Raw genomic sequence first — 113,416 nt, 5'->3', positions numbered from 1 at the left:
AGCGAGAGGTCGCAGCGCAGCATCTCTTCGACGGTCTCACCGATACGCAGCTTGCCCAGATCCTGCAAATTGGGCAGCCCTTCCAGAAACAGCACGCGCTTGACCAGTTCATCGGCGTGTTTCATCTCATCGATAGACTCGTGATACTCCTTGTGCCCGAGCGCCTTGAGGCCCCAGTCATCGTAGATGCGGGCGTGCAGGAAGTATTGGTTGATGGCAATCAGCTCATTGGCCAGCACCTTGTTGAGGTGGGCAATGATCTTGGGATCTCCTTTCATCGACAGTGCTCCTTGGTTCGTGCCTGAGGCTTCGATCGTTAGAGCTTAGTCCAGAAAAGTGACAACAAGAGGTCTGGCGAGCCAGCTCGCCTGAGAAAAGGGGTGACCCTGTTGGCGGGTCGCATCAGAAAGGAGGTGTCCGGATCAGGCCACTTCGTAGTAGAGCACGGGTTGCTCCTGCTCCATCTTGTCGAGCTCGGCGGCGATAATCTCCATGGTCATGCGCACGCATTTGCCACATTGGGCACCCACCTCGAGCGACTGCTTGAGCTGGCGGAATTCGCTTTTACCTGACTGCACCGCTTTGCGGATCTGGGTATCTGTGATGCCGCGGCACAAACAGACGTACATGATGGTCACCTCTTGTGGAATGAGATGAAATCTAAATGAGAATGGTTCGTAGTGCAAATAACCATTGGTAATAAGATCCCCTGCTTGCCACTGTGCAACCCCTTGGGGACAATGCTGGCAACCAGAGGAGATCACCATGCTCAAGAAACTGTTCAGTGCCCTGTTCGGGGGCGAGCCGACCAAGGCGCCGGAAGTCACTCCCACCGAATATGCCGGCTATCTCATCTATCCGGAACCCATGGCCGAAGGTGGCCAGTACCGACTGGCAGGGCGCATCACCAAGGAGCTGGACGGCGTGCTGCAGACTCACCGTTTCATCCGCTCCGATCTGTTTGCCAATCCGGCTGATGCCGAGCGTTTCATGGTGCAAAAGGCTCACACCTTTATCGATCAGATGGGAGATCGCATGTTCGAGCCCCGCAAACCGGCTGACAGCCAAGCTTCATGACACTGCAAGAGGTCACCCTGCTGCGCGAGGCGCTGGCCCGCGCCGGTGAGCGGCGCCTGATCTGGCTGGAGGGGGAGGAGGCCGACTGCATTGCCCGCGCCCAATCCCTGCTCGGTGAGACTGTCTTCTGGCTGGGAGCCGGGCCCGAGTGTTATGCCCCGCAACCCGCAGCCAAGTCGCTGCAACGCCTTGGTCAGGAGTGTGACACGCTGGTGTTCAACGCCTTCAGTGGCTTTCATCCCGATGCCTTCGGGGCGCTGGCGGGCACTCTGCGCGCCGGTGGCTTGCTGTTGCTGCTGACGCCGCCAAGAGTAGAGTGGCCTGCATGGCCGGATCCTGACCGGATCCGGCTGGTGGCCCAGCCGGAGGAGGCGGGCCGGGCCGTCCACGGCTTTATCGCCCGACTGGTTCGGTTGCTGGAAGGTGATCCAGCCCTCTCTCTGGAGCCGCCGGTTTGCTCGCAGCCGTGGCAACCGATTGGGCCGGAGTGCAGGCTGAGCTGCGATCAGACACGGGCACTGCCCGCCATACACAAGGTGTTGCAGGGCCATCGTCGTCGGCCGCTGGTGCTGAGTGCCGACCGCGGTCGTGGCAAGAGTGCGCTGCTGGGGCTGGCTGCCGCCGAGCTGCTGTGCCAGCAGCCTGGGCTGAACATAGTGGTGACGGCCCCCTCGCAGGCAACGGTAGCGACCCTGTTTGCCCACGCCGCTCGTGGGCTAGATACCACGCCGGAACAGCTGACCGGACTGAGCTACTGCTCGCCAGATCGGCTGGTGCACGAGGCGATGAATCCCGATCTGCTGCTGGTGGATGAAGCGGCCGCCATTCCGACCCCGCTGCTCGAGGCCATGCTGGCCCGCCACAGTCGCATCGTGTTTGCCACCACCGAGCACGGTTACGAGGGGACGGGGCGCGGTTTTCACCTGCGCTTCAAACGGGTGCTCGATAGCCAGACCCCAGAGTGGCAGGAGATCCACCTCTCTGAACCCATTCGCTGGAGTGAGCGCGATCCGCTGGAGCCGCTGATTTTCCGCCTGCTCGGCCTCAATGCCGAAGTCGCAATGCCCTTGCCGCCGACCAGCCCGAGCTGGCGTCTGGTCAGTCAGGAGGCGTTGGCGAGCGACGAGGAGTTGCTCAACCAGCTGTTCGGCTTGCTGGTGCTGGCCCACTACCAGACTACGCCGAGCGATCTCAGGTCCCTGCTGGAGAGTCCGGATCTCGACATCCATCTGCTGGAGCAGGATGTGTGCCTGCTGGGAGTGGCGCTGGTGGCGCGGGAAGGGGAGATAGATCCTGAACTTGCCGAGGCGATATGGGCCGGTCGCCGCCGTCCGCGCGGCCATCTGCTGCCCCAGTCGCTGCTGGCTCATGCCGGTTTCAAGACTGCGGGGGGGCGCAGCTACGCCCGTGTGATGCGTATCGCCATCCACCCCGAGCTGCACCGGCACGGTCTGGGTTCGCTGCTGCTTGGCAGGCTTGAAGAACATTATCGTCAGTCGGGGATCGATTACCTCGGTTCTGCCTTTTCGGCTAGCGCCGACCTGCTCCCCTTCTGGCGCAAGGCCGGGCTGGCGGTGCTGCGCATCGGCCTGCAGCGGGATGCCGCCAGCGGCTGCCATGCAGCCCTGCTGCTAAAGGCGCTGAAACCCGAACATGAGCCCGAGCTGGATCAGTGGCAGCAGCGTTTCATTCGCCAGTTGCCGACCCTGCTGGCTGGTGAGTTGAGCGAGCTGGATCCCGAGCTGGTATGGCAATGCCTGCAAGGCAGTACCGTCACCGCGTCGGAGCTTGGCGAGTTCGAGCGCGACGAGATTGAATGCTTTGCCCATCATCACAAGCCGTTCGAACTAAGCCAATCCAGCCTGCAGTTGTGGCTGGCGGGCAATCTGGTCCGGTTGGCCGAGCTCACCCCGGATGAGCGTTATCTGCTGATCGCCACCATCTGGCAATATGCTGACTGGGGAAGACTGGCTGCGAGGTTGCAACTGGCTGGCAAGCCCGCCGTGATCAAGAGTTTGCGGGCGCTGCTGGCGCGTCTCTTGAGTTCCTCTACCACTCGATAGGTTTGCCCTGCCAGTCGAGAAAGCTCAGCTCGCCATCCGGTTGCAGCCGGTTCATCAGCTTAATCAGATGGTCGGCTACCAGCTCGGGACTCTGCACATTTCCCGCCGGTACATTGGCGTGAAACGGGCGAGAGAGTTGGGTATCCACTGTGCCGGGATGGAAGGCCAGCAATTTGACGCCGGGAGCCCGCCGGGCCAGCTCGATGGCAGCACACTTGAGCAGCATGTTGAGGGCGGCCTTGGAGGCGCGATAGCCATACCAGCCGCCAGCCCGGTTGTCGCCAATGCTGCCGACCCGGGCACTGAGAACGGCCAGAGTGCAAGGCTCGCGGCCAAACAGCGGTAACAACTGGCTGATCCAGCGCAGTGGCAGCAAGGCATTGGTCTGGTAGAAGCGGGTCATGGCATCGAGATTGATTGCTTCGAGTCGCTTCTCTGGCTGGATCTCCCCCTGATGCAGGATGCCGTTGCAGATCACCACCCTGTGCGGTCTCGGTGCCAACTCCGCGATGCGCGCCACCACTTCTGTCATCTGCTCATCGCTGTAATCACAACATAGCCAGTGCAGACCCGGCGATGAGAGGCCAGCAGGTGCGGGCTGACGGCTGATGGCAATCACTGGCCCGACACCCGCCGCCAACCAGTGTGTCACCAGAGCCGCACCGATACCGCCAGAAGCGCCAATCACGACAATGCCTTCACTCATCTCAGGCTCCTTGTGAGTACATGATGGATTTCACCATCCGCCAATGTTGCCCTGATTGGCAGATACGATCGTGCCAGCCTGCGGGATCAAGCGGTTAAGGCTGCAATCTTGCCGAGATCCGAGCCGCTGGGTGAATTCCATTCCTATACTGAGGGAAAACCGCAGCGGTCTGCTGCCCGCGCAACCAGAATGAGAGTCACCATGATGTCCAAAGATGGGGAAGAGCGTAAATCTATCCTGACCGAAAGTGGCACCAACGAGCTTGAGATCATCGAGTTTCACCTCAAGAAGCAGCTACCGGACGGTCGTGAAAAAACCGCTTATTACGGGATCAACGTTGCCAAGGTGCGCGAGGTGATCCGGGTGCCGGAGACCACCGATTACCCCAATGCCCAGCGCCATATGGTGGGGGTCTTCTCCCTGCGGGATCGCCTCATCCCGCTGGTGGATCTGGCGGGCTGGCTCGGCATCAAGACCAACCCGGACCCCAGCCACAAGGTGGTGATCGTCACTGACTTCAACAAGATGGCTAACGGCTTCCTGATCGATAGCGTCAGCAGGATCCACCGGGTCTCCTGGGAGGATGTGGAGTCACCCAGCCAGTTTCTGGAGGCGGGGGAGAACGACTGCGTGGTGGCCGTGGTCAGGCGTGATGGCAACCTCATCATGATCCTCGATTTCGAGAAGATCATCGCCGACATCAACCCCGAGCTCAGCATGGAGAAGTACGACGTCACCCAGGATCGCAAGGTGCTTATCGACGATCGCATGATGGCGCTACGCCAGGGTAAGACCATTCTGGTGGTGGACGACTCGGCCTTTATCCGCAAGATGATCGAGACCACCCTGCGCACCGCTGGCTACAACGTGATCACGGCCAAGGACGGCGGCGAGGGACTGGAGATGATGACGGATTTCGATCGTCTGGCCCAGGAGGAGAGAATGCCGGTGACCGGCTTCGTCAATGCGGTGATCACCGATGTGGAGATGCCGCGCATGGATGGTATGCACCTGCTCAAGCGGCTGCGGGATACCCCCTCCTACAAGGAGATGCCCATCGTGATGTTCTCCTCCCTGATGAGCGATGATAACCGCCAGAAAGCGCTACAACTGGGGGCCAACGATACCATCACCAAGCCCGAGATAGGGCGCATGGTGGGGATGATGGATCACATGCTGCTGGGAATTGCCCCGCCCTCGCCCGCCAACAACATCTGACCTGCCATTAACTTCCAATTGGCCGGTCGAATCCACTGACCGGTTGCCTCAAGCAGCCACTCCTTGCCAAGGAGTGGCTGCGCTGTTTTGGCTGTTTGCTGCGATTCCCGACGCCCCTTGTCTCCCGGATATGATTTATGTAATGATAATTATTATCATTTGTTGGTGTGAAGCATATGACAGCAACCTGGGTGAAGGGATGGGTCGAGTCGACCGAAGGTGGCAGCAGCATGAGTCACTGGAAACAGCAGACCCGAGAGGGCAACCGGCTGTTTGATTGCGGCGAGTATCATCAGGCGCTGGCTCATTATCAGCAGGCGCTCTGGCTGGCTCGTCAGCAATTGGTGCAGTGGCATGACGCCGATGAAGCGGTGGCTGCGCTGGTTGTGGCTCACCACAATCTGGCGGATCTGCTGGTGGCCATGACTCTGCCCGATCGCGCCGCCGACCTGCTCTGCTATGTGCACGACTGCTTGCTGGCGACCTGTCACTCCCCCGCTTGCTCCTCTCGCCTGCGAGAGGCGGCTTTGCGCCATACCCGCACAACCCGTGCCGAGTTGCTGACGTTCGTACAGCGCCACGGCAGCCACGCCGGGATCATGCGCTCGCTCGGTCACTGCCTGTGTCAGAGCGAGCCCTCATCCCGGCTCCATTAATCCGAACAGAGGTCATCATGAGCCATACCCTGCCAGCCCTGAACTATGCCTACGACGCACTGGAGCCCCATATCGATGCACTGACCATGGAGATCCACCATAGCCGTCATCACCAGACTTATATCAACAACCTCAACGCCGCGCTGGAAGGGGCGCCAGAGCTGGCTGCACTGCCGGTAGAGGCTCTGCTGCGCCGCTTCGATACTCTGCCTGCCACCTTGCAGGGGGCGGTACGCAACCATGGCGGCGGCCATGCCAACCACTCCCTGTTCTGGCTGGTGATGAGCCCGCAGGGGGGCGGTGAGCCGGGCGGTGAGCTGGCGCTGGCCATCGAGCGGGAATTGGGGGGATTCGATGCCTTCAAGCAGGCTTTCACTCAGGCGGCTCTGAGCCGCTTTGGCAGCGGCTGGGCCTGGCTGGTGGTGGACAAGGCGGGCAGATTGCAGGTGGAGAGCAGTGCCAATCAGGATAGCCCCCTGATGCATGGCCATACCCCGATCCTGGGGCTGGATGTGTGGGAGCACGCCTACTACCTCAAGTACCAGAACAAGCGTCCGGATTACATCGCGGCTTTCTATCAGGTGGTAGATTGGGCCGAGGTGGCCCGCCGCTATCAGGCGGTGCGAGGCTGACTTGGTCGCTGGGAATTGGTTTGCAGTACAGCCGCCACAACCCGCGCTGCAATAACAAGACCCGCCAGTTGGCGGGTCGTCTGTTTATGGTGTGGCTGTGCTGACGCTGGCGGCTAAAGGGGCCATCGGCAATGTGGGCAAGGCCGCGCTGGGCATCTCGGCGGTGGTTTCTGCCGCGGGTTTGGTGGGAGTGACCGGCTCAGTGGCTGCCGCTGCGGATAAAGCAGGAGTGACTTGTTCAGTCACGGCCGAGGCAGATGGAGTAGCCGACTCGGTGGCAACCGCGGCAGATACTGCCGCTGGCTTTGCCTCATCCACCGCCGGTTTGGGCTGTTTGAGGCAGGGTTGCAGGCTGCCGATGGTGCTCAGTGACTGGCAAGGCACAGGCAAACCGATGGGCACAGGAGCGCCGAGGAACTTGGGCCCCTTGTCCAGTACATAGAGGTCGAGCAGCCCCATCAGGCGGGCAAAGACTTCCCGCACCCGGGTGCGGATCCCCTGATAGGCGCTGGGGTCCTCGGCATTGAAGCCGACCGCATCGATACCGAAATGGCGGGCGATGAAAATGGCCCGCTCGTTATGAAAGCCCTGGGAGACCACGGTAAAGCGCTCCTGGCCGAACACCTCCTTGGCGCGAACCACTGAGTCGAGGGTGCGAAATCCGGCGAAATCCATATAAATGGCGGAGGCGGGGATACCCGCCTTGATCAGGGCGCGGCGCATCTGGCGTGGCTCGTTGTACTGCACTGTGGCGTTGTCACCGGAGACGATGATGAAGTCCACCTTGGCATTGTTATAGAGCTCGGCCGCCGCCTTGATACGGTATTTGAAGTAGTGGTTGGGGCCGCCACCGGAGAGATATTTGGAGGTACCCAGCACCACTGCAACCCGGTTGTAGGGCACCTTGTCCACCTGATCGTAGGTGTAGTGACGGGCATCCGAGACGATCCACTCGCTGTAGCCCAGCAGCATGGCAATCAGGGCCAGCAGCAAAACGAGGCAGGCTAGGAGGATCTTGGCAAACTTCTTCATGCGCGGTGCGGTCAGGGTCTGAAGTTGGGAGTGGCTATCGGCATTCTATTACAACTTGGCCGCTGGCGTCAGGCTTGATAACGGGCGGGCACCTCATTCGGGCAGAGGTTGTCGCAGCAGAGGCCGGGAGAGCGGGAGGATAAAGCGAGGGGCTGCGGTGGCAGCCCCTCTGTTAGGTGAAGGTTTATCAGTGGGCAGAGTCGTTACCCTTGCAGGCGTCTGACTCCTTGTTGGCTTGCCACCAGGGCAGCAGATCCCGGGCTAGCCACGCCTGATAGGCGTCGCTGTCGTTGGCGATCAGCCGGTCCAGCTCTCCTTCGAAGTCGCTCATCGCCTGCTGCCGATCCGGATTGCGCAGCGCTTGTGCCAGCGTCAGCCAGCTGGCGCCGCGACCGGTATCGTTGAGGAAGCGGTGCACGGTATAGGACCAGGAGTAGACCATCTCGCCACCCTGCTCGTAGTCAAGGTGGAGGATCGCCGCCAGTGTCGGGCGCTGGTCGGCGGGGCGGTTTGCCACGTTATCCAGACCCCGGGCAAAGCACTGGCCGTGGGCGATGTACTCTGCAATCCCCTCGGCCCACCAGGTAGTGCGGTTGAGCGGATAGTGGCCGAAACTGCCGTACTGGTTGAAGCGGCCATCCAGATAGTGAACGTACTCGTGGCGCAGGTTCCACACCTGGAAGGCGGGGCGTTTCCACTCTGCCTCATAGGCGAAGAAGCGGGCCTGATTGCCGAGGCGAGCCGGATCCCCCTCGATATAGATGCCGCCATTGTCGGTGGAGACACCAAACAGCGCGCTGCCGTAGCGGCCCCAGTCGGCGGAGGAGTTGAAGATCACCAGCTCCAGCGCTTCGTTGTGATCATCGGCCACCGGTTGCCAGCCAGTCTCCATCTGCTGGTGGAAGCGCTGCTCTTCATCACCCAGCTCACGGCAGATCCCTTCGGCCTGAGCCTGAGTCAGATCCTGGGCGCGCAGACGCAGGGTGGGTGAGCAGGTGTGCTCGAACGGCAGAATATCTTCCATGCGGATCGGGGTACAAAGCCCGGCGAACTCGCCGCTGACACAGGCTTCGCTGGTGCGATCCGTGTAGGTGAGGTAGTAGCTGGAGAGGGTCAGGGAGACCTCTTCCAGCATGGCGGCCGGATGTTGGCCACCCGGGATCAGCCCCTGCTGGCGCATGATGGCGATGACATCGCGATCCAGCTGCTGGCGATAGGCAATCGCCTTATCCGGACTGGTGTGATGGAGGTAGCGCATCATCTGATAGAGGCGGCTGTGGGCATCGAGGATGTTGTTGAAGATAAACAGATCCCGTGAGCCATCGCGCTGTTTCCAGAGGGCCAGCTCGCTCAGGCCCAGTTGCAGCAGGCTCTGGCGCAATGCCGCCTCCTGTTGCAGCACAGCTGCGCTGAAGTCAGCCTGCTGACCGTAAGAGGCGCTCTGATCGACCAGATTGAGCAGCTCGAACAGGCCGTCGGCCCAGGGTTTGTGGCCATTGATCTGCGCCGCATGTTGCACCGCATAGCCGAGCGCCTGGTTGAGCTGGGCCAGCATGGGGGCGGCACTCTGGCGGAAGGCGGCTTGCCCAAGCTGTCCCTGCGCCGCCACGCTCCAGGCTTCCAGCACTGTGCCAGCCTGATCCTGCGGTTCGGCACCCAGCAGCAATGGGTGGTTGAGCAGATCAATCATCACCCCGGCCAGTGCCCGGGCGGCCTGATCACTCTCTTTGCCAACGCCGCCGTGGTAGTTGTGGGCGCGCACATAGTAGAGCAGCTTGTCCATTGCCGGATGGGTCGGTTGGTTGGCCGCCAGCAGGGCACGCATGCCGCGCACCACCGCCATCAGCTTGGCATCATCGTGGCCGTAATCCGCCTGCCAGGCAGGACTGTTCTGGCCGCTCACGTCGGCCACCAGTTTGGCGGCATCGCTGTCGAGCAGATCCACATCGGGCTGCTCTGGCTCGGAGCAGAGACGACCGTTGGCGCGGTGGCACTCCAGCTGCTCCTCCTTGCTGGCCAGCACGATGGGGCGATTGAGCACCCGACTCTCCTGCCACTCTTTGCTCTCTGGCAGGGGCTGCCACTCGCCGCCGGCGACCGGGTATTGGTAGCCGCTATCTTGCAGCGTTACCTGAACCTCGCTGCCTGCGGGGATAACCTGACGGCAGATGCGATAGCGGATGGTGTTGCTCCCCTCCTTGCGCTCCTGCGGCTCATCACACTCCTGCTGAGGCGTGAGCGGATCCAGCTGCCACTGATAGCGGCGCCAGACATGGATCTCGCTGACCTGAGCGGCAGCCTGACTGCCTGCCACCGGTTGCAGACGGAAAAAGATCTGCTCCAACCGGCCATCCCGCTCGCTCGGGGTCTCTTCAAGTACCTGCAACTGCTGCCAATCCTGCGGCTGATAGTGCCACTCCGACTCGGTGCAGCGGCCCTGTGCGTTGAGTTCGCAGCGATCCAGCTCCCTTTCGCTCTGACCCAGGATGATGGCTTGCGGCAGCGGCAGACGATCCTGCCGCTGGGCGGTCGGCGTGCCCGCCAGCTGCTCCCAGCGACCCTGCTTGAGGCCATAACCAAAGTCATAACTGCTGGCGGGGATGAGCTTGCCCGCCGGAATCCGATCCTCACAGCGCACGAAGCGGATCTGCCAGCCCGCATCTACCTTGAGCTGCGGCTCGCCACACTGTTGCTCGGCCAGTGCGGCGAGATCGCTGCTCTGCCAGTCGAAGCGACGGTAGACCCTAAGCTGCTGGTAAGGAGCATTGCTGCTGCGCGCCTTGAGCTCGTAGGTGATCTCGGTGATGCGCGCGGCCAGTTGCCGGCTCGATTCGCCAGTCAGCTGATACTGTCGCCAGTCATTGGGGGAGTAGTTGGCTTGCGCCGAGGATGTAGCCAAAAGCAGGGGGCCTGCCAGCAGCAGCCACCCGGTACCTGAACGGTTCATTTTTATCCCTTTGTTCTTGTTTGTGTATTGTCTTGCGAGTAATCGCAAGGCAATTTAAACAGTTCCAAAGGGATATCAATTGCCAATTAAAAATCAGATAAATCAATAAGATGGTGACTTTTTGAGTCTGATCGAGATATCGTGGGTTGGCGCCGCAGTGAGGACTCACATGTTTCTTTTTTTGTTTTCAAAGAAGATCGGGAAATTGTGAGTCCGATCTCATTCAGCTTGTCGTGCCCGAGTGGTCTGTTGTCGGGCTACCTTGCCCAGCAGTTGGCGAGAGGGCTTGAGATTGCCGCCAAGATCGGGCCAGGGGAGCCAGTGGTCGGGCACCATAAAGCCGGGCAGGGTGTTGCGGATCCAGGCTGCCAGCTCGGAGTAGGGAGCCGGCTCGCCGTGCCAGTCGATAAAGGCGGCGGGGCGTTGCCCCCACTCGTCGCTCGGTACAGGCACCACTAGCGCCTGGGCGACAGCGGGATGATCTACCAGTCGCTGCTCGATGGTTTCGGGCTGGATGTTTTCGCCACCCGAGATAAAGAGGTTATCGAGCCGTCCCTCTACCAGCAGTTCCCCTGCCGCAGTGAACCTCCCCTTGTCGCGGGTATGAAACCAGCCTTCGTCATCGAGGGGCAGTTCCAGCTCGCCATCTCGGTAGTAACCGGCAAACAGGGTGGCGCCGCGCACGCAGATCTCCTGCTCCCTGATGCACACTTCCCGTCCCGGTAGCGGTTTGCCAACTACACCCGCATCGCCGGGGATAGCGGTGCAGACCTGACTGCCCATCTCGGAGAGACCATAACTCACCTTGGGTTCGAGCCCCATGGCGCAGAGGCGCTTCACCAGCGGTTGCGGGATGGCTGCGCCACCGAGCAGCAGCTCGCGCAGGCGGGTACGGGCGGGATCAAAACCCTCAGCCAGCAGGCGCCAGAGTTGGGTCGGCACCAGCGAGAGATGGGTAATGGGCTGCTGTTCAAGCCGCGCCTTGAGCGGCTGACTGCGATCGTCTAGCACCAACGTGGCACCCGCCAGAAAGACCCGAAACAGGATGGCGTAGCCGCCCACATGAAACAGCGGCAGGGAGAGCAGCCAGCCGCAGGCCTCATCGAGGGGAATAAGGGTGGCAGAGCCGCGCGCCGAGGTAAGGTGGTTGCAGAGCCGGTGCACCACCGCTTTCGGTGTGCCGCTGGAGCCGGAGGTGAGGATCATGTTGTTGAGCTGGGTCGATGCCAGCGGCCATGTTTCCTCGCTTGCTGGCAGTTCGCGCGTGAAGTCGAGCTGCAGGGGCTGCCAGTTGCTTGCCGGGATCTCCCCTGCCGACCAGAAGGCATCGGCATCGAGTTGTACCGCCAGCTCGCGCTGCTTTTCGAGAGGAAAGGCGGGGTTGAGCGGGCAGAACACCACGCCGCTGCGCACGCAGGCCCACGCCAGCAGCACATCTTCCAGCGCACCGCGCACCACCGCCGCCAGATGAGCGCCACGACGCACTCCGGCTTGTTCCAGCTGTTGGCACAGGCTGTTGAGGCGAGCATCGAGCTGGCGATAACTGAGAGGCGAGGCGGCGTGGATGGCAATGCGGTTCGGGGCTGAGATTGCCCGGTGGCGTACCGGGCAAGGTGTCTGTTCGGGTGAACGGGAGGGGTCAATCACGGTAATACAGTTGCTCCAGTCGGCTCAGATCCGGTTTGCCATCTTCCCCCAGCAGGTTGCCTGCCATCCAGCGGCGGGTATCCAGCCCCGGCGCCTGTTCCTGTGCCCACTCGCCTGCCAGATGAAAGAGCTGGTTCAGTCCCAGATCCGATTCGAAACAGGAGGAGATGATCACCTTGAGCCGCAGTTCGCGGGCGCGGGCGATCAGGGCTTCGCAGTTGGCGAGTGAACCGAGCAGGGTAGGCTTGAGCACCAGCGCGCGCAGTTGCGGGATCGGTTCCCACGGCTTGCCTTGTGCCAGCAGTTCGTCCAGCGCCACCGGCATGCCGGTGCGGTTGGCGACAAAGGCGATGTCGGCAAAGTCGGCGCAAGGGTCTTCCAGATACTCGATGCGATTCGGGTCGAGGTGGCCGCAGAAGGTCCACGCCTCCTCGCGAGTCCAGCCCTGGTTGGCATCCAGCACCAGCTTGAGGGAGGGGAGGCGGTCGCACAGCAGGCGGATCAGCGCCAGCTCGTCACGCATCGGGTAGCGCGCCACCTTCAGCTTGGCCTTGCCAGGCGTGCGGTGCAGCCACTCTTTCCAGTTGCGAAGCAGCTCCTGGGGGGAGCCTTGAATGAGGGGATAGGGCTCCGGCAGCGGGTTGCGCTGCTCGGGCCATGTCCGGCGCGCGCAGTCGAGGCCAAATTGCACCGACGGCAGCACGGGGTTCGGGGTGTCGCCGGCGGCCAGTGCTGCCAGCGTGGCAAGAGCTTCTGCCTCTGCCTGTTGCAGGCTCTCTTTCGAGAAGCCGGGCAGGGGGGCAATTTCCCCCCAGCCGTCGTTGATGCGCACCAACAGCCCCTCTCGCGCCACCTCCACCTTGCCGTGAAAGGTCAGTGGCTGGGTAAAAGGCAGTTGATAGCGATACAGGGCTAGTGTCATCAGGGGTTCCGCTTGTATTTGGAGAAGTCGGGGCGACGCTTTTCGTTGAAGGCGTTGCGGCCTTCCTGACCCTCTTCGGTCATGTAGAAGAGCATGGTGGCATTGCCCGCCAGCTCCTGCAAGCCCGCCTGCCCATCACAGTCAGCGTTGAGGGCGGCTTTCAGGCAACGCAGCGCCATCGGGCTGTTTTGCAGCATTTCACGGCACCAGCGCACGGTTTCACGCTCCAGTTCGGCCAATGGTACGACGGTGTTGACCAGACCCATGTCGAGGGCTTGCTGGGCATCGTACATGCGGCAGAGGAACCAGATTTCGCGGGCCTTCTTCTGGCCGACGATACGAGCCATGTAGGAAGCACCCCAACCGCCGTCGAAGGAGCCCACTTTCGGGCCGGTCTGGCCAAACTGGGCGTTGTCGGCTGCGATGGTCAGGTCACACATCATGTGCAGCACGTGGCCGCCACCGACCGCGTAACCGGCCACCATGGCAACCACAGGTTTCGGGCAGGTGCGGATGTCGCGCTGGAAGTCGAGTACGTTGAGGTGGTGAGTCCCCTCGTCATCCCGGTATCCACCGTAGTCGCCACGGATCTTCTGGTCGCCGCCGGCGCAGAAGGCTTTCTCGCCAAAACCGGTCAGGATGATGGTGCCGATCTGATCGTCATAACGGGCATCGGCCAGCGCCTGCAGCATCTCTTTGACGGTGCGGGGGCGGAAGGCGTTGCGCACCTGGGGACGGTTGATGGTGATCTTGGCAATGCCATCGTTGGACTTGTGATAGAGGATGTCCTCGTAACCGGCGGAGCAATCTTGCCATTCAACAGGTGCATACAGTTCAGCTTCCGTCATTGCTTCAATCATGACTCGTCTCTTCTTGTTGGTTGACCCACTCCGCGAGGAGTCGGGCAAAGTTATCAGGCTGATGGGCGTGCAGATTATGGCCGCCATCCAGCACCAAGTGGTTGATTCTGCGATTTTGGTTCGCCAGCTGGCAAGCCAGCTGATGGAATTTGTGATCCCGCTTGCCACTCACCCAGGTGACCGGCAGCTGGCTCGCCATGAGCCAGGGGGCGAGATCCGGCTGCTTGCCGAGCGAAGTGGCGCGCAGCATGGTGGCGATGCCCAGGCCGTCGTTGCCAAGGCGGTGGGCGATCTGGCGGGCCCGGGCCGCATCGTCAAGATCGGCAAACACCCCTTGCAGGTACCAGTCAGCCAGCACGTCAGCCAGGGGGTCCTGCTCGAAGCGCCGCGCCCACTGTTCATCGTGCTGGATGCGGGCGGCCCGTTCATTGTCTGGTAGCCCCGGGTGGCAGTTCTCCAGTAGCAGCCCCCGCAGCCCGGCTGGCTCGCGGCTGGCGTGATAGAGGGCCAGTCGCCCACCCAGCGAGTAGCCCGCCAGCAGATAGCGTTCAATGTGGCGGCTGGCCAGCTCGGCGACCAGCCACTGGTTGCTCTGCTCAAAGTCGCTGACGTTGAGAGCGCTATGCTGGCCATGACCAGGCAGATCGAGGGCGATACAGCGGATGGCGGGCAGCCGGTCGATCACCGGTTGCCAGTCGCCGCTATCCCCCAGCAGGCCGTGCAGCAGCACCAGCGGCACATTGGCATATTTATTTGCCACGGATGGCGGCCCCCAGTGCCTTGAGATCATCGGCCACCTGTTCGCTCGGTACCCGGATCTCGATCAAGGTAACGCCATGTTGGAGGGCGGCGCTGTAATCGCGTTCGAACTCGGCCAGTGTGGTCGGCGCGCGATAGGCGAGGCCAAACATGGCGGCGGCATGTTCAAAACCGAGGCCGTGGGGCAGCCGGTAGTAGCTCTCCAGCAGCGCCCCTTCGGTGGGCACTGGCAACATGCGGAAGATGCTGCCGCCATCGTTGTTGAGCAGGATCACCACCAGCGGTCGGCTCGCCTTGCCAAGCAGCGCGAGACTGTTGAGATCGTGCAGGGCGCTGAGATCCCCAAGCAGCAGGGTTGTTGGCTGGTCGCTCGACTGGGCAAACCCGTAGGCGGTGGCGATCAGGCCATCGATGCCGGAGGCACCGCGGTTGGTCATCACCCGGCTCGGCCCCTTGCCCGTGTCACCGAGCATATCCATCAGTCGGGCAGGCATGCTGTTGCCGACAAACAGTTGTCCTTCGATCAGGCGGTTGAGGTGATGGCAGACTCCGAGCTCCGAGAAACCCTCGCAGGCCGCGGCGATCTGCTGGCTGGCGTTGTGTTGCAGCTCGGCCAGCCGGTGCCAGGGGGCCCGAGGGGTGACCGGATGAGCCACTGCAAAGGCGCTGGCACTGCAGAGCAGCCGGTTGCGCAGCCGGTAATCGGGATCGAGCCGCGCCGGTTGTGGATCCACCAGCCAGTAATCCTGCCATGAATGGTGCTTGATGAACTGACCGAGCCGCTTGGAGACAAGCCGCGCGCCAAATTGCAGCAGTACCTCGGCGCGGCCCAGCTCGGCGACGAATTCAGGGTCGTTGAGCGCCATATCCATATGGATGAGGTTGCGGCTATCGAAGCGGATCTGGCTCTGCAGATCCGCCAGCAGCGGCCAGCCGAGTTGCTCCGCCAGCGCGGCGGCGGCCTGTGCCTGATTCGGGTCGGTAATGCGGCCAGCTACAACGATGCCGCGCTGTTGCCGAAAGGTTTCCCACTCCGCCTGAGGTGGGCAGGTCGGCTCGTTTTGCTGCCACGGGCTCCATGGCTTGTGCGAGCCGAGCCAGTCACCGAGGGGGGCCAGATAGTCGGAGAAATCCTGATAGTGCTCCCCCGGGTAAAGGGGCTCCGGGTACATGCAGTTGAAGTGCACCACCCCGGGGGTGAGCGCCTGTTTGGCCAGCGCCTGATCCACCGAGCTCAGCACAAACGCCGCCGGAATAGTCGGGGTGGGGCTCGGCAGGTTCTGCTGATAGACGGGGTAGCGGCCGAAGATCCCCTGCTGGTCGATCGCCTGATTGGCGCCGTTGTCGATAAGCTCGTGAGGGCGATCGGCGGAGAGAATAATCAGCGGTACGCCGGTGAGCTGGGCCTCTGCCACGGCGGGCCAGAGGTTGGCTACCGCGGTGCCCGACGTCATGATCACCGCCACCGGCCGGTTGCTTCCCTTGGCCAGCCCCAGCGCCATAAAGCCGAGACCTCGCTCATCAAAGTGCAGGTGACGGCGAAAGCCCTGATGGGCGGCCGCCGCCATGGTCAGCGGCGCGGAGCGGGAGCCGGGGGCCAGCGCGATGTCGCGCACCCCGAGGCGAAAGAGCTCCTCCAGCAAGAGGGAGGACCAGACGTGGTTGAAGGTGGCGTGCTGGCTCGAAAACGGTGTGCAGGCAAACTCTTCGCTGGCAGGCTCTTTACGGGTGGGCATAGGGGCTCTCGTAGCGTGAAAAGGGTGAATGACTATCCCAGCAGGGAGAGCACATTGGCGATCTTGTTGTCGAGTTCGGCCCACTCGGCGACAGGCTCGGAACCGGCGACAATGCCGGCACCGGCAAACAGGGTAACGCTGCCCGGTTGAATACGGGCGCTGCGAATGGCGACCGAGAACTCGGACGTCTCCCGACTCAGCATGCCGCAGGCTCCGGCGTACCAGCCCCGATCGTAGGGTTCGAACTCTCGGATAAAGGCGAGCGCTGCCTCGCGCGGAGCGCCGCCCACCGCCGGCGTCGGGTGGAGGGCGTCGAGCAACTGCCAGTCGCAGACCCCGGGCTTGAGCTCGGCCTCAATATCGCACTTGAGGTGTTGCAGCAGCCGCAGTTTGAGAATGCGCGGCTCGGTCAGGGTGGCATCGTGGGTCAGGGGTGCCAGACGGCTTAGGATGTCGGCGTGTACCAGTCGGTTCTCCAGCCGGTTCTTGCTGTCGGCCAGCAGTTCGGCGGCCAGTTGGGCATCCACCTCTTCATCGCCGGAGCGGCGAATGGTGCCCGCCAGCGCCTCGGTAAAGAGGTGGCGATCTTCCCGGCGGTAGAGCCGCTCGGGAGAACAGGCGATAAAGGCCTGCTCGGGGGAGAATTGAAAACCGAAGTGGAAGCAGTCCTGGGCGTGGCGGGCCCACTGGTCGAGCATGGCCCAGGGATTGATATCCGCATCATGGTTCGGACTGGTCAGCACGCTCTCCCGCGATAGCACCACCTTGGGAGTGTGGGCCTGAAAATCGGGGGCGGTGACGCGCTCCACCAGCGTCTGCCACTGGGCGGGACCGGGGCAATCCTGTCGCTGCCAGGGCTGCTTTTGCAGGGCGGGCAGCGGGGCTTCCGGGCGCAGGGCATCAAGGGCGGCTTCGGCCGCCTGCAGTTCGGCCTCGAGATTGTTTTCATCCAGCCAGAGGTTGAGGCAGAGACTGACGCACTCGCCACGGCGCACCAGCTCGATGCGGGGCAGCACGAAACGGCAGGGGCCAAACCCTTGCCAGCCGGACTGGGCCGGATCGAACGCCAGTCCGCCATAGTAGCGAGGGCTGTCGTCATGATGCTGGTTGGCTGTGTTAGTGCACACCTGCTTGATGGCGTGCGGTTCGGTCAGTTCATGGATGGCGCCCAGCGCGACATACTCGGGACGAGCTTGTCCACGGGCCTGCCAGTAGATGCGGGGATAGAGGGTTTGCGCCGCGAGCCAGCCCAGAAAGGAGCGGATTTCGATCGCCACTCGCAACCGTACGAAGCCGCTGACGTTGCTGTGACGCAGGGCGTCCAGTTGTTGCTTGATATGGGTCTGAGCCAACATGGATTCTTGTCTGAGCCGGGTAGTAACGAGCGATCCGGTAGCTGGATGCCGTAGGTTTATGCCAAAGGGCGATGATTTCCTATATATTATCTGCCCATTCGTCCATGTAAATCGCCCGCGGGAGCTTCACTCTCCGGGGCCAAGTATACCCAAATCCGGTTCGATAACCCTTAACACGATCAATATCCGATTGTTTGGCCATCACAAAATGACAAATACCTTCTCTGTTTGGTTGCTGGCGGCGCGTTTGCGAACATTGCCGCTCGCCTGCTCTTCTATCCTGCTGGGCTCGGGGCTGGCTGCCAGTCGTGGTGCCTTCGATGGCACCATCATGGCGCTCTCCCTGCTGACCGCCATCCTGCTGCAGATCCTCTCCAATCTGGCCAACGATTACGGCGATGCGGTCTCTGGCGCTGACAACGGTGAGCGGATCGGCCCGCAGCGGGCGGTGGTCTCCGGTCTTATCACCAAAAAGCAGATGTGCGTGGCGATGGGGCTGACTGCGCTGGCGGCGGTGGCCAGTGGCCTGCTGCTGCTGGGCTGTGCCTTCGGCGGCCAGTGGCTGCAGATTTTGGCATTTGTGGTGCTGGGTGGCGCGGCCATTGTCGCGGCGGTGACCTACACGGTCGGCAAGACCCCTTACGGCTATCGCGGGTTTGGCGATATCTCGGTGTTCCTCTTCTTCGGCCTGCTAGGGGTGCTCGGCTCCTACTACCTCTTCACCAAGACGCTGGAGTGGGATCTGCTGCTGCCCGCCACCGCCTGTGGCCTGCTGGCCACCGCCGTGCTCAATATCAACAATGTGCGCGACATCGAGACAGACGCCGCCAGCGGCAAGATCACTTTGGCGGTGCGCCTTGGCCGCAACCGCGCCATTGCCTATCACTGGGTACTGCTGGGGGCGGCGTTGCTGGCAACCATCGCCTTTATCCTGATCCAGCCCGCCAGTTTCTGGCCGTGGATCTTCCTGCCCGCCATGAAGCCTCTTAGCGATGCGGCCCGCACCTTGCGCGAAAGCTACGATGGCGAGGTGCTGACCGGCGCTCTCAAGAAGACCGCCATCAGCGCGTTTCTGTTCAGCCTGCTGCTCTCCATCGGGTTGGCGCTTTCCTGACAGCTGGTCGCGGCTCGCCAAGGCGAACAATGAAAAGGGCTCCCGATATGGGAGCCCTTTTTGGTTTTGGCCGGTTTAGCTGGCGCGTGCCACCCTGAGAGGGCTGCGGGAGAAAATCAGGGTATCCAGCAGCCAGATGGCGATCATGGAGGCGCCCACCAGCGGGAAGGCGATCCCCAGCAGGATCAGCAGGGCGATGGCACCGCGCATCGGCGGGAGTTTGGCAGGCAGCGGCGGCGCGGCGAGACGGCCCTGCGGACGGCGGCACCACCAGATCCACAGACCACTCACGGCGCTGGCCAGCACCATCAGGCAGATAAGCAGCATGGCGAGCTGGTGGGGCCAGCCGTAGAGCTTGCCCATGTGCAGCATGACGCCACTCTCCACCGTTTTGGCGACCGGGCCGTAATCCTGCCAGCGCACATCGGCCAGCACCTTGCCACTGTATTGATCGATATGCAGGGTGGCATCGTTGCGCGGATCATCGGCAAAGATCGCGATGGTATAGACACCGGTGGCGCCGACCGGCGGGGTAATGCTGTAACCCGGTTGGACTCCCCGCTCATGGGCGATCTCGACCACCCGTTGCAGCGCAATGCGCTGGCTCGCCATCACCACTCCCTCGTGCTCGCCGTGGTTCATGGCTCCGTGATCGTGCCCCTCATCTACAGGCTGCGAGCTGGGCATAGGGGTGTTCTCCACCGCCCAGGGGACGGTCTGCTCGTGGGCCTGATTCAGGCTGCGGGCCAGCGGCGCCGATTTGGGCACCTCGTTCCACATGGCGGCGGGGAAGCGGTTCCAGACCGCGGCAAACTGGTCGCCCCAGAAACCGGTCCAGGTCATGCCGCTCAGCAGTAACAGCAGCAGGAAACCGGCGCCCCAGAAGCCGACCACGGCGTGCAGATCGCGCCACCAGAGGCGTCCACGCTGGCTCACTCTGGGCCAGAGGATGCCGCCCACCCCGGGCCCCTTGCGTGGCCACCAGAGGTAGAGGCCGCTCAGCAGCAGTACCAGCCCCCAGCCTGCAGCCAGTTCGATCAGCCGATCCCCCGTGGTGCCGAGCAGCAGGTCGGCGTGCAGGGAGCGGGCCACCGCTTGCAGATTCCACTTGTTATCCATGGTGCCAAGCAGGGCGCCGCTGGCGGGATCCATAAACAGAGTCAGCTCGCGATCCCCCTGATTGACGATGAACTGAGCGCTCAGGTCGGGAGCGGCAGGCGGCAGGTATTTACGCAGGCTGGCATCGGGCATGGTCATCATCGCCTTGGCCAGCAGCTGGTCGGTATTCAGGGTCTGGCTGGCGGGGGCGACCTTCATCAGCTCGGGGTACATCAGGTTGTCGAGCTGGGGTTTGAACAGATAGACGATCCCGGTCAGTGACAGCAGGATCAGGAAAGGGGCGACAAAGAGACCGGCGTAGAAGTGCCAGCGCCAGATCCGTTGGTAATGACTCGAGTCCCTGTTTTTCATTGTACATCCTTGTTGAGGTGCCAAACCTTTCGGCAGGTGGAATGTTTGTGGCGGCGCGGATAATAGCAGTAACGTTTCGTTAACTGCAATCGCACATCTTGATATCGATTCAGTGCGGGATGTCGGTAACATGAGGTGCCGACGGTTTGCAGGATAGGATGACCACGCTTTGGGGAAAGCCTGTTTGCTGCTGGACTTTTCCTTATAAATTATTACCTTGTGGTAATAATTTGCAGGCGATAGTGGTAACGGAATGGGAGCAGTCATGCAGCCACATGGGCAATTCGACATGGAGCGCAGGGGCCAGATGCTGATCTGCCGCCCGAGTGGCCCCTTTAATCTGGCAGGTGCCATGGCCTATGAGGCGCGTTTTCGTCACGAACTGGCCGGTCTGATGGATGGCCCCTGGGGGATTGTCGAGGTGGCGACCGAGTTTGAAGCGGCCGGGCCCGAGGTGCTGGCCCGTTTTCGTCGCCAGTTTGGCTGGTGTGCCGAGAGTGGCTGTCAGTTTCTGGCGGTGGTCTTCGTGGGGGGCTTCAAGCGCTATCTGGCGGATAACATCTTCAAGGGATTGCCCTTTCGGGCGGTACGTTACTTCGAGCAGGAGGCAGCGGCCATCCAGTGGCTGGGGGAGCAGCTCAACACCGCTCCCTGTGAACCTGCGAGCGCTTGACCACCCTTATCCTGACTGGCCTTGGCTCAATCCAGCTTGATAAACCACTTGTCCCGTTCGTCAACGCAGTCGGGTTCACCCATTTCGAATTCGCGGCAGATCAGCGGTCGTACCTCGTACATGGATGGGGCACATCATCGTGATGAGTGTATTCGAGGAGCCTAGTCAATCCAGCTTGATAAACCACTTGTCCCGTTCGTCGACGCAGTCGGGTTCACCCATTTCGAATTCGCGGCAGATCAGCGGTCGCACCTCGTAGATACGGCACATCATGGTGTTGCGGTCGAGGGCGGCGCACCAGCCATCGTCCAGCCGGCGCATGACCGGTATCTCGCCTTCCCGTTCCAGTACATAACGGTCCGGCACGCCGGTATCGGTAAAGAGCATCACTTCGAGGCGGCAGCAGCAGGCTTCGCAGTTCTGGCAGCTCACATCGGTTTGGATTGCTTGGGTCATGGTGCCTGTCTTGCCGCATGGCGGCATCGGAGATATGAAACAGGCGCCTGTCAGGCGCCTGTGGTCTGGCTAACGGCTTGCAAAGAACCTTAGCCCAGTTTGCGGGCGCGGTAGCTGCGACCCTTGATCTTGCCTTCCTGCAACCGCTTGAGGGCGGCGCTCGCCACGCTGCGCTTCACGGCGACGTAGGAGTACTGCTCGGAGATCTGGATCTTTCCCACATCGGCGCCGGCAATGCCGCCTTCACCGGTCAGGGCACCCAGAATGTCACCGGCCCGCACCTTGGTCTTGCGGCCTGCATCGATGGAGAGGGTCACCATCTGCGGGGCGATCGGCTTGATATCGCGGCCGATGCTGTCGAGATCACCCAGCGGCATCGGAGCCTGCTGGTACTCTTCGATAAAGTTGACGCGCTGGGCCTCGTTCGGCTGATAGAGGCTCAGGGCCAGACCCTGCTGGCCGGCACGACCGGTACGGCCGATGCGGTGCACGTGCACTTCCGGATCATAGGTCAGCTCGTAGTTGATGACGGCGCCCAGCTCCTTGATGTCGAGACCGCGGGCCGCCACGTCGGTGGCCACCAGAATGGTGGCGCTGCCGTTGGCAAAACGCACCAGCACCTGATCCCGCTCGCGCTGTTCCAGATCGCCGTTCAGCGCCAGCGCCGAGAAGCCCTTGGCGGCCAGATGGTCTGCCACGTCGTTACAGGCGCGCTTGGTGTTGCAGAACACCACGCAGGAGCTGGGCTGGTAGTGACTCAGCAACCAGGTGAGGGCGTCGAGGCGCTGACCGGCAGGCACTTCGTAGAGCTTCTGTTCGATGGCGCTCCCCTCGTGCAGGGACTCCACGCTCACCTCGACCGGATTGCGCTGCACGCCGCGGCTCATCTGGGCGATCCCTTCCGGATAGGTCGCGGAGAAGAGCAGGGTCTGGCGCTGTTGGGGGGCATAGCTGATGACCCGGTTGATATCTTCGCCAAAGCCCATGTCCAGCATACGATCCGCTTCGTCCAGCACCAGCGTCTTGAGGCCGGATAGCTCCAGCGTGCCTTGCTCCAGATGCTTGAGAATACGACCCGGGGTGCCGACGGCGATGTGGGCACCAAAGCTCAGGGTAGCGGACTGCGGTGCGGTCGGGGTGCCGCCGCACAGGGTCACCAGCTTGACGTTGGGCAGGGCGCGCGCCAGACGACGGATCTCCTGAGCCACCTGATCCGCCAGTTCGCGGGTCGGGCAGAGCACCAGCGCCTGCACTTCGAGGCGGTTGACGTTGAGCTTGGCCAGCAGGCCGAGGCCGAAGGCGGCGGTCTTGCCGCTGCCGGTTTTTGCCTTGGCGATCAGGTCTTTGCCATCGAGCACCAGGGGCAGGCTCTGGGCCTGGATCGGGGTCATCTGCAGGTAACCCAGGCTGGTGAGGTTCTCTTGCAGGGCGGGGGAGAGATTGAGGCTGCTAAATTCGCTGTTGTTCACAAAAGGACTCTATTTCGGAGAAAACGGGGATGCGCGAGCGCTAAGGCCGCGCATCATACCAGAATGTGGCACCGGATGTGGCGGATTTTTGAACGGCTGGTCACGAGGGGCCATGAAAGGTTCATTTGTTGCCAAATCGATCGCTGGCGATCACCGACATAGCAATAAGGACTATTTTTCAAACACTCATCTAATTATTTATCGTGGATAAACGTTTTCTATTTTCAGTATTTTAATATAATGATTGGAAAATATTTCACGAGCAGTTATTGCGCCACATGGAATGTTGCAAAAATGCTGATTAAATATTTTCAAAGAACATGAAAACGGCGCCGCTATTACTCAACATGATGTTTTAAAAGGATTTATGTTATCCGTGTTGCGCGATTAATATCTGTTCATTGCACAATTAATTTAAAAACGTTTGTATTATCCTGCCTCCATAATATTGCGCGGGATTGTGATGGCTATCTGATTTTTAAATGTGCAAATGTCTATGATGGCGCCGGTCAAAAATTACAATTTACTCAGGTGCTACAGGTATGGAATACGTTCACTTTGTGCTCGGACTGGTGATGGTCCTCGCTCTCTCTCTGCTGGCTAACCGCCACAACTGGAAACAGATCAAGCTGCGTTATATCGGCCAACTGCTGGTGGTCGAACTGGCGCTGGCCTGGTTCATGCTGAACTCCGAAGTGGGTCTGGCGGTGGTGGGTGGCTTCGCGGCCGGCTTCACCAAGTTGATGGAGTTTGCCAAACAGGGTACCGACTTCGTGTTCGGTGGTCTGGTCAACGAAGGGGCCTTCTCCTTCTTCCTGATGGTGCTGATGCCCATCGTCTTCATCTCCGTGCTGATCGGTATTCTGCAGTACATCCGTCTGCTGCCACTGGTGATCCGCGGTATCGGTACCGTGCTGGCCAAGATCAACGGCATGGGCAAGCTGGAGTCTTTCAACGCCATCAGCTCGATGATCGTCGGCCAGTCCGAGAACTTCATCGCCCTCAAGAACATCCTGCCGCACCTGAACGAGAAGCAGATGTACACCCTGGCTGCGACGGCCATGTCTACCGTCTCCATGTCCATCGTCGGTGCCTACATGCAGCTGATCGAGCCGCGCTACGTGGTCGCCGCGCTGGTGCTCAACATGTTCAGTACCTTTGTGGTGCTCTCTCTGATCAACCCCTACGAGCCGGATAACTCCGTGACCGACATCAAGGCCATTGCCGAAGGTGACGAGCACCACACGCCGAAGAAAGAGAACTTCTTCGAGATGCTGGGCGAGTACATCATGGCCGGTTTCACCGTTGCCGTTATCGTGGGTGCCATGCTGGTGGGCTTCATCGCCCTGATTGCCCTGATCAACTACCTGTTCGAGATGGCATTTGGCGTGAACTTCCAGTTCGTCATGGGCTACCTCTTCTACCCGATCGCCTGGATCCTGGGTATCCCGAGTGGTGAAGCGCTGCAAGCGGGCTCCATTATGGCGACCAAGCTGGTGACCAACGAGTTCGTGGCGATGATGGATCTGGGCAAGGTGGCTGCCGAGCTCTCTCCGCGCACCGTCGGTATCCTCTCCATCTTCATGGTCTCTTTCGCCAACTTCAGCTCCATCGGTATCATCGCAGGTGCGGTAAAAGCGCTGAACGAAGAGAAGGGCAACATGGTTTCCCGCTTTGGTCTGAAGCTGGTCTACGGTTCTACCCTGGTCAGCCTGCTCTCTGCTGTTATCGCTGGCATCATGATCTGATCCTCTAGTGGTTCGTACCACTGCTTGGGCCCCTGACCTCGTCAGGGGCTTTTTTGTTTCTGGCTCACAGCCGCCAGCCGCACCACCAGCCAGCGACCAGCAAGGTGAGAGTGCAAAAGCCGGTTTCGATGGCGCCGCCGCTGCGCAGCGGCCAGCCCGGCAGCCGGAAGCGGCGTTTGATGGGCCAGAAGAGCGGAATGCCCGCCGGGGTGAGCCAGTCCCCCAGCAGATGGCTGAGGTAGCCGACGATAAGCGCATCCTTGACCCCCATGGGCAGGGTGTCCGGCGGCAGGCTCTGGTTCAGCCCCCAGACGGCAGCGGCGACTGCCAGCAGACTGTGGGTGAAGCCGCGATGGCCGAACAGTCGCGACAGAGGTTTCGAGATCCACGGCAGGCGCTGCCCCAGCACCGATTTGGGGTGGTCGAGGTCGGGCAACAGGGCGCTGGCCAGCGCGGCAGGGATGGTCTGCCACAGGCTGGCATCGGCCAGCGCCGGAGTGAGCTGCAGTTTGTGGGCGATCAGGGTGCAGGTTACGGAGAAGAGCAGGTGCCCTTGGGCGGTCATGATGATTACGGCGTGGACAAGATGGCGGCGCATCTTACCAGCCTGACGGTTGTGGTCAGCTCTTATTTTAAAAATCAGGATGTTACGGCGAAAAAGCGCCCAAGCAGGGCGCCTTTAGGGTCTCTTTACAGCTTGCCTTTGACCAGCCACTTGTCGAGGGCGTTGGCGAAGCGCTGTTTGTCAGCGGCATTGAAGGGGGCCGGGCCGCCGGTCTGCACGCCAGCCGAGCGCAGCTCTTCCATAAAGTTTCGCATGCCGAGCCGCGCCTTGATGGTCTCGCGGGTGTAGATCTCGCCACGGGGATTGAGCGCCTCGCCACCGGCATCGATCACCCAGGAGGCGAGAGGAATATCGCCGGTGATCACCAGATCGCCGGGCTGAACCTGCTGGGCGATGACATGATCTGCCACATCGAATCCCTTCTCCACCTGCTGGGTTTTGATGAAGGGCGAGGGGGGCACCCGCAATCCCTGATTGGCCACCAGGGTGGTGACGACCTGGGCGCGGTGAGCGGCGCGGTAGAGGATCTCCTTGACCGGAATGGGGCAGGCATCGGCATCAACCCAGATGGGCATGGCATGGTTTCCTGTAGTGAAAGCGGATGGAAAACGAGAGTGGTCATGTTAACACAGGCCTCCCCTTCCCGGCGCGGGGCTGAGTCGGCCCAACCTTTGGTGTAAGCTGGGGCCAGCACATGAAACGAGAAGGAGACGAGATGGATCGGGTGCCCGGTGAAGTAATTTATGCCCTGACCCTGGATGGCAAGGGTGGCATGGCGCCGCTGACGGCGGGAAGCGAAGTCCCGGCGGCGCATCCCGGCTGGCTGCATCTGGATTACGGCAATCCCGATTCGGCGCGCTGGCTGTTGCAGACCCCCTTGCTCAGCGAGGCGGCCAGGGAGTCGCTGCTCGGCCAGAGCAATCGTCCCAAGCTGGTGCGGATGGGGGAGACGGTGCTGCTGATCCTGCGCGGCATCAACCACAACAAGGATCACAGGCCCGAAGAGATGGTGGCGCTGCGTATCTTCATCACCCCGGATCTCATCATCAGCAGCCGTCGTCGTCCGCTGCTCTCCGAGCAGGATGTGTTCAACCAGCTCAAGCTGGGGGGCGGCGCCGATACCCCGGCCGACTGGCTGGTGGAGATCTGCGATGCCCTGACCGATCGGGCGGGGGAGTTTGTCGAGGAGCTGCACGACAAGATCCTCGATCTGGAGGAGATGGTGCTGATGCGCGACATGCCCGCCAATGGCCGCTTGGCGCTGATCCGCAAGCAGCTCATCATGATCCGCCGCTACCTTTCCCCCCAGCGGGATCTGGTGGCACGGCTGGCCAACGAGAAGATCAGCTGGCTGGATGAGGATGACCGCCGTCGTCTGCTCGATATCGCCGACCGGCTGCGGCGCTGGCTCGATGACCTCGATGCCGGGGTGGCGCGCACCGCTGTGCTGGCAGACGAGATCAACAATCTGATGGCGGAGGCGACCAACCGCCGCGCCTACCAGATGTCGGTGATGGCGCTGCTCTTTTTGCCCGCCAGTTTCCTGACCGGCCTGTTTGGCATCAACCTCGGCGGTATCCCCGGGGCCGAGAATCCGACCGCCTTCTGGGTCTTCTGCGGATCCTTAGTGGCGCTGGCAAGCGGGCTGGCTATCTGGCTCAAACATCGGCGCTGGTGGTAAGGAGGCATAACCCATGTGGCAATCAATTGGTCTGACCCTGCTGCTGTTGCTGGGGCATACCCTGATCCGGCGGCTTATTCACAAGAGCCTGCTGGCGCTCGGCCAGAGCAGGCAGGTGAGCGAGAACCGGGTGCTCTACGTGGCCCATGTGTTCCACTTCCTGCTCGGTTGCGCCACCTTGCTGGTGCTGGCCGGGGTGTGGGGGCTCGACTTTTCCCGACTGGTGGTGCTCGCGTCCTCCTTCTTTGCGGTATTGGGGGTCGCCATGGTGGCCCAGTGGTCGATCCTCTCCAACATCACCGCCAGCATCACCATCTTCTTCGCCTTCCCCTACAAGATTGGCGACCGGATCCGTATCCTCGACAAGGATGACTCGGTCACCGGCGTCATCACCGAGATTGGCCTCTTCTATGTGCGGGTGCGTGATGACAACGGCGATTTGGTCACCTATCCGGCCAACCTGATCCTGCAAAAGCCGGTCAGAAAGCTGGAGGGCAAGGTGGCGGAACCGCTGCAACCGGAATAGAAAGCAACCGGAATAACAAAAGGCTCCCTCGGGAGCCTTTTTACTGTGCGGTGGGTGGCGCTAGCGTTCGAAGAAGCGGTAGAGGTGCTCCACCTGAACCGGGCAGTCGGCCACCTGATGCAGATGTTCGCGGGCCTGCTCGACGGTGCCGAAACTGACCGGGCAGCCGAGGGTGTCGGTCAGCTCGTAGAGGGCGCCATCCTTGCCTCTGAATTCGATGAGCCAGCCGGGAATGGCCACATCGTGGAGTATTTCGGCCTCGTGCAGGATCTGTTGCTGATAGAGCTTACGAAGTTCACTGACTGTCATGATGCTCTCCTGTGGGAATATCCAGCTCCAGTCTATGCCTGCCCTTTATGTGCGGCAACAGTGGTGCGGCAACGGGATCATCCCCGCAGGACCTCCCATGCCCAGCGGATACGGACAAAGGTCTCGGCATTGCCACCCCGATCCGGATGGTGCTGCAGTGCCAGCTCCCGCCAGCGGCGGCGGATCGCCTCCTGACTCACCCCTTCATTCAGGTCAAACAGTGCCAGCGCCTCGGCTTTGTGCCCCTCCCCGTCATAAGCGCGCCAGAAGCGGTTGAGCAGGGCCTCCACTTCGGCACGATCGGTCTGCCAGAACACCTGCCAGTCGAGATAGTAGCTACGCAGATTTTCGCCAAGGGCAAAGCCGTGACTGGCCTCCGAGCTCCCGACCAGTGGTTCGAGCCGGATATCCAGGGTGCTGATCACCAGCCACCATCCCTCTTGCCAGAGCTCGGCCTGCAGCTGGTAGAGGGCGTTCATGATCAGGAAGTTGACCCGAAACAGCTGCAGCTGTTCATCGTCAGCCAGCCGGGGTATTGCCCCCTGCTGGCACAGAGCAGCCATCAGCTCATGCACCTTGTAGCTGCCCGTCGCCTGTTGCAATAGCACCAGCAGAGGGGCGATCAGCGGATTGTGGTTGGCTTCGTTCATTCGGCGCCCTGCTCCCTGGGCGGCTGCAGGGCGATCAGCAGCTCACCCGCTTGCGGAGTGACGGGGCCGGTAACGATCTGGGGCTTGCCCTTGCCATCCATGATGAACAGCGGGATGGCGCCGGGATTGGCGGCCTGATACTGGGCCCAGTCGAACGCCTCGCTCAGGCGGGTCGCCTTGATCTGGCCGCCCCTGCTCAGCAGGCTGCTCAGCCGGGCATAGTTGATGTCGGGGCCGAACAGGTTCTGGCGAGCGCGAAAGGTGGCGCTCTCCCGGTTGGCCTTGCCGTGTTGCTCGCTGGATCGCAGGGAGTAGACCTGCTCCTCGCCGTAGAGGTGGGCAAAGTGCAGCACCCCGAGGGCGTTGTTGTGACGGTTGGGGGAGAGCGCCAGCACGGTACTGATGCTGGTGAGCGGCAGGTGCAGCTCGGCATGTTCCGACTGGGGGTTGCCGAAGTAGCAGGGGAGGTTGCTCATCCGCGCCTGTTTGCAGAACTCCCAGGCGGGATCGCAGAGTTGCACCGGCACACCCTGATCCGCCAGCGCCCGGCCGATAGCCCGTGCCACCGAGTTGGCCCCTATGATGAGCCAGGTGTTGGGGGCGCTCTGGCGCATCTTGAGCAGGCTGGCCAGCGGTGCCGAGGTGAGGCTCTGCAACACCACAGTGGAGATGATCACCGCAAACACCAGTGGCACCAGCTTGTCGGCATCGGGGATCTCGGCCTGATGCAGGCTGATGGCGAACGAGGCACTGACCGCCGCCGCGACTATGCCGCGCGGGGCGATCCAGCTTAGCAGGGCGCGAGCTCGCCAGGAGAGATCCGAGCCCCAGGTCGAGACCAGAATACAGAGCGGGCGCGCCACGAATTGCACCACGCAGAGCAGCGCCAGCACCATGGGGCCGAGTTGCCAGAGCTGGGCCAGATCGAGGCGCGCCGCCAGCAGGATAAACAGGCTGGAGATAAGGATGACCGCGAGATCCTCCTTGAACGCCAGCACCTCTTCCAGATCCAGCCCCTCCTGATTGGCGAGCCAGATGCCGAACACGGTCACCGCCAGCAGGCCGGACTCGTGGCTGAGCCAGTTGGAGAGGCTGAAGGTGACCAGCACCAGCGCCAGCACGCCGAATTTGTGCAGGCTGACCGGTAGCCAGTCCTTGCGAATGAGCAGGGTGGTGAGCCAGCCTGCCGCCACCCCGATCAGGGAGCCGACCAGCACTGTCTTGCCCAGCGCCAGCAGGGTATGGCTGATGAGATCCCCCTGACTGCCGAGGCGCACCGCCTCGAACACCAGCACCGCAAAAAGGGCGCCGATAGGGTCGATGACGATCCCCTCCCAGCGCAGGATGCGGTCCACCTCCCGGGTGGGGCGGATCACGTTGAGCATGGGGGCGATCACCGTCGGGCCCGTTACCACCAGTACCGCGCCGAGCATGGTGGCGACCCGCCAGTCCAGCCCCAGCAGGAAGTAACCGGCGCTGCCGATGACGGCGAAACTGACCAGCATGCCGGTGGAGCAGAGATTGCGCACCACCTTGCCGATCCCCTTGAGCTCGGCCAGATGGAGGGTCAGCGCCCCCTCGAACAGGATGATGGCCACCGACAGGGAGACCAGCGGAAACAGCAGATCCCCGAGCAGGGCATCGGGGTCGAGCAGGCCGCTGACCGGGCCCAGAGTCAGGCCGGTGAGCAGCAGAAACAGGATGGCGGGTACCCGCAGCGACCAGGCAAGCCATTGGGCCAGCACGGAGACCAGGGCGATCCCGGCCAGAGAGAGGGCAATCATGCAGACCTCGATTCAGGCAGTGAGTATGGAGCTAGTGTAGTGGCTAAGTTGGTCAGATTGACACCGGAAGGAGCGTGCATCATGGCCGGGATGGGGAGATGTGCGACAGTCGGCGTCATGGTGGCTGGCGGTGGTGTGCAGGGCGCCAGCCAGACGCCAACCGTGGTGATGGGGTGGCCTTGGGGCTGGATTAGATGGGGCTCTCCTTGTGGAGCTCGCCGACACAGTCGGCCAGCGCCAGTACCAGTGCGGAGCGCACCATCTGATCGAGCCGGTTGAGCTGCATCTGGTAGAAAGCCCAATCCTCTTCGCTGGCGGGGGGCTCCAGCTTCATCATGCCGCCCTGATTGACCCCGTGCAGGCGGTCGAGCAGGTCGCGGATCGGCTTGTCGCTGAAGCGGTAATCCTTGGGGTCGCGCACCAGAAAGTCGCGGATCTTGATATAGGCTTCGATATCCTGATAGCGCTCGAGTGAGATGAGGCCGAGGGCGAAGATGAGCTTGAGGCGCACCTCCAGCTGGCCGAGGGGGCCGCTCTGGTTGAGCAGGGGTTCGATGGCGTATTTGACGGCATACTCCTCCTGACGGAACGCGCGTCGCATCAGGGAGTCGACCGCCTCTTCCAGGATGGTCACGGCTTCGAGAAAGAAGCCGCGGGGGCCATCCTGCTCGTTCAGTCGTTCCAGTACTTCATCTTCCTGGTGTGTGGTCATAGGTGCATTGGGTCCAGCTGACAGGGAGAGAGTGGGCCTCTCTCCCGGTTTTTATCATATGGGGCACATTCCCTTGCCATTCAAGCGCTTGGCGCGCTATCAGTGGTGGCTGAATGCGCCGCAAGCAGGGTCATTACAGGGTTTCGTAACGGGCGACGATGGCGCGAACCACTGCGCTCTCTTCATCCAGTCCGGTGACGCGGGCCAGCGCTTTGGCCGGGCCAAGCTCCGCCAGCAGGGCTTGCAGCTCCACCGCCTGCGGATCATCGGTATTGCGATAGTGGAGCGCCGCGGCGATCCCCTCCTGCAACTGATCGCTCGGCAGGCCGTACTCCAGGGTGCCGAACAGCGGCTTCACCAGTCGATCCCCCGCCGCCAGCTTGCGCAGCGGCTGACGACCGACCCGGTCAATCTCGTCCACCAGATAGGGGTTGGCGAAGCGGGCCAGGATCTTCTCGATATAGGCGGCGTGCAGGCGCGGGTCGAAACCGTAGCGTTTTACCAGCACAGCACCGCTCTCCTCCATGGCGCGGCGCACCTTGCTGCGGATCACCGGATCTTCGATCGCCTCGCGCACTGTGCGGTAGCCCCGCAGCTTGCCGAGATAGGCGGTGACGATGTGGCCGGTGTTGAGGGTGAACAGCTTGCGCTCGACGAAGGCCATCAGGTTATCGGTGGGCTCCATGCCCGCCACCTGGGGCAGCTCCCCCTTGAACTGGGTCTGGTCGACGATCCACTCGCTGAAGCTCTCTACCGTCACTTCCAGCGGATCATCGTTGGCAGCCGCGGCGGGCGGCACGATGCGATCCACCGCCGAGTCGACGAAGCCGATACAGGATTCGAGCGTGGCATGATACGCGACCGGCAGGTACTTGAGTACCTCCCGCTTGAGGTGGCTGGTGCCGCGTACCATGTTTTCACAGGCGATGACGTTGAGCGGAGTCAGGTTGCCGGCATCGAAGCGAGCTTGCAGCCCCTTGGCCAGGGTACTGGCAATCTTGTCCAGAATGTTGGGGCCCACTGCCGTGGTGACCAGATCGGCAGTGATGATACGGGCGATCACCTCGTGACCGGCGGAGCTCACCGCCGCCACGTTGCGCACCACGTCCAGCTTCTGATCCGCTCCCACCACATGGACCTTGTACTCCTGGCGGTGGTTGAGCTGATCGATCAGGGTGTCGTTGACGTCGGCGAAGGTGACCTGATGGCTGGCATCCGCCAGCACTTTGCCGATAAAGCCGCGACCGATGTTACCAGCACCAAAATGCAATGTTTTCATGATATTAACCTCTTGAACCAAAGACGATGAAAGATGATTACGCAGCCTGTTCGGCACCCAGCAGATCCAGGAAGGCCTGGGGATCCGTGGTGCTGGCCAGCCGGTCGATGAGACCGGGTTCATCCAGTGCATTGGTCAGGCGGGTTATCACCTGCATGTGTTCGTCGTTGCGGGCGGCGATGCCGATCACCAGCCGTGCTACCTCATCGGCAGCCTCGCCAAAGGCAACCCCGGCCGGGTACTGGCAGATGACGATGCCGGTACGCTTCACAAACTCCTTGGCGGCGATGGTGCCATGGGGCACGGCGATGGACTCGCCGAGGTAGGTGGAGACCAGCTGTTCACGCTCCAGCATGGCGTTGACGTAGTCGGGCGCCACGTAGCCCCGCTCCGCCAGCAGTCGGCCTGCGGTCAGGATGGCGGCCTCCTTGTTGTCGGCTTTCAGTCCCAGATGCACGTCATGACGGCTCAGGGTAAAGACTTCGGCTGCCTGCGGCTCGTAGCTGTCGTCGTTGGCGGCCACCAGCAGTTGCGGGTTGGCGACGTCATCGTTGGCGGCGCGGCTCAGGCTCTGTACCAGCTCCTGATAGAGGCCGTTGTCGAGGAAGTTGGTCAGGGAAATATGGTGAGCGTTCGGCGCATGGCGACGGGCCCGTTCGGTCAGATCCTTGTGGGTAATGACCCAGTCCACCTGATCGTCGAGTTGATCGATGGCGCGGTTGGTCACGCTGATATCGAGCCCGGCGGCCTGTACCCGCTTGCGCAGCATGCCGGCGCCCATGGCGCTGGAACCCATGCCCGCATCGCAGGCCACTACGATATTGCGCACTGCCATCAGTTCGCCGCCCGGCTTCTTGGCCGCTGCGGTTTCGGGCTTGCCGCCCTTCATGGCTTTCATCTTGCGAGTGGCTTCACCGAGGGCATCGGCCTCGTCGGCTTCCGGCTGCTGGGCGCGAACGAACACGGCGGCCACCAGGAAAGAGACCAGAGTCGCGCTGATGATGGAGAGGGCGACCCCGATCAGGGAGGCTTTCGGCGTCATCAACAACACGGCGAAGATGGAGCCCGGCGACGCGGGGGAGACCAGACCGGCATTGAACAGGGTCAGGGTAAAGACCCCGGTCATGCCACCGGCGATCACCGCCAGAATGAGGCGCGGGTTCATCAGCACATACGGGAAGTAGATCTCGTGGATGCCGCCGAAGAAGTGAATGATGGAGGCGCCAGCCGCGGACTGCTTGGCCGCACCACGACCGAACACCATGTAGGCCAGCAGCACACCCATGCCCGGGCCCGGGTTCGCTTCAATCAGGAAGAAGATAGAGCTGCCGTGCTCGGTCGCCTGCTGGATCCCCAGCGGCGAGAAGATGCCGTGGTTGATGGCGTTGTTGAGGAACAGGATCTTGGCCGGTTCGACGAAGATGGAGGTGAGCGGCAGCATGTGGTTTTCTACCAGGAAGCCGACGCCACCGGCCAGCAGGCCGGAGAGCACCTTGACGAAGGGGCCAATCACGAAGAAGGCGAGGATCGCCAGCAGCATGCCGATAAGCCCGGCGGAGAAGTTGTTGACCAGCATCTCGAAGCCGCTCTTGACGCGACCGTCCATCGCCTTGTCGAAGCGCTTGATGGCCCAGCCACCGAGCGGGCCGACCATCATGGCGCCCATGAACATCGGGATGTCGGTGCCCACGATGACGCCCATGGTGGTGATGGCACCTACCACGCCGCCGCGCTCACCGCCCATCAGTTTGCCGCCGGTATAGCCAATCAGCAGCGGCAGCAGGTAGGTGATCATGGGGCCGACCAGCTTGGCCAAGGTTTCATTGGGCAGCCAGCCGGTGGGGATGAAGAGGGCGGTGATAAAGCCCCAGGCGATAAAGGCGCCTATGTTGGGCATGACCATATTGGACAGGAAGCGTCCAAAATTCTGTATCTTGACTTTGGTATCCGGTGATAACATGTCGGGACCCCGTTTTAAGCCTGTTTGATTAAAAGTGGTAGTCGGGATGGCCGGTTTTGCCGAACCGCCATCCCGGTCGTCTAAGCAACTTCAATCTACCAGCTTGCGATCAAATTAGGCTGAAAACGGGGTGTCTTGTGATCCAGCTCTCAGATACCCCGTCATGCCCCCTCCAGAACTAGTGACCTGTGTCACATTCACATGCTGTAATTCGGCTACATTTCGATATTTTCTGTTTTGAATGACCATTTTTTGTGATTTAGATCACCAGCTCAGCTTTGCCGCTCCTTCGCGCAAAGGTGATTTGCATCACAAATTCAGTTTTTGTATTCGAATGGGACAAATCACTCAGTTACTCATCAGTGGGTAGTGGCGATGGATCTATCGAAATACTCCATTGCTTACCAATGAATCAATAAATTTGTAACCCGATTTCAGTTTTTACGGTCGGCGATGAGGGCTCTTTTGCGGCTGATTGATGGGAATGGGCGCCAACATGCAGGATGTGATTGCGCGGCTGACGTTCGGGGATCTTGCTTGCCGTGCAGGGCTGATAGCAGATAAAAACAAACCGCCAGCAGGCGGTTTGTCAGTTTTTGCGATCTGGCCCCTGTGGAGGCAGCGGCTCAGTAGAAGCCGGCATCCTCGGGAGAGGGGCGGGTCTTGAAGCGGCGATGGAGCCACATGTACTGCTCCGGCGCCTTGCGCACAGCGGCTTCAATCTCGCGGTTGGCGCGGGCGGCATCAACCATGTCATCTCCGCTCGGGTAGTCGGCGAGCGGCGCGCCGATATGCAGGGTGTAACCCTCGCTGGTGCGGATGTTGTAGCAGGGCAGGGTGACGGTGTTCTTCACCCGCGCCAAGGTGGCGGTGCCGGTGATGGTGGCCGCCTGCTCTACCGCGAAGTAGGGCACGAACACGCTGGCGTGGCTGCCGTAGTCGTGATCCGGTGCATACCAGAGGGCGTCGCCGTTGCGCAGCGCCTTGATCATCCCCTTCACATCCATCCGGTCTACCAGATATTTGTTGGAGGCACAGCGCCCGTGGTACTGGGCATACTCCAATACCGGGTTGGTGTTAGGGCGATAGACCCCGACCCCGGGGCGTACCAGCCCGAAACAGCGGGCGTTGAGTTCCAGCGTCAGGAAGTGGCAGGAGAGCAGCAGCATGCCCTGACCTTTTTCCATGGCGGCGATGACGTGCTCTTCCCCTTCCACCTTCATCAGGTTGCGCATCCGCCAGTCTGGCCAGAACCAGGCGATCCCCACCTCGAACACGGCGCAGCCCACGCTCTCGAAGTTTGCCTTAAGCAGTTTCTCCCGCTCATCCCGGGTCAGCTCGGGCATCGCCAGCTCCAGATTGCGACGGGCAATCTTGACTCGGGACTTCAATATCCTGGCGGCGAGACGACCGAGCTGACGGCCCAGCCACATCTGGCTACGCCACGGCAGCAGGGTCAGCAGCCAGAGCAGGCCGAGGCCGAACCAGCTGGCCCAGTAACGGGGATGAAACAGGCGGGGCTCCAGGCGGGGAGCGTTGTCGTGGGCCATGGCTAATCTCTTGTTCGCAAACACAATCGGGGGATTCTAGCCGAAAAGGGGGGGCGGGGGCGAATGGCTGTGTGCTGGTCAGAGGGGTAGCCTGCGTCCGGTTAGCGTGACAGCGGCGGCAACTGCGGTCGGCTTTTTCTACACCGGATAAAAGAGTGTGATAAAATCGCCCGCTGATTTTTCAGGTTTTGAGAGTCGATACAGATGAAGATCACCCTGCCCGATTTTGAAAAAGCCCGCGTTCTGGTCGTTGGCGATGTCATGTTGGACCGTTACTGGCATGGCCCTACCGGTCGGATCTCCCCCGAGGCGCCGGTGCCCGTGGTCAAGGTTGAACACATTGAGGAGCGTCCCGGTGGCGCGGCCAACGTGGCCCTCAACTCCGCCGCCCTTGGCGCTCATGCCGTGCTGCTTGGCCTGACCGGTCAGGATGAAGCGGCCGATGCCCTGGCTGGCCAGATGGCTGGCGTCAAGGTGGCCTGTGATTTCGTTCGTCTGGCCGACTTCCCGACTATCACCAAGCTGCGGGTGCTGTCACGCAACCAGCAACTGCTGCGTCTGGACTTTGAAGAGCCCTTCCACTCCGTCGATGCCACCCTGCTAATGAGCAAGGTCGAGCAGGCGCTGCCGAACAGCGACGTGATGATCCTCTCCGACTATGGCAAGGGTGCCCTCAACGACGTGCCCGGCATGATCCAGCGTGCCCGTGCCGCCGGTATTCCGGTACTGGTCGATCCCAAGGGGACCGACTTCGAGAAGTATCGCGGTGCCACTCTGCTGACCCCCAACATGTCAGAATTCGAGGCCGTGGTGGGCAAGGTGAAGAGTGAAGAGGAGCTGGTTGCCAAGGGGCTGGCGCTGGTCAAGCGCTTCGACCTGGCGGCCCTGCTGGTCACCCGTTCCGAAAATGGCATGACCCTGATCCGCGAAGGTCAGCCGGAGCTGCACCTGCCCGCTCAGGCCCACGAGGTTTACGATGTGACCGGTGCCGGTGATACCGTGATCTCCACCCTGGCCACCTCGCTGGCTGCTGGCAAGAGCCTGGATGAAGCCTGTGCGCTGGCCAATACCGCTGCCGGTATCGTGGTCGGCAAGCTGGGTACCTCTACCGTTAGCCCGGTCGAGCTGGCCAATGCACTTTACACCGAGCAGGAGACAGGCTTTGGCGTCATGTCCGAAGCCCAGCTGAAAGTGGCGGTTCGTGCCGCCCGTCTGCGCGGCGAAAAGGTGGTGATGACCAACGGTTGCTTCGACATCCTGCACGCCGGCCACGTCTCCTATCTGGCCAGCGCCGGCAAGCTGGGGGATCGCCTGATCGTGGCGGTCAACACCGACGAGTCGGTTCGCCGTCTGAAAGGGCCTGGTCGTCCGGTCAACCCGACCGAGCGCCGCATGGCGGTACTGGCTGCGCTGGGCGCGGTGGACTGGGTAGTGCCGTTTGGTGAAGATACCCCGCAGCGCCTGATCGCCGAGATCCTGCCGGATCTGTTGGTGAAGGGCGGTGACTACAAGCCGGAAGATATCGCCGGTTACGCCGAAGTGACTGCCAATGGCGGTGAGGTGCGCGTTCTCAACTTCGAGGATGGCTGCTCCACCACCGACATCATCAAGACGATCCGCGAGCGCGGCTAACGTTCTGCTGGCTCCGCAATCTGGCGGGGCTCACTATCGGCGGCTGCAAGCCGGCAGAAATACGGATAACAAAAAGGCGACCCTGCGGTCGCCTTTTTCATGTCCGATAACGGCTATCAGCCTTTGGCTTTTGCCGTGGCGGGCATCAGACCCTGGTTCACTTCCACCAGATCCTGCGCTTCCAGAATACCGGCAGCCTGTTTCAGGTTCAGGATATTGAGAATGTAGTTGTAACGGGCTTCGGAGAGCTTCTGCTTGGCCTCGTACAGCTTGCGAGTAGAGTCCAGCACGTCGACGATGGTACGGGTCCCCACTTCGTAACCGGCTTCGGTCGCCTTCAGGGCGCTGTCGGCGGAGACCACAGACTGGCTGTAGGCGCGCACCGAGCCGATGCTGGCGTTCACGTTGTTGTAGGAGGAGCGCACTGTGCTCTGCACCGAGCGGAAGTTCTTCTCCAGCAGCTCGCTGGCCGCTACGTAGTCGTACTGAGCCTGCTTCACCTTGGAGCTGGTGGCGCCACCGCTGTAGATGGGCAGCTTGAAGGTCAGGCCGATATTGGCCTGATTGTCATTGCCACCGCTCTGAATGCTATCCAGCTTGTAATCGGTATTGCTGGTTTGCAGTCCGGCATCCAGACCCAGCGTCGGCTCATGGCCGGTCTTGGCCAGATCGATCCGCTCCTTGGCAATGTCCTTGCTGATGCGGGCACTGTGCAGTTGCAGGTTTTTGTCCAGTGCCAGTTCCAGCCACTTGTCGGATCCGAAAGCGGTCTTCTGCGGGCTGAAACGATCGGTGTTGAGGATGTCCAGGTTGCGGTGATCAACACCGGTCAGCTCGCGCAGGGTCTCGTAGCTGTTATCCAGAGTGTTCTCGGCATTGATCTCGTCAGCCAGCGCCTGGTCGCGGGAGGCTTCGGCTTCATGGACGTCGGTGATGGCGGTCAGGCCCACTTCGAAACGCTGCTGGGTTTGCTCCAGCTGACGCTCTACCGCAACCTTGTTGGCACGGACAAATTCCAGGGTATCCATCGCCTTGAGCACATCAAAGTAGGCTTTGGCGGTGCGCACCATCAGGTTCTGGATCTCGAGGTTGTAGGCGACATCTGACTGGGTGGCCTGCTTCTCGCTGATATCCAGATTGACCCAGTCACTGCGACGATAGATAGATTGAGACAGCTTTACCTCACCCTTGGCGTTGGTATTGCTCTGGGTATCGTTCTTGTTTTGCAGATAATTGAGCCCGGCACCCAGATCGATCTGGGGCAGCAGAGGAGCGCGGGATTCGTTGATCTTCTCGAAGGCCTGGTCGCGAACGGCTTTGGACTGCAGCAACTGCGGGTCTTTAATCTGGGCTTGCTGGTAGATGTCGAGCAGGTTTTCGGCATGGGCACCGGCACTGACGCCCAGCAACACCATGACTGACAAAAGTGTTCTTTTCATAGATCGTTTTAACCTTATGTAGTAACCCAAACTGGTTGCTGGAGAGGCAAATATTGTCACCGACCAAGCTTGATTGCAGCTTAATCACTCTACTATAAGCAAAATTTAATGCTAAGAGTCTCAGGTCCGGTGACGGGAACGTCAAGAACCGGACGCAGTTTTCTCCCCGCGCGCCTAGCCAAATGGTCTGTGGCTGCTAAAATCCACCCCTCATTACCATGGCACACCGAGTGAATGAACGTTCATTCATGTTCCTCGGATTTTATGGTCAAACTGATACAAGTCAAGCTGACGGGAGCCCCGGATGTCGCAGCAACCCTTGCCGCAAGATCGGCAGTACGCCGCCGATGATGTAAAAATCATTGAAAAATCAGCTGGATATAACGGCTTCTTCAAGGTGAATGTCTATCGTCTGCAGCATCGGTTATTTGCAGGCGGCTGGAACCAGCCCATCGTGCGCGAGCTGTTCGAGCGGGGCCATGCCGCCGCGCTGCTGCCCTATGATCCGGTACGCGACCAGATAGTACTGGTGGAGCAGTTCCGCATCGGCGCGATGGAGACCAGCCCGACTCCCTGGCTGCTGGAGCTGGTGGCCGGCATCATCGACGAAGGTGAGACCGCCGAGGCGGTGGTGCGTCGCGAAGCGGTAGAAGAGGCCGGGATCGAGGTGGCCCGCTGCGAGCATGCCATCAGCTATCTGGTGAGCCCGGGCGGCAGCACCGAGCGGATCGAGGTCTTTGTGGGCGAGGTGGATGCCAGCAAGGCCGAGGGGCTGCACGGTCTGGCTGATGAAGGCGAGGATATCCGGGTGCACGTGGTGAGCCGCGAACAGGCCTATGCCTGGCTGAAAGAGGGGCGCATCGACAATGCGGCCTCGGTCATTGCCCTGCAGTGGCTGGCTCTCAACCACGGCCAGCTGCGCGCCCGCTGGCTGGCGGATCGCTGAGGTGGCGATGACCCTGCAACAGAGCAGGCGCTATGTGCCTGATCTGATGTCCTTGCAGCGTACCTGCGAGGTCAACTACATGGCACTGATGAAACTGCTGCCGCCTGATGGGGAAGTCGGGGCCGAGCGCCGCTATCGGGTCGGCAACGATCTGCAGTTCCAGCTCACCATCATTGGCGAGAGTCGCTTCACCAATCAGGTGATCCTGAGCCAGCACAACCCCGAATTGCCCGAATATTTACAAGCTCAGATAGAGATTCGTTTGTATCATGATGTGCGGATGGCGGAAGTGTGTGCAGCGCAACAGATTTCCCGTTTGCAACCACGTTATGATTATCCCAATAAAAAGATGCACCAGCGGGACGAAAAGGAGCAGGTAAATCTGTTTCTGGCCGAATGGCTAAAATTTTGTCTCAGACATGGTACCAGCCCGATCAATATCTCCAGTTGAACAAATAAAAAGAAGCGTGATTTTGGAAACAGAGCTCCCCCAGGCGCAGGACGGCAGTGTGCGCCTGTTGCAAATTACCGACACCCACCTCTTCGCGAGTGCCGAAGGGCGGCTGTTGGCTGTGCGCACCGCAGAGAGTCTGGCCGCCGTGCTGGAACAGGTGCAGGCCAATGAACACCCCTACGAGGTGATTCTGGCGACCGGCGATCTGTCGCAGGATCACAGCCCGGAATCCTATCAGCGTTTCGCCTCCATGATGGCGCCCCTGGGCCGCCCCATCTACTGGCTGCCCGGCAATCACGATGACAGCCCGCTGATGACCGAATATCTCCATGCCGCCGGGATCAGCGAATCCAAACAGCTGGTGGGCGAGCACTGGCAGGTGATCCTGCTCGACACCCAGGTGCGCGGCAAACCCCACGGCATGATTGGCGATCACCAGCTGGCCGCCCTCGACCGCGCCCTGCGCCAATATCCTGATCGCCACGCCCTTATCACCCTGCACCATCAGGCGGTGCCGGTGGGCTGCGCCTGGCTGGATCAGCACAATCTCAAGAATGCCGATGACCTGTTCGCCGTGCTGGCTCGTCATCCGCAGCAGAAGACCATCCTGTTCGGCCACGTTCATCAGGAGTTTGACGAGGTGCACCGCGGGGTGCGGCTGATTGCCAGCCCATCGACCTGCATCCAGTTCAAACCGCTCTCTGATGGCTTTGCGCTGGATGAATCCGGCCCGGGCTGGCGCTATCTCACCCTCTATCCGGATGGGCGGGTGGCCAGCGAGGTGTGGCGCCTGCCGGTGGGGCAGTTTGTACCCGACCCCAACGCCACCGGTTATTGAGGAGAGCATTCCATGAAATCGGTTCTCCTTTATCTGCACGGTTTCAACTCCTCACCGGGCTCCGCCAAGGCGCAGCAGATGGCTGCCTGGGTGGCCGCCAATCGGCCCGACATCGAGGTGATCATTCCAGCCCAGCCCAATACGCCAGCGGCGGCCTGGGCGGCTATCGAACAGACCATTGCCAATTTGCAGAGCTGCTATGGTAGTGAATTCAAGCTCGGCGCCGTGGGTAGTTCCCTCGGCGGCTTTATGGCGACTCGGGTCAGCGAGCAGTACGGCTGCCGCGCCGCGCTGATCAATCCGGCGGTGCGCCCGCACGAGCTGCTTTGCGACTACCTTGGCCCCCAGACCAATCCCTATACCGGGGAGCAGTACGAGCTGCTGCCTGAACATATGGATGAGCTGCGGGCACTGGCGGTACCGGTGACGGCGCCGGAGCGACTCTGGGTGCTGCAACAGCAGGGGGATGAGGTGCTCGACTATCGCAAGGCGCTGGATGAATACCTCTTTGCCCGCCTCTCGCTGGAGTGCGGCGGCAACCACGCCTTTGTCGCGTTCGAGCGCTACCCCGCCCAGATCATCCGTTTCCTCGGGTTATAGTCAGGTTTGAGTCAATAAGGGCGGTCTCGCCCTGCTTGTTCTTCTCCAGATCAAGCTTTCGGTGCGGGGAGTTTGTTCTACCCCCGCCTAGCAGTTAAGATTCCCTCCAAACGTCAATTCGCAAGGCCCTCCATGTCTACTCAATACAATGCGGATGCCATTGAGGTCCTCAATGGCCTTGAGCCGGTGCGTCGCCGCCCCGGCATGTATACCGACACCACCCGGCCCAATCACCTCGGCCAGGAGGTCATCGACAACAGCGTCGATGAAGCGCTGGCAGGTCACGCCCGCAATCTGGAGGTGATCCTGCATGAAGACCAGTCCCTCGAAGTGATCGACGACGGCCGCGGCATGCCGGTCGATATCCACCCGGAAGAGGGGGTCAGCGGGGTGGAGCTGATCCTCTGCAAGCTGCACGCGGGCGGCAAATTCTCCAACAAGAACTACCAGTTTTCCGGCGGTCTGCACGGGGTGGGTATTTCGGTCGTAAACGCCCTCTCCGATCGGGTCGAGGTGACGGTGCGTCGCGATGGTCAGGTTTACGACATCGCCTTCGAGCGTGGCGAGAAGGTGCAGGAGCTGACCATCACCGGCACCTGCGGCCGCCGCAACACCGGCACCCGGGTGCGCTTCTGGCCGCAGGCGAGCTACTTCGATTCGCCCAAGTTCTCGGTCACCAAGCTGGAGCACCTGCTCAAAGCCAAGGCCGTACTCTGCCCCGGCCTCACCATCAAGTTCCTCGACAAGAACACCGGCATCAAGCTGGAGTGGTGCTACGAAGATGGCCTCAAGGATTATCTGGTCGATGCGGTCAAGCAGTTCACCTGCCTGCCGGAGCAGCCCTTTATCGGCTCGTTCAGCTCCGAGCAGTCGGCGGTGGACTGGGCGCTCTGCTGGTTGCCGGAAGGGGGCGAATGCCTCGCCGAATCTTATGTGAACCTCATTCCCACTGCGCAGGGCGGTACTCACGTCAACGGTCTGCGTCAGGGGCTGCTCGACGCCATGCGCGAGTTCTGCGAGTTCCGCAACCTGCTGCCGCGCGGGGTCAAGCTGACCCCGGAGGATATCTGGGATCGCTGCGCCTACATCCTCTCCATCAAGATGCAGGATCCGCAGTTTGCCGGTCAGACCAAGGAGCGCCTCTCCTCCCGCCAGAGCTCTGCGTTTGTCTCCGGAGTGGTGAAGGATGCCTTCAGCCTCTACCTCAACAGCAACACCGAGCTGGCAGAGCAGATCGCCGAGATCTGTATCAGCAGCGCCCAGCGCCGGATGCGCGCCGCCAAGACGGTGGTGCGCAAGAAGATTACCCAGGGCCCGGCGCTGCCCGGCAAGCTGACTGACTGTAACTGCGCCGACCCCATGCAGGGAGAATTGTTCCTGGTGGAGGGTGACTCCGCGGGCGGCAGTGCCAAGCAGGCGCGGGATCGCGAGTTTCAGGCCATCATGCCGCTGCGCGGCAAGATACTGAACACCTGGGAGGTGGAGGCCGGTCAGGTGCTCGCCTCGCAAGAAGTTCACGATATCTCGGTCGCCATCGGGCTCGACCCCGACTCCAACGACCTCAGCGGCCTGCGCTACGGCAAGGTGTGCATCCTCGCGGATGCGGACTCGGACGGTCTGCACATCGCCACCCTGCTCTGCGCCCTCTTTGTGAAACACTTCCGCACGCTGGTGGAGAAGGGCCACGTCTATGTGGCCATGCCGCCCCTCTACCGGATCGATATCGGTAAAGAGGTCTACTACGCCCTCGACGAGGACGAGAAGAACGGCGTGTTGCAGCGGGTCGAGGCCGAGAAGAAGAAAGGCAAGGTGATGGTGACCCGATTCAAGGGTCTGGGTGAGATGAACCCGAAACAGCTGCGGGAAACCACCATGGATCCCAACACCCGCCGTCTGGTGCAGCTCACCATGGAGCCGGCAGGAGAGAGCGAAGGGGATGCGGCTGACGAGACCCTGCAGCTGATGGACATGCTGCTGGCCAAGAAGCGGGCGAGCGATCGCCGCGAATGGCTCGAAGAGAAGGGTAACCTCGCCATCATTTAAGCCGTCGGCTGGCCCGCACAGGGCCAGCAAGCATTTAGCCGGAGTCGCCCTGTGGCGGCTCCCGAACCGAAAGAGAAAATCACATGAGTGATGCTATCGAGCTCAGTCTGGACGGGGTAGAGCGCCAGCCAATGCGCACCTTTACCGAACAGGCTTACTTGAACTACTCCATGTACGTCATCATGGATCGGGCCTTGCCGCATATCGGCGACGGCCTCAAACCGGTGCAGCGGCGCATCATCTACGCCATGAGCGAGCTGGGGCTGTCGGCGCTCTCCAAGCACAAGAAGTCTGCCCGTACCGTGGGTGACGTGCTGGGTAAGTACCACCCCCACGGCGACAGCGCCTGTTATGAAGCCATGGTGCTGATGGCCCAGCCTTTCTCCTACCGCTACCCGCTGGTGGACGGTCAGGGTAACTGGGGTGCGCCGGACGATCCCAAGTCCTTCGCCGCCATGCGTTATACCGAGGCGCGGCTGTCCCGCTTCTCCGAGCTGCTGCTCTCCGAGTTGGGGCAAGGCACGGTGGAGTGGACGCCGAACTTCGACGGCACCATGAAGGAACCGGTAGTGCTGCCCGCCCGTCTGCCGCACATCCTGCTCAACGGGGTGACCGGTATCGCGGTGGGCATGGCGACCGATATCCCGCCCCACAACGCGCGGGAAGTGGCCTACGCCTGTGCCGAGCTGCTCGACAACCCCAATGCGGGTCTCGATGCATTGATGGCGCACATTCAGGGGCCGGACTACCCGACCAACGCCGAGATCATCACCCCGCGCGACGATATCCGCAAAATCTACGAGACCGGCAAGGGCTCCATCAAGCAGCGGGCGGTCTGGAGCGAGGAGGATGGCGACATCGTCATCACAGCGCTGCCTCATCAGGCCTCCGGCGCCAAGATCATGGAGCAGATCGCCGCCCAGATGGTGGCGAAAAAGCTGCCGATGGTCACCGATCTGCGCGATGAGTCTGACCACGAGAATCCGACCCGTCTGGTGATCGTGCCGCGCTCCAACCGGGTGGATGTAGAGGGGCTGATGGCCCACCTGTTCGCCACCACGGATCTGGAGAAGAACTACCGGGTCAACCTCAACATCCTCGGCCTCGACAACCGGCCGCAGGTGAAGTGCCTCAAGACCATCCTCAGCGAGTGGATCCAGTTCCGCCGCGAGACTGTGCGTCGCCGTCTGCAGTTCCGCCTCGACAAGGTGCTGGCTCGCCTGCACATCCTCGAAGGCTTGCTGATCGCCTACCTCAACATCGACGAGGTGATCGAGATCATCCGTACCGAGGATGAGCCGGGCAAGGTGATGGTGGAGCGCTTCAACATTACCGAGACCCAGGCCGAAGCGATCCTCGAGCTGAAACTGCGCCATCTGGCCAAGCTCGAAGAGTTCAAGCTGCGCGCCGAACAGAACGAGCTGGCCGAAGAGCGCGACAAGCTGGAGCTGATCCTGGGCTCCGAGCGCCGTCTCAACACCCTGCTCAAGAAAGAGCTGCTGGCCGATGCCGAGAAGTACGGCGACGATCGCCGCACCCCGCTGGTGGAGCGTGCCACCGCCGTGGCGCTGACCGAGAAAGAGCTGGTGCCGAGCGAGCCGGTCACCGTCATCCTCTCCGACAAGGGGTGGGTGCGCGCCGCCAAGGGCCACGACGTGGATGTCGAGGGGCTCTCCTACAAGGCGGGGGACAGCTATCTGGCCCACGCCTTTGGCCGCAGCAACCAGCAGGCGGTGTTCCTGTCGAGCTTTGGCCGCACCTACTCGCTGGAGGCGCACACCCTGCCCTCCGCCCGCAGTCAGGGCGAGCCGCTCACCGGCCGCTTTGCACTGGGCGCCGGTGAAGAGGTGCGTCATCTGGTGATGGGGAGCGAAGGCGAGCCGTATCTGATCGCCAGCGACGCCGGTTACGGCTTTGTCTGCACCTATGACGACCTCATCGGTAAGAACAAGAACGGCAAGGCGCTGCTTACCGTGCCGGAAGGGGGTCTGGTGATGGCACCCCAGAAGATTGGCTCGCCGGAGACCGATCTCTGCATGGCTATCTCCAACGAGGGGCGGATGCTGCTGTTCCCGATGAACACCCTGCCGGTGCTCGGCAAGGGCAAGGGCAACAAGCTCATCAGCATCCCCTCTGCTCGCGTCAAGGCGCGGGAGGAGTTTGTGGTGATGGCCGCCGTGATCCCGCAGGGTCAGTCGGTCACCCTGTTTGCCGGCAAGCGCAAGCTGACCCTCAAGCCATCTGATCTCGACTACTACCGCGGCGAGCGCGGCCGCCGCGGCGCCAAGCTGCCCCGCGGTTTGCAGCGTGTCGATCGTATCGAGATTGAACCCGCCGCCGGTGCCGAACCGGCAGCCGGGGAAAATCAGGAAGGGTAATTAATATAGAAGGGCGCGAAAGCGCCCTTCTTTATTAGAAGAAAAATCTAAGGGAAATAGATATTCTGTGGTGTGTTATATCAACAGAGGTTTATTGAATGTATAAGATTATGTTTTTAATCATGAAGTCATCAACGTCAGTTGTTCCTGTCGCATTTTTGGCTTCTATTGTAATGATGTTGCCCCCCTTGTTAAAGTATCGCTTATCAATTACAAAGTAATATGGCTTCCATTCATTTTCGGATACATTATTGGGGTCCGTGAATTTGGCGTAAAATTGGTTGTTTATATAAATGTGATTTCCATGAAGGCCATTTGTAGATGGTGATACTTGATAGGCATCAAAAGAAAGAATAATGTAATTAGCTGGTCTGGGAGATAATTCGAAATCTAATTCAAGGTTTTTTCCTATGGGGGTTGGAGCATCCCATGATGCCATGTAGTTATCGCCTACATGTAATATGCTGTCTGTTAGTTCTAATCTACCAGCACTTACAGTACTTGATAGCATAATTAATGAAAGTAATAATATATTTCTCATGATTGTTCTCCATTTATCATGGTTGTCTGATGGAAAAGATAATTGGAATTATAAGTTGGGATTGGACGGGGCTCAATGGAGGATTAAATTTGTTTTCTTAAGTTGTGATGAATATCAAATTCTAACAGCTACTTATAATTCATGATATTTCGCCGTATAAAGTCAATAAATACACGCGTTTTAGCAGGAAGATATTGGCGATTTGCATAAACAGCAAACAACTGCAATGGGGCGGCGGGTAGCTCAAGTTCAATTTCAACCAAGCTGCCATCATCAATAAACTCCTGGCAAGATACCTTGGCAAGAATGGCAAAACCTACACCGGCTATTGCTGCTTTTAACGCCAGTTCGCCACTATTGACCCGGTAGTGTTCATTCACCTGGATGGTGGAAAATTCACTGTTCGTGCGAGTAAATTGCCAAGGCATCCCTTTCAGAGCGCTCACCGTTGTTATGCAGGGGAGAGTTTTGAGTTGTGATGTGTGGTTGGGAAGCCCCCACTTCTGGATCAATGAAGGGGAGCCAACAACAGTACAGGGAATGGTGGTCAAATGGCTGGCTATGTAATCGCAATCATCCATCTTGCCTCTGTGAATGATGATTGCCATGTCCAAATCCTCTCTTAATGATTCAAGTCCGGAGAGATTGGTAATGCAGCTGATCGTTATTTCAGGATGCTGGCAGGCAAAGTCGGCAATGGCAGTACCGAGCAGTTTTGGCCCAGCCTCATTGGGGATGCAGATGCGTAATGGACCTTTCAGCTGAATCTGCTGTGATGTCAATTCAGCCTCGGTTTGCTCCAGTGATTCCAGCAGTGGTTTTACTCGGGTATAGAGCAGTTGCCCTGATTGTGTGAGCTTCATATGGCGGGTTGAGCGTTCAATCAGTTGAAGGTTCAAGGCTTCTTCCAATTGAGAAATACTGCGGCTCACATTTGAGGTGGGGATTTGAAGGGTTTTAGATGCCCCGACAAAACTGCTGTTTTCAACCACTGCAATGAAAATCTTCAGCGCATTCAATTCCATGCCGGTACGCATTGATTATCCCTAATCTGATAACAATCCATGCCATTTTAACGAATAAAATTAAAATGTGATAGTGGGTACACTTTTTATCTCTAAAGATTGAGAGTAAACACTATGATGCTAGATGAAAATAATATGAGTGAAAAAACTCACGATAATCGTTCGGTTATGGATTTTAACGTTGTTTGGTTGGCCGCATTGATTCAATTGGTCAGTGCGCTTGATTTTATGATGATTATGCCGCTTGGGCCTGATTTATCTCGCGCACTAAATATAAGTCCAACCTATATAGGATATTTAGGTGGTGGGTATGCACTGGCCGCCGCACTATCATCGTTGTTATGTGCCAGATATCTCGACCGATTCGATAGAAAGCATGTCGCACTGATCACATTGTTGGGGATCTCGCTATCCACTTGGGCCTGTGCATTGGCATGGAATATGGAAAGTTTATTCTTTACCCGCTTGCTGGCCGGTGTGTTTGCTGGCCCTGCAACATCCATTGCTCTGGCGATCGTTGTGGATGCCACGCCTGTACAGCAACGTGGCCGAGCAATGGCCATCGTGATGGGGGCATTTTCGTTGTCAGCAATTGCCGGTGTGCCGTTGGGATTGGAGCTGGCAATGTTAAAAGGATGGAGTGCGCCTTTCTATGTTTTAGGTGGCTTGGGATTGTGTGTCTGCATGGCGGTATATACAAGGCTGCCTGGAATGACGGCCCACTTGGGATTGAACCAGAAGGCTTTTTCATCCATTGAAATGTTGAAGCGACCTGTGGTGTTGAATGCGTTTATGGCACTTGGGTTGGCAATTTTCAGCACCTTCCTTATTGTTCCCAACATAGCTGCTTATTTTCAATTTAACCTTGATGTCCCTCGTGGTGATATGAGTCATTACTATGTCATGGGCGGCATTTTTAGCCTGTTTTCAATGCAGCTTGGCGGATTGTTTATTGACCGTTTTGGTGCGATGAAAGTGACGATTTTGATGGGGGCATTGACGATAGCGGTTGTTTGGGATGGTTTTTTGCATGAGCCTTGGTTGCCGACCATAGTGATTTTCACGTTATTCATGGTGGTTACATCGACCCGAACGATCACCGTTGCTGCTGTTAATAGTCAAGTGGCAGCGCCTTGGGAAAGGGCGGGATTCATGTCATTACAAAATGTTTTTCAACATATATTCAGTGGCTCGGCTGCCGTCGTCTCTTCGATGATTTTAACAAATGTCGATGGTCACCTTGGCAACATAACCCTATTGGCTTGGCTAACCATAGTGTTGACGATTATTCAGCCACTTTTTCTATATCGATTGCTCAAGCTGCTGCGTTTGGGAACCCCAAATCGGATGTTTGAGAAACGAGACCGGTAGGGAAATAGGCTTGATTGACGAAGCCTTAACGGGGGCTCGCCAGCCAGACGCGGGTCATCCATCCAGCCAAAAGAGAGGGCCCCGCCATCCATGATGGCGGGGCCCTTTACATTAACAGCAATGCCGCTGATTCAATCGTTCGCGCTGGCAGGGGCCACTGAAATGGTTGGCCCGAACCCGATTAGACAGGAATGGCTGTCGCCGCCAGTGGCGGAGCAATTTTCGAGGCGATCAGCAGGCGCAGGCGGGGCACCAGCAGCAGCAACACCACGCCGCCCGCCAGCGAGCCCCAGCCCAGCATATTGAATACCGAGCTGTAGCCCGGGTTGGTGGCCACCGGAGAGCTGCCGATATTCTGCGGCATGGCGCCGGAGACATAGCCTGCCAGCACAGAGGCAACGCCGGTCACCATCATCCAGCAGCCCATCATCAAGCCTTGCAGGCTGGCGGGGGCCAGCTTGCCGATCATGGCGTAGCCGATGGGGGAGATCAGCAGCTCGCCAAAGCTCTGCAGCACATAGCTGATGGCGATCCACTTGAAGGCGACCAGCCCGTCGGCCCCCGCCAGATGGATGCCGATCGGCAGCACCAGCATGCCGAGCCCCATGCAGAACAGGGAGGCGGCAAACTGGGAGGGGATGTCGATATTCCACCCCTGTTCGCGCAGCCGCTTGAACAGCAGCGCCATCAGGGGGCCACCGATGACGATGACAATGGTGTTGATGTTCTGGATCCACTGGGGGGCGACCCGCAGTCCGAACACATTGAGGTTGATGTTGTGCTCGGAGAAGAGCATCAGCCCCATGGGCGCCAGCTGGTAGAGCGACCAGAAGATGAGGGAGCCAAGGGCGAGGATCAGGTAGGCCACCATGCGGCTGCGCTCGGCGGCGTCCGGGTGGCGGGCTGTCATCACGCAGAGCAGCACCAGCACCACGGATCCCAGGATCAGTACGAAGCTGCCGCTGAAACTGGCGTGGGTCAGCAGCAGGCGCAGCGCCGGCACCAGCATGGCCAGAATGGCGATACCGGCCAGCATGCGGCGGTAGAAGCCGCTCCCTTTGACATGGCGCAGCGGGGTGCTGATATCCGCCAGAATCGGCCAGCAGGCAAAGGTGGCGATGATGGCGATGATGTTGCCCAGCGTCGCAAACAGGAACAGGGTGCGGTAATCCTCGGTGAGCTGGAAGTAGCCCGCCACCGTGAAGCCGATAAAGAAGCCCAGATTCATCCCGGCGTAGTTCCACAGGAAGGCGCTCTCGCGGCGGTGATCATCCGGGGCGAAGCGCTGGGTCAGCATCATGTTGAGGCAGGTGACGTTGAGGCCGCTGCCGGTAAGGAACATGGCGAGCCCCCAGTAGAGGCCGGTGATCCCCATCTCGGCGATGAAGTAGCAGCCGATCACCTGCAGCACCATCCCCATCACGAACAGGTTGCGGTTGCTGAGGTAGCGCCCGCCGAGATAGCCGCCAAACAGGTGCAGGCCATAGTTGAAGGCCCCGAAGACCCCCATCATGGCGTTGGCCTGGGATTCACTGAAGCCGAGCCGCTTGGTGGCGTAGAGCACCAGGGTGGAGTAGAGCACGGCAAACCCCAGGGTCGAGAAGGTCTGGATAAAGAACAGCGCCCCGGAGCCGGGGGGAATGGTGGGGTGTTGATTCGAAGCGCTCACGGTCTGTCTCCTGTGAGAGAAGAAAGTCATAACTCGTCCTGAGAGCGTACCGGTCTGCAGCCGGCTAGCCTTGTGCGCTTCCATGCTGGTCTGAAGGCCGGTCTGTCATTTAGCGGCCAAGCGGTGCAAATAGCCATACCTGAAATTTAATCCGGCGCGATTAATTGCTTTTTATTGATCTATTCCGCCTTTTTATGCGTGGTTGAGCCGTGGTTGTAGCTCGGCTTACCACGCGGTTGCAGCACGGTTGATGTGATCCAGGCGGCTATTTGGTGCCGATTATGGCCCTGTAGCGGGATACGCGTCCCACTTTGTTGCCCCGAAACACAGCTGGCGCCAAGCCGTTGTATCGCAGGTTGTTTATTCATCCCTGGGCATTGAGTGAATAAATATTGGGAAGAGAAGGGGCAGCCTCAGGGTGACTTTCGCGTGTTCTCTCTTTGCTGTCGAGAGGGTGAGGGGAGGATAGAACAACGCCCGGCGGGCCGGGCGTTGTGGTGCGACTGATGGGCGGCGAAAGCGGCCTTAGAAGTCGTGGTAGAGCGGCCAGCCGAGCAGCGGGTGCTTGAGACCGGCGCGCATCTCCATGTTGTCGAGCTTCTCCGGCGAGGCGTTCTCTTTTTGCAGCAGCTGGTACTGGCGCACAAAGCCGAGGGTGTGCAGCAGGTTCGGCACAAAGCCCGGGCTCAGCTCCTGGCGCAGGGCGGCGGCCATATCGACGGGCAGCGCGCTCAGCATCAGGGCGAGCTGGGCGGCGAGGTAGTCGGTGTCATACCAGCTCTCGTCGAGCTCAATCTCCCGCGCCAGCTTGCGCTTGAGATCCTGCTTCACCTTGAGCGGGGCGGCGCCACTGCCCTTGCCGCAGAGGATGCGGTAGAGCAGCGCTTCGGCCAGCTTGTCCTCCATGGTGGGGTGGTCGCTCTCGCAGGCGAAAAAGTGCTGGTCGATGAGCTCCATCAGGCGGCTCTTGTTGTGCTCGGTCAGCGCCTTCTCGTACTCCTGCCACCCTTGCCACTCCTCCACATCGGGCGGGCTCGAGACCTTGTCCAAGAGGCGCGCATCCACATCACCGTAGAGGCTGTTGCCAGCCTGCTTGGGGCTGACGGTAATGAGCATCGACCAGCCTTTCTGGAACGGCTTGATGGGGCCTTCCGGCGCTTGCAGCAGTGCCAGCGCCTTGGCCGGATCCCGCGCCGAGAGCTCCTGCAGACCGAGGCTCACCACGCCGATGACGTCGTGGGCCGCCTGCTCCAGCAGGTGCATCTTGTACTTGTTGTAGTACTTGTCGGCGAATTTGAGGCTCATCAGCACCGCCTTGCCCTTGATGGCGGCCAGCTGTTGCTCGGTCAAACGTTCATTGTCGCGGCCAAAGCGCAGCACCTGGGTCAGAAAGGGGCCCTGGTTGGCATCGCGAATGACTAACTGCATGAATGGGCTCCTTAATCCAGAAAGCTGAACATGTCGTCGACGTCGCCGTACTCGTCTTCCTCGACCTTGTTCTTCTCTTTGGCCTGCATCACCAGCTCGGCGGCAAACTTGTTGATGATGCCGTCCCAAGTGGAGTGCTCGTTGCGCAGCAGCGCCTTGATGGCTTTCTCCACCTCGGGGGCCAGCTCGCGAATGAGCATCAAGAGGCTGCGCGGGTCGTCCAGCGCGTAGTCGTGGCTGTCTTCGGCCTGCTGGCGCTCGCTGTAGCGAAGGGATTCTTCGAGGTCTTCCTCTTCGGCGTGCAGCACGTCGCGATAGCCTTCGTCCTCTTCATAGCGATCGCCGCGATAGAACTCGATAAAGGGGATGGCGAGGTAGAAGAGACCGGCCGGGTCTTCGGCCACGCACTCGAGGATCTCGCGCTGCTTGGCTTCGCTATCCTGGGTGCGGATCAGGTAGTTGAGGAAGTCGAAGGTGTGCTGTTGCAGCTCGTCGGCGTTGTTCTTGATCGCCTCTTCCCAGTAGAGCGGCTGCTGGCAGACGATGTCGCGGATCCGCTCCGGGGTCATCAGCTCGGAGATGATGGAGGGGAAGGAGATATCGTGCTGGCCGTTAATCTGGGTCAGGGTAACGATATCAATGTTTTCAATCACTTCTGCCAGCTGGTCGTCAGACATGGTCTTGGCGATCAGCTCGAACTTCTCGCTGGCCTGCTTCGGCTCGATAACGGCCAGCTCTTTGATCTCGATGGCGGTAATTTCTATCAGACTGTTGCTCATGCCTTGCCCCAATTAGAAACGGACTTCGTCGTACATATCCTGATCGCCGTCGTCATCACCATAGCGGTCACTGCCGCCATGGTAGTCGGCGTCGGCATCTTCCCCGTTTTCATCTTCTTCGTCGCGCAGCTCATAGTCGTCATCACCGCGGTGGCTACCGCGCGGCAGCGGGTTGTCGAGCAGGAACAGCACGGCGCAGGCTTCCATCAGCTGATCTTCGCTCTGGGCCCGCACCGCTTTGACCAGCGGCAGGGCGGCGTTGTTGAAGCCGACGCTCACCTTGAACTCGTCCCAGCTTGGCTGCTCGCCGCTGGCGAGCCACTTGTTCCACTGCGACTTGGCCTTGGCCGGGAACTGCACCCGGCCATAGAGGGCCAGCGGCAGATACTCGGGCATAAACTCCAGCATGCTCATATCGGCCAGCAGCAGGCTCTTCATCTGGTCGGTGAACTGTTCCAGCCCCTTGGGGTCGTCCTGATCCCGGTAGGATTCGATGTTTTCGCTGGCATCGCTTTGCAGCGACTTGAGCCGCGCCTGGTCCCATCTCTTTTGCATAGTTGCTCTTTCTGCCTGCTGTTTCAGGGGTAGAACTGATCCCACATCTCCTGCATGGCGGAGGCGGGGTCGGTCACGATGACGTTGTTGAAATCCTTGATAAAGGCGGCCCGCTGCTTCGGATCGGACAGCACTTCATAGGCCTGCTTTACCTGGTGCAGCTTGATGGCTGCCTGCTCTTTCTCTTCTTCACTGGCCCCGTGCAGCTTGTCGGGGTGGTACTGGTTCGACAGCCGACGATAGGCTTTCTTGATGTCGTTTTCGCTGGCGTTGGACTTGACGCCCAGCACCCGAAAGTAGTTGTTCATGGCAGATCCTGCATCACTGGCATCATAGGATTCACGCTGCGAGTGCCTGATGGTGGGGATTGGCAAACCAGGCACGGTAAAAACCCGTCATTTTAACGGAAACAGCCCGCCAACGCGATGAGTTGGGCGATCAATTAACGGGCGAGATGAAGAGGTGTCAGTTGAGCGTCTATTGTTGCCAGTCGGTCTGGCCAGTGCAAGGGCGGCGGGGCAAAAGCGATGAAAAAACGGGCAGGGAAAGTGTGGGGTGAGATGGCGGCGGCAGCGCAAATCGGGCTGCCGCCGCAGGGGTTACTCCTCCCAGAAGGAGGCGGAGGTGTGGTAGATCATCTTCTTGCTCATCCCGCCATCGACCACCAGATTGGCACCGTTGATAAAGTCGTTCTGGGGATCCGCCAGAAAGAGGCAGGCGCGGGTGATGTCGTCGGGGCGCCCGACTCGGCCGCTCGGGTGCTGGCGATGATCCGCCTCGGTCAGGGTGTGATAATCCTCCGCCTGGATCCAGCCCGGACTGATGGCATTGACCGTGATGGGGTAGTCGGCCAGCGAGTTGGCGAGGGACTGGGTGAGGGCGACCAGCGCCCCCTTGGAGGCGCCATAGGCATCCCAACCCGGTTCGTTCTGCTGCCAGCGGGTGGAGGCGATATTGATGATACGGCCATAGGGCAGCTCGCGGTTGGCCTGCACAAAGGCGCGGGCGCAGAGCATGGCGCCGCGCACATTGACCGTCATCACCTGATCGAACTGGGCTGCGCTCAGATCCTCGAAGCGGGTGTGGAACTTGCTGATGGCGCCGTTGTTGATCAGCAGATGGACGCCGCCATGCTGTGCGCGCACCTCGGCAAAGAGCCCCACGATAGCCTGCTCGTCCCGCAAATCGAGGGGGTGAAAGTGGATCTCGGGATGGTCAAAAGCGTGAGGGGCCAGATCGGTGGCGATCACCCGATAACCCACCTCGGCCAGCCCGATGCAGAGTTGGCGACCAATCCCGCCAGCAGCGCCGGTGACCAGTGCAATTGGGGTGTGGTTGGTCAGCTCGTTCATTGTGCCGCTCCATTGCGCGCCCGCAGCACCTTGATGAGGGCTGACACCTCCTGCTGACCAAACCCTTGCGCCACCCCTTCCTCAAACAGATTGGCGGCGAAACGCGGGAAGCGGCTGTCGATCCCGGCATCGCTGGCGTGACCGGCGAGGCGGCTGATGGCGGCGCTCCAGGTTTTCAGGCTGGCGTAGGGGTGATCGAAATCGCCGCTCGCCAGCGTCTTGCCAAGGTGGGCCACATCGCCACCGAGAATGGGGGAGAGCTCGCTGAACTGGGCGCACACCTTGGCCACCGGCAACCCTTCCGCCTCGCAAATGAGCGCGCCGTGCAGAGCACCGGCAAAGTAGGCGGCGACGGCACAATCTTGCGCCGCGGCGGCGCCCACCGCCTCGGCCACATGGTCGAGGGTGGGGGCGAGCAGGCGCAGCACCGGCTCGGCGTCGCTAAAGGCAGCGCTGGCCCCCGAGCAGATGATGCTGGCATCAGTGGTGCCGATCTGATCCGGGAAGCAGAGGATGGCGCCATCGAGATAACGGGCGCCGCGGGCGTGGCTCCAGCTCTCCAGCGCTCTGGCCCCCTGCGGACTGCCGGTGGAGAGCTGCACCAGCAGCTTGCCCGCCACCGCATCGCTCGCCTCATCCAGCAACTGCTGGCTGACGGCGTAGTTATCGACGCAGACAAGGGTGATATCACTTGCGGCGATGGCTGCACCAACCGAGGGGGCTAGTGTTGCACCCAGCACCTGCAGCGGGGCCGCCTTGGCGGCGCTGCGATTCCAGACGGTGACCGGATGGCCCGCCTTGAGCAATGTGGTGGCGAGGGCGGAGCCCATGGCCCCGAGGCCGATGACAGAGAGATGGCGCATGATGGCTCCTGACGGTGTTGATAGACGCTAATATAGAAAATTGGGATGCCTTGTGGCAGGTAAGCCACTATATTTGCCCCGTGTTGCCGTGAAAAATGGCTTTTATGACTGTCTGGTATAGGTAAATTCTATGGATGTGCGAACTCTGCGCGCGTTTGTGGCTGTCTTCGAGGAGCGCAATATCACGGCGGCGGCCACTCGCCTCTTCATTACCCAGCCCACCCTCTCCACCACCATCAAGACGCTGGAGGATGAGCTGGGGGTGACCCTGTTTGTGCGGCAGGCGCGCGGGGTGGAGGGGACTGAAGCTGCCCACCGGCTCTATCCCCGTGCCAAGCGGCTGATTGCCGACACCGACTCCCTCGCCCGCGAGTTTCGTGAAACCTCCCCCTGCCTCGAGCTGACGGTGGGGATTGAGGCAGACCTTGGCGATGGCGTGGTGGGGACGCTGGTGCAAGGGGCGCTCGCCCACGAGGAGATCCTGTTGACTCTGGAGGAGGGTTGCTGTGGCGATGTGCGGCTGGGGTGTGAATCCCTGCGTTGCGGTGACGAGCTCTTTATCCCCCTGCTGGAGGAGGAGTTTGTGCTGGTGCTGACGCCGGATCACCCGCTGACGGGCAAGGGATCGCTCACCCCGGATGCGCTGGCGGACGAGCCCTGGGTCACCTGCCCGCGCCACGACTCCCACCTGCGGCTGATCGCCATTCTCGGTAATCAGGCGCCGCTCTATCCACGGCGGGCGGGGTCGCTGCGACTGGCTGCGACCATGGTGGCCGCCGGGGCGGGGATCGCCTGGCTGCCCCGTTCGCTTTGTTTGCCCGGTTGTTCGGTCGCCGAGCTGGCGGCCTCTTCCTTCAAGCGGCGGGTGGGGCTCTGCTACGCCCCCGATGCGTTGCGCTCGGCGGCGGTGACTGCCCTGCTGGAGCAGGTGCGTGGGATGCAGCTCCCCGCCTGATGTCGGGATAAAAATGTCGGCATAAAAAAGGGCCATCCGGTGGGATGGCCCTGTTGCAGGCAATGTTGTTGCGTGGCTAGAGCGATGCCCACCAGAGCCGCAGCTGCAAGCCCCACTTCGAGCTCCAGCCGGTGGTGCTGCTCACCAGCTTGCCATCCTTGATAACGAGGAACGTCGGGGTGACCCCTACCTGCCACTTGGCGGCCAGCGCTCCCGACTCGTCGTTGTGGGTCGGGAAGGTGAGCCCCTTCTTGCTCATCCCCTTGCCTAACTGTTCCGAATTGCCGGAGCGCAGTGCCACCGTCAGCACGTGTTCCCCCTCTTGCCAGAGCTGCTGCACCGCCGGGGTGGTGAAACGGCACACCCCGCACCAGCTGGCCCAGTAGTAGACCAGCAGCGGCTTGCCTTGACTTAAGGTAGCGAGATCCGTGCTGCTGCCATCCTGCAGAGTGACGGGGGCGCTCATCGCCCCCTCTGGCAGGGTCGGGCTGCGCCACAGATCCAGCAGGGTCGAGATGACCAGCGCCATCAGCAGCAGCCAGAGCGCCTCCTTGCCCCAGCGGCGCCAGCGGGGTTGAGGATTGGTGGTCATCCCTTACCCCTGCTTGGCCAGTTCGGCCTTCACCAGTTGCTCCAGCTCCTCATAGGGGATGGCGCCCGGCACCAGCTGGTTGCCGATAAGCGTCGCCGGTGTGCCCTGTACCCCCAGAATGGTGCCGATGCGCAGGCTGTTACGCAGCTCTTCGGTCGCCTTGGTGGCCGGTTTGAGCGCGGTGTTGCCGGTGGCGGCCAGCGCCTTGTTGATGTCCGCCTCGGTCAACATCCCCTGCTTGCTCATCAGCTTGTCGTGCAGGGTGAGGAAGCGGGCGGGATCTTGCTGCCACAGGGTCAGGCTGTATTGGGCCGCCTTGGCGGAGGTCTGCCCCTTGAACGGCAGCAGCTTGATCACAAGCCCCAGATCGTCCGGATAGGCCTTGAGCAGCTTGGTCAGCTGGGGATCGAACTGCTTGCAGTAGGGGCAGTTGTAGTCGGTGAACAGCACCAGCGTCAGCTTGGGGTTCTTGGCGCCGAGGCGCGGGCTGGTGGCGCTGTTGAACAGCACATCCTTGTTGCCCTTGATGAAGTTGCCAAGATGCGCCTCCTGGGCTGCAGCGTTCTGTTTCTCCCAGGATTCGGCGGCCTCGTCGAGGATCTTGGGGTTGGCGATCAGGGTCTCGCGGATCAGCTCCTTGATGCGCGCCTCCTGCTCCGGGGTGAAGGGGGCGGCGTGCAGGGCCGGAGCCAGCAGGGTTGCGGAAAGGGAGGCCAGCAGGGTCAGGGCGCTAAGAGTCGGTTTCATGGTTGCTCCTTAAAATCGGGTGGTGCCAGCCTGAAGCAGGCCAGCCTTGTGCAATGTGGTCAGCAGATCGTCCTTGTCGAGCAGGGGTGACAGCGTGGCCCCTTGCGGCAATTCCGGGCCGTAAATCTGGTTGAAGGGGACGGCCGCCGCGCCCCGCTTACGCAGGAAGGCGGCGATGGTGTCGCTTGGTTTGCTCCAGTCGCCGCGCAGGGCCACCACATCGGGGGCAGAGAGGGCCTGTTGCACCTCATCGCGCAGCAACACGTTGTATTTGTTGGCCTTGCAGGTAACGCACCAGTCGGCGGTGACATCGATAAAGACCCGTTTGTTCTGGGCCAGCGCATCGGTGATGGCGCGTTCAGAGAGCGGCTGCCAGACCACCTTGTCAACGTTGGCCGAGCCCTGCGCGCTAAAGGCACCGCTCAGCAGCAGGGGGCTGCCAATCAGGGCTGCTAGGGCGATCGCCAGTGTGAAGCCGCGCATGCCGTAACGCCAGATGATGCCAATCAGCAGTGCCAGCAGCATGGCAACCATCAGCCAGCCGGTGGCATAGCTGCCGAGATGGTTGTCGAGCAGGCTGGTGAGCCAGAGGCTGGAGCCCAGCATCATCAAGCCGAGCAGGATGCGCAGATGGTTCATCCAGCGCCCTGGTTTCGGCAGCCAGAGGGCGAGCCGTGGCAGGGCTGCCACCAGCAGCCAGGGCAGGCTCATGCCAATCCCCAAAGCTGTGAAGATCAGCCAGAGCTGGCCGAGCGGCGCCGCCAGCGCAAAGGCTACCGCAGTGCCGAGGAAGGGGGCCGAGCAGGGGGTTGCCAGCAGAGTGGCGAAGCTCCCCTGCAGGAAGTGACCGCCGAGGCCGTTGCCGCCGCTGGTGGCGAGGCGGGTGCTGAGGGCGCTGGGCAGGCGGATCTCGAACAGCCCCAACAAGTTGGCGCAAAACAGCATGGTGACCAGCACCATCAAGCCGATAAAACCGGCGCTCTGGAACTGGATGCCCCAGCCGACGGCCCCTTGCGTGGCGCGTAGCAGGCTGCTCATGGCCGCCAGCACCCAGAAGGAGGCGATGATCCCGGCGCTGGCGGCGAGGAACTGCTTGCGCACCGCGCCCTGTTCACGCTGCTGATGTTGCAACACAGTTCCCAGCTTGAGCGCCAGCACCGGCAGCACGCAGGGCATCAGGTTGAGGATCAGGCCGCCGAGCAGCGCTGCTCCCAGCAACCAGAACAGCGAATGGCTCTGGTTGGGCAGTGCGAGTGGCGCGCCGATCGTCCCCTTGCCCTGCCACGCCTGTTCGCCGCTGGTGAGCAGCAGGCCGAGGGATTGGCCGCGCAGATCCGGCGCATCCCCCTGCCAGCCATCGCTCACCGGCACCCGGGCGATCAGGGTGTTGCCTTCGACCTCAAGCGCTGGTTTGCCAAACTCGGCACCCTCCAGCCCATCGATAAAGAGCGCTGGTGATTGCCAGCCCTCTGCCCGCTCGGCGCGCAGTTGCAGTTGGTTGTGCTGATAACCGAGCTCGATCCGGGTCTCGGCAGGCAGCGGCTGGGGCAGGTTGCTGATGGCCTTGGCCCAGCCGAAGTCGAAACCGGCTGGCGCTCGCCCATCCACCGCCAGGGTGAAGGGAAAGTCGGTCAGGATGCAGACATTGCTGCAGGTGGATAGGCGTAGAGTTCCCTTGAGCGGTTGCCCTGCGGGATAGTTGAGGCTGAGGGGGAAGGTCACCTCCCCCTGATAACCCTGGGTGCTGAGCCCGGCTACCTCGAAGTGGCGTGGCACCGGCCAGCGCCACTGAAAGTCACCGACCGGCTCGTCCCACAGGATCTGGGGAGCAATGCCCCCTTCTCCCGGACTGTGCCAGTAGGTTTTCCAGCCGGACTCCAGCTCGACATCGAGCAGGATGCGGGTCTGATCTGCCGTGCTGCGGTCGGCCTGCAGCCGTACCCGGGCGTGATCATTCTGTGGGCTGGTGAGCCAGCCCGTGTCGCTGGCCAATCCCATGGATTGCCACAGCAGACCGCCCAGTAGCAGGGCCGCCTTGAAGAGATTCGACATCTTTTTGGTCTCGCAAAAATGAGTGACAGCTAACGAAAGAACGCTGCCAAACTCATTCCCGCCAGACGCAGAGGGTGAGGTGCAGACGCCGCTCGGGCGGCGAGATGACTCTGGGAGGGGGCAGTGGCGGTGTGTAGCGCCAAAGGGGGGCCAGCAGGGCGATCAGCACGGCCACGGCAAAGAAGAGCTGTTCGACGCAGAGCAGGGTGGCGGCGCTTAGCCACTTGCCGTTGAGCTGGCAGCTGGTGGGCTGCGGGCTGGCCGGTTTGGCATCCTCTTGATCCGTTGCCGAGCCTGGAACGGGCAGTGCCTGACAGCTGAGGGCGTGATCGAGCAGGGCAAGCCGGGCCAGCGGCTGGGCCGCACAATTGAGCACCAGCAGGCAGACCAGCAGCAGGAGATGTTTCGCTACCCGTTGTTGCAAAATCATGTTCGCCCCGTCCATCAAGATGGGGCCATCCTAACGACCAATGGCGGGTGGGGCAAGTCGGCGGCGTATTGATGAGCAGGACTGTGGGTGGCGCGACGGGGAGGGTGGTCGGTTCTGTTTGGCGAACGCTTGTTCGCTAAAAGGGGGATCAGTATACTGCGCCGAGTTAAAACTCGAGGTGTTCGATGCTCAAAATTGCCCGTGTGCTGCTGCTTGGTCTGCTGCTCATTTTCTGGTTCCTGTTCGGCCTGCTGCTCTGTCTGGTTCGTCCGCGCCATCCCAACAACGTCTATGTCTTCGCCCGCATGTATCACGCGGTCTGCCCGCTGATCGGGCTGCGAGTCAAGGTGACGGTGGCCGACGAGGTCAAATCGGTCGGCCCGGCGGTCTATGTCTGCAACCACCAGAGCAACTTCGACATCTTCACCGTGACCGGTGCGGTGCAGCCTGGCGTGGTGGCGGTGGGCAAGAAGAGCCTGCTCTGGCTGCCGCTGTTCGGCCTTATCTTCTGGCTCTCCGGCAACGTGCTGATCGACCGCTCCAACCGCTCCCGTGCCATCGGCACCATAGGTCAGGTGGTGGATCGCATCAAGAACCGTGGCACCTCCATCTGGATGTTCCCGGAAGGGACCCGCTCCCAGGGACGTGGCCTGCTGCCGTTCAAGGCGGGCGCTTTCCACACTGCGGTACAGGCTGAAGTGCCCGTGGTGCCCATCGTCTGCTCCAGCTACTTCGGTCAGGTCGACCTCAATCGCTGGGACAACGGCGAAGTGCTGGTGGAAGTGATGGCCCCGGTCTGCAGCAAGGAGCATGGTGCCAGCGGCATTCGCGATCTCTCCGACACCTGCCGCGCCCGGATGGAGGCCAAGTTGGCCGAACTGGACAGCAAGCTGGGCCACAGCCACGCCGCCTGACGGATATCACAGACGAATCGACAAGGGAGCCACAGGCTCCCTTTTTTGTTGGTGAAAATCACCACCTGGTTGGCTATTTTCACCAATAAACCCTCCTTGAATTTCCTCATTAAATTCCCATCTATATGTAAAACAACAATAATTTTTCTTGGCACGGCTCTTGTAATGCAATGGGAAGAGATAGCCATCCCATCAACAAGGAGCCAGACCATGAGCGTATTCAGCCGCCTGACCGACGTGATAAATGCCAACTTGCACAGCCTGCTCGACAAGAGTGAAGAGCCGGAGAAGATGCTGCGCCTGATGATCGAAGAGATGGAGCAGGTGCAGGTCGAGATGCGTACCCAGGCCGCCCGCGTGATTGCCGAACAGAAACAGCTGGAGCGTCACCAGCAGGCGTTGCAGGCGCAGATCCTGGAGTGGTCGGCCAAGGCCGAGCTCGCCATCCAGAAGGGACGTGAGGAGCTGGCCCGTGCCGCGCTGACCGAGAAGCTGGCGGAGGTCAAAAAATGTGAACAGCTGGAGCAGGACAAGGCCCGGGTGGCCGAGGTGCTGGCCCAGCTCACCGCCGACAGCGAGCGACTGGCGGCCAAGCTGACCGAGGCGCGCGAGAAGCAGAAACTGCTGACCCTGCGCGAGCAGACCGCCCACAGCCGCATTCGTGCCCGCGCTCAGGTGGACAACCAGCGTATGCATGAGCTGATGGCGCGCTTTGACGGTTTTCAGGGCCGGGTCGATCAGCTGGAAGCCCAGCTGGAGGCGGCCACTCTGGGGCAGAATCCCTCGCTGGAGGCCAAGTTCCGCGAGCTGGAGCTCAATGACGAGATCGAGCGCGAGCTGGCTCGCCTCAAAGGCCAGAAGGCGGAGGTGTAAACATGAGCCCCTGGCCCAAGGATCTGGTGCATCGCAAGCTGACCGGGGTCTGCGCCGGTATTGCCAGGCGGTTGGGGGTCTCCAGAGTCACGGTGCGGGTGGTGGCACTGCTCGCCCTGATCCTGATGCCGCCGCTGGCACTGGCCGCCTATCTGCTGGCGGTGCTGATGATGCCGCCCCGTTATGAATTGAAGCGCTGGCTGGATTGACCGAAGGGTTGCCAAGCCGGCAGAGAAGGTACTGATAAGGAGCAAGTTATGCTGGAATTTTTCATATTGCTGGTGGTGCTGCTGGTCATGGCACTGACCGGTTTTACCCTGGTAGCCATGTTGCTGGTGAGCGGCCTGTTCGTGCTGCTTGGGGCACTGGGCGGCATGCTTGCTCTGATCATCAAGCTGGCCCCCTGGTTGTTGCTGGTGCTGGCGGTTTGCTGGCTGATCAGTAACCGCAGCAAGCGTTCCAATACCTACCTCTAACCCGCCTGAGGTTGTGCAAGACGTTGTGTGATGTTCCCTGATTTCCCCTTTCCGGCCACTCATCGAGTGGCCTTTTTTTGCCTGTCGTCCTCAAGGCTGGGTGGCTGCGGGTAACCACTGGGGGCTCCAGCGCTGCCAGAGTGCCGGGCTGTGGATCAGCTGCTCCTTGAAGGATTTCGGCTGCTGCTTGAGGCGATATTCGATGCGCAGTGCCGCCCCCTTCTCGCCGACTTCCTGTTGCCACGCCAGCGTCAATGGTCCCTTGCCGCGCAGGGCGCGAGCTCCCTTGCCACTCTGGTGCTGGCGCAGACGGCGCAGCGGGTCCGTGCTAATCCCGGTATAGAGCAGGCCGGTGGCAGTACGCACCATATAGACAGACCAGCGGGAAGGGGCGGAAGGTTGCTGTACAGGTGTGGTGGTCGCGGGTTCTCTCATTCAAATTCTCTGTGCCAAACTCAGAGGCAGCTCAAGGAGGTGCGATGAGAGTCTGGTTTTGGTTGTGGTTACTGTTGTCGGTCCCGGCTCTGGGGGAGACGATCCGTCTCTACGATTACCATCAGCATCCCCCCTTCAACACCGGAGTGGATGCAGGGCTGAGCCGCGAGCTGGTCAAGTATCTCAATGAAAAGCTGGGGGGTGAACCCAGAATCGAGCTCTGGCTGGTCAATCGCGCCCGACTGGCGCTGGAGATGGCGGATCCCGACTTTGACGGTCTGGTAGTCTGGGTCAATCCCGCCTGGGTGGGGGATCCCCATCGCGAGCGCTATCTCTGGACCTTTCCGGTGATGCGCGACACCAACGAGCTGGTCTCGAACATTTACAACCCGGTCACCTATCGCGGGCCTGACTCCCTAAAGGGGCTGGTGTTTGGTGGGGTGGAGGGCTACCGCTATCAGGGGATCGATGATGCGGCTGGCCGCGGGGAGCTGGTACGTCAGGATGCCAAGAAGGTGAAGACCAATCTTGAGCTGCTGGTGCGCGGCCGCATCGATGTGACGCTGGTGAGTGGTTCATCGCTGGGCTTTTTCATCGACGCACAGCACTATCAGGGCAAGCTGTTTATCTCACCCTTCCCCCAATCCAGCTATACCCGCCATATCCTGCTGCCCAAATCCCGTCCCGAGCTGCATGCCACCCTCAACGACATCGCCGAGCAGATGGACAGGGATCCCCGTTGGCACAAGGTGCTGGAGTCCTATCGCGGTACGCCCTGAGGGCGGCGCTTGAGCCGGTGTAGCGGCAACAGGCTCACCAGCAGACCAGCCCAGACGAAGGCGAAACCGACCGCCTTGATGGGGTCCGGCGCCTCACCAAACCAGTAGATGGCGAGCAGGAAGGCGAGGCTGGGCTCGATATATTGCAGCAGCCCCACAGTGCTCATCCGGGTTCTCGCCACCGCATAGCAGAACAGCCCCACCGGCAGCAGAGTAGCGGGCGCACTGCCCATCAGCAGCAGCTTGTCGGCCAGATCCCCGTTCACGAATGCCCCTTCCCCGTGCCATGCAAGCGTGCCGATGATGATCAGCGCGATGGGCAGTTGCACCATGGCTTCCAGATAGAGGCTGGTGCCGGTGTCGTAGTGGATCTTCTTCTTGATAAGGCCGTAGCAGGCGAAGTTGGCCCCCATGATGAGGGAGAACCAGGGGAGTTGGCCGTAGCAAAAGAGCATGTAGGCGAGCCCCGCCAGCGCCAGGGCGACCGCCAGATGCTTTTGCGGGGTGAGCCGCTCTTTGAGGAAGATGACGGCGAATACGATATTGAACAGTGGGGTCATAAAGAAGGCGAGGCTGGTGGTCAGCACTTGCCCGGTAGTGAGGCACCAGGTGAACATGCACCAGCTGATGGACATGACGGGGCCCGCCAGCAGAATGAGGCCGAGCTGGCGCGGCTCGCTGCGCAGTTGTGCCCAAGGTACCTTGTGGCCAAGCAGCAAAAACAGGGCCCCCAGCAGCACCACAGACCAGAGCACCCGGTGGGAGATCAGCTCCCACATGTTGACCTCGGGCATGAATTGATAATAGAGCGGCAGCATCCCCCACAGGATGAAGGAGAGGGTCGCGGTGCCGGTACCTAGCCAGTTTTTCATTATTGTCCGTTTATTAAATTAAACACCCATGGCGATAGTAGGGGGCGCGCCCTGTTTCCACAAGAGGGAAAACAGGGAAATGCTGGTACTATCAACGTCATGCAGCGAATCGATAAGTTGTTTGAGCAAATCAGGGCCTGCCGTCTGTGCGAGGCTCATCTGCCGCTGGGGCCTCGTCCGGTGATCCGCGGGGCCGAGAGTGCCCGGCTGCTGATCATCGGTCAGGCGCCCGGCACCCGGGTGCATGCCAGCGGTATCCCGTGGGATGACCCCTCCGGTGACCGGCTGCGCCAGTGGCTTGGTGTCGATAAGGCCACCTTCTACGACGAATCACGCATCGCCATCATGCCGATGGGTCTCTGCTATCCCGGCAGGGGAAAATCCGGCGATCTGCCACCCAGACCCGAGTGCGCACCCACCTGGCACGACAAGGTGCTGATGCTGCTGCCCAATATTGAGCTGACCCTGCTGATCGGCCAATATTCACAAGCCTACTATCTGCGGGGGGCAGCCAAGGGATCGCTCACCGATACGGTGCGCAGCTGGGCCGACTATGGCCCCGGCTGGCTGCCGTTGCCGCATCCCTCCCCGCGCAACACCCTCTGGCTCAGGAAGAACCCCTGGTTCGAGCAGGAGATCGTCCCCCATCTGCAGCAAAGGGTCGCCCCGCTTCTGGGGAGACCCTGAGTATTAGAGCGCTGGCTCGGCCAGCGGTTTTGGTTTGCTGCGGGCCATGGCGATGAGCGGCAGGACGATGCAGATACAGCCCAGCAGCAGCGGCAGGCCCGGCTGCTCGTCAAACAGCCACACCCCGATGGCCACCGCCATCAGCAGACCGGTGTACTCCGCCGAGGCGATCTTGCTCGCCTCCGCCTTGCGATAGGCCACCACGCATAATCCCGCATAGACCATGATCAGCGCCGAGGAGCCAAAAGCGGGCCACCACATCTGCCACTGCCAGTTGCCCCCTTCCCACAATGCCAGCGCCAGAATGAAGGGCATGCTCAGCACGTTGGTGAAAAACAGGGTCTGGGCGATGGGCTGCTTGAGCGGGATCCGCTTGATCAGCAGATTGTTGAGCGCCATCGACAGCGCCACCCCAAGCGCCGCCAGCGCGGCCCAGTTCACCTCGGTCGGGCGCAGCACGATCAATACCCCGATAAACCCGATAACCGCGGTCAGCACCTTCTGGCGCGAGATCGCTTCCCCCGCCATCCACACTGCCAGCGGCACCATCATCAGGGGGGCGGCATAGAAGAGGGCATTGGCAGTGGCGAGCGGCAAGCGGGTGAGGGCCACCACCATCAGGCAGACGCCGACCGCCCAGATATGAGCCCGCAGCAGGTGCCACTTGATGGCCACCGGCGGGTTGCGGCGCCATGACCAGAGCAGCCAGGGCATCAGCAGAATGGCGGCCGAGAGCTGGCGAAAAAAGACAAACTGGAAGATGGGTTGATCCGGCTCCAGTACCTTGACCAGCGCATCGGAAAAGACCGCCACCATATTGCCCAGCACCAGATAAAGGATGCCGATCCCTACTGCATTCATACCACCTCCCACTTCAGATGAGGGGAGGGTAGCGCGGGGGCCTTTATCCAGTAAAATGATAAAAAATGACCACCCATGAGATATTTAGATAATGAAGCTTCCTCCTCTGCGTGCGGTGCAATATTTCGAGGTAGTGGCCCGGCTGCTCAGCTTCTCCCGTGCCGCCCTTGAACTGAACGTCAGCCAGAGTGCGGTCAGCCACCAGATCCGCCTGCTGGAGGATTTTCTGGGGGAACGCTTGCTACTGCGTCAGGGGCGGCTGCTCTCGCTGACGCCACAGGGGGAGAGCTACTTCGAGGGGATTGCCGCCGGCCTCGGCCAGATAGCCCAGAGCAGCGAGCAACTGCGCGGTGGCGGCGAGATGCGGCTGCGCCTCGCGGTCTACAGCTCCTTTGCGGTGAAGTGGCTGATCCCGCGGTTGGCCGGATTGCGCCAGCTCTACCCCGAGCTGGATCTGAGTCTGGAGATGGTGGCGGAAGATCCCGAACTTTCCGATCGGGTGGCGGACTGCTTTATCACCGTCTCACCCCACGGTCGGGGCTACTGCCACGACCTTATCTATCAGGAGCGGCTCTTTCCGGTCTGTAGTCGCCGCCTGTTGCAGCAGATCTGCGGGGAGTGGCCTGAGGCCATCTGGCAGTTGCCGCTGCTCTCGGTGCAGTCCATTTACAAGGCGCGGGGCGAGGATTGGCAGCGCTGGGCCAAGGCGGGCGGGCTGGTGATCCCGGACGAGGCGCGGATGCACCATTTCAGCCATGTGCTGCTGGCGATGGAGGCGGCTGCCTGGGATCAGGGGGTGGCGTTCGTGAATGATTACATGCTGCGGCCCGATGATCCCCAGCTGGTGGCCTTGCCGGTACACCAGCTGGAGACGGGGGATGCCTTCTACTTTACCTGCAAGCGCTCGCGGGCCCATGAGCCCGCCATCAGCCGGTTACGCCAGTGGCTGATGATGGAGACACGCCAGAGCATGCCGCTCTAGCCTGCACCGTTACGCTCTCTTGAACTGGCTCAGCACAAACAGGCTGGTGGCACAGACGACGACCGAAGGCCCTGCCGGAGTGTCCTGATACCATGAGAGGGTCAGCCCGCCGAGTACGGCGAGGCAGCCGATCAGCGCGGCAAAGCCAGCCATCTGCTCCGGCGTTTGGCTGAAACGACGGGCGGTGGCGGCGGGAATGATCAGCAGGGAGGTGATGATCAGCGCCCCGACAAACTTCATCGCCACGGCGATCACCAGCCCGATCAGCAGCATCAATACGCAGCGCAGCACATCGACCCGGATCCCCTCTACCCGTGCCAGCTCTTCCGAGATGGTCATGGAGAGCAGGGGATCCCACAGTCGCCACAGGGTGAGCAGTACCAGCGCGCCACCGCCGTAGATCCAGAGCAGATCCATCGGTTGTACCGAGAGCAGGTCGCCGAACAGGTAGGCCATCAGATCCACCCGCACGTTATCCATAAAACTCAAGGTAACCAGACCGAGGGACAGGGCGCTGTGGGCCAGAATGCCGAGCAGGGTATCGGTGGCCACCTGCTGGTTGCGACTCATGATCACCAGCAGCATCGCCATGGCGAGGCAGCAGACCACCACCGCCAGGGTGAGATCGACCTGCAGCAGGATGCCCAGCGCGATGCCGAACAGGCAGGCGTGGGAGAGGGTGTCGCCAAAATAGGCCATCTTGCGCCATACCACGAAGCTGCCAAGGGGGCCGGCCAGCAGGGCGATGCCGAGACCGGCCGCGAGGGCGTATAACAGAAAGCTGTCCACTTGAATGTCCTGTTGCTTGCGCTATTTGCTGTGAGCGTTGTTGCGAGAAGGCAGGCGGATGACGGGGGCCTGCGGTTCATGATGATGGTGTTCGCCGTCGCAGTGGTGATGGTGGGTATAGACCGCCAGCACCTCCTGCTCCGGTCGCCCGAACAGACGGGCAAATTCGGGATGGCGGGCCACGCTTTCCGGCTCGCCATGACAGCAGACATGGCGGTTGAGGCAGATCACCTCGTGGGTGCTGGCCATCACCAGATGCAGGTCGTGGGAGACCATCAGCACGGCGCAATTGAGCTCGGCGGCGAGCTGACCGATCAGGGCGTAGAGCTCGATCTGGCCGGTGATATCGACCCCTTGTACCGGCTCGTCCAGCACCAGCAGCTCGGGCTTGACCAGCAGGGCGCGAGCCAGCAGCACACGCTGCATCTCACCTCCGGAGAGCTTCTGCATCCGGTTTTCCAGCAATCCCTCTGCGCCAACCCGGGTCAGCGCCTCCTCGATGGAGAGGCGGCTGTTTTTGCCCAGTTGCAGGAAGCGGCGTACCGTCAGCGGCAAGGTGGGATCCAGATAGAGGCGCTGTGGCACATAGCCGACTCTCAGATCGCGGCTGCGGGTGATCTTGCCCGAGTCCGGGGTGAGCAGACCCAGCACAAGCTTGCTCAGGGTGCTCTTGCCCGCCCCGTTGGGGCCGACGAGCGTGGTGATTTTGCCTTTATTGAGGGTAAAGGAGACCTTGTCGAGCACAGAGCGTCCATCAAACGAGAGAGAGACCTCTTTCAGCTCTACCAGTTGGCTCATGACAACTCCGGGGTTTACAGCCAGTGAGAGTTATAATATAACAAAAAGCGGCTGTTATATTATCACATACTCACCCCCTGACGAGATTCACCAATGAGAATTATTGCGTTTTTCACTGCCCTGCTGGCGGTGAGTTTGCCTGTTCGTGCCATTGAGGTACTGACCACCATCAAGCCCCTTGGCTTCATCGCTGCGGCGATCACTGACGGGGTGAGCGAGCCCAAGGTATTGCTGCCGACCGGTGCCTCTCCCCACGATTTCTCCCTGCGTCCGTCCGATATTCGCAGCATCAACAGTGCCGATCTGGTGGTGTGGGTTGGCCCCGAGCTGGAAGGTTTTATGGCCAAGCCGCTGGCCAACCATCCCCATGCTCTGGCCCTGACTCAGGTTGAGGGGATGCCGCTGTTCAACTACGCGACTCAGGATAGTCACGACTCCCATGACCATGATGATCACGATCATGCCGCCCACGAGCACGGTGACCATGATGAAGGGCATGAAGGACATCATCACGAAGGGGTCGATCCCCATATCTGGCTTGGCCCGACGCAGGCCAAAGTGATTGCCAAGGCGATCGCAAGTGAATTGGGCAAGCTGGATCCGGCCAATCAGGCTCGCTATGACGCCAACCTCGCGGCATTTGATACCAAGGTGGATGCCAAAGACAAGGTGATTGCCGGCCAGATGAAGGCGGTGAATGAGAAGGGGTACTTTGTATTCCACGAGGCGTATGGCTACTGGGAGCGCCACTACGGCATGAGTTCAAAGGGTCACTTTACCGTGAGCCCTGAGCGTCGCCCTGGCGCCAAGACCCTGGTGGATATCCGCAAGGCACTGGAAGAGAAGCAGGCGAGCTGCATTTATGCCGAGCCGCAATTCTCACCGGCTGTGATCGAATCGGTGGCACGCAATACCGGCGCCAAGGTGCTGTTGCTTGATGAGGTGGGTGAACAGGTACCGCTCGGCCCGGATGGTTATCCCCAATTCATGCAGCAACTGGCAGACGCATTTGCCCAATGTCGCTGATCAGCGGCTGAGTCTCTCATCCGGAGGGGCTATACTGACCTCCAGCATCTGACATGGAGTGTCCGGTATGAAATGGTTGTTGATCCCGGCCTGCACGTTGGCGCTATGTTGCGCCAACGTGCAGGCTTCGCGTCTTTCCGAATATATTGCCAGTCCGGATCTGCGGGCCAAGCTGCAGGAAGTGTATGGTGGCCGCGCCATTCAACGGGCCGAGGCATTCTCTCGCCTGCTCACCCCCAGAGCGGGTACAACCGACCAGCAGAAGATCGAGCTGGTGAACAACTACTTCAACAATCTCACCTATAGCGAGGATCCCAAGCTGTGGGGAGATGAGGATTACTGGGCCAATCCGCTGGAGTTCATCGGTGCCCGGGGTGGGGATTGCGAGGATTACAGCATCTCCAAGTACTACACCCTGATGGAGCTGGGGGTGGATGAGAAGAAGCTGCGGCTGGCCTACGTCAAGGCGGTGCGTTACAACCAATTCCACATGGTGACGCTCTACTTCCCGACGCCCAAGGCTGATCCACTGGTGCTCGACAACATCAACAGCCGGATCCTGCCGGGCAGCAAGCGTACCGATCTCATTCCCGTTTACAGTTTCGATGCCAAAAGCATCTGGATCATGAAGTCACGGCGGGAAGGGACGCTGGCGGGGAGTGCCGATCGGTTGGCGCAGTGGACATCGATGAAGACCCGTTTCTCCAGCGAGCAACTGCGCTCTCCCCGTCGTCAGTTATAGCTTGCCTGCCGCTTTCAGCTCCTCGAAATATTTCGCCGCGCCCGGATGCTGCTCAATACTCAGCACCGGACCGGTTTTATTGCGTGCCCGGTGAAACATATTGGCGTAGCCATAAGTCTGCTCATTGAACTTGGTCTGCTGGGTCAGCATGGCCTTGGTCAGACGATAGACAGACTCTTCCGGCATGCTGGCATTGGTGACCAGGGTGGCGGCAATGGCAAATGTGGGGGTCGCCTTCAGATTGCCGGGGTAGATGCGGGCGGGCACCTGACTGCGTTGGTAATATTTGACCCCCTTGAGTAGCTGATCACGGGTGGCCCCATCGATGGGGAGGAAACTGACCGCGCAACGTTTGGCGGTGTCGAGCACAATCCGGTTAGGGTGTCCCATCACCAGTGCAAATGCGTCGATCTGCTTGCTGCAGAGCGCATCCGGCAGGTTGGCCATGCTCTTCAGATCGAGATCCTGCTCTTTCGCTCCCAAGATGTTGAACAGGGTCAGCGCCGTCTGGCGGGTTCCCGAGCTCTTCAACCCCATGTCGATGGGGGCAAGCTTGAGCTGTTCCAGTGAAGTGATATCGCCATCGGCACGGATCACTATGGTGAAGGGCTCGGCATGGGTGGCAAACAGGGCGCGCAGCTCAGGTTGCGGCTGGGTGGTAAAAGGGCCCACGCCTTTGCTTGCCTGATACAGCCAGTCTGACTGCACCATGGCGTAGGCGGTCTCGCCACTCTTCAGCCGCTTCAGGTTTTCTATTGAACCCGATGAGCTCAGCAATGTGCACGCAAGTTGCTCATCGACCTCATGGGCCAGACGGCAAAACTCTTTGGTTATCTGGTGATAAATCCCCTGCTCACCCCCGGTGGTGATAGTGACGGTTTCAGCCATCAGGCCGGGTTGCCACAGCAGGAGCAACAGCATGGCGAGCTTCTTCATGATTGCGCCTCCTTGGCATAACCATCGATACCCCAGGTCCGCAGTTTGTCGATGTCGCGGCACTCTCCCGATTCTGCCAGCAGGGTATAACCGGCGGCATGCATGGTTTGGGAGAGCAGATTCCAGTAGAGCGGCGCATCGGTCAGCTGACAGCTGATAAAGATGGGATTGAGCGGGTCAAGTTGATTGAAGGTATCCGCATTGAGGGGAATGGCGCTGAAGGCGAGCTCACACCCCTGTTCCTGCAACGCAGCCAAGGTAGACTGGCCGTGGGCGGGGAATGTGGCTACATCCCAGTGCCAATCCAGTGTTTTTCCTCGCCCCTGGCTTAGCAGAGGGGCGATCTCGGACCATTGCGGGTGATTGAGCAGGGAGAGGGGCAGCAAGACCCCTTCTATATGAGAGTGCTGCCACTGTTGCAGGGTGCTCTGGATGGTTGCGAGATCGCTGTCGGCACCGAGGGGCTGACTGGGCAAGAAACGCTGATAGAGCGCGATCTCCCCTTGTGTGGAGACAAATTTTTGCAGTTGTCCGCCTTCCGGCAGCGGGCTCACTCCTTGCAGCGGCTGTGGGGTCGTCAGTGGCAGCTGTTTTCCCAGCTGGGTGATTTTGAGTCGTTGTTGCAGCAGATCCCGTTTGCGTTCGGAAACCAATTGGTTGATGGAAAGTGCCACTTCTCTGAGGTCTTGCAACCAGGGAGTGGGCAGGGTGCTGTTGAACTGGTGTTTGCGGATACGGATCAGCTGCAGGTTGATCTGCTCCAGGGGCTGCAGCAGGCGTTTGCAGACCAGAGAGATGATCAGGGTAAATACGACGAGGCCCGCCAGCAGCGCCAGACCGGTGCGACTGATGGCATTCCACAGATGCTGATAGGCGTAGCCGCTATGCCCCTCAAGGGTCAGAGTGCCCAGCATGCGCCAGCCATCGGTCAACTCTTGCTCAATTTTGACGGGGGGCATGCCGATAACCGAGGGAAGCCAGCCGGGGACATTTTGTTGGGTAGAGTGGAATGCCTTCTGAAACAGTACCTGACCATCCGGATCCACCAGAATGACCGAGCTGACGAAACCGCCATCAAACATCGCATTGACTATGGTCTCGGCCAGCACATTGTCGTCATTAAGCAGGGTTCCTTGCAGCACCAGCCCGAGAGCGGTGATGGCGGTTTCCAGGTTGGCTGACATCTGGTCGAGGATGGATTGGCGGACCGTCGTGACTTCCAGTGCAAACAGCAGCGCTGCACCGATCAGGAACAGGACGACAATTATTCTGATTAACAGTTTTGCTAACGACATATCCACTCCATGGAAAAGTTATCGCAACATTTCAGGTTTCTATTCAGTATCGAATCCGACCCGGTTCTTAAAAATAGGAAAAAATGGTTAAAAAAGACGATCATTTCTGCCCATCCGGGCGGGTTATGCATAAAATGTGAGGTTCATGCAGATTGTGATGAACTATTTGTAACTATTTGTGTCCAACAAACAGTTTTATACGGTTTTGTCACAACTGACATCGCAACTCACACTCTTTAGATCTAAATACAGGATAGCGGATGAAACGTCTCCGTCCCTTGGTAGTACAGGCTGCCAATTGGGAACCACCGGTTCCCCGCAAACACTTTTACGCCATGCTGATGCTGACGGCCATGACCCTGTCAGCAGTAGCATTATTGCCAGCTCCGGGTGACATCCTCGAGCGGCCGCTGCGTCTTGAGTTGCCCATTGATACCGCAGGTACGGCAACCAACGAAAACAACACCGACTTTAACGAAATCCCCGATCACGAACTGGTTGATCAGAGTGCGCCGGATGACGACATCCCGGTCGACACCACCCCCCAGTGGCAGGATTACCGGGTCCGCAACGGAGAAAACCTGACCGCTATTTTTAACAATCTCGGTCTATCCACCACCACCCTCTACAAGGTGCTGGACGCGGACAACAAGAACTATCTGGCGCGCCTCAAGCCGGGCCAGAATATTGAGCTGCTGATCGATCAGGACAACATCCTGCAGCAACTCAAAATCCGCCTGAACATCAAGCAGACGTTGGTGATGGCTCGCAGCGACGATGCCTATACCGCCTCCATGATCAATGAGAAGGTTGAGTGGCAACCGCAGCGTTACAACGGCGTGATCAACGGCAGCTTCTATGTCAGTGCCCGCAATGCGGGGATTCCGGCCAACCATATCCAGAAAATTGCCAACCTGTTCCAGTGGCGAATGAATTTTGCCAAGGATCTGCAGAAGGGCGACAAGTTCAAAGTGCTTGTACGCCAGGAGACGGTGGAAGGCAAGAGCACTGGTAACAGCCAGCTGCTGGGTGTGGAAGTGACCAGCCAGGGCAAGACGGTATCGGCCTGGCTCTCCGATGACGGCAACTATTACGACGGTCAGGGCAACAGTCTGGAGCGCGGATTCCGCCGCTACCCGACCCACAGCCGCTATCGGATCAGCTCCAACTTCAACCCGGCGCGCAAACATCCGGTAACCGGTATGGTGCGTCCTCACGAGGGCACTGACTTTGCGGTGCCGGTGGGCACGCCAGTGCTGGCGACCGGCGATGGTGTCGTCCAGAAGGCAACCAGCCACCCACTGGCGGGTACCTATATCGTCATCAAGCATGGCCGTACTCTCTCTACCCGTTATCTGCACCTGAGCAAGCTGCTGGTCAAAACCGGTCAGCGAGTGAAGATGGGCGACAAGATCGGCCTCTCTGGCAACACAGGTCGCTCGACCGGTGCTCACCTGCACTACGAGCTGCGGATTAACAACCGCCCGGTCAATGCCATGACCGCCAAGCTGCCTATGGCTGAACCGCTCAGCGGCAAGGAGCGTCGTCAGTTCCTTGCCAAGGTGAAGAGCTACCGCAAGGAGCTGGCCGCGGGTTGATTCCTGTCGTCACAGCCTGAAATGAAAGGCCCCGCCAGATTGGCGGGGCCTTTTTACATGCGCAGTGAGGGTTAGTAACCCTTGTCGAAGTCGATCTTGCCATCCAGTGGCTGGCCATCGATAAAGCGGATGTAGTTGCGCACAAAGATCTGGGCCACATCATCCGGGAAGCTGTAGGCGCTGTTGTGGGGGGTGACGATGAGGTTGGGTTGGCCCCACAGTGGACTGTCGGCGGGCAGCGGCTCCTGCTCGAACACATCCAGCACCGCCATCGCCAGCTTGCCGGTACGCAGTGCGGTGAGCAGATCGCCAGAGTGCACGGCGCTGCCACGGCCGACGTTGAACAGGATGGCGCCCGGTTTGCAGTGTTCGAAGCGGGCGGCATTGAACAGATGACGGGTATCGCGGGTGGCTGGCAGCACGCTGACGATGACATCGGCCTGCGCCAGCATCTTGTTGAGCGCAGGTAGCTGATAAACCTGATCAAACCCGGCCCGCTCCCGACCGCTGCGGCTGATGCCCAGCACCTTCATGCCAAAATGTTTGCCGGTGTGGGCAATATGCTGACCAATGCTGCCGGTCCCCAGGATCAGCATGGTGCGCCCCTTGAGGCCCTGATAGGGGTGGCTTTGCCACAGTCGCTGTTTCTGCTGTTCCCGATAAAGGGGGATTTGGCGCATCAGGCTGAGCAGATGACCAAAGACATACTCGCTCATCAGCGGGCCGAAGATGCCGCGCACATTGGTGAGCTGGTAGTCGCGGCGACTGTCAGGGTCGAGCAGCACATCGACTCCCGCATAGGTGGACTGGAACCAGCTCAGCTTGTTGGCTTTGGGCAGCAGCGGTTTGGCACGGGCCGGTTCGGCCATCAGAATATGGGCTTCGCCGATCAGCTTCTCGGCATCGCTCTGGTTATCGGCTCGCAGAATGCGCAGATGGGGGAGATTGGCGGCCTTGAGCAGCCGTTCGTAGTGAGCATTATCCTGGCTGAGCAAAAGAAGGGTACGTTGGCTCATACTCTTGTTCCTTATCAGAATTTGCGGCGCAACAAGATGCCGCTCTCGACCCATCTTACCTGACTTCATATCGCAACATAGCCGACCAGGGCGCTTTTTCGTTTTCGCCGCGCGCCTCGTGGGCTACAATCTGCCCCACATTTTGCAAAGGATCCGACTCCAGTGTTTGGTGACAAGTTTTATAAGCGACTGGCCGAGCTACAGCCTTGGCAACAGACCGTCTACACCCTGGCGCTGGCAGAGCGCATGTACCCCAACTATGCCCTGTTCTGTCAGGCTTCCGGCTTTGGCAATGCAGGCGCTTTCCGGCATGCGCTGGATCAGATGTGGGTCTACCTCACCGTCAAGGGATCCCGGGTCAATCTGGGTGCCATTCTCGAAGAGTTCGAGTCTCACATTCCGGATCCCCGCAAGTTTGAATCCTACGGTGCCTATCCCGCGCTGGATGCCTGTGTTGCGCTGGGCTGCGCCTACAACTCGGTGATCTGCCGGGTTGGCGAAGAGGCCAACGATGCCAGCCATGCGTCAGTCGGTACCGTGGCCGGTTTTATCGAGCTGCTGGAAGAGCGGGATCTGACCGAAGAGGAGCTCTACGAGCACGAGTACATGGAAGCCGAACTGGAGTTCCAGGTTGAACTGCTCAAGCGGGTTGCCCATGAGCGCGACAGCGATCGAATCCTGGCCATCAGAGCATTCGCCTCTCAGGATGGCGTCTCCAATATCGGGATCAGCCTGGAAGAGTAATTCTCTGCGGCCCCTGATCGAAAAAAGCTCCCGTTCGGGAGCTTTTTTTATGCCTGAAATTGTTCAGCAGCTTATGCCTGCTCTTCGGTGAGGGGTCTGACGCTCAGCACCGGGGCAGCGTCGATTTCGTCTGCATTCATCATGGAGGAGATGCGTTGCAGGGAAGAGAGCAGCAGGGTCTGCTCCCACGCTTCCAGTGCCTGAAAACGTTGGATGAAGCGCTCTTGCAGCGGGGTCGGGGCCTGGGCCAGCAGGGCGCGGCCTGCGTCAGTCAGTGTCGCGTGAACCTTGCGCTTGTCGGTATTGCTGCGAACGCGCTGCACCAGTTGGCGGCTCTCCAATCGGTCCATGATGGTGGTGGCGGTGGCCTGGCTCATGTTGGTGTGATCGGCCAGCTGACGCATGGAGATCTGTCCCAGCTCGTCGATCCCTTTGAGCAGCAAGAGTTGCGGGGAGGTGAGCCCGGCTTCTTTGATCAAGCGCCTGGAGTGCATATCGATGGCACGAATAATCTGGCGCAGGGCAACCAGCACTTCATCATGTTTTTCCATGGGGTGTGCGTCATTGGAGGGCAATGGAGAGGCGCAAAATTTTCCGCCTAATTCGTCACAAGGTCAATATGGTTTTTGTTGTAATAATTTCTGCTCTAACTAATTTTGTGTTAGGTTGACGGGCATTTCACGGAATTCACCCTGACATTTGAGGAGCGAAATGATGAATGACGAGCTGGATATCAAGTCTCTGGTGGCCGAGTTACGTGTGGTCAGAGTGCGCTATGAACTGCCGGATACCTCGGCTTTTGTGCGCTATCAGCCTGCCTATGATGAAGACCCCAACAACCTCAAGGTACACCACTATGATGGTGAGTTACCCCTCTCCTGCAGTGAGACAGGTACTTTCAACCTAAAGGAGTTGGTGAATGAATTACGCTACGCCTATGTGCTGGTGCACCTCTTTCCTGACGAAAGTGCCATGAACTTCTATCTGACAGGCCTAGATACCGGCCTGGCCCAGTTGGAGTTCATCGGTGGCTCTTACGACTTCAACCGCCTCTGGATCACCAGCGGTGTCTCCAATCTGGGTGTCCCCATGGCCATCTTCCTTGGCAAGCGTCACGCCGTGAATGGCCAGCCCTCGGTTTCGCTGGTGGATCACCGCGAACAGGCGGCTGGCAAACTGGTCTATCGCGCCATCGGCGGTGCCGGTGATCATGTGGGCGAAGACTTTTTCAACAACGACTAAGGAGGCTGGATGCGAGCAAGCAAAGGGCTATTGAAAGGCCTCAACCCGACTATGGCCATGACGGCCCTCACCGTGATCACCCTGTTTTTGCTGTTTGGCGTATTTGTTCCCGATACCGCGGCCGCCTGGTTTGTCGGTGCCAAGGATCAGATTATTGCCGGGTTCAAGTGGTACTACATTCTGGTGGTCGCCCTGTTCCTGTTCTTCGCCGTCTACCTGATGTTCAGCCGTTTTGGCAGCATCCGGCTGGGTGACGACGACCAGGTACCGGAGTTCGGCTACTTCGCCTGGTTCTCCATGCTCTTTAGCGCAGGCATGGGTATCGGTCTGGTGTTCTGGAGCATCGCCGAGCCGATGAACCATCTGCAGGGCAATCCGTTCATTACCGAAGGGATGACCCCGGAAGCGGCCCAGATCGCCATGCGCCTTACCTTTTTCCATTGGGGCCTGCACCCCTGGGCCATCTATGTGATCGTCGGCCTGTCACTTGCCTTTTTCAGCTACCGGCGCAAGTTGCCGCTGGCGATCCGCTCTGTGCTTTACCCCATCCTTGGCGAGCGGATTTACGGTTTTTGGGGCCATGCGGCCGATGTGCTGGCGGTGTTCGGCACCGTGTTCGGGGTGGCGACCTCCCTTGGTCTGGGGGTCTCCCAGATGAATACCGGCCTCAACCAGATGTTTGGTATGGCGGTGTCGCAGTCCAACCAGCTCTGGCTGATTGGCAGTATCAGCCTGATCGCCACTCTGTCGGCGGTTTCCGGGGTCGGGCGCGGAGTGAAGATCCTCTCCGAGCTCAATATCTGGCTGAGCGTCTTCGTACTCGCACTCTTTCTGGTGCTGGGGCCGACCACCTATATCCTCAACGCCTATGTACAGAACATCGGTGATTACCTGCAGAACATCGTCAAACTGAGCTTCTGGACCAACACCGAGGCCAACGGCACCTCGGCCTGGCAGTCGAGCTGGACGGCGTTTTACTGGGGTTGGTGGATTGCCTGGGCGCCGTTTGTCGGCATGTTTATCGCCCGTATTTCCAAGGGGCGTACCATTCGCGAGTTTGTGCTCGGTGTGTTGCTGGTACCCTCGCTGCTCGGCATGTTCTGGCTCACCGTGTTTGGCGGTACGGCGATGAATCTGGAGCTGTTTGGCGGTGGCGGCGTGGTCGCTGCGGTCAATCAGGATGTGACGCTGGCGCTCTACAAGACGGTCGAGCTGCTGCACTGGGAGACCTTCGGCTGGATCGCCAAGGCTGTATTGACCCTGCTTATCTGCACCTACTTCATCACCTCCAGTGACTCGGGCACGCTGGTCATCACCACCCTGCTCTCCATCGGTGATCAGGAGCCGCCGGTACTGCACCGCGCCGTATGGGGTCTGGGGCAGGGGCTGGTTGCCGCTATCCTGCTGGTTTCCGGCGGCCTGGCGGCCTTGCAGGCGGCCAGCATCATAGCGGCACTGCCCTTCTCGGTGATCATGTTGGCGATGTGCTATTCGCTGATGCTGGGGCTCAAGCAGGAGAGCCAGCGCCAGTTCGAGTATCGCCAGAACCTCAAGCGCCACGATGGCTCATCCCATATGAGCCTGATGGAGCGAATTGGTCCCGCATAACGGCACCAGCAGGGGTTAGCGCCCCCCTCACATATTAATCTGGATGCAAAACGGCCGCCCTGGCGATGCTCTCCTTGCGGAGCTCATCATCAGGGCGGCCGTCTGTTATGGGGCCGAGGTTACTCTTCGATAAAGGTCCACTCATCCTTGATGCGGCTGATGGCATCAGTGCGCTTTTTGGCCAGCTGCTCCTTGATCTCTTCTCCTTTGAAACCGGCCGCCACTATCTCTTTCACCGGCACTGCCTGGGCGGCAGCCAGCGCTTCGGCCACATAGTCCGGCTCGGCGTAGACCCGCTCCTCGAAACCGGTGCGGCCGTGGAAGTCGGCGCGGCAGGCATCCAGCAGCTGGGCAAAGCGCTCGGGGCGACGCCAGGCATCAGCCTTGTCGAATACCTTGAGCAGGGTGGCGGGCTTGAGCTCAAAGGCGATATGGATGTGGGTGTGCAGATCGCTCACCAGCAGCGCCAGATCCCGGCACTCATTGGGTACCCGGAACCGCTCGCACAGAGCGCGAATAAGCGGCAGCCCTTTCTGGCCGTGACCGTGATGGCTTGGCCAGAACTCCTTGGGGGTTACTCCCTTGCCAAGGTCGTGGCAGAGGGCGGCAAAGCGCACGGTCAGCTCGGGGGAGATCCGGCACGCCTGTTCCAGCACCATCAGGGTGTGGATGCCGGTGTCGATCTCCGGGTGCCACTTGGCCGGGGCGGGGACGCCAAACAGCGCATCAATCTCTGGGAACAGCGCCTTCAGGGCGCCGCACTGGCGCAGCACCTCGATAAAGATCTGCGGGGTCGGCCCCAGCAGCACTTTTTCCAGCTCCTTCCAGACTCGCTCCGGCGTGAGGTGGGCCAGCTCGCCAGCGGCCGTCATCTCGCTCATCAGGGCGAGGGTCTCCGGCGCTATGGTAAAGCCCTGAGCGTGGAAGCGGGCGGCGAAGCGGGCGACCCGCAGGATGCGCAGCGGATCTTCGGCAAAGGCAGGGGAAACGTGGCGCAGCAGCCGCTTTTCCAAATCCTTGATGCCGCCGTAGGGATCATGGAGCTGGCCCTGATCATCCTCGGCGATAGCGTTGATGGTGAGATCCCGGCGCAGCAGATCCTGTTCCAGCGTCACATCGGGGGCGGCGTGGCAGACAAAACCGGTGTAGCCCTGACCCTGTTTGCGTTCGGTACGGGCGAGGGCATACTCCTGCTGGGTTTTGGGGTGAAGAAACACGGGAAAGTCGCGGCCGACCTGGGTAAAACCCAGCGCTAGCATCTGTTCCACGGTGGCGCCGACCACCAGATAATCTCTGTCGCCCTGCGGCAATCCCAGCAGGCGATCCCGCACTGCGCCCCCAACCAGATAAGTCTGCAAACCGTCTCTCCCGTCATCAATCGTGGGGCCGAGTATATCGTCTTTGTTACCGCTTTGCTGCCTGAGCACCACCTGCCCGCAGCGTCAGTCAGCGCGGCTTTGACTTGGGCGTGACGAGGCCTTACGCTGCCGCACCAGACAGCTGGCGCTGTGCTGCGGGATGACTTTAAGCCCACGCAGGCCAGATGAGCCGAAGGAACCGCAGAGTTCCCCTTATATCAACGACATGAGAACAACGTGAATCAATCAACCTTCGCAAGCCGGGTTCTGGAGTGGTACGAGCTTCATGGCCGCAAAACCCTGCCCTGGCAGCAGGAGAAGACCCCTTACCGGGTCTGGGTCTCGGAGATCATGCTGCAGCAGACCCAGGTCGCCACAGTCATCCCCTATTACCAGCGTTTTATGGCGCGCTTCCCCGATGTGGTGGCGCTGGCCGATGCCCCTGTCGACGAGGTGCTGCACCACTGGACCGGGCTTGGCTACTACGCCCGGGCCCGCAACCTGCACAAGGCGGCCCAGCAGATCCGCGATCACCACCACGGTCTCTTTCCCGAGCGCTTTGACGAGGTGATGGCGCTGCCGGGGATTGGTCGTTCTACCGCCGGGGCCGTGTTGTCGCTCTCCCTCGGTCAGCCCCACGCCATCCTTGATGGCAACGTGAAGCGGGTGCTCACCCGCTGGCTGGCCTTGCCGGGCTGGCCGGGCCTGAAACCGGTGGAGAACGAGCTGTGGGAGATCGCCATCCGGCTGACCCCCAAGCTGGGTGTGGCGCACTACAACCAGGCGATGATGGATATCGGGGCGACGATCTGCACCCGCAGCAAGCCTGCCTGTGATCGCTGTCCGGTGCGGGCCGATTGCCAGGGGCTGTCGCAAGGCAAGCCTACCGCTTATCCCAACAGCAAGCCCAAGAAGAGCATTCCGGTCCGCGATGGCGTCATGTTGTTGATCCGCCATGGCGATGAGTTGCTGCTGGAGAAGCGGCCGCCACAGGGGATCTGGGGCGGGCTCTACTGCTTCCCGCAGGTGGCCTCGCTGGCGGAGGTGGATGGTCTGCTGGCGTCCCTCGGCCTGAGCCATCACGGTTATCGTGAACTGGCCGGTTTTCGCCATACCTTCAGCCACTTCCATCTCGATATTCAGCCGCTGCTGATTGACATTGATGAGGCGCAGCCGCTGCGGCTCATGGAAGCAGATAACCGACTCTGGTATAACTTACGCCATCCTGCCGAGGTGGGGCTGGCGGCCGCCACGGCCCGTCTGCTCGCCTATCCAGAGTTACAACCATAGAGGTCAACATGAGCCGTACTGTATTTTGCCAACGCCTGAAAAAAGAGGGCCCGGGTCTGGATTTCCAACTCTATCCCGGTGAGCTCGGCAAGCGGATTTTTGACAACATCAGCAAGGAAGCCTGGGCCGAGTGGCAGAAGAAGCAGGTGATGCTGATCAACGAGAAAAAGCTCAACATGATGAATCTTGAGCATCGTCAGTTGCTGGAAAAAGAGATGGTCAGCTACCTGTTTGAAGCGGGTGAAGTGCAGATCGAGGGTTATACCCCTCCCAGCCAGTAAGCAGTCGAGCTGTAGTACCTGTGAGCGGGGAGTGGAGCCAAAGGTGGTCAGCCTCCCCTTGTTTACTCGCGGCATATGAATGATGGGCGGCACTGCCGCCCTGTTTGAGGATCCTATGGGCCGAATTTTTTGGCTGCTGTGCACCCTGCTGTTTCTCTCTGCCTGCTCATCCTCCCCCAAGCCCAGCGGGAGTGAGGATGACGATCTGGTCAACGGCAAGGACATCCGCGGTTTTGAACACATGATCAGCGCGCTCTCCCATAACGTGAACGAGATATGGGGGCGGGAGGCGCTGTTTGCGGGCAAGTTTGACTACGTCAAATACACGGATCAGTACAAGAGCCGGGCCCATATCGACTTCTCCAGCGGTCACATCATGGTGGAGACGGTCTCGGGCATCGATCCCCGCGCTCACCTGCGTCGCGCCATCATCGAGACCCTGCTGACGCCGGACGATCCGGCCGAAGTGGATCTTTACTCCGACCGGGAAATTCTGACCGGCGGCGAGCCTTTCCTCTATGGTCAGGTGCTGGACAATCAGCGCCAGCCAATCCGCGCCTCCTGGCGCGCCGAGCGTTATGCCGATTACCTGCTCAACACGGCGATGAAGAAGCGCACTCTGGGTATTCGCACCATCTTCTTCGTTGATATTCCCATGGTGGCCAACCATGAAGATCGACGGGGCTACAAGTATGCGGGGATCATCCGGGAAGCGTCGCGCAAATACGGCGTGCCGGAGAGCCTGATCTATGCGGTGATCAAGACCGAGAGCAGCTTCAACCCCTATGCGGTGAGCCATGCCAACGCTTATGGCCTGATGCAGGTGATCCCGGCTACCGCCGGTCGTGACGTCTATGTCCGGGTTAAGGGCAAGAACGGCCAGCCGACCCGGGAGGAGCTGTTCAACCCGGCCTACAACATCGATGTTGGTACCGCCTATCTGCACCTGTTGCAGACCGTCTATCTGGCGGATATTCAGGATCCGCGCTCCCGTCGCTATGCGGTGATCTCAGCCTATAACGGTGGTGCGGGCGGGGTGCTCAATACCTTCTCCAGCGATCGCAAGGCGGCGCCGGGCCGGATCAACCGGCTCTCCCCCGAGGCGGTCTATCAGGTGTTGACCGAGCAGCATCCCAAAGAGGAGGCGCGCCGTTACCTCTACAAGGTCAATCAGGCCGAGAAGGGGTTCAAAAGAGCCTTTTCGAGTCGAGCCGGTTAAGCGGTGACGCTGGGTTAACCATGCAAAAGGGCGCTTGATATCAAGCGCCCTTTTAACGTCTGGCCAGTTCGTCGTTGAAGTGGCCTTATTTGGCAATAAAGCCGCCCTTGGTCTGCGGGGCCGCGCCCACTTTCTCCAGGGTTTTGACTTCCACTTCGGTCTTGTTCCAGCTGTGGTCCACTTCACCACGGATACGGATCTGATCATCCGGGCCCACTTCGGTGCCACGCCACACATCCTGATCCACTTCGACCTCCACCTCACCGCTGGCATCGCGGAACAGATAGTTCTCGCCGCCCAGGTGCTTGACCAGTTTCCCTTCCAGGGTGGCCCAGCTGTCATCGGCCAGATCTTTCAGTTGAGCAACGGAAACCTTGTTCTGCTCTTGCGGGCCGGTATAGGCCGCCATGGCAAAAGAGGAGACAGACATCAGGGTCAACAGTCCGATTACGCTTGCGCTTGCCTTGTTCATTTCATACTCCTGTCGTTGGTATGGGGGCATTGTGCCGGGGGGGGCGTGAAACAAGCGTGAAAGAAATAGGCTGGTGTGATTGTCTGTTTTGTGAGCGCAAGCGATTTCATCGGTGGCGGAACATGTGTGATTTCATCTGGAACTGTAATCTGTCGCCTTCACCAGAAGTCAGTGGCAGCAGACTCTTCCCATGCCTGTCGCCACTCGAGGAGAAGTCCGCAGGTCTCACCTGCTTAATCGAAGAGCACAACAATATGAAAAAATGGCTTGTTTGTTTATTGGGGTTAATGGCATTGACCGCGCAAGCGGCAGAGGGACGCCAACCTTTTTCCCGGGTCGTGATGTTTGGTGACAGCCTCTCCGACACCGGCAAGATGTACAAAAAGATGCGGGGGTATCTCCCCTCCAGTCCACCTTACTTCAACGGACGCTTCAGCAACGGCCCGGTGTGGCTGGAGCAGTTGGGTGACGAGCGTTTTCCCGGTCTGGTCGTGGCCAACGAGGCGGAAGGCGGTGCAACTGCGGTGGCCTATAACCATCTGGGCGCCCTGAACGGCTGGCTCGGTTTCTGGTCCTGGGATCCCAAATATCAGGTGATCAACAACCTCGATTACGAGATCGATCAGTTCCTGAAAAAGGACAAGTTCCGCCCCGATGATCTGGTGGTGATCTGGGTCGGTGCCAATGACTATCTGGCCTATGGCTGGAACACCGAGCGGGATGCGGATCGGGTGATCGATACCATCCGGCTGGCATCCAACCGGTTGGTGCTCAACGGCGCGCAGCAGATCCTGCTGTTCAACATTCCTGATCTGGGGCAGACCCCGTCAGCCCGCAGCATGAAGGTGGTGGAGAAGGTGCGCCATGTGGCCAGTTACCACAACCAGAAGTTGCAGAACCTCACTCGCGAGCTGGCTCCCCTCGGCATCGTGAAGCTGTTCGAAGTGGACAAGCAGTTTGACGAGATGATGCGCGATCCCCAGCAGTTTGGTCTGAGTGACACTGAACACGCCTGCTACGGTGGCGGCTATACGTGGAAGCCGTTCTCCGGCAGCGCTGCCGAGGTGGCTGCGACCCCGGCTTTGAGTGTCTCCGAAAGAGTGGCTATTGCCGGTAACCCGATCCTGGCGCAGGCGGTGGTGAGCGGGCAGGCAAAAGGGCGAGCAGCGACTCTCAACTGCGATGAGCATATGTTCTGGGATCAGGTGCATCCGACCAAGACGGTGCACAAGGTACTGAGCCAGCGTGTTGCTGACTTTATCGATCAGCACTACGAGTTTGTTCGTCACTGATATCGCTTCGGGCCAGCATGTTGCTGGCCTTTTTCTCCTATCCGCCCTCATTTGTGCGTCTTTTTGCGTCACATTCAGTTCAAAAAACAAACGTTTGTTGCTGTTTTTGTAACGTGGTTGCGTTAGAGTGTTTTTTGTTAATTGATATCAGTGACTTGAAAATAGGCTAACGTTGATATGCTGCGATCGCTTTTGGGTGGTTGCACCTATAAGACGAGGTGATATCAATCAACCTCCTCCTACATAAAGTTGCAGAGGCTCAAACATGAAAAAATCATTGATTACCTTGCTGGTTACCGGCTTGCTGGCGGCCAATGCCCAGGCTGCCGGTCAGGACAACACCTGGTATGGCGGTGCCAAACTGGGTTGGTCCAACTTCTACGGCATTGATGAAAGCAATGCCCTGACCCTTGGCAATGAGACCAACGATGCCTTGGGTGCAGGCGTGTTTGGCGGTTATCAGATCAACAAGAATCTGGGGTTGGAGCTGGGTTACGACTATCTGGGCAATTACAAATACGATGCCACTACGGCGGCAGGCGCTTTCAGTGATGAAGTAAAAGCACAGCTGGCTCAACTGACCCTGAAACTGGGCTTCCCGGTTACCGATAATCTGGATCTGTATGGCCGTGTCGGTGGCGGTTATGGCTGGGCTGATACCAAGAGCGATGTCTACAAAGATGACAGCCGCTTTGTCATGGTCGGTGCATTGGGTGCCGAGTATGCGTTCAATCTCGACTGGGCCGCTCGCCTGGAGTACCAGTACACCACCCCGTATGGCAGTCGTGATGATACCGGTTTGAGAATGGATAACGGCCTGCTCTCACTGGCAGCGGTTTATCGCTTTGGTCAGGTTGCCCCTGTGGCGCCCGCCCCGGCTCCGGAACCAGCTCCTGCACCTGTGATGGTTGAGAAGCAGTTCACCCTGAGCTCCGATGTGCTGTTTGACTTCAACAAGGCGACCCTCAAGCCAGAGGCCAGTCAGGCACTGGATAGCCTCTATAGCCAGATTGAAGAAGCACGACCCAAAGATGGCGTGGCAACCGTAATTGGTCACACCGACCGTATCGGTTCCGATGCCTACAACCAGAAGCTCTCCGAGCAGCGTGCCCAGACTGTTGCCAACTATCTGGTTGGTAAAGGGATCCCGGCCGCCAAGATCAATGTGGAAGGGCGTGGTAAATCCTCACCGGTTACCGGCGACAGCTGCGTCAGCAAGTCCAAGCGTGAGCTGATCGTCTGCCTGGCTCCGGATCGCCGTGTTGATGTGAAAGTCGAAGGTGTCAGCGAGGTGCAGGAGTAATCCTTCACACTGAGCAGCGTTCCACTGGGGCTGGAATGAACAGCCCCTGTCGGAGCAAGAGAGACCAAAAAGCCAGTCAGTTGATCTGACTGGCTTTTTACATTGGCATTGCGGTCGGGCAGGGGACTAAATCAGGAAGGGAGCGGCATCACCCGGTTGCGCCCCAGCTCCTTGGCCTTGTAGAGCAGCTTGTCGGTACGTTCGACCAGAGAGTCTGCACTCTCCTGACCGTTGAACTCACCCACGCCAAACGAGGCTGTGATGTGGTCAATGCGGCGGCCCGATTTGCGATCCAGAATCGACATCCGCTCGATGGCGCGGCGCATGCTCTCCGCCATCTGTCTGGCCAGCGCCAGCGAGCGATGGGGGACCAGCATGGCGAACTCCTCCCCACCCAGCCGATAGGCGGTGACCCCCTCCTTGCAGGCATCGCGCAGCCGTTTGCTGAAGGCGCGCAGCACCTGATCGCCGAGCAGGTGACCATATTCGTCGTTGAAGTTCTTGAAGCGATCGATATCGGCGAGGATCAGCGAGAAGGGGTGCTGGCTGCGGATCAACCCCTCCAGCTCCAGATCGAAGGCGCGGCGGTTGAGCAGGTTGGTGAGGGCATCCTCGTTGGCCAGCTTGCGCGTCTCGTTGAGCGCCGCCCGCAGCTCCTTGATCTCTTTCTCCGCATTGCTGAGCTGGTTGCGAAAGTGCATGGTGGACATGCGCACATCCCGCGATTCGCGCACCAGCTCCCGCAGGATCCCCATGGTGTCTTCCAGGCTGAAGCCCTCGTCATCAATGCGGCTGAGCTTGTCAAAACTCTTGTCGAGCATCTCCTGAAACATGCCGGTATCGGAGATGGCGTCCTGCATGGAGTGGCCGAGCTCGTTGGCCATGGCGGCGAGGCTCAGTTTCATCGCCTCCATCTGCTTCTCGTCCTGAGCGGCCAGATACTGGTGATAGAGCCGCTCGCAGGTGGTGAGTGAGCAGGTTCCCTGCATTTTGACTGCCTGATCAATCGCCTGGTTGAGCTCGGGCATGCTGGCCGAGACATAGTTGTACCATAGGTGGTAATTGTCCGGCGTCGTGGGGATCTGGTACTTGATCATCAAAGGGACCGCCTGTTTGAGATAGGCGGCGGATTGGGCAAATGTGTCCTTACTCATGAGTTCTGTGTCTCATCATGCCAGCGAACTGAAGATAGTATGACAGAGAGATTGGCCAAAAGGCAGCCGATGGATGCCATTCGCCCCCCCCTCCGATATAATGGCACCGTTACCACCTACCCTAAGGCCTGCTTATGTCTCAAAAAGATCCTTTCCTCGAACGCGAGGCCGAAAAATACGATAACCCCATCGCCAGTCGCGAGTTGATCCTGGAACTCATCAAGGGCCATGAAAAGCCCATGTCCCGTGAAGAGTTGGCCAAGGTCCTCAAGCTGAAAGATGAAGAGCCGTTGGAAGCCTTGCGTCGTCGTCTGCGCGCCATGGAGCGTGATGGACAACTGGTATTCACTCGCAACCAATGTTATGCCCTGCCGGATCGCCTGAATCTGGTCAAAGGTTATGTAATCGGCCACAAGGATGGCTTCGGTTTTCTGCGTCCGGAAGGTGGTGGTCCGGATCTGTATCTGAACAACCGAGAGATGCAACGCCTGATGCATGGCGATTACGTGCTGGTTCAGCCGACCGAGATCGACCGCAAGGGTCGTCAGGAAGCGCGTCTGGTGCGCCTGCTCAAGTCCCGTGAGGCAGACATTGTCGGCCGTTACTTCGTCGAGAATGGCGTTGGTTTCGTGGTGCCGGATGACAGCCGTATCGGCCAGGACATCATCATCCCGGAAGGGGAAAACAAAGGGGCTCGCCAGAGCCAGGTCGTGGTTGTGCGCATCAATCAGCGCGCCACCTCCCGCATCAATGCCGTCGGCACCGTACTGGAAGTGCTGGGCGAGAATATGGCGCCGGGCATGGAGATCGAAATTGCCCTGCGTACCCACGGTATCCCGCATACCTGGCCGGAAGAGGTGACCAAAGAGGTTGCCGGTCTCGGCGAGCAGGTGCCGGAGAAAGCCAAAGAGGGCCGCATCGACCTGCGCGCCCTGCCGCTGGTGACCATCGATGGGGAAGATGCCCGTGACTTTGATGACGCTGTCTTCTGTGAAGCCAAACGTGGTGGCGGCTGGCGCCTGTGGGTCGCCATTGCGGACGTCTCCGCCTACGTGAAGCCCGGCACGGCGCTGGATGCCGAAGCGTATCAGCGCGGCAACTCCGTCTACTTCCCCGAGTTCGTGGTGCCCATGCTGCCGGAGGTGCTCTCCAACGGCTTGTGTTCCCTGAACCCGCAAGTTGACCGCCTCTGCATGGTGTGCGAGATGACCATCTCCGCCGCTGGCCGCATGTCCGGTTACAAGTTCTACGAAGCGGTAATGAACTCTCACGCCCGTCTGACCTACACCAAGGTTGCCGCGATCCTCGATGGCGATCCCAAGCTGCGCCAGCAGTATGATCCGCTGGTGGGCCATATCGAGGAGCTCAACAACCTCTACAAGGCGCTCAAGCATGCCCGTCACCAGCGCGGTGCGGTGGAGTTCGAGAGCGAAGAGACCCGCTTCATCTTCAACGCCCAGCGCAAGATCGACCGCATCGTGCCGCTGGTGCGCAACGACGCCCACAAGATCATCGAAGAGTGCATGATCCAGGCGAACGTGGCTGCCGCCCGCTACATCGAGAAGAACGAAGCTGCCGCTCTGTTCCGCGTGCACGACCGTCCGGGTGAAGAGCGTCTGACCGGTTTCCGTGACTTCCTGGCCGAACTGGGTCTGGAGCTCAAGGGCGGTCTCGAGCCCGAGCCGAAAGACTTTGCCGAGTTGGCCGCCAAGTTTGAAGGTCGCCCGGATGCGGAGCTGCTCTCCACCATGTTGCTGCGCTCCATGCGTCAGGCCATCTATCAGGCTGACAACATCGGCCACTTCGGTCTGGCGTTGAAGTCCTATGCGCACTTCACCTCGCCAATCCGTCGCTATCCCGACCTGATCCTGCACCGGGCGATCAAGTATCAGACCGCCAAGGAGCAACAGGGCAACCTGCGCCACAAGTGGACCCCGAGCGGTGGTTATCACTACCAGCTGGAAGAAGTGGACCCGATGGGCGAGCACTGCTCCATGACCGAGCGCCGTGCCGACGATGCGACTCGTGATGTGGCCGACTGGCTCAAGTGCGAGTACATGCTGGATCACGTGGGTGACGAGTTTGACGGCGTCATCGCCAGCGTCACCGGCTTTGGCTTCTTCGTGCGTCTGGCGGAGATCCACATCGATGGTCTGGTGCACGTCAGCACCCTCACCAACGACTACTACCAGTTTGATCCCCTGCACATGCAGCTGATTGGCGAGAACTTCCGCCGTCGCTACCGTCTGGGCGACAAGGTGCGGGTCAAGGTGATGGGCGTGAACCTGGACGATCGCAAGATCGACTTCGTGATGGTGGAAGAGCCGCTCAAGGCCACCGGCAAGAACGCCAAAGAGATGGCGCGCAAGCAGGCCGAGATCAAGAAAGAGAAGGCCAAGAGCGCCCAGCGCCACGAAAAACGTAAAGAGGGCAAGGATCACGGCAAATCCGACAAGGGTGGCCGCGCCAAACCGAGCAACAGACGACCGGGCAAAAAAGCCCGCGACAAGGCCAAGGGATAAGCCCTCGGCCTATGGCTTGGGTCCGTGATGATTGGACCACTACAGCCGGGGGACTGTGTAGTGGTCAACTAAATCCGGACACTTGGTTAGGCCGAATCTCGGCTTTTGCTGGCGGTATCCCGTCATTGTATTGATGTGGACGCCGCCAGTTGTAGTAATCCATCAGGTAATAACTGATATCTCGTTTCGCTTCTCGCAAGCTCATATATCCCATAGCCGGGAGCCACTCTGACTTCAGGCTCCTGAACAGTCGCTCCATCGGGGCGTTATCCCAGCAGTTACCACGACGACTCATGCTCTGGGTCATGCGATAGCGCCACAGTCGTTGCCGAAATGTCCGGCTACCATATTGGCTGCCCTGGTCAGAGTGAAATAGCACGCCGGATGGGCAACCCGCTGCTGATAGGCCATCTCCAGTGCTTTGATGGCCAATTCTGCATCAGGTTTATCAGACATCGCCCATCCCACGACTCGCCGGGTATGCAGGTCAAGAACCGCTGCCAGGTAATACCAACGACCACCTGCCCAGACGTAGGTGATATCGCCACACCACACCTGATTGGGTTGCTGGACATCAAATTCGCGGGCCAGTAGATTGGGAATGTCCGGTCGTTCAGACTGTGCCACCTTATAGCGGTGTCCGCCCGGCTGTTTGGATACCAGAGCGGCTTCCTTCATCAGGTTACGTACTTTGAATCGGTTAATCTGATACCCCAACTCCCGCATCATCGACATCAAGGCGCGGCTGCCTGCCGAGTCCCTACTCTCTTTAAACAACCGGCGCAACTCGCTGCGTTGCTGTATCCGCTCACGGTTAATCGTCCGCCTGCGAGCCAGATAATCGTAAAAACAGGAGGTGGGAACATCGAAAGCGCAGCAGACCAAGGTGATGGGGGCTTGCTCTCTTAATCGGTCTATCAGCGCGCACGTGTGAACTCGTCCGTCATCAAGAGAGCCGTAGCCTTTTTTAGAATGTCCTTTTCACGTTTGAGTCGGTTGATACGGGCTTCCAGCTCCTGGATTTTCTGCTGTTCCGGTGTCAGTGCTTTGCTGATTGGGCTTGTGCCGCAGCGTTCGGATTGGAGCTGCTGAACCCAGCGACGAAGCACGGTTTCACCGACATCCAGTGAACGGCTGGCTTCAGGGACAGAGTATCCCTGGTCGAGCACCAGGGATGCGGCTTCGCGTTTGAATTGGGCAGTAAATGAGCGACGTAATCTTGTCATTGAACACCTCAGGTCATGGTGGCGACTGTACCACCTAAAATGGTGTCCGGGATGATTAGACCACTACATATGGACATTGTCTGGCGCAGGCCCGTGCCGACCTTGCGGATAAAAGACCCAGCTTATCAGGAGAAAATGGCGAATATCGACGCTGCGCTGGCCCGCTGTGATGCCGCTAATCCGGTGTTTTATGAGGATGAAGTCGATATAGACCTCAATCCCAAATTAGGGGCCGACTGGATGTTCAGAGCGCAGCAAAAGCGGGTTGTCACACCGGGACAGAACGCGAAACATTACCTAGCAGGCGTTCTCCATGCAGGCAACGGAAGAGTGCTTTACGTCAGTGGGATAAAGAAAAACTCATCCCTGTTTATCGCCATGCTGGAAAAGCTGCGTCGCCACTACCGACGAGCCAAAACCATCACGCTGATCCTCGATAACTACATCATTCACAAAAGCAAGCAGACCGAGCGATGGTTGAAGAAGAACCCCAAGTTCTGCCTGGTATTCCAGCCAGTTTACAGCCCTTGGGTTAATCACATAGAACGGCTGTGGCACAAGTTACATGAAACCATCACGCGCAATCATCAATGTAGAGGAATGGTCAGCCTGCTGGCCCGAGTGAAACACTTCTTGTCTCCTTTTCCGGGGAATAGCTATGGCACAGCGAAGGTGTAGCACTATTAGGATCAGCTATTTAGGCACGCTCAGTCAGGTGTACCATGTCAGCCGTGAACAGTGTCATGCTGGTCGTGGCTATGATGCTCGTGATGGGCCGGGGCACCAGATTCCAGCGTCTCGAGGATGGCGCAGTGCTCCGCCGAGCGGGGGCCGCCGCAGCAGATATTGGAGAGCTCTCTCAGGTTGTCGCGAAAGCGGGTCAGTTCGATGATCTTCTGCTCCACCTGGGCCAGCTTGGTGTCGGCCACTGCTTTCACCTCCTGACAGGTGACTTTGGCCTTGTTGGTATCGAGGTCGAGCAGCTCGCCGATATCGGCCAGCGAGAATCCCACCGACTTGGCGCGAATGATGAACTCCAGCCGCCGCTTGTCCTGTTCACTGTAGAGGCGGTAGCCGGATTCGTTGCGGATCCCCGGTGAGATAAGCCCGTTCTTCTCGTAAAAACGCAGGGTATCTGCCTTGACCCCGCACGCCTTGGCCAGTTCACCGATCCGATACATGCTCTCTCTCCCCTTGAATGTATGCCGCCACAAAAACCGGAATCCACTATCACCCCTTTGCCCATGGATTGCCAGCCAAGGGCATAAAAGGGGCAGATAAACATCTCCTGGCGACCCTTTTTCCCATAAAACCCTGAAAGTGCAAACGTTTCGAGAAAATCAAGTGGAAAACGTTTAACGCCGCGCCAAATAAGGCTTTGCTGTTTCAAAAAATCCACCACAGGTCACATTTTTTGTGTAGAATACGCGCCCATAACAGAGCGCCGCACCAAGCGGGCATTTCCTAAAACGCTTTTGCCGGATGTCGGGGCGAGAGTGGTTTGCGAAATCCCCCACTTCCATTTATTTGGGGACTCTCTGTGTTGAGCCTCGCCTCCCATGGAACGGTCCCCGTTATGTTGAGGACGATAGTGTGATGGAACAAGCTCGACCCATTCGCCGTGCACTGCTGAGTGTGTCTGACAAAACTGGCATTCTGGAATTTGCCAAGGCACTCAACGAGCGTGGTGTTGCCCTGCTCTCCACGGGCGGTACCGCCAAGCTGCTTGGCGAGGCGGGTCTGCCGGTGACCGAGGTCTCCGACTACACGGGTTTCCCTGAAATGATGGATGGCCGGGTCAAGACCCTGCATCCCAAGGTTCATGGCGGCATCCTCGGTCGTCGGGATCAGGATGACGCCATCATGGCCCAGCACGCTATCTCCCCCATCGACATGGTTGTCGTCAACCTCTACCCCTTTGCTGCCACCGTAGCCAAAGCGGGTTGTACCCTGGCGGATGCGGTCGAGAACATCGACATCGGCGGCCCGACCATGGTGCGTTCTGCCGCCAAAAACCACAAAGATGTCGCCATCGTCGTCAAAGCTGCCGATTATGATCGGGTTATTCGCGAAATGGATGCCAACGGCAACAGTCTGAAACTTGCGACCCGTTTCGATCTGGCCATCGCAGCCTTCGAGCACACCGCTGCCTACGACGGCATGATCGCCAACTACTTCGGCACCATGGTTCCTTCTTACGGTGACAACAAGGAGGGTGACGAGGAGTCCTGCTTCCCGCGCACCTTCAACAGCCAGTTCATCAAGAAGCAGGACATGCGTTACGGCGAAAACAGCCATCAGGCAGCCGCCTTCTACGCCGAAGAGCATGCCGCGCCGGGTTCTGTCTCCAGCGCTACCCAGCTGCAGGGCAAGGCGCTCTCCTACAACAACATCGCCGATACCGATGCGGCGCTGGAGTGTGTGAAGGAGTTCGACGAGCCGGCCTGCGTCATCGTCAAGCATGCCAACCCCTGCGGCGTGGCCATCGGTAACGACCTGCTGAGTGCCTACGATCGCGCTTACCAGACCGACCCCACCTCCGCCTTTGGCGGCATCATCGCCTTCAACCGTGAGCTGGATGGTGCCACTGCGGCAGCCATCGTGGCCCGCCAGTTTGTCGAAGTGATCATCGCCCCGAGCGTCAGCCAGGAGGCCCGCGATGCGGTCGCCGCCAAGCAGAACGTGCGTCTGCTCGAATGCGGTCAGTGGACGGCTCCGGCGCAAGGGTTTGACCTCAAGCGCGTCAACGGCGGCCTGCTGGTACAGGAACGGGATCTCGGCATGGTGACTTTGGGCGACCTGACAGTGGTCAGCAAGCGTCAGCCGACTGAGGCCGAGCTGCAGGATCTGCTGTTCTGCTGGAAAGTGGCCAAGTTCGTCAAATCCAACGCCATCGTCTACGCCAAAGATGGCCAGACCATCGGCGTCGGCGCAGGCCAGATGAGCCGTGTTTATTCGGCCAAAATCGCCGGTATCAAGGCTGCGGACGAAGGGCTGACCGTGGCGGGCTCCGTGATGGCCTCCGATGCCTTCTTCCCGTTCCGCGACGGTATCGATGCTGCCGCGCAGGCCGGTATCTCCTGCGTGATCCAGCCGGGTGGCTCGATGCGCGATCAGGAGGTGATCGATGCCGCCGACGAGCACGGCATGTGCATGGTGTTCACCAACATGCGCCATTTCCGTCATTGATGGGTCAGGGGCTGCCGATGGCGGCCCTTTTGTTGTCTCTTTTCAACTGACTATTTCCACTGACTGACGGCCAGAGAGGCAGTCCAGTGACCACAAATAGAAGCGAGCGATACGATGAAAGTACTGATCATTGGCAACGGTGGCCGCGAACACGCTCTGGCTTGGAAGGCCAAACACTCCCCACTGGTACGTCACGTTTTTGTGGCGCCGGGCAACGCAGGCACCCAGCTTGAGCCGAGTGTCGAGAACGTCGCCATCGAGGCGACCGATATCGAAGGGCTGCTGGCCTTTGCCAAAGAGAAGCAGGTCGGCCTCACCATCGTCGGGCCGGAAGCGCCGCTGGTGAAAGGGGTGGTGGATGCCTTCCGCGCCGCCGGTCAGCCGATCTTTGGCCCGACCGCTGCCGCTGCCCAGCTGGAAGGCTCCAAGGCTTTCACCAAGGATTTCCTGGCCCGTCACGCCATTCCGACCGCCGAGTACCAGAACTTCACCGAAGTGGAGCCTGCGCTCGCCTACTTGCGCGAGAAGGGTGCCCCCATCGTCATCAAGGCCGATGGTCTGGCGGCAGGCAAGGGGGTGATTGTCGCCATGACCTTGCAGGAAGCGGAAGACGCGGTGCGCGACATGCTCTCCGGCAATGCCTTTGGTGAAGCGGGCTCCCGGGTGGTGATTGAGGAGTTTCTGGAGGGGGAAGAGGCGAGCTTCATCGTCATGGTCGATGGCGAGCACGTGCTGCCGATGGCCACCAGTCAGGATCACAAGCGGGTTGGCGACGGTGATACCGGCCTCAACACCGGCGGTATGGGGGCTTACTCCCCGGCGCCTGTGGTGACCGCCGAGGTACATCAGAAGGTGATGGAGCAGGTGATCATGCCGACCGTGCGAGGCATGGCGGCCGAGGGCAACGTCTACACCGGTTTCCTCTATGCCGGTCTGATGATCGACGGCGCAGGCAACCCCAAGGTGATCGAGTTCAACTGCCGCTTTGGTGATCCCGAGACCCAGCCCATCATGCTGCGGATGCAGTCCGATCTGGTAGAGCTCTGTCTGGCGGCTTGCGCAGGCAAGCTGGATCAGAAAGAGGCCATCTATGATCCCCGCGCCGCTATCGGCGTGGTGTTGGCGGCGGGAGGCTATCCTGGCGATTACAGCACCAACCACCCCATCAGCGGCTTGCCGGTGGATGAAGTGGCGGGTGAGAAGGTGTTCCATGCCGGTACCCGCCTGGAGGGCGATACCAGCCTGACCGCTGGCGGTCGTGTACTGTGCGCCACCGCCCTCGGCCACACTGTGGCAGAAGCCCAGCAGCGTGCCTATCAGCTCGCTGGCCGCATCAAGTGGGATGGCGTCTTCTACCGCAAGGATATCGGCTGGCGCGCCATTGCTCGCGAACAGGAGTAACTGACGCCAGCAAATGGCCAGCTGATTCAGACCCCGCTACGGCGGGGTTTTTTGTCCCTGTTTACCGCTTTCAGCCATCCTCATGCTGCGTGTCACCTGCGTTCAATCAGTTACCAAGCGCAAACAAGCGCGGCATATCTGTCACTATTTGCCACAAAAAACAGCATTTTTCACAAACGTTTCACCATGAGTCATGGCATCATGCTGGTGATGAATTCTTGTTTGGATTCATAAGTACCCCTAACAATTCGAGCATGTCGTTATATAAGGAAATCCCATGTTGAAAACCGTCCGCCCCCTGCTGCTGCCCCTGATGTTTGGCCTGATGACCCTGCCTGCCGTGGCGGGGGATCTGGAACAGCCGATGAAGAAGATTGGCTTCAACTACAAGCAGGCCGTCAAGGCTGATGATGCAGCCACCATGGAGAAGCACATCAACGAGATGAAGGCCCAGCTGGATGTGGCCAAGCAGAAGAACATGCCGGCCGCCAAGAAAGAGAAATTCCTTGAAGGGATGAACGAGGTACAGACCGAGCTGGACGCCAGCCTGGTCGCACTCAAGGCGGGTGATGAGGCCAAGGCGCGCGAACATCTGGCCAAGGTCAACGACCTGAAGAAGGAGTACCACAAATATGCCAAGCAAAAAGGGTGAGCCCTTTCGCTGGGATCCGCTGGTTCGCCTGACCCACTGGGGCTTGGCGGTGGTCTGTATCGGCAACCTCTGGGTTAACGAAGCGGGGGAGGAGTGGCACGAGTGGCTGGGTTACGGCGCCATTGGGCTGGTCTCCTTGCGTCTGCTCTGGGGGCTCACTTTTGCCCGTGGCTACGCTCGCCTTGGTGCCCTCATCCCCAGCGGGGAGGATTTTCGCCAGCAAGCGCGCGAGATGCGTGAGCGGCAGCCTCCGGCACCGGGTCATCACGGTAGCGGCAAGCTGGCCGTGTGGGCGCTCTGGCTGGTTGTGCTGGCCACCGCTGGCAGCGGCTGGTTTCAAAATACCGAGACGGGATTTGAACTGGGGGCTGACGAGTGGCATGAATGGTGTGTGGTGGCGCTGCAGGGACTGATTGGTCTGCATCTGCTGGCCATCGTCTTCACCTCCTGGCGTCAGCGCAGCAATCTGGTTACCCGGATGCTGCCCGCCGGGCGTCGCTCATCCATCCAGAGCGGCAGCAACGAGCAAACCTGAGGCTCCGCATTAGGCGCCTTGTCTCTGAGTGAGGCGCCTGATCCGGACTCTGCCCAGACCCGCCCATGGCGGGTCTTTTCTATGACCTCATCGAGCTCATCACTGGACATTGCTCGATCCGCAGATGCAAAAAGGCCGCTCATTATGAGCGGCCTTTTTCAATTTGGTGGCCCCTGGGGGACTTGAACCCACGACCAATCGATTATGAGTCGACTGCTCTGACCAACTGAGCTAAGGGGCCAAATTGTGCGTTTAGCGGCGTGGATTATAGGGGAAGAGGAAAGGGCAGTCTATAGGCATATCAACCACTTGGCGACTAATTGTCCAGCTTGATTGAGGGCGCAAAGCGGGTCGCAAGGGTAAATGCCAGACAAAACAAAGCCCCGCATGGCGGGGCTTTGGCAGAGTAGTTTGACACAGGGTCAGGACTATTCGTCCAGGAAGCTGCGCAGCACTTCCGAGCGGCTCGGGTGGCGCAGTTTGCGCAGTGCCTTGGCTTCGATCTGACGAATACGCTCACGGGTAACGTCGAACTGTTTGCCCACTTCCTCTAGGGTGTGGTCAGTGTTCATGTCGATACCGAAACGCATCCGCAGTACCTTGGCTTCACGGGCGGTCAGGCCAGCCAGCACTTCGCGGGTGGCGTTGCGCAGGCTTTCGCTGGTCGCCGCATCCGCTGGCAGAGCCAGGGTGGTATCTTCGATAAAGTCGCCCAAGTGGGAATCTTCATCATCACCGATGGGCGTCTCCATGGAGATAGGCTCTTTGGCGATCTTCAGTACCTTGCGGATCTTGTCTTCCGGCATGCCCATGCGCATGGCCAGCTCTTCCGGGTTCGGTTCACGACCCATCTCCTGCAGCATCTGACGGGAGATACGGTTGAGCTTGTTGATGGTCTCGATCATGTGTACCGGGATACGGATGGTACGGGCCTGATCCGCGATGGAGCGGGTAATGGCCTGACGGATCCACCAGGTTGCATAGGTCGAGAACTTATAGCCACGACGGTATTCAAACTTGTCTACCGCCTTCATCAGACCGATGTTGCCTTCCTGGATCAGATCCAGGAACTGCAGACCACGGTTGGTGTACTTCTTGGCGATAGAGATAACCAGACGCAAGTTGGCCTCAACCATCTCTTTCTTCGCACGGCGGGCTTTGGCCTCACCGATGCTCATGCGACGGTTGATATCCTTGATCTGGGCAATCGACAGACCGGTCTCTTCTTCAATCTGCTGCAGCTTGCCGATGGCGCGCTGGATATCCTCGTCCATTTCAACCAGACGAGGAGACCAGGCTTTGCCAGCCTGCTTCTGGTATTCGAACCAGGCAGTTTCACACTCGTTGTTGGTGAAGGCCGCGACGAAGGTTTTCTTCGGCATCTTGGCCTGCTCAACGCAGAGCTTCATAATGATGCGTTCCTGCACGCGGACGCGCTCCATCATTTCACGCATGTTGTTGACCAGGCGATCGAACTGCTTGGGCATCAGGCGGAATTGACGGAATACATCGGCCAGCTGGGCGATGGCGGCCTGGGTATCTTCGTGCGCGCGACCATTCTTCTGAATGGAGAGGCGAGTCACTTCATACTGGGCACGCAGTTCGCCGAACTTCTCGCGAGCGACTTCCGGATCCGGACCACCGTCACCGTCGTCGTCAGAGCTGTCGCCATCTTCGTCTTCGTCTTCTTCGTCTTCTTCATCTTCGTCGGCCAGATCGTCTTCGCCGAGTTCGGAACCGATATGCGTGGCGGTAGGTGCCATATCTTCGGTTTCGTTCGGGTCAATAAAGCCAGAGATGATGTCAGAGAGACGCAGCTGCTCGGCTTCGTACTTGTCGTACTGTTCGAGCAGGTAAGTAATTGCTTCAGGGTACTCTGCTACGGAGCTTTGTACCTGGTTGATACCGTCTTCGATCCGCTTGGCGATGTCGATTTCGCCTTCACGAGTCAGCAGTTCGACGGTACCCATTTCCCGCATGTACATGCGGACGGGATCGGTCGTGCGACCAATCTCAGATTCAACAGATGCCAGAGCCTGGGCCGCTGCTTCGGCAGCGTCCTCATCGGCGGTACCACCTTCAGCCATGATAAGGTCATCGGCATCCGGAGCGTTTTCAACCACTTGAATGCCCATATCGTTGATCATCTGAATGATGTCTTCGATCTGGTCTGAATCGACAATGTCTTGCGGGAGGTGATCGTTCACCTCGGCATAGGTCAGGTAGCCCTGTTCTTTACCTTTGGCAACGAGGAGTTTAAGCTGAGACTGCGGGGTTTGCTCCATAGAACTCATCCGGTTGGTGTTGCTAGGTTGCGCGTACAGTGCGCTGCTGCGCAAATAGCCAATTCTAATAGAAAACCGCCAGACATGCTATGTCTGGTTGCGGCGTCGGTCATGAGAAACCCCTGCCCGCAGTATTGTCGGGGCCAGGCGGTTATAAAAATTTTGCTTTTCATCCCGTCGATTCGGGCAACGCTATCCATATTGGGACTAATCACTCAAATATCAAGCCCCACTCTCATTTCTTTTCTCAATTTGCACCTCTCTTATCAGCATCATCAGCTCTTGGGTTTCTTCGGAGCTTAGTCCTTCCTGAGCCACTTTGGCCTGCAATTCTTCGATCCGCTGTTTCAGAAACTGGTTGATGAAGCCGACGAAGGTGTCCTGCAATTCTCCCAGAATATCCGGCTCCTGATCGAGTTTGATCTCCTCGAACAGGTCGTGCATGGCCAGCTGAGCAAGGATCTCTCCCTCCTTGGTACCACGCCAGTGTTCCAGCAGGATACCGGTTGTGATACCGGGCTGTGACAGGATTTGCTGGTGCAGTTGCAGCAGGAACTTGATGCCCTGTACGCGTAGCCCGGCTAATTCCGGCATGGGGGGAAGCTCAGATGTTACTGCCGGATATTGCACCATCAGTGCCAGCGCACGCCGCAGTGGCGTCAGCTTGGCTGCCTTGGGTTTGTTGACCTCGGCCTTGGGCTGACTGTTGCGGGCAAAGAGCTCGGCGATGCGCTGCTTGTTCTCGCCCCAGCGCATCATGCTGGAGAGACGAGTGATCAGCCCTTCGCGGGTAAACCCTTCCGGAACGCGACGAATAAGCTCGGCGGCCTTGTTGGCCACTTCGAACTTGCCTGCCTCACCGGAGAGGGCTGCATCTCGCCCGAGACGCTCGAACATGAAGTCGGCGAATGGCTGGGCTTCATCGAGCAAGGCTTCGAAGCCCTCCTTGCCGATCTGACGAACCAGCGAGTCAGGATCCTCTCCATCGGGCAGGAACACGAACTTCAGCTCGCGGCCATCCTGCAAATGGGGGAGGGCATTATCCAGCGCGCGCCAGGCGGCTTCACGACCGGCGTTGTCACCGTCGTAGCAGCAGACTACCTCGGCGGTGGTGCGAAACAGGGTGTGGATATGGTCGCTGGTCGTTGCAGTACCCAGCGCCGCCACCGCATAGTCGATGTCGTACTGACCGAGTGCCACCACATCCATGTAGCCTTCCACCACCAGGATCCTGCGCGGATCCTTGTGTGCTTGCTTCACCTCGTAGAGACCGAACAGCTCGCGCCCTTTATGGAAGATGGGGGTCTCCGGTGAGTTCAGGTACTTGGGGGTGCCATCACCCAGCACCCGGCCACCGAAACCGATGACCCGGCCACGCTTGTCGCGGATCGGGAACATGATGCGATCGCGGAAACGGTCATAGCTGCCCGGGCCATTGTCACGGGTGATCAGCATGCCGCCCGAGATAAGCAGCTGTTCGTGATCCCGGCTGGCGCCGAAGCGGCGGCGTACCTGATCCCAGTCACTTGGGGCATAACCGATGTTGAAGCGCTTGACTACTTCGCCGGTCAGACCGCGTCCTTTGAGGTACTCCACCGCGTGGGGGGCACTCTTGAGATTGCTCTCGTAGAAGCGGGCGATCTGGTTCATCAGCTCGAACAGATCCTTGCTGACGGCGGGCTGGCTATTGGCCGAGCCGCCGATGCTCTGCTCGCGAGGTACCTGCATGCCTTGCATGCTGGCGAGCTCTTCGATGGCATCGGGAAATTCGAGACCGTCGTACTCCATGACAAAGCCGATGGCATTGCCATGGGCGCCACAACCGAAACAGTGGTAGAACTGCTTCTCCTGGCTTACGGTAAAAGAGGGGCTTTTTTCGTTATGAAAAGGGCAGCAAGCCTGGTAGTTCTTACCGGCTTTTTTCAGCCGCACTCGCGAGTCGATCAGCTCGACTATGTCTGTGCGTACGAGCAGATCGTCGATAAAGGATTGGGGGATCCTGCCTGCCATAACCGTCCTGTTTCATTGCGGAGAAAATAAAAAAGCCGCGCATTCCAAGGGAAGCACGGCTTCTTCGACCAAACAAGAGAGTTGCCTGTTACGCCAAGCGGGTTTTCACCTGAGCACTGACGGCGCCGACATCGGCACGCCCCTGAATTTTCGGCTTCAAGACAGCCATGACCTTGCCCATATCAGCCATGATGGCAGCACCACTTTCAGTGATGGCTTGCTCGATCAGGGCAGCAATTTCATCTGCGGTCAGCTGTTGCGGCAGGAATTCCTGCAACACAACGATCTCGGCGGACTCTTTGTCGGCTAGATCCTGGCGACCGGCAGCTTCAAATTGGCTGATGGAATCGCGGCGCTGTTTGACCATTTTGGTCACGACAGCGAGGATATCCTCATCATTCAGCTCGATACGGGTATCGACTTCACGTTGCTTGATTTCTGCCATCAACAAGCGGATCGCTCCCAGACGTGCCTTATCTTTGGCAAGCATGGCGAGCTTTTGCTGATCCTTGAGTTGATCCTTCAGAGACACGGCAATATCTCCCGATTAGTACAGGCGGATACGACGTGCGTTTTCGCGAGACAGCTTCTTGGCGTGACGCTTGACAGCAGACGCTTTGGCGCGCTTACGAATGGTAGTCGGCTTCTCGTAGAACTCACGGCTACGAACTTCGGACAGGATACCGGCTTTTTCGCAAGAACGCTTGAAACGACGCAGAGCAACGTCAAACGGCTCATTTTCACGGACTTTGATTACTGGCATGTGCCTTTCACCTCAGTGATAAATTGTTAGCTGACCTTCAATCGATCAGCATGTCTTAAAATGGTGCGAAATTATACTCTGGACAGGGAATGAAAGTAAACCCGCAGAGATCGCTCTGGTTTAAAAAACCCGCGAAGGTTACCATAGCCGTCTCATTTTAGCAGTGAAATTTTTTAGCAATGCGTGTATTGGGCATAGAGACATCCTGTGACGAAACCGGGATCGCGATCTTCGACGATCAAAAAGGGATCCTTTCCCATCAGTTATACAGCCAGGTCAAGCTGCATGCGGACTACGGTGGCGTCGTCCCCGAACTCGCCAGCCGGGATCATGTTCGCAAGACGATCCCGTTGATCCAGGCCGCATTGCAAGAGGCGGGACTGGGCAAAGATGACATCGACGGCATCGCGTATACCGCGGGTCCGGGTCTGGTTGGCGCCATTCTGGTGGGCGCCACCATTGGTCGTTCGCTGGCGATGGCATGGAACAAGCCTGCTATCGCCGTCCACCATATGGAAGGGCACCTGCTGGCCCCCATGCTGGAAGAGAAAGCTCCCGAGTTCCCCTTCGTGGCGCTGCTGGTTTCTGGTGGTCACTCCATGCTGGTACGAGTCGACGGTATCGGCAGCTATCAGCTGTTGGGGGAATCCATCGACGATGCCGCTGGCGAAGCGTTCGACAAGACCGCCAAGCTGATGGGGCTGGACTATCCGGGTGGTCCGCTGCTCTCCCGTCTGGCCGAGAAGGGCACTAAGGGGCGCTTCCACTTCCCCCGTCCCATGACTGATCGCCCAGGGCTCGACATGAGCTTCTCCGGCCTCAAGACCTTCACAGCCAACACCATCGCCGCCAATGGTGATGATGAGCAGACCCGTGCCGATATCGCTCGGGCGTTTGAAGATGCGGTGGTTGATACCCTGGCCATCAAGTGCCGTCGTGCCTTGAAAGAGACCGGTCTCACGCGTCTGGTGGTCGCCGGTGGCGTCAGTGCCAACCGTCATCTGCGTGCCCAGCTGGCCGAGCTGATGGAGAGCCTCAAGGGCGAGGTGTTCTATCCGCGCACTGAATATTGCACCGATAACGGCGCCATGATTGCCTATGCCGGTATGCAGCGCCTGAAAGCGGGCGTGTTCGAACCGCTGGCGGTCAAAGCCGTGCCGCGCTGGCCGCTGGATACCCTGGATCCGGTCTGATCCAAAGGATTCCGCCTTCTGGCGTGGTGGTGAGTACCATGGTGGCCTACTACTCCGGCAATCCGGCAGCGGTGGTTATAGCGCCGCTGGCACGCTGTTGTGGTGTCTGTTGTCGCCGTGGTTGAGCCATCCGGATAATACGTCAGGTCTCTCGCTGCCAGACAGCCAAGCCAAGTACAGAGTAAAGAGATAAAAAAATCCCCGCCAACTGGCGGGGATTTTTTGTTTGGCGATCGGCAGACGATAGGATTACAGCAGGATGCCGCCGAAGAAGAAGCCCAGCGCCACGGCGATGGCGATGGTGGCGGTGCCCGGTACGAAGAAGGGGTGGTTGAAGACCGCCTTACCGATACGGGTGGAGCCGGTGTCGTCCATCTCTACCGCGGCCAGCAGGGTCGGGTAGGTCGGCAGTACGAACAGGGCGCTCACGGCTGCGAAGGAGGCAATCGCAGTCAGCGGGCTGACACCCAGTGCCAGTGCGGCAGGCATCAGCGCTTTGGTGGTGGCACCTTGTGAATAGAGCAGCATGGCGGCGAAGAACAGCACCACGGCCAGCAGCCAGGAGTACTGGTTCAGCAGGTCGCCAGCGATCAGCTGGATGGTGTCCATGTTGCCTTTTACGAAGACGTTACCCAGCCAGGCGACACCCAGTACGCAGATACAGGCGGACATACCAGACTTGAAGGTCGGCATGTTGGTGACCTGGGTGGCGTCCAGTTTGCATACCAAGGTCATGATGGTGGCCGCGGCCAGCATGATGCCCATGATGGCGCCGTCACGGGGGATCGGCGGGTTGGTGATCAGGCCCACTTTACCGGAGATAGCAGTGGCATAGGCCATGACCGCTACGATGGCAGCGATAAAGATCCACACGGAGAGTTTGGCGTACGGCTTGATCTCGAGCTTGGTAGTACCACGCAGTTTGATCAGACCCTTGGCTTTACGCTCCAGATAGACTTCGTCCTGATCCAGCGGTTTGCCCATCATGTTGGCAATGAAGGCGCCCAGGATACAGGCCAGGAAGGTAGAGGGGATGCAGATGGCCAGCAGGGTCAGGTAGTCAACACCAAACGGCTCGAGCATGCCGGAGAAGGCAACCACAGCGGCAGAGATCGGGGAAGCTGTGATGGCGATCTGGGAGGCGACAACCGCGATGGAGAGCGGACGGGATGGGCGGATCCCTTGCTCTTTGGCCACTTCAGCGATCACCGGCAGGGTGGAGAAGGCGGTATGACCGGTACCGGCCAGCATGGTCATCAGATAGGTAACCACCGGAGCGGCGAAGGTGATGTATTTGGGGTTCTTGCGCAGCGCTTTCTCAGCCAGAGAAACCAGGTAGTCCATCCCGCCAGCCAGTTGCATACAGGCGATGGCACAGATGACGGACGCGATGATCATGATCACATCCCAAGGGATGTAGCTGACCAGTTGATCGCTCGGGATGGGCATGCCCAGACCCCACGTCAATACCAGTACCCCCAGACCACCGGCAAAGCCGATGCCGATGCTGCCTATCCGGGCCCCCAGATAGATAGCGGCGAGCACGACAAGTAACTCGATTCCAATCATAGCGATAACTCCATTTTTTAGTTTTTGGTTTTTATTTGGCAAAAAGCCAATTCCCGATCGGGCTGGGGATAAAGACCAATCGGGAACTGACTTTATGGGCCGGGAAGATCCCGGCCCACACTCGCTTATACGGCAGCTTCGCGGGTGAAACGCTTGGCTTTGTATTGCGGGTTCATCAGGTTCTCGATGGAGAGAATTTCGTCCAGCTGCTCGGCGCTCAGCAGACCGCGCTCAAGAACGACTTCACGGACGTTCTTGCCGGTCTGGGCACAGATCTTGCCGACGATATCCCCTTCGTGGTGGCCGATAAAGGGGTTCAGGTAGGTCACGATACCGATGGAGTTCAGCACGTGATTCATGCAGATTTCCGGGTTGGCGGTGATACCTTCCACGCACTTCTCGCGCAGGGAAATACAGGCTTTTTCCATCAGGCTCAGGGATTCGAACATCGCCTGACCAATCACCGGCTCCATGACGTTCAGCTGCAGCTGACCGGCTTCGGCGGCGAAGGTGATGGTGATGTCGTTACCGAATACCTTGAAGCAGGATTGGTTGACCACTTCCGGGATAACCGGGTTGACCTTGGCCGGCATGATGGAGGAACCCGCCTGCATTTCCGGCAGGTTGATCTCTTTCAGTGCAGTGCGCGGGCCGGAGGAGAGCAGACGCAGGTCATTACAGATCTTGGACAGCTTCATGGCCAGACGCTTGATGGCGCCGTGCAGCATGACGTAGGCGCCACAGTCGGAGGTCGCTTCGATCAGGTCTTCTGCCGGCACATAGGCACGACCGGTGATCTCGGCCAGACGCTTGATAGCCAGTGCAGAGTACTCGGGCGGAGTGTTCAGACCGGTACCGATAGCGGTCGCGCCCAGGTTCACTTCCAGCAGCAGCTCCTGGCAACGCTTGATGGACTTGATCTCTTCACGCAGGGTCACGGCGAACGCGTGGAACTCCTGACCCAGGGTCATCGGTACCGCATCTTGCAGTTGGGTACGACCCATCTTCAGGATGTTTTTGAACTCTTTCGCTTTGGCATCGAATGCCGCGATCAGGTGCTCCAGCGCGTGCAGAGTCACGTCAGTGCTGTTTACCACAGCAACGCGGAAACCGGTGGGGTAGGCATCGTTGGTGGACTGGCACTTGTTGACGTGGTCGTTCGGGTTGATGACGTCGTAACGGCCTTTCTCCAGACCCATGATTTCCAGGGCGATGTTGGCCAGTACTTCGTTGGTGTTCATGTTGACGGAGGTGCCGGCACCACCTTGGTAAACGTCGACCGGGAACTGGTCGAAGCATTTGCCGGTGTTCAGCATCAGGTCGCAGGCTTCTACGATCTTGTCAGCAATTTCAGGACGGATGGTACCCAGTTCACCGTTTGCCAGCGCAGCGGCCTTCTTGGTCAGCACCATACCGCGGACGAATTCCGGAACGTCAGAAATCTTCTGAGAGCTGATCTTGAAGTTCTCGACAGCGCGCAGGGTGTGCACACCGTAGTAGAGATCATTGGAAACTTCTTTGGTGCCCAGCAGGTCTTCTTCAATGCGGACGTTCTTGATGTCGCTCATTGTAATGCCTCAGAAATCAGATAAATGGAAAAATCCTCACCGAGTGGTCGCGAGTTCCTTGCGCACAGCTCATCCTGAAGCACCACACATCGAGTGGGGCGGTTGGGAGAATGACCTCCCGAAAAACTAATCAATATACTACTCCAATTGAGGTATCGGTTATTAGAGGTGGATCACTAAATTTGCGACATTTTCAAATTACTTTGAGAAAAGTACACATATGTTATGAAGTTTTTATCGTGATGATTTTTATAAGTTTTTGTGGCTTTTTGCTGGTTTTTTAGATTGCTGATGACGTAGGTGTCAGTTGACCAACTTGAAAAGAGGGGGGCTGCCCCCATTTATTCAGGGCAGAAAGTGGTGATGACGGGGCGGCAAAATGGCCTCTGGCCATCGTTGGATGGGCGCCACTTTTTCTCAATTTACCGGTGCTGGAGTGGATATGGGCAAGTTGTTTCTGTTGTTGCTGGGTCTGGTTGTGCTGGAGCTCACCGTGATGATCGAGGTCGGCTCGGTAATCGGGGCGCTGCCGACTGTCGGCTTGCTCATACTGACCGCGGTATTGGGCTCCTCGCTGGTGCGCAGTGAAGGGATCAAAACCCTGTTCAGCGCCCAGCAAAAGATGCAGATGGGCGAGATGCCGGGCCGTGAGGTGATGGGGGGCATGATGCTGGCATTAGCTGGCTTGCTGCTGATCATTCCGGGTTTTGTCACCGACTTTTTCGGGATCCTGCTGCTGCAGCCCTGGCTGCGCAACAAACTGGCCGACAAGCTGATCGGCAGCAACCAGTTCCGGATGCAGATGGGCGGTTTCCAGCGTACTCAATCGCCGTTTGGCAGCGCACCATCCGATGATCATCTGGAGAACGCCAAGCAGGGCGGCACCACCATCGAAGGCGAATTTGAGCGTAAAGAGTAATCGACGAGACGAAAACCCGAGGCGAGTGACTGAATCAGGGTTTGCCCTGATGGCACAGCGCCTCGAAGCGGTGTCGGGCATACCACCACGCGAGGGTGCCCGCCGCCAGATTGGCCAGCAGTATTCCTAGATAGATCCCCTGTTCTCCCCCCAGCTTTGCCCCCAGCCAGGCTCCTGGCAACAGAAAACCAAACAGTCGCAATCCGTTGAACAAGAACGAAATACTGGATGCTCGCACGCCATTGAGTGCCGAGGCCAGCAGCATCACCATGCCCTGAAAGCCGTAACCGATCGGCACCAGATGCAGATAGAGAATAATCAGGCGAATGACCTGCGGATGATCGCTGAACAGATTGGCGATGAGTGGCGCCAGTAGCCAGGTCAGGCCATAGATGGCGAGCTGGAACAGCAGGGCAAAGCGCAGGCAGCTCTGAAGTGCGGCTTTGGCCCGGGCCGGATTGCCGGCGCCGCAGTTTTGCGAGATGAAAGGGGCCAGTACGGAGGCAAGGGCCATCATCACGATCAGCAGCAGCGCCTCGACCCGCGACGCAGCGCCGTAAGCGGCCACCACCTCGGTACCCAGACCCGCAAAGATCGTCATCAGCACCGCATTGGCCAAGGGGTTGAGCATATTGGTAAAAGAGGCGGGGACGGCGACATGGAGCAAGGCCCGCCAGTGATATAGCAACCGCGCCCGCGGCGAGAGACGCCACAGCAGCAAGCCCTCCCGATGACGTAGGATATAGAGGCTGACCAGCATCGCCATCAACCAGGAGATAGAGGTGGCGATGGCTGCCCCGCGGATCCCCCATTCTGGAAAGGGGCCGATACCGAAGATCAACAGAGGATCCAGTACCCCGTTGACCAGCCCGGCTACTGCCATCACCAGGCTGGGGGTTTTGGTATCGCCGGTCGCCCGGATGGCGGCATTGCCCACCATGGGCAGCACCAGCATGGGGACGGTGAGATACCAGATCAGCATGTAGTCATGGATGAGGGAGATAAGCTCGGCACTGGCCCCCAGCAGAGTAAACAGAGGCTTGATGGTGAGAGCCCCCCCAGCGGAGAGCAGGGCCACCATGATCACCGCCAGAAACAGGCTGTCGGTGGCGAGATGGGCCGCTTCATCATGTTTACCCTGCCCCAGGGTATGACCGATCACCGCGGATAGTCCGGCGCCCAATCCCATCGCCAGCGAGGTGACCACAAAGGTGACAGGAAAGGTAAAACTGATGGCCGCCAGTGCTTCGGTGCCCAGCATGCCGATAAAAAAGGTATCGACCAGATTGAAGGCCAGAATGGCGATGATGCCGAAGATCATGGGGCCCGTCATCTGGCGCAGTACGACTGGAATAGGGGCTGTCAGCATGGGGTTGGTGCGGGTCAAGGGCTCGTCTCTACAGCTGGCTTTGAAGGTTCTGGCATGGAAACCGGGCGGCTTGAACCGACCTTGCTCCAGAGTGCGGACATGGCTGAACCATCGAAGATGTTTATAGTACGTGAAAAAATTTTTTTTGTATTTGCCCTTGAAGGGTTAGCAACTCTGCCCCACATCAGGGACATATCTAATTTGGCCTGGAACGGCCATTCCTCAAAGCAACAATGAGACTCATTTTGGGAGAGTTATCGATGAAAATTCGTCCACTGCACGACCGCGTCATCATCAAGCGCATCGAAGCTGAAGCCAAATCTGCCGGCGGTATCGTCTTGACTGGTACTGCGGCCCAGAAGTCCACCCGTGGTGAAGTGCTTGCCGTGGGGACTGGTCGCATCCTGGATAATGGCGAAGTCAAAGCGCTGGCCGTGAAGGTTGGTGACAAGGTTATCTTCAACGAAGGCTACGGTGTTAAGACCGAGAAGCTGGATGGTCAGGACGTCCTGATCCTCTCCGAAACCGACATCCTGGCGATTGTCGAAGAGTAATCCATCCTCCTTTTCCCCGAATTGATTTAAGGATTGAAGAAAAATGGCAGCTAAAGACGTTAAGTTTGGTAACGAAGCCCGCATCAAGATGCTGGAAGGCGTAAACATCCTGGCTGATGCCGTCAAGGTGACTCTGGGCCCGAAAGGCCGCAACGTGGTGCTGGACAAGTCCTTCGGCGCCCCGACCATCACTAAAGATGGTGTTTCTGTTGCGCGCGAAATCGAGCTGGAAGACAAGTTCCAGAACATGGGCGCCCAGATGGTCAAGGAAGTGGCTTCCAAGGCGAACGATGCCGCCGGTGACGGTACCACTACTGCAACCGTTCTGGCTCAGGCTATCGTCAACGAAGGTCTGAAAGCCGTTGCCGCCGGTATGAACCCGATGGATCTGAAGCGCGGTATCGACAAGGCCGTTGTGGCTGCTGTTGCCGAGCTGCAAGCTCTGTCCCAGCCGTGTGCCGACAGCAATGCCATCGCTCAGGTGGGCACCATCTCCGCCAACTCCGACGAGAAAGTGGGCAAGCTGATTGCCGAAGCCATGGACAAAGTGGGTCGCGATGGCGTCATCACCGTTGAAGATGGTCAGGGTCTGGAAGATGAGCTGGCAGTTGTTGAAGGTATGCAGTTCGACCGCGGCTACCTGTCCCCCTACTTCATCAACAAGCAAGAGACCGGTTCCGTTGAACTGGACGACCCGTTCATCCTGCTGGTTGACAAGAAAGTCTCCAACATCCGCGAAATGCTGCCGGTGCTGGAAGGCGTTGCCAAAGCTGGCAAGCCGCTGCTGATTGTTGCTGAAGACGTGGAAGGCGAAGCCCTGGCCACTCTGGTGGTCAACACCATGCGCGGTATCGTGAAGGTGGCTGCCGTCAAGGCGCCTGGCTTCGGTGACCGTCGCAAGGCCATGCTGCAGGATATCGCCGTACTGACTGGCGGTACCGTCATCTCTGAAGAAGTTGGCATGGAGCTGGAAAAAGCGACTCTGGAAGATCTGGGTCGTGCCAAGCGCATCGTCATCACCAAAGAGAACACCACCATCATCGATGGCGTGGGTGATGCCGGTGTGATCGAAGGCCGTGTTGCCCAGATCCGTCAGCAGATCGAAGAGACCTCTTCCGACTACGATCGTGAGAAGCTGCAAGAGCGCGTAGCCAAGCTGGCTGGCGGTGTTGCCGTGATCAAGGTTGGCGCAGCCACCGAAGTCGAGATGAAAGAGAAGAAAGCACGCGTTGAAGATGCCCTGCACGCTACCCGCGCCGCGGTTGAAGAAGGCGTGGTTGCCGGTGGTGGTGTTGCGCTGGTTCGCGTTGCTGCCAAACTGGCGGGTCTGCGCGGTGACAACGAAGACCAGAACGTTGGTATCAAGGTTGCCCTGCGCGCCATGGAAGCCCCGCTGCGTCAAATCGTCATCAACGCCGGTGAAGAAGCCTCCGTCATTGCCAATGCAGTGAAGAACGGCGAAGGTAACTTCGGTTACAACGCTTACAGCGAACAGTATGGCGACATGCTGGCCATGGGTATCCTGGATCCGACCAAGGTAACCCGCTCCGCCCTGCAGTTTGCCTCTTCCATCGCCGGTCTGATGATCACCACCGAGTGCATGGTCACCGAACTGCCGAAGAAAGATACCCCTGCCATGCCTGACATGGGCGGCATGGGTGGCATGGGCATGATGTAATCATCCCCCTTGCTCTGTTTGACAAACGGCTCGCTCAAGGCGAGCCGTTTTTTTATATCTGGCTAAACTGAGTCTGTTGAGACAGCAAATTTGGGGGCGATATGAAAATGTTTGGTTGGCTGACACTACTGTGTTCATTGGTCATCATGCCGGTGATGGCTGCTGAGGCGCTGACTGGGCCGGTGATCCTGAAAGTGGGTGGTAACATCAGGTCGGCAGACGAAGTTGATGGTAAGGTGTTGTTTGATCTGGCCAAACTGCAGGCTCTGCCGCAACATGAGATAGTGACCGGCAACCCGTGGGTGGATAAGCCGCACACCTACAGAGGCCCAAAACTGGCCGATGTATTGGCTGCAGTCGGTGCGGATGGCAAGACCATTACGTTGACGGCATTGAACAGTTTCCAGATCCGCATTGAATGGGACAAGGTCGCCAAATATGACCCTATCCTTGCCTGGCAAGACAATGGTGCTGTCATGCGGGTGCGTGACAAGGGGCCGGTCTGGTTTATGCTGCCTCTTGATCAATATCCGGAATTGAAGCGATCCGAATATACCGACATGATGATCTGGCAGCTGGATTTGATAGACATTCAGCACTGATAAAAACAGCACGGGAGCATGGGGTGAAAGGAAAGACCAGGGCGTGGCCACTGCTCGTCATTCTGTATGTATCCATCCTGTTGTTTACCGGGAGCACCCTCTATTGCCTGATGCAGATCCAGAATGCGACCAGAGCGATGGAGAAATACACCTATGATGTCTCCTGGGCGCTGATGCAGTTACAGCTGGAGCTCGGTCGTTTCCTCAATGCGGTAGAGGTCTATCACTATGGCGGGATTGATCATGACACCTTGATGTTGCGTTATGACATTCTCTGGAGCAGAACGCCCATCCTGTTGAGCGGCCAGCTGCGCAAGAGCATGCAGGACAAGCAGAAAACCTTGCGTCTGGTGCAGCTGATTGAAACCAATATTCGCCAAATAGAGCCCGACATCACCAAGTTGCAAAGCGGGGCATCTGACTATCAGCAGATCATGATGCGCCTTGCCCCGCTGCAAGAGCCGCTCTCCTACTCCCTCGCTTCTGTGATGCAGAAGAACATTAACGTCTATTCCGAGAACGATCGCCATTTTGGCCAATTGCGCAATGCCTTGTTGCTGATGGTCTCCGGTCTGGTCATGTCAGTGCTGCTACTCAGCATGCTGCTTATATATGAAGGGCGTCGCCATTTCAGAGCGGCCAGACGGGATCCGCTGACCGGGTTGTCCAACCGGGTTGCTTTGCTGGAGCGGATGGAGCTGTACGCCACACAGGAAGTGCCGTTTGGACTGGTGCTGGTCGATATCAACGACTTCAGGGATATCAACAGCAAGTTTGGCTATGACACCGGTGATTATCTGCTTTGTGAGTTTGCCACCCGGATCAGAGTGCTCTGTGAAGAGGGCGAGTGGAGCGGACGTCTGGGAGGAGATCAATTTGCCATTATTCAGCGTGGCAGCAGCGATCTGCGTCAGGTCAGGGAGCTGGTAGCGCGATTGCTGCATGCTCTGAAGCAAGATATCGTCTATGACAACTATCCCTTCCGGCTTGAAGTCGGGATCGGGATTGCCTTCTATCCGATGGACAGCGACAAGACTCAGGAGCTGTTGAGTCGTGCGGAACAGGCCTTGTTCCATAGTCGCAAGACCCATGTCCCCTATGTGATTTACGATAACTCCCTGCTCAACGAGACGGCGCGGCGCAAACATCTGGCGTCGGACATGATCATGGCGCTGGAACACAATGCGCTAGAACTCTATTACCAACCCATCGTCAATCTAGAGAGTGGTCGCTGCGAAGCTGTCGAGGCTCTGCTGCGCTGGCGGCATCCGGAACTCGGCTTCATTCCGCCAAACGAAGTGATCATGGTGGCCGAGGAGTTCCAGCTTGCCGAACGGGTTGGGAGCTGGGTGCTGAACACAGCTTGCGAGCAGCTCTATCAGTGGCACCAGCTTGGTATGGTTGATCTGCAAATGTGTGTGAATATCTCGCCAGGCATGTACCAGCGTAATTTGCTCAAATTGGTGGCCAAGGCATTGATGGAGCACCACCTGCCTGCCCGTAGCCTGGTCTTGGAAGTCACGGAAGATACCACCATGCGGGAAGTGAAGAACTCGCTGCAACTGATGCAGGATCTCAATCAGCAGGGGGTGCTGTTAGCATTGGACGATTTTGGTACTGGTTATTCATCTTTGAGTTATCTGCAAAAGTTACCGGTCAGCAAGGTGAAGATCGATCGCTCCTTTATACAAGGCATTGACACCTCAATGGAGGCATCCGAACTGGTCGCCAATATTTGTCGGATGGGATCCATGCTGGGCAAGAGTCTGGTGTGTGAAGGTATTGAGACACAGGCTCAGTTGGATGTACTGCGATCTCTGACTGACATCCACTTGTATGGGCAGGGCTATCTGTTCAGCCGACCAGAGCAGGCGGAGAAAATCTATCAAACCTTGTTGGAGATGGAGGAGCTTTGGCTGGCGCGTCAACAATCCGAAATGGCTTATATGAGTTGAAGGGGAGGGGTACTTGACGGTCATCTGCCTCAAGAATGTGTGATTCAGTTCAAGTTTTATTCTTTTTGTTTGTTGTTTGAACGGTTGTGCGCTTTTATCAAAAAAACATGGAATTTAGCCTTGCCAGAAAGAATCTGTT

105 protein-coding genes, 1 tRNA gene and 3 pseudogenes (1 of these 109 cut by a window edge) are annotated in these 113,416 nt (G+C 59.4%); 49 read left to right on the top strand and 60 right to left on the bottom strand.

The window, feature by feature from the left end; all coding sequences use genetic code 11:
* Positions 1–278: the 5' portion of a bacterioferritin gene (gene bfr / locus AACT07_RS06270; RefSeq protein ID WP_005335967.1), read on the bottom strand. 202 nt of this gene lie to the left of the window's left edge; 278 of the gene's 480 nt are visible here — the first part of the coding sequence; it begins with the start codon at positions 276–278; its stop codon lies beyond the left edge, outside the window.
* Between the two features lie 144 nt (positions 279–422).
* Positions 423–629 (bottom strand): bacterioferritin-associated ferredoxin, encoded by a 207-nt coding sequence (locus AACT07_RS06265; RefSeq protein WP_005335965.1) that lies wholly within the window; start codon positions 627–629, stop codon positions 423–425.
* 136 nt (positions 630–765) lie between these two features.
* Here AACT07_RS06265 and AACT07_RS06260 point away from each other — a divergent pair, with 136 nt between their 5' ends.
* Together AACT07_RS06260 and AACT07_RS06255 are read left to right on the top strand one after the other, a co-directional pair.
* Positions 766–1,077, top strand: a complete 312-nt coding sequence (locus AACT07_RS06260) for an HlyU family transcriptional regulator (RefSeq protein ID WP_005354958.1) — start codon at positions 766–768, stop codon at positions 1,075–1,077.
* Positions 1,074–3,140: a tRNA(Met) cytidine acetyltransferase TmcA gene (locus AACT07_RS06255; protein ID WP_069526944.1), complete on the top strand. Its 2,067-nt coding sequence runs from the start codon at positions 1,074–1,076 to the stop codon at positions 3,138–3,140. Before AACT07_RS06260 ends, AACT07_RS06255 begins: the two co-directional genes overlap by 4 nt.
* Here AACT07_RS06255 and AACT07_RS06250 read toward each other — a convergent pair.
* Positions 3,127–3,846, bottom strand: coding sequence for an SDR family NAD(P)-dependent oxidoreductase (locus AACT07_RS06250; RefSeq protein ID WP_069526943.1), 720 nt, complete (start codon positions 3,844–3,846; stop codon positions 3,127–3,129). The genes AACT07_RS06255 and AACT07_RS06250 overlap by 14 nt on opposite strands.
* A 201-nt stretch (positions 3,847–4,047) precedes the next feature.
* On the opposite strand from AACT07_RS06250, the gene AACT07_RS06245 reads away from it, so the two are divergent.
* The 3 genes from AACT07_RS06245 (at position 4,048) to AACT07_RS06235 (ending at position 6,352) form a co-directional block, all read left to right on the top strand.
* Positions 4,048–5,064, top strand: a complete 1,017-nt coding sequence (locus AACT07_RS06245) for a chemotaxis protein (RefSeq protein WP_005335957.1) — start codon at positions 4,048–4,050, stop codon at positions 5,062–5,064.
* A gap of 176 nt (positions 5,065–5,240) precedes the next feature.
* Entirely contained in the window at positions 5,241–5,720 is a 480-nt protein-coding gene (locus tag AACT07_RS06240) for a hypothetical protein (protein ID WP_005354955.1), read from the top strand.
* Between the two features lie 17 nt (positions 5,721–5,737).
* Positions 5,738–6,352 carry a superoxide dismutase gene (locus AACT07_RS06235; protein WP_069526942.1) on the top strand — a complete coding sequence of 205 codons (615 nt, stop codon included), beginning with the start codon at positions 5,738–5,740 and terminating at the stop codon, positions 6,350–6,352.
* Positions 6,353–6,436: 84 nt separating this feature from the next.
* Here AACT07_RS06235 and AACT07_RS06230 read toward each other — a convergent pair whose 3' ends face one another.
* The 8 genes from AACT07_RS06230 to AACT07_RS06195 form a co-directional block, all read right to left on the bottom strand.
* Positions 6,437–7,384: a SanA/YdcF family protein gene (locus tag AACT07_RS06230; protein WP_069526941.1), complete on the bottom strand. Its 948-nt coding sequence runs from the start codon at positions 7,382–7,384 to the stop codon at positions 6,437–6,439.
* A gap of 187 nt (positions 7,385–7,571) precedes the next feature.
* Entirely contained in the window at positions 7,572–10,331 is a 2,760-nt protein-coding gene (locus tag AACT07_RS06225; protein WP_069526940.1) for a collagenase, read from the bottom strand.
* 219 nt (positions 10,332–10,550) lie between these two features.
* On the bottom strand, positions 10,551–11,978 hold the full coding sequence (gene menE / locus AACT07_RS06220) for an o-succinylbenzoate--CoA ligase (protein ID WP_069526939.1): 1,428 nt from the start codon (positions 11,976–11,978) through the stop codon (positions 10,551–10,553).
* On the bottom strand, positions 11,971–12,900 hold the full coding sequence (gene menC, locus AACT07_RS06215) for an o-succinylbenzoate synthase (protein ID WP_069526938.1): 930 nt from the start codon (positions 12,898–12,900) through the stop codon (positions 11,971–11,973). Before menC ends, menE begins: the two co-directional genes overlap by 8 nt.
* The gene (gene menB, locus AACT07_RS06210) at positions 12,900–13,760 is read right to left on the bottom strand and encodes a 1,4-dihydroxy-2-naphthoyl-CoA synthase (protein ID WP_005354934.1); all 861 of its coding nucleotides are present in this window, start codon (positions 13,758–13,760) and stop codon (positions 12,900–12,902) included. The genes menC and menB overlap by 1 nt, the downstream gene beginning before the upstream one ends.
* The gene (menH, locus tag AACT07_RS06205) at positions 13,753–14,550 is read right to left on the bottom strand and encodes a 2-succinyl-6-hydroxy-2,4-cyclohexadiene-1-carboxylate synthase (protein ID WP_069526937.1); all 798 of its coding nucleotides are present in this window, start codon (positions 14,548–14,550) and stop codon (positions 13,753–13,755) included. Before menH ends, menB begins: the two co-directional genes overlap by 8 nt.
* Positions 14,510–16,255, bottom strand: coding sequence for a 2-succinyl-5-enolpyruvyl-6-hydroxy-3-cyclohexene-1-carboxylic-acid synthase (menD, locus tag AACT07_RS06200; RefSeq protein ID WP_069526936.1), 1,746 nt, complete (start codon positions 16,253–16,255; stop codon positions 14,510–14,512). Before menD ends, menH begins: the two co-directional genes overlap by 41 nt.
* 32 nt (positions 16,256–16,287) lie before the next feature.
* Complete coding sequence (locus tag AACT07_RS06195) at positions 16,288–17,610, bottom strand: isochorismate synthase (RefSeq protein WP_069526935.1); 1,323 nt, start codon at positions 17,608–17,610, stop codon at positions 16,288–16,290.
* 208 nt (positions 17,611–17,818) lie between these two features.
* On the opposite strand from AACT07_RS06195, the gene AACT07_RS06190 reads away from it, so the two are divergent.
* Positions 17,819–18,724 carry a 1,4-dihydroxy-2-naphthoate polyprenyltransferase gene (locus tag AACT07_RS06190; RefSeq protein WP_026034945.1) on the top strand — a complete coding sequence of 302 codons (906 nt, stop codon included), beginning with the start codon at positions 17,819–17,821 and terminating at the stop codon, positions 18,722–18,724.
* Positions 18,725–18,799: 75 nt separating this feature from the next.
* Here AACT07_RS06190 and AACT07_RS06185 read toward each other — a convergent pair whose 3' ends face one another.
* Positions 18,800–20,194, bottom strand: coding sequence for a PepSY-associated TM helix domain-containing protein (locus AACT07_RS06185; RefSeq protein WP_069526934.1), 1,395 nt, complete (start codon positions 20,192–20,194; stop codon positions 18,800–18,802).
* A gap of 265 nt (positions 20,195–20,459) precedes the next feature.
* Here AACT07_RS06185 and AACT07_RS06180 point away from each other — a divergent pair, with 265 nt between their 5' ends.
* Positions 20,460–20,867 (top strand): hypothetical protein, encoded by a 408-nt coding sequence (locus AACT07_RS06180; RefSeq protein ID WP_005335923.1) that lies wholly within the window; start codon positions 20,460–20,462, stop codon positions 20,865–20,867.
* A 26-nt stretch (positions 20,868–20,893) separates the two neighbouring features.
* Here the strand turns inward: AACT07_RS06180 and AACT07_RS06175 are convergent.
* From AACT07_RS06175 to dbpA, 3 genes and pseudogenes are all read right to left on the bottom strand, one after another.
* Positions 20,894–20,989, bottom strand: a pseudogene (locus AACT07_RS06175) (YkgJ family cysteine cluster protein); the annotation flags it as partial.
* Between the two features lie 43 nt (positions 20,990–21,032).
* Positions 21,033–21,323, bottom strand: a complete 291-nt coding sequence (locus AACT07_RS06170) for a YkgJ family cysteine cluster protein (protein WP_005363120.1) — start codon at positions 21,321–21,323, stop codon at positions 21,033–21,035.
* An 89-nt stretch (positions 21,324–21,412) separates the two neighbouring features.
* A complete protein-coding gene (gene dbpA / locus AACT07_RS06165) occupies positions 21,413–22,792 on the bottom strand; it encodes an ATP-dependent RNA helicase DbpA (protein WP_005335919.1) in 1,380 nt (459 codons plus the stop codon).
* Between the two features lie 542 nt (positions 22,793–23,334).
* Here dbpA and AACT07_RS06160 point away from each other — a divergent pair.
* Positions 23,335–24,540: a NupC/NupG family nucleoside CNT transporter gene (locus tag AACT07_RS06160; RefSeq protein WP_005363118.1), complete on the top strand. Its 1,206-nt coding sequence runs from the start codon at positions 23,335–23,337 to the stop codon at positions 24,538–24,540.
* 64 nt (positions 24,541–24,604) lie between these two features.
* Here the strand turns inward: AACT07_RS06160 and AACT07_RS06155 are convergent, their stop codons facing one another.
* Both AACT07_RS06155 and AACT07_RS06150 read right to left on the bottom strand, forming a co-directional pair.
* A complete protein-coding gene (locus tag AACT07_RS06155; RefSeq protein ID WP_069526960.1) occupies positions 24,605–25,105 on the bottom strand; it encodes a metal-dependent hydrolase in 501 nt (166 codons plus the stop codon).
* A 125-nt stretch (positions 25,106–25,230) separates the two neighbouring features.
* Complete coding sequence (locus AACT07_RS06150) at positions 25,231–25,680, bottom strand: YaiI/YqxD family protein (protein WP_005335916.1); 450 nt, start codon at positions 25,678–25,680, stop codon at positions 25,231–25,233.
* A 140-nt stretch (positions 25,681–25,820) separates the two neighbouring features.
* Between AACT07_RS06150 and zntB the strand changes: the two genes are divergently transcribed.
* Both zntB and AACT07_RS06140 read left to right on the top strand, forming a co-directional pair.
* Entirely contained in the window at positions 25,821–26,786 is a 966-nt protein-coding gene (gene zntB / locus AACT07_RS06145; protein ID WP_005341467.1) for a zinc transporter ZntB, read from the top strand.
* A 13-nt stretch (positions 26,787–26,799) separates the two neighbouring features.
* Positions 26,800–27,312 (top strand): mechanosensitive ion channel domain-containing protein, encoded by a 513-nt coding sequence (locus AACT07_RS06140; RefSeq protein WP_005354921.1) that lies wholly within the window; start codon positions 26,800–26,802, stop codon positions 27,310–27,312.
* A 60-nt stretch (positions 27,313–27,372) separates the two neighbouring features.
* Here AACT07_RS06140 and AACT07_RS06135 read toward each other — a convergent pair whose 3' ends face one another.
* From AACT07_RS06135 to lpxL, 7 genes are all read right to left on the bottom strand, one after another.
* A complete protein-coding gene (locus AACT07_RS06135) occupies positions 27,373–27,621 on the bottom strand; it encodes a hypothetical protein (RefSeq protein ID WP_069526933.1) in 249 nt (82 codons plus the stop codon).
* Between the two features lie 77 nt (positions 27,622–27,698).
* Positions 27,699–28,271, bottom strand: a complete 573-nt coding sequence (locus AACT07_RS06130; protein WP_069526932.1) for a DNA-J related domain-containing protein — start codon at positions 28,269–28,271, stop codon at positions 27,699–27,701.
* Positions 28,268–30,055 carry a cation:proton antiporter gene (locus AACT07_RS06125; protein ID WP_069526931.1) on the bottom strand — a complete coding sequence of 596 codons (1,788 nt, stop codon included), beginning with the start codon at positions 30,053–30,055 and terminating at the stop codon, positions 28,268–28,270. The genes AACT07_RS06130 and AACT07_RS06125 overlap by 4 nt, the downstream gene beginning before the upstream one ends.
* 190 nt (positions 30,056–30,245) lie before the next feature.
* Positions 30,246–30,767, bottom strand: coding sequence for an MltR family transcriptional regulator (locus AACT07_RS06120; protein WP_005335907.1), 522 nt, complete (start codon positions 30,765–30,767; stop codon positions 30,246–30,248).
* Between the two features lie 133 nt (positions 30,768–30,900).
* Positions 30,901–32,046 (bottom strand): mannitol-1-phosphate 5-dehydrogenase, encoded by a 1,146-nt coding sequence (locus AACT07_RS06115; RefSeq protein WP_069526930.1) that lies wholly within the window; start codon positions 32,044–32,046, stop codon positions 30,901–30,903.
* 37 nt (positions 32,047–32,083) lie between these two features.
* Complete coding sequence (locus AACT07_RS06110) at positions 32,084–34,006, bottom strand: PTS mannitol transporter subunit IICBA (protein WP_021231686.1); 1,923 nt, start codon at positions 34,004–34,006, stop codon at positions 32,084–32,086.
* Between the two features lie 626 nt (positions 34,007–34,632).
* The gene (gene lpxL / locus AACT07_RS06105) at positions 34,633–35,556 is read right to left on the bottom strand and encodes an LpxL/LpxP family Kdo(2)-lipid IV(A) lauroyl/palmitoleoyl acyltransferase (protein WP_021231687.1); all 924 of its coding nucleotides are present in this window, start codon (positions 35,554–35,556) and stop codon (positions 34,633–34,635) included.
* Between the two features lie 204 nt (positions 35,557–35,760).
* Here lpxL and hldE point away from each other — a divergent pair, with 204 nt between their 5' ends.
* On the top strand, positions 35,761–37,188 hold the full coding sequence (gene hldE / locus AACT07_RS06100; protein ID WP_069526929.1) for a bifunctional D-glycero-beta-D-manno-heptose-7-phosphate kinase/D-glycero-beta-D-manno-heptose 1-phosphate adenylyltransferase HldE: 1,428 nt from the start codon (positions 35,761–35,763) through the stop codon (positions 37,186–37,188).
* A gap of 116 nt (positions 37,189–37,304) precedes the next feature.
* Here hldE and tolC read toward each other — a convergent pair whose 3' ends face one another.
* Entirely contained in the window at positions 37,305–38,627 is a 1,323-nt protein-coding gene (gene tolC, locus AACT07_RS06095; RefSeq protein WP_069526928.1) for an outer membrane channel protein TolC, read from the bottom strand.
* A 304-nt stretch (positions 38,628–38,931) separates the two neighbouring features.
* Between tolC and nudF the strand changes: the two genes are divergently transcribed.
* The 6 genes from nudF (at position 38,932) to parC (ending at position 45,886) form a co-directional block, all read left to right on the top strand.
* Entirely contained in the window at positions 38,932–39,573 is a 642-nt protein-coding gene (gene nudF / locus AACT07_RS06090) for an ADP-ribose diphosphatase (RefSeq protein ID WP_069526927.1), read from the top strand.
* 7 nt (positions 39,574–39,580) lie between these two features.
* The gene (locus AACT07_RS06085) at positions 39,581–40,024 is read left to right on the top strand and encodes a DUF1249 domain-containing protein (protein ID WP_069526959.1); all 444 of its coding nucleotides are present in this window, start codon (positions 39,581–39,583) and stop codon (positions 40,022–40,024) included.
* A 22-nt stretch (positions 40,025–40,046) separates the two neighbouring features.
* Positions 40,047–40,865, top strand: coding sequence for a 3',5'-cyclic-AMP phosphodiesterase (cpdA, locus tag AACT07_RS06080; protein WP_069526926.1), 819 nt, complete (start codon positions 40,047–40,049; stop codon positions 40,863–40,865).
* 12 nt (positions 40,866–40,877) lie between these two features.
* Positions 40,878–41,465, top strand: a complete 588-nt coding sequence (locus tag AACT07_RS06075) for a YqiA/YcfP family alpha/beta fold hydrolase (protein WP_069526925.1) — start codon at positions 40,878–40,880, stop codon at positions 41,463–41,465.
* A gap of 132 nt (positions 41,466–41,597) precedes the next feature.
* On the top strand, positions 41,598–43,508 hold the full coding sequence (parE, locus tag AACT07_RS06070; RefSeq protein ID WP_021231692.1) for a DNA topoisomerase IV subunit B: 1,911 nt from the start codon (positions 41,598–41,600) through the stop codon (positions 43,506–43,508).
* 83 nt (positions 43,509–43,591) lie between these two features.
* Positions 43,592–45,886 (top strand): DNA topoisomerase IV subunit A, encoded by a 2,295-nt coding sequence (gene parC / locus AACT07_RS06065; protein WP_069526924.1) that lies wholly within the window; start codon positions 43,592–43,594, stop codon positions 45,884–45,886.
* A 91-nt stretch (positions 45,887–45,977) separates the two neighbouring features.
* On the opposite strand, the gene AACT07_RS06060 is transcribed toward parC, so the two are convergent.
* Both AACT07_RS06060 and AACT07_RS06055 read right to left on the bottom strand, forming a co-directional pair.
* Positions 45,978–46,427, bottom strand: a complete 450-nt coding sequence (locus AACT07_RS06060; RefSeq protein ID WP_139123750.1) for a hypothetical protein — start codon at positions 46,425–46,427, stop codon at positions 45,978–45,980.
* A 128-nt stretch (positions 46,428–46,555) separates the two neighbouring features.
* Positions 46,556–47,464: a LysR family transcriptional regulator gene (locus AACT07_RS06055; protein WP_069526923.1), complete on the bottom strand. Its 909-nt coding sequence runs from the start codon at positions 47,462–47,464 to the stop codon at positions 46,556–46,558.
* An 87-nt stretch (positions 47,465–47,551) separates the two neighbouring features.
* Between AACT07_RS06055 and AACT07_RS06050 the strand changes: the two genes are divergently transcribed.
* Positions 47,552–48,823 (top strand): MFS transporter, encoded by a 1,272-nt coding sequence (locus AACT07_RS06050; protein WP_069526922.1) that lies wholly within the window; start codon positions 47,552–47,554, stop codon positions 48,821–48,823.
* 181 nt (positions 48,824–49,004) lie between these two features.
* Here the strand turns inward: AACT07_RS06050 and AACT07_RS06045 are convergent, their stop codons facing one another.
* From AACT07_RS06045 to AACT07_RS06015, 7 genes are all read right to left on the bottom strand, one after another.
* On the bottom strand, positions 49,005–50,492 hold the full coding sequence (locus AACT07_RS06045) for a peptide MFS transporter (protein WP_253182230.1): 1,488 nt from the start codon (positions 50,490–50,492) through the stop codon (positions 49,005–49,007).
* Positions 50,493–51,017: 525 nt separating this feature from the next.
* Positions 51,018–51,920 carry a cold adaptation protein AtcC gene (gene atcC, locus AACT07_RS06040; RefSeq protein WP_069526920.1) on the bottom strand — a complete coding sequence of 301 codons (903 nt, stop codon included), beginning with the start codon at positions 51,918–51,920 and terminating at the stop codon, positions 51,018–51,020.
* 11 nt (positions 51,921–51,931) lie between these two features.
* Positions 51,932–52,699 carry a cold adaptation protein AtcB gene (gene atcB / locus AACT07_RS06035; RefSeq protein WP_026458895.1) on the bottom strand — a complete coding sequence of 256 codons (768 nt, stop codon included), beginning with the start codon at positions 52,697–52,699 and terminating at the stop codon, positions 51,932–51,934.
* A 12-nt stretch (positions 52,700–52,711) separates the two neighbouring features.
* Positions 52,712–53,254, bottom strand: a complete 543-nt coding sequence (gene atcA / locus AACT07_RS06030) for a cold adaptation protein AtcA (RefSeq protein WP_069526919.1) — start codon at positions 53,252–53,254, stop codon at positions 52,712–52,714.
* Positions 53,255–53,277: 23 nt separating this feature from the next.
* Entirely contained in the window at positions 53,278–53,562 is a 285-nt protein-coding gene (atcJ, locus tag AACT07_RS06025; protein WP_005343121.1) for a cold adaptation protein ActJcold adaptation protein ActJ, read from the bottom strand.
* Between the two features lie 291 nt (positions 53,563–53,853).
* The gene (locus AACT07_RS06020) at positions 53,854–54,606 is read right to left on the bottom strand and encodes an SDR family NAD(P)-dependent oxidoreductase (RefSeq protein WP_069526918.1); all 753 of its coding nucleotides are present in this window, start codon (positions 54,604–54,606) and stop codon (positions 53,854–53,856) included.
* Positions 54,603–55,469 carry an NAD(P)-dependent oxidoreductase gene (locus AACT07_RS06015; RefSeq protein ID WP_069526917.1) on the bottom strand — a complete coding sequence of 289 codons (867 nt, stop codon included), beginning with the start codon at positions 55,467–55,469 and terminating at the stop codon, positions 54,603–54,605. The genes AACT07_RS06020 and AACT07_RS06015 overlap by 4 nt, the downstream gene beginning before the upstream one ends.
* Positions 55,470–55,599: 130 nt before the next feature.
* Between AACT07_RS06015 and AACT07_RS06010 the strand changes: the two genes are divergently transcribed.
* Complete coding sequence (locus AACT07_RS06010; RefSeq protein ID WP_069526916.1) at positions 55,600–56,424, top strand: LysR family transcriptional regulator; 825 nt, start codon at positions 55,600–55,602, stop codon at positions 56,422–56,424.
* A 76-nt stretch (positions 56,425–56,500) separates the two neighbouring features.
* Here AACT07_RS06010 and AACT07_RS06005 read toward each other — a convergent pair whose 3' ends face one another.
* The 4 genes from AACT07_RS06005 to AACT07_RS05990 are packed head-to-tail and all read right to left on the bottom strand — an operon-like array spanning position 56,501 to position 60,245.
* Complete coding sequence (locus AACT07_RS06005; RefSeq protein ID WP_069526915.1) at positions 56,501–57,016, bottom strand: protein disulfide oxidoreductase; 516 nt, start codon at positions 57,014–57,016, stop codon at positions 56,501–56,503.
* A 3-nt stretch (positions 57,017–57,019) separates the two neighbouring features.
* Positions 57,020–57,763 (bottom strand): DsbA family protein, encoded by a 744-nt coding sequence (locus AACT07_RS06000; protein ID WP_069526914.1) that lies wholly within the window; start codon positions 57,761–57,763, stop codon positions 57,020–57,022.
* Positions 57,764–57,772: 9 nt separating this feature from the next.
* Positions 57,773–59,815: a protein-disulfide reductase DsbD family protein gene (locus tag AACT07_RS05995; RefSeq protein ID WP_069526913.1), complete on the bottom strand. Its 2,043-nt coding sequence runs from the start codon at positions 59,813–59,815 to the stop codon at positions 57,773–57,775.
* A gap of 52 nt (positions 59,816–59,867) precedes the next feature.
* The gene (locus tag AACT07_RS05990) at positions 59,868–60,245 is read right to left on the bottom strand and encodes a hypothetical protein (RefSeq protein ID WP_005335876.1); all 378 of its coding nucleotides are present in this window, start codon (positions 60,243–60,245) and stop codon (positions 59,868–59,870) included.
* Between the two features lie 185 nt (positions 60,246–60,430).
* Between AACT07_RS05990 and AACT07_RS05985 the strand changes: the two genes are divergently transcribed.
* From AACT07_RS05985 to pspG, 4 genes are all read left to right on the top strand, one after another.
* Positions 60,431–61,159 carry a 1-acylglycerol-3-phosphate O-acyltransferase gene (locus AACT07_RS05985; RefSeq protein WP_019446682.1) on the top strand — a complete coding sequence of 243 codons (729 nt, stop codon included), beginning with the start codon at positions 60,431–60,433 and terminating at the stop codon, positions 61,157–61,159.
* A gap of 210 nt (positions 61,160–61,369) precedes the next feature.
* Positions 61,370–62,032, top strand: a complete 663-nt coding sequence (gene pspA / locus AACT07_RS05980; protein WP_069526912.1) for a phage shock protein PspA — start codon at positions 61,370–61,372, stop codon at positions 62,030–62,032.
* A 2-nt stretch (positions 62,033–62,034) separates the two neighbouring features.
* A complete protein-coding gene (locus AACT07_RS05975) occupies positions 62,035–62,241 on the top strand; it encodes a PspC domain-containing protein (protein WP_043826074.1) in 207 nt (68 codons plus the stop codon).
* Positions 62,242–62,289: 48 nt separating this feature from the next.
* Entirely contained in the window at positions 62,290–62,508 is a 219-nt protein-coding gene (gene pspG, locus AACT07_RS05970) for an envelope stress response protein PspG (RefSeq protein WP_005335871.1), read from the top strand.
* 90 nt (positions 62,509–62,598) lie between these two features.
* Here pspG and AACT07_RS05965 read toward each other — a convergent pair whose 3' ends face one another.
* Positions 62,599–62,943: a GIY-YIG nuclease family protein gene (locus AACT07_RS05965; RefSeq protein ID WP_069526911.1), complete on the bottom strand. Its 345-nt coding sequence runs from the start codon at positions 62,941–62,943 to the stop codon at positions 62,599–62,601.
* A gap of 44 nt (positions 62,944–62,987) precedes the next feature.
* Here AACT07_RS05965 and AACT07_RS05960 point away from each other — a divergent pair, with 44 nt between their 5' ends.
* Complete coding sequence (locus AACT07_RS05960) at positions 62,988–63,722, top strand: substrate-binding periplasmic protein (protein ID WP_069526910.1); 735 nt, start codon at positions 62,988–62,990, stop codon at positions 63,720–63,722.
* Here AACT07_RS05960 and rarD read toward each other — a convergent pair.
* Entirely contained in the window at positions 63,704–64,594 is an 891-nt protein-coding gene (rarD, locus tag AACT07_RS05955; RefSeq protein WP_069526909.1) for an EamA family transporter RarD, read from the bottom strand. The genes AACT07_RS05960 and rarD overlap by 19 nt on opposite strands.
* A 99-nt stretch (positions 64,595–64,693) precedes the next feature.
* On the opposite strand from rarD, the gene AACT07_RS05950 reads away from it, so the two are divergent.
* Positions 64,694–65,281: a uracil-DNA glycosylase family protein gene (locus AACT07_RS05950; protein WP_021231710.1), complete on the top strand. Its 588-nt coding sequence runs from the start codon at positions 64,694–64,696 to the stop codon at positions 65,279–65,281.
* Between the two features lie 3 nt (positions 65,282–65,284).
* Here AACT07_RS05950 and AACT07_RS05945 read toward each other — a convergent pair whose 3' ends face one another.
* Positions 65,285–66,142, bottom strand: a complete 858-nt coding sequence (locus tag AACT07_RS05945) for a DMT family transporter (RefSeq protein ID WP_021231711.1) — start codon at positions 66,140–66,142, stop codon at positions 65,285–65,287.
* A gap of 91 nt (positions 66,143–66,233) precedes the next feature.
* On the opposite strand from AACT07_RS05945, the gene AACT07_RS05940 reads away from it, so the two are divergent.
* Complete coding sequence (locus AACT07_RS05940; protein ID WP_069526908.1) at positions 66,234–67,124, top strand: LysR substrate-binding domain-containing protein; 891 nt, start codon at positions 66,234–66,236, stop codon at positions 67,122–67,124.
* A 9-nt stretch (positions 67,125–67,133) separates the two neighbouring features.
* Here the strand turns inward: AACT07_RS05940 and znuB are convergent, their stop codons facing one another.
* The gene (gene znuB, locus AACT07_RS05935; RefSeq protein ID WP_005354863.1) at positions 67,134–67,913 is read right to left on the bottom strand and encodes a zinc ABC transporter permease subunit ZnuB; all 780 of its coding nucleotides are present in this window, start codon (positions 67,911–67,913) and stop codon (positions 67,134–67,136) included.
* A 21-nt stretch (positions 67,914–67,934) separates the two neighbouring features.
* Positions 67,935–68,711 carry a zinc ABC transporter ATP-binding protein ZnuC gene (gene znuC / locus AACT07_RS05930; RefSeq protein ID WP_069526907.1) on the bottom strand — a complete coding sequence of 259 codons (777 nt, stop codon included), beginning with the start codon at positions 68,709–68,711 and terminating at the stop codon, positions 67,935–67,937.
* Between the two features lie 93 nt (positions 68,712–68,804).
* Here znuC and znuA point away from each other — a divergent pair, with 93 nt between their 5' ends.
* Complete coding sequence (gene znuA / locus AACT07_RS05925) at positions 68,805–69,737, top strand: zinc ABC transporter substrate-binding protein ZnuA (protein ID WP_069526906.1); 933 nt, start codon at positions 68,805–68,807, stop codon at positions 69,735–69,737.
* A gap of 67 nt (positions 69,738–69,804) precedes the next feature.
* The gene (locus AACT07_RS05920) at positions 69,805–70,479 is read left to right on the top strand and encodes a transglutaminase-like cysteine peptidase (protein ID WP_005335848.1); all 675 of its coding nucleotides are present in this window, start codon (positions 69,805–69,807) and stop codon (positions 70,477–70,479) included.
* On the opposite strand, the gene AACT07_RS05915 is transcribed toward AACT07_RS05920, so the two are convergent.
* Together AACT07_RS05915 and AACT07_RS05910 are read right to left on the bottom strand one after the other, a co-directional pair.
* Positions 70,474–71,415, bottom strand: coding sequence for a TAXI family TRAP transporter solute-binding subunit (locus AACT07_RS05915; protein WP_069526905.1), 942 nt, complete (start codon positions 71,413–71,415; stop codon positions 70,474–70,476). The genes AACT07_RS05920 and AACT07_RS05915 overlap by 6 nt on opposite strands.
* Positions 71,412–72,710 (bottom strand): LapD/MoxY N-terminal periplasmic domain-containing protein, encoded by a 1,299-nt coding sequence (locus AACT07_RS05910; RefSeq protein ID WP_069526904.1) that lies wholly within the window; start codon positions 72,708–72,710, stop codon positions 71,412–71,414. Before AACT07_RS05910 ends, AACT07_RS05915 begins: the two co-directional genes overlap by 4 nt.
* 260 nt (positions 72,711–72,970) lie before the next feature.
* Here AACT07_RS05910 and mepM point away from each other — a divergent pair, with 260 nt between their 5' ends.
* A complete protein-coding gene (mepM, locus tag AACT07_RS05905) occupies positions 72,971–74,308 on the top strand; it encodes a murein DD-endopeptidase MepM (RefSeq protein WP_042081590.1) in 1,338 nt (445 codons plus the stop codon).
* Between the two features lie 71 nt (positions 74,309–74,379).
* Here mepM and AACT07_RS05900 read toward each other — a convergent pair whose 3' ends face one another.
* Positions 74,380–75,324, bottom strand: a complete 945-nt coding sequence (locus AACT07_RS05900) for a D-2-hydroxyacid dehydrogenase (protein WP_005363043.1) — start codon at positions 75,322–75,324, stop codon at positions 74,380–74,382.
* Positions 75,325–75,486: 162 nt separating this feature from the next.
* On the opposite strand from AACT07_RS05900, the gene AACT07_RS05895 reads away from it, so the two are divergent.
* A complete protein-coding gene (locus AACT07_RS05895) occupies positions 75,487–76,068 on the top strand; it encodes a YjaG family protein (RefSeq protein ID WP_021231718.1) in 582 nt (193 codons plus the stop codon).
* 71 nt (positions 76,069–76,139) lie between these two features.
* Here AACT07_RS05895 and AACT07_RS05890 read toward each other — a convergent pair whose 3' ends face one another.
* Positions 76,140–76,619 (bottom strand): MarR family winged helix-turn-helix transcriptional regulator, encoded by a 480-nt coding sequence (locus AACT07_RS05890; RefSeq protein WP_013723454.1) that lies wholly within the window; start codon positions 76,617–76,619, stop codon positions 76,140–76,142.
* Positions 76,620–76,782: 163 nt separating this feature from the next.
* Between AACT07_RS05890 and AACT07_RS05885 the strand changes: the two genes are divergently transcribed.
* A complete protein-coding gene (locus AACT07_RS05885; protein WP_069526903.1) occupies positions 76,783–77,310 on the top strand; it encodes a hypothetical protein in 528 nt (175 codons plus the stop codon).
* A gap of 9 nt (positions 77,311–77,319) precedes the next feature.
* Positions 77,320–78,918, top strand: coding sequence for a BCCT family transporter (locus tag AACT07_RS05880; RefSeq protein ID WP_069526902.1), 1,599 nt, complete (start codon positions 77,320–77,322; stop codon positions 78,916–78,918).
* A gap of 119 nt (positions 78,919–79,037) precedes the next feature.
* Here AACT07_RS05880 and AACT07_RS05875 read toward each other — a convergent pair whose 3' ends face one another.
* Positions 79,038–80,276, bottom strand: coding sequence for a multifunctional CCA addition/repair protein (locus AACT07_RS05875; protein ID WP_069526901.1), 1,239 nt, complete (start codon positions 80,274–80,276; stop codon positions 79,038–79,040).
* A 237-nt stretch (positions 80,277–80,513) separates the two neighbouring features.
* Between AACT07_RS05875 and mutY the strand changes: the two genes are divergently transcribed.
* The 3 genes from mutY to mltC all read left to right on the top strand — a co-directional run bounded on the left by mutY (position 80,514) and on the right by mltC (position 83,066).
* Entirely contained in the window at positions 80,514–81,566 is a 1,053-nt protein-coding gene (gene mutY / locus AACT07_RS05870; RefSeq protein WP_069526900.1) for an A/G-specific adenine glycosylase, read from the top strand.
* 8 nt (positions 81,567–81,574) lie between these two features.
* Positions 81,575–81,847, top strand: coding sequence for an oxidative damage protection protein (locus tag AACT07_RS05865; protein WP_041209221.1), 273 nt, complete (start codon positions 81,575–81,577; stop codon positions 81,845–81,847).
* A 115-nt stretch (positions 81,848–81,962) separates the two neighbouring features.
* Positions 81,963–83,066 carry a membrane-bound lytic murein transglycosylase MltC gene (mltC, locus tag AACT07_RS05860; RefSeq protein ID WP_031227922.1) on the top strand — a complete coding sequence of 368 codons (1,104 nt, stop codon included), beginning with the start codon at positions 81,963–81,965 and terminating at the stop codon, positions 83,064–83,066.
* 85 nt (positions 83,067–83,151) lie between these two features.
* Here mltC and AACT07_RS05855 read toward each other — a convergent pair whose 3' ends face one another.
* Positions 83,152–83,538 carry a YgiW/YdeI family stress tolerance OB fold protein gene (locus AACT07_RS05855; protein ID WP_005335826.1) on the bottom strand — a complete coding sequence of 129 codons (387 nt, stop codon included), beginning with the start codon at positions 83,536–83,538 and terminating at the stop codon, positions 83,152–83,154.
* 254 nt (positions 83,539–83,792) lie between these two features.
* On the opposite strand from AACT07_RS05855, the gene AACT07_RS05850 reads away from it, so the two are divergent.
* Positions 83,793–84,830: an SGNH/GDSL hydrolase family protein gene (locus AACT07_RS05850; protein WP_069526899.1), complete on the top strand. Its 1,038-nt coding sequence runs from the start codon at positions 83,793–83,795 to the stop codon at positions 84,828–84,830.
* Between the two features lie 265 nt (positions 84,831–85,095).
* Entirely contained in the window at positions 85,096–86,133 is a 1,038-nt protein-coding gene (gene ompA / locus AACT07_RS05845; protein WP_005335824.1) for a porin OmpA, read from the top strand.
* Positions 86,134–86,264: 131 nt separating this feature from the next.
* On the opposite strand, the gene AACT07_RS05840 is transcribed toward ompA, so the two are convergent.
* Positions 86,265–87,287 (bottom strand): GGDEF domain-containing protein, encoded by a 1,023-nt coding sequence (locus tag AACT07_RS05840; protein ID WP_069526898.1) that lies wholly within the window; start codon positions 87,285–87,287, stop codon positions 86,265–86,267.
* 134 nt (positions 87,288–87,421) lie between these two features.
* On the opposite strand from AACT07_RS05840, the gene rnr reads away from it, so the two are divergent.
* Positions 87,422–89,809, top strand: coding sequence for a ribonuclease R (gene rnr / locus AACT07_RS05835; RefSeq protein ID WP_069526897.1), 2,388 nt, complete (start codon positions 87,422–87,424; stop codon positions 89,807–89,809).
* Between the two features lie 64 nt (positions 89,810–89,873).
* On the opposite strand, the pseudogene AACT07_RS05830 reads toward rnr, so the two are convergent.
* Positions 89,874–91,035 (bottom strand): annotated as a pseudogene (locus AACT07_RS05830) (IS3 family transposase).
* A gap of 75 nt (positions 91,036–91,110) precedes the next feature.
* Between AACT07_RS05830 and AACT07_RS05825 the strand changes: the two are divergent.
* A pseudogene (locus AACT07_RS05825) lies at positions 91,111–91,713 on the top strand (IS630 family transposase); the annotation flags it as partial.
* Positions 91,714–91,760: 47 nt separating this feature from the next.
* On the opposite strand, the gene zntR reads toward AACT07_RS05825, so the two are convergent.
* Positions 91,761–92,216, bottom strand: coding sequence for a Zn(2+)-responsive transcriptional regulator (gene zntR / locus AACT07_RS05820; RefSeq protein WP_005340544.1), 456 nt, complete (start codon positions 92,214–92,216; stop codon positions 91,761–91,763).
* A 415-nt stretch (positions 92,217–92,631) separates the two neighbouring features.
* Between zntR and purH the strand changes: the two genes are divergently transcribed.
* The 4 genes from purH (at position 92,632) to AACT07_RS05800 (ending at position 96,812) form a co-directional block, all read left to right on the top strand.
* Entirely contained in the window at positions 92,632–94,224 is a 1,593-nt protein-coding gene (purH, locus tag AACT07_RS05815) for a bifunctional phosphoribosylaminoimidazolecarboxamide formyltransferase/IMP cyclohydrolase (protein WP_069526895.1), read from the top strand.
* Between the two features lie 114 nt (positions 94,225–94,338).
* Positions 94,339–95,625, top strand: a complete 1,287-nt coding sequence (gene purD / locus AACT07_RS05810) for a phosphoribosylamine--glycine ligase (RefSeq protein ID WP_069526894.1) — start codon at positions 94,339–94,341, stop codon at positions 95,623–95,625.
* Between the two features lie 277 nt (positions 95,626–95,902).
* Positions 95,903–96,277 carry a cytochrome b562 gene (locus AACT07_RS05805; RefSeq protein WP_069526893.1) on the top strand — a complete coding sequence of 125 codons (375 nt, stop codon included), beginning with the start codon at positions 95,903–95,905 and terminating at the stop codon, positions 96,275–96,277.
* Complete coding sequence (locus AACT07_RS05800) at positions 96,258–96,812, top strand: cytochrome b/b6 domain-containing protein (protein WP_069526892.1); 555 nt, start codon at positions 96,258–96,260, stop codon at positions 96,810–96,812. The genes AACT07_RS05805 and AACT07_RS05800 overlap by 20 nt, the downstream gene beginning before the upstream one ends.
* Positions 96,813–96,976: 164 nt before the next feature.
* Here the strand turns inward: AACT07_RS05800 and AACT07_RS05795 are convergent.
* The 5 genes from AACT07_RS05795 to rpsU form a co-directional block, all read right to left on the bottom strand.
* A tRNA-Ile gene (locus AACT07_RS05795) sits at positions 96,977–97,053 on the bottom strand.
* A 187-nt stretch (positions 97,054–97,240) separates the two neighbouring features.
* Positions 97,241–99,136, bottom strand: coding sequence for an RNA polymerase sigma factor RpoD (gene rpoD, locus AACT07_RS05790; RefSeq protein WP_263718854.1), 1,896 nt, complete (start codon positions 99,134–99,136; stop codon positions 97,241–97,243).
* Positions 99,137–99,319: 183 nt separating this feature from the next.
* Positions 99,320–101,107, bottom strand: coding sequence for a DNA primase (gene dnaG, locus AACT07_RS05785; RefSeq protein WP_069526891.1), 1,788 nt, complete (start codon positions 101,105–101,107; stop codon positions 99,320–99,322).
* An 88-nt stretch (positions 101,108–101,195) separates the two neighbouring features.
* Positions 101,196–101,639: a GatB/YqeY domain-containing protein gene (locus AACT07_RS05780; protein WP_042084472.1), complete on the bottom strand. Its 444-nt coding sequence runs from the start codon at positions 101,637–101,639 to the stop codon at positions 101,196–101,198.
* A 15-nt stretch (positions 101,640–101,654) separates the two neighbouring features.
* On the bottom strand, positions 101,655–101,870 hold the full coding sequence (gene rpsU / locus AACT07_RS05775; RefSeq protein WP_005309452.1) for a 30S ribosomal protein S21: 216 nt from the start codon (positions 101,868–101,870) through the stop codon (positions 101,655–101,657).
* Between the two features lie 179 nt (positions 101,871–102,049).
* Between rpsU and tsaD the strand changes: the two genes are divergently transcribed.
* Positions 102,050–103,063: a tRNA (adenosine(37)-N6)-threonylcarbamoyltransferase complex transferase subunit TsaD gene (gene tsaD / locus AACT07_RS05770; protein ID WP_005340567.1), complete on the top strand. Its 1,014-nt coding sequence runs from the start codon at positions 102,050–102,052 to the stop codon at positions 103,061–103,063.
* A gap of 249 nt (positions 103,064–103,312) precedes the next feature.
* On the opposite strand, the gene AACT07_RS05765 is transcribed toward tsaD, so the two are convergent.
* Together AACT07_RS05765 and aspA are read right to left on the bottom strand one after the other, a co-directional pair.
* Positions 103,313–104,632 (bottom strand): anaerobic C4-dicarboxylate transporter, encoded by a 1,320-nt coding sequence (locus AACT07_RS05765; RefSeq protein ID WP_019444958.1) that lies wholly within the window; start codon positions 104,630–104,632, stop codon positions 103,313–103,315.
* Positions 104,633–104,757: 125 nt separating this feature from the next.
* Complete coding sequence (gene aspA / locus AACT07_RS05760; protein ID WP_005340569.1) at positions 104,758–106,200, bottom strand: aspartate ammonia-lyase; 1,443 nt, start codon at positions 106,198–106,200, stop codon at positions 104,758–104,760.
* A 442-nt stretch (positions 106,201–106,642) separates the two neighbouring features.
* Here aspA and AACT07_RS05755 point away from each other — a divergent pair, with 442 nt between their 5' ends.
* On the top strand, positions 106,643–107,119 hold the full coding sequence (locus AACT07_RS05755; protein WP_069526890.1) for an FxsA family protein: 477 nt from the start codon (positions 106,643–106,645) through the stop codon (positions 107,117–107,119).
* A 34-nt stretch (positions 107,120–107,153) separates the two neighbouring features.
* Here the strand turns inward: AACT07_RS05755 and AACT07_RS05750 are convergent, their stop codons facing one another.
* Positions 107,154–108,488, bottom strand: coding sequence for an MATE family efflux transporter (locus tag AACT07_RS05750; protein ID WP_253182231.1), 1,335 nt, complete (start codon positions 108,486–108,488; stop codon positions 107,154–107,156).
* A gap of 260 nt (positions 108,489–108,748) precedes the next feature.
* Here AACT07_RS05750 and AACT07_RS05745 point away from each other — a divergent pair, with 260 nt between their 5' ends.
* From AACT07_RS05745 to AACT07_RS05730, 4 genes are all read left to right on the top strand, one after another.
* Positions 108,749–109,042, top strand: a complete 294-nt coding sequence (locus AACT07_RS05745; RefSeq protein WP_005340573.1) for a co-chaperone GroES — start codon at positions 108,749–108,751, stop codon at positions 109,040–109,042.
* Between the two features lie 43 nt (positions 109,043–109,085).
* Complete coding sequence (gene groL / locus AACT07_RS05740) at positions 109,086–110,720, top strand: chaperonin GroEL (RefSeq protein WP_005340575.1); 1,635 nt, start codon at positions 109,086–109,088, stop codon at positions 110,718–110,720.
* Between the two features lie 101 nt (positions 110,721–110,821).
* On the top strand, positions 110,822–111,322 hold the full coding sequence (locus AACT07_RS05735) for a molybdopterin-binding oxidoreductase (RefSeq protein WP_069526888.1): 501 nt from the start codon (positions 110,822–110,824) through the stop codon (positions 111,320–111,322).
* 23 nt (positions 111,323–111,345) lie between these two features.
* The gene (locus AACT07_RS05730; RefSeq protein WP_005358159.1) at positions 111,346–113,277 is read left to right on the top strand and encodes a putative bifunctional diguanylate cyclase/phosphodiesterase; all 1,932 of its coding nucleotides are present in this window, start codon (positions 111,346–111,348) and stop codon (positions 113,275–113,277) included.
* Positions 113,278–113,416: the final 139 nt, after the last annotated feature.

This window comes from Aeromonas sp. ANP5, assembly GCF_963870295.1.
Classification (GTDB): Bacteria; Pseudomonadota; Gammaproteobacteria; order Enterobacterales; family Aeromonadaceae; genus Aeromonas; species Aeromonas veronii.
This window is presented reverse-complemented; position numbering and strand designations above follow the sequence as displayed.

Coding starts and splice junctions, on each gene's coding strand:
- AACT07_RS06265 (WP_005335965.1), bottom strand. CDS start 629: ATGTACGTCTGTTTGTGCCGCGGCATCACAGATACCCAGATCCGCAAA.
- AACT07_RS06260 (WP_005354958.1), top strand. CDS start 766: ATGCTCAAGAAACTGTTCAGTGCCCTGTTCGGGGGCGAGCCGACCAAG.
- AACT07_RS06255 (WP_069526944.1), top strand. CDS start 1,074: ATGACACTGCAAGAGGTCACCCTGCTGCGCGAGGCGCTGGCCCGCGCC.
- AACT07_RS06250 (WP_069526943.1), bottom strand. CDS start 3,846: ATGAGTGAAGGCATTGTCGTGATTGGCGCTTCTGGCGGTATCGGTGCG.
- AACT07_RS06245 (WP_005335957.1), top strand. CDS start 4,048: ATGATGTCCAAAGATGGGGAAGAGCGTAAATCTATCCTGACCGAAAGT.
- AACT07_RS06240 (WP_005354955.1), top strand. CDS start 5,241: ATGACAGCAACCTGGGTGAAGGGATGGGTCGAGTCGACCGAAGGTGGC.
- AACT07_RS06235 (WP_069526942.1), top strand. CDS start 5,738: ATGAGCCATACCCTGCCAGCCCTGAACTATGCCTACGACGCACTGGAG.
- AACT07_RS06230 (WP_069526941.1), bottom strand. CDS start 7,384: ATGAAGAAGTTTGCCAAGATCCTCCTAGCCTGCCTCGTTTTGCTGCTG.
- AACT07_RS06225 (WP_069526940.1), bottom strand. CDS start 10,331: ATGAACCGTTCAGGTACCGGGTGGCTGCTGCTGGCAGGCCCCCTGCTT.
- menC (WP_069526938.1), bottom strand. CDS start 12,900: ATGACACTAGCCCTGTATCGCTATCAACTGCCTTTTACCCAGCCACTG.
- menB (WP_005354934.1), bottom strand. CDS start 13,760: ATGATTGAAGCAATGACGGAAGCTGAACTGTATGCACCTGTTGAATGG.
- menH (WP_069526937.1), bottom strand. CDS start 14,550: ATGATCTCAAGGCACTGGGGGCCGCCATCCGTGGCAAATAAATATGCC.
- menD (WP_069526936.1), bottom strand. CDS start 16,255: ATGCCCACCCGTAAAGAGCCTGCCAGCGAAGAGTTTGCCTGCACACCG.
- AACT07_RS06195 (WP_069526935.1), bottom strand. CDS start 17,610: ATGTTGGCTCAGACCCATATCAAGCAACAACTGGACGCCCTGCGTCAC.
- AACT07_RS06190 (WP_026034945.1), top strand. CDS start 17,819: ATGACAAATACCTTCTCTGTTTGGTTGCTGGCGGCGCGTTTGCGAACA.
- AACT07_RS06185 (WP_069526934.1), bottom strand. CDS start 20,194: ATGAAAAACAGGGACTCGAGTCATTACCAACGGATCTGGCGCTGGCAC.
- AACT07_RS06180 (WP_005335923.1), top strand. CDS start 20,460: ATGCAGCCACATGGGCAATTCGACATGGAGCGCAGGGGCCAGATGCTG.
- AACT07_RS06170 (WP_005363120.1), bottom strand. CDS start 21,323: ATGACCCAAGCAATCCAAACCGATGTGAGCTGCCAGAACTGCGAAGCC.
- AACT07_RS06160 (WP_005363118.1), top strand. CDS start 23,335: ATGGAATACGTTCACTTTGTGCTCGGACTGGTGATGGTCCTCGCTCTC.
- AACT07_RS06155 (WP_069526960.1), bottom strand. CDS start 25,105: ATGACCGCCCAAGGGCACCTGCTCTTCTCCGTAACCTGCACCCTGATC.
- AACT07_RS06150 (WP_005335916.1), bottom strand. CDS start 25,680: ATGCCCATCTGGGTTGATGCCGATGCCTGCCCCATTCCGGTCAAGGAG.
- zntB (WP_005341467.1), top strand. CDS start 25,821: ATGGATCGGGTGCCCGGTGAAGTAATTTATGCCCTGACCCTGGATGGC.
- AACT07_RS06140 (WP_005354921.1), top strand. CDS start 26,800: ATGTGGCAATCAATTGGTCTGACCCTGCTGCTGTTGCTGGGGCATACC.
- AACT07_RS06135 (WP_069526933.1), bottom strand. CDS start 27,621: ATGACAGTCAGTGAACTTCGTAAGCTCTATCAGCAACAGATCCTGCAC.
- AACT07_RS06130 (WP_069526932.1), bottom strand. CDS start 28,271: ATGAACGAAGCCAACCACAATCCGCTGATCGCCCCTCTGCTGGTGCTA.
- AACT07_RS06125 (WP_069526931.1), bottom strand. CDS start 30,055: ATGATTGCCCTCTCTCTGGCCGGGATCGCCCTGGTCTCCGTGCTGGCC.
- AACT07_RS06120 (WP_005335907.1), bottom strand. CDS start 30,767: ATGACCACACACCAGGAAGATGAAGTACTGGAACGACTGAACGAGCAG.
- AACT07_RS06115 (WP_069526930.1), bottom strand. CDS start 32,046: ATGAAAACATTGCATTTTGGTGCTGGTAACATCGGTCGCGGCTTTATC.
- AACT07_RS06110 (WP_021231686.1), bottom strand. CDS start 34,006: ATGTTATCACCGGATACCAAAGTCAAGATACAGAATTTTGGACGCTTC.
- lpxL (WP_021231687.1), bottom strand. CDS start 35,556: ATGGCCCACGACAACGCTCCCCGCCTGGAGCCCCGCCTGTTTCATCCC.
- hldE (WP_069526929.1), top strand. CDS start 35,761: ATGAAGATCACCCTGCCCGATTTTGAAAAAGCCCGCGTTCTGGTCGTT.
- tolC (WP_069526928.1), bottom strand. CDS start 38,627: ATGAAAAGAACACTTTTGTCAGTCATGGTGTTGCTGGGCGTCAGTGCC.
- nudF (WP_069526927.1), top strand. CDS start 38,932: ATGTCGCAGCAACCCTTGCCGCAAGATCGGCAGTACGCCGCCGATGAT.
- AACT07_RS06085 (WP_069526959.1), top strand. CDS start 39,581: ATGACCCTGCAACAGAGCAGGCGCTATGTGCCTGATCTGATGTCCTTG.
- AACT07_RS06075 (WP_069526925.1), top strand. CDS start 40,878: ATGAAATCGGTTCTCCTTTATCTGCACGGTTTCAACTCCTCACCGGGC.
- parE (WP_021231692.1), top strand. CDS start 41,598: ATGTCTACTCAATACAATGCGGATGCCATTGAGGTCCTCAATGGCCTT.
- parC (WP_069526924.1), top strand. CDS start 43,592: ATGAGTGATGCTATCGAGCTCAGTCTGGACGGGGTAGAGCGCCAGCCA.
- AACT07_RS06060 (WP_139123750.1), bottom strand. CDS start 46,427: ATGAGAAATATATTATTACTTTCATTAATTATGCTATCAAGTACTGTA.
- AACT07_RS06055 (WP_069526923.1), bottom strand. CDS start 47,464: ATGCGTACCGGCATGGAATTGAATGCGCTGAAGATTTTCATTGCAGTG.
- atcC (WP_069526920.1), bottom strand. CDS start 51,920: ATGCAGTTAGTCATTCGCGATGCCAACCAGGGCCCCTTTCTGACCCAG.
- atcB (WP_026458895.1), bottom strand. CDS start 52,699: ATGAGCAACAGTCTGATAGAAATTACCGCCATCGAGATCAAAGAGCTG.
- atcA (WP_069526919.1), bottom strand. CDS start 53,254: ATGCAAAAGAGATGGGACCAGGCGCGGCTCAAGTCGCTGCAAAGCGAT.
- atcJ (WP_005343121.1), bottom strand. CDS start 53,562: ATGAACAACTACTTTCGGGTGCTGGGCGTCAAGTCCAACGCCAGCGAA.
- AACT07_RS06020 (WP_069526918.1), bottom strand. CDS start 54,606: ATGAACGAGCTGACCAACCACACCCCAATTGCACTGGTCACCGGCGCT.
- AACT07_RS06015 (WP_069526917.1), bottom strand. CDS start 55,469: ATGCGCCATCTCTCTGTCATCGGCCTCGGGGCCATGGGCTCCGCCCTC.
- AACT07_RS06010 (WP_069526916.1), top strand. CDS start 55,600: ATGGATGTGCGAACTCTGCGCGCGTTTGTGGCTGTCTTCGAGGAGCGC.
- AACT07_RS06005 (WP_069526915.1), bottom strand. CDS start 57,016: ATGACCACCAATCCTCAACCCCGCTGGCGCCGCTGGGGCAAGGAGGCG.
- AACT07_RS06000 (WP_069526914.1), bottom strand. CDS start 57,763: ATGAAACCGACTCTTAGCGCCCTGACCCTGCTGGCCTCCCTTTCCGCA.
- AACT07_RS05995 (WP_069526913.1), bottom strand. CDS start 59,815: ATGTCGAATCTCTTCAAGGCGGCCCTGCTACTGGGCGGTCTGCTGTGG.
- AACT07_RS05990 (WP_005335876.1), bottom strand. CDS start 60,245: ATGATTTTGCAACAACGGGTAGCGAAACATCTCCTGCTGCTGGTCTGC.
- AACT07_RS05985 (WP_019446682.1), top strand. CDS start 60,431: ATGCTCAAAATTGCCCGTGTGCTGCTGCTTGGTCTGCTGCTCATTTTC.
- pspA (WP_069526912.1), top strand. CDS start 61,370: ATGAGCGTATTCAGCCGCCTGACCGACGTGATAAATGCCAACTTGCAC.
- AACT07_RS05975 (WP_043826074.1), top strand. CDS start 62,035: ATGAGCCCCTGGCCCAAGGATCTGGTGCATCGCAAGCTGACCGGGGTC.
- pspG (WP_005335871.1), top strand. CDS start 62,290: ATGCTGGAATTTTTCATATTGCTGGTGGTGCTGCTGGTCATGGCACTG.
- AACT07_RS05965 (WP_069526911.1), bottom strand. CDS start 62,943: ATGAGAGAACCCGCGACCACCACACCTGTACAGCAACCTTCCGCCCCT.
- AACT07_RS05960 (WP_069526910.1), top strand. CDS start 62,988: ATGAGAGTCTGGTTTTGGTTGTGGTTACTGTTGTCGGTCCCGGCTCTG.
- rarD (WP_069526909.1), bottom strand. CDS start 64,594: ATGAAAAACTGGCTAGGTACCGGCACCGCGACCCTCTCCTTCATCCTG.
- AACT07_RS05950 (WP_021231710.1), top strand. CDS start 64,694: ATGCAGCGAATCGATAAGTTGTTTGAGCAAATCAGGGCCTGCCGTCTG.
- AACT07_RS05945 (WP_021231711.1), bottom strand. CDS start 66,142: ATGAATGCAGTAGGGATCGGCATCCTTTATCTGGTGCTGGGCAATATG.
- AACT07_RS05940 (WP_069526908.1), top strand. CDS start 66,234: ATGAAGCTTCCTCCTCTGCGTGCGGTGCAATATTTCGAGGTAGTGGCC.
- znuC (WP_069526907.1), bottom strand. CDS start 68,711: ATGAGCCAACTGGTAGAGCTGAAAGAGGTCTCTCTCTCGTTTGATGGA.
- znuA (WP_069526906.1), top strand. CDS start 68,805: ATGAGAATTATTGCGTTTTTCACTGCCCTGCTGGCGGTGAGTTTGCCT.
- AACT07_RS05920 (WP_005335848.1), top strand. CDS start 69,805: ATGAAATGGTTGTTGATCCCGGCCTGCACGTTGGCGCTATGTTGCGCC.
- AACT07_RS05915 (WP_069526905.1), bottom strand. CDS start 71,415: ATGAAGAAGCTCGCCATGCTGTTGCTCCTGCTGTGGCAACCCGGCCTG.
- AACT07_RS05910 (WP_069526904.1), bottom strand. CDS start 72,710: ATGTCGTTAGCAAAACTGTTAATCAGAATAATTGTCGTCCTGTTCCTG.
- mepM (WP_042081590.1), top strand. CDS start 72,971: ATGAAACGTCTCCGTCCCTTGGTAGTACAGGCTGCCAATTGGGAACCA.
- AACT07_RS05900 (WP_005363043.1), bottom strand. CDS start 75,324: ATGAGCCAACGTACCCTTCTTTTGCTCAGCCAGGATAATGCTCACTAC.
- AACT07_RS05890 (WP_013723454.1), bottom strand. CDS start 76,619: ATGGAAAAACATGATGAAGTGCTGGTTGCCCTGCGCCAGATTATTCGT.
- AACT07_RS05885 (WP_069526903.1), top strand. CDS start 76,783: ATGAATGACGAGCTGGATATCAAGTCTCTGGTGGCCGAGTTACGTGTG.
- AACT07_RS05880 (WP_069526902.1), top strand. CDS start 77,320: ATGCGAGCAAGCAAAGGGCTATTGAAAGGCCTCAACCCGACTATGGCC.
- AACT07_RS05865 (WP_041209221.1), top strand. CDS start 81,575: ATGAGCCGTACTGTATTTTGCCAACGCCTGAAAAAAGAGGGCCCGGGT.
- mltC (WP_031227922.1), top strand. CDS start 81,963: ATGGGCCGAATTTTTTGGCTGCTGTGCACCCTGCTGTTTCTCTCTGCC.
- AACT07_RS05855 (WP_005335826.1), bottom strand. CDS start 83,538: ATGAACAAGGCAAGCGCAAGCGTAATCGGACTGTTGACCCTGATGTCT.
- AACT07_RS05850 (WP_069526899.1), top strand. CDS start 83,793: ATGAAAAAATGGCTTGTTTGTTTATTGGGGTTAATGGCATTGACCGCG.
- ompA (WP_005335824.1), top strand. CDS start 85,096: ATGAAAAAATCATTGATTACCTTGCTGGTTACCGGCTTGCTGGCGGCC.
- AACT07_RS05840 (WP_069526898.1), bottom strand. CDS start 87,287: ATGAGTAAGGACACATTTGCCCAATCCGCCGCCTATCTCAAACAGGCG.
- rnr (WP_069526897.1), top strand. CDS start 87,422: ATGTCTCAAAAAGATCCTTTCCTCGAACGCGAGGCCGAAAAATACGAT.
- zntR (WP_005340544.1), bottom strand. CDS start 92,216: ATGTATCGGATCGGTGAACTGGCCAAGGCGTGCGGGGTCAAGGCAGAT.
- purH (WP_069526895.1), top strand. CDS start 92,632: ATGGAACAAGCTCGACCCATTCGCCGTGCACTGCTGAGTGTGTCTGAC.
- purD (WP_069526894.1), top strand. CDS start 94,339: ATGAAAGTACTGATCATTGGCAACGGTGGCCGCGAACACGCTCTGGCT.
- AACT07_RS05805 (WP_069526893.1), top strand. CDS start 95,903: ATGTTGAAAACCGTCCGCCCCCTGCTGCTGCCCCTGATGTTTGGCCTG.
- AACT07_RS05800 (WP_069526892.1), top strand. CDS start 96,258: ATGCCAAGCAAAAAGGGTGAGCCCTTTCGCTGGGATCCGCTGGTTCGC.
- dnaG (WP_069526891.1), bottom strand. CDS start 101,107: ATGGCAGGCAGGATCCCCCAATCCTTTATCGACGATCTGCTCGTACGC.
- rpsU (WP_005309452.1), bottom strand. CDS start 101,870: ATGCCAGTAATCAAAGTCCGTGAAAATGAGCCGTTTGACGTTGCTCTG.
- tsaD (WP_005340567.1), top strand. CDS start 102,050: ATGCGTGTATTGGGCATAGAGACATCCTGTGACGAAACCGGGATCGCG.
- AACT07_RS05765 (WP_019444958.1), bottom strand. CDS start 104,632: ATGATTGGAATCGAGTTACTTGTCGTGCTCGCCGCTATCTATCTGGGG.
- aspA (WP_005340569.1), bottom strand. CDS start 106,200: ATGAGCGACATCAAGAACGTCCGCATTGAAGAAGACCTGCTGGGCACC.
- AACT07_RS05755 (WP_069526890.1), top strand. CDS start 106,643: ATGGGCAAGTTGTTTCTGTTGTTGCTGGGTCTGGTTGTGCTGGAGCTC.
- AACT07_RS05750 (WP_253182231.1), bottom strand. CDS start 108,488: ATGCTGACAGCCCCTATTCCAGTCGTACTGCGCCAGATGACGGGCCCC.
- AACT07_RS05745 (WP_005340573.1), top strand. CDS start 108,749: ATGAAAATTCGTCCACTGCACGACCGCGTCATCATCAAGCGCATCGAA.
- groL (WP_005340575.1), top strand. CDS start 109,086: ATGGCAGCTAAAGACGTTAAGTTTGGTAACGAAGCCCGCATCAAGATG.
- AACT07_RS05735 (WP_069526888.1), top strand. CDS start 110,822: ATGAAAATGTTTGGTTGGCTGACACTACTGTGTTCATTGGTCATCATG.